The 114,343-nt window shown below is 54.4% G+C and carries 109 protein-coding genes and 6 pseudogenes (2 of these 115 cut by a window edge); 46 read left to right on the top strand and 69 right to left on the bottom strand.

Annotation, left to right across the window (positions count from 1 at the left end):
* The 3 genes from BUA49_RS07305 to BUA49_RS07295 form a co-directional block, all read right to left on the bottom strand.
* Nucleotides 1–399 carry the 5' portion of an NAD(P)H-binding protein gene (locus BUA49_RS07305; RefSeq protein ID WP_072796520.1) on the bottom strand. 282 nt of this gene lie to the left of the window's left edge, so the window shows 399 of its 681 coding nt (coding positions 1–399); the start codon lies at nt 397–399; the stop codon falls past the left edge of the window.
* Between the two features lie 97 nt (nt 400–496).
* Nucleotides 497–1,192, bottom strand: coding sequence for a monofunctional biosynthetic peptidoglycan transglycosylase (gene mtgA / locus BUA49_RS07300; RefSeq protein WP_072796519.1), 696 nt, complete (start codon nt 1,190–1,192; stop codon nt 497–499).
* Between the two features lie 7 nt (nt 1,193–1,199).
* Nucleotides 1,200–2,102, bottom strand: a complete 903-nt coding sequence (locus BUA49_RS07295; protein ID WP_072796518.1) for a diacylglycerol/lipid kinase family protein — start codon at nt 2,100–2,102, stop codon at nt 1,200–1,202.
* A 149-nt stretch (nt 2,103–2,251) separates the two neighbouring features.
* Here BUA49_RS07295 and BUA49_RS17675 point away from each other — a divergent pair, with 149 nt between their 5' ends.
* Nucleotides 2,252–2,350 (top strand): dehydroquinate synthase/iron-containing alcohol dehydrogenase family protein, encoded by a 99-nt coding sequence (locus tag BUA49_RS17675; protein ID WP_139248750.1) that lies wholly within the window; start codon nt 2,252–2,254, stop codon nt 2,348–2,350.
* Here the strand turns inward: BUA49_RS17675 and BUA49_RS07285 are convergent.
* From BUA49_RS07285 to BUA49_RS07275, 3 genes are all read right to left on the bottom strand, one after another.
* Nucleotides 2,330–3,220 carry a DMT family transporter gene (locus tag BUA49_RS07285; protein ID WP_072796517.1) on the bottom strand — a complete coding sequence of 297 codons (891 nt, stop codon included), beginning with the start codon at nt 3,218–3,220 and terminating at the stop codon, nt 2,330–2,332. The genes BUA49_RS17675 and BUA49_RS07285 overlap by 21 nt on opposite strands.
* 127 nt (nt 3,221–3,347) lie before the next feature.
* A complete protein-coding gene (locus tag BUA49_RS07280; protein ID WP_072796516.1) occupies nt 3,348–3,584 on the bottom strand; it encodes a TIGR02647 family protein in 237 nt (78 codons plus the stop codon).
* 26 nt (nt 3,585–3,610) lie between these two features.
* Nucleotides 3,611–4,087, bottom strand: a complete 477-nt coding sequence (locus BUA49_RS07275; RefSeq protein WP_072796515.1) for a hypothetical protein — start codon at nt 4,085–4,087, stop codon at nt 3,611–3,613.
* 248 nt (nt 4,088–4,335) lie between these two features.
* Here BUA49_RS07275 and BUA49_RS07270 point away from each other — a divergent pair, with 248 nt between their 5' ends.
* Nucleotides 4,336–4,512, top strand: a complete 177-nt coding sequence (locus BUA49_RS07270; protein WP_072796514.1) for a DUF1328 domain-containing protein — start codon at nt 4,336–4,338, stop codon at nt 4,510–4,512.
* A gap of 189 nt (nt 4,513–4,701) precedes the next feature.
* Nucleotides 4,702–5,400 (top strand): lytic transglycosylase domain-containing protein, encoded by a 699-nt coding sequence (locus BUA49_RS07265; RefSeq protein WP_072796513.1) that lies wholly within the window; start codon nt 4,702–4,704, stop codon nt 5,398–5,400.
* Nucleotides 5,401–5,457: 57 nt separating this feature from the next.
* On the opposite strand, the gene putA is transcribed toward BUA49_RS07265, so the two are convergent.
* The gene (putA, locus tag BUA49_RS07260; RefSeq protein WP_072796512.1) at nt 5,458–9,087 is read right to left on the bottom strand and encodes a bifunctional proline dehydrogenase/L-glutamate gamma-semialdehyde dehydrogenase PutA; all 3,630 of its coding nucleotides are present in this window, start codon (nt 9,085–9,087) and stop codon (nt 5,458–5,460) included.
* 335 nt (nt 9,088–9,422) lie between these two features.
* Between putA and BUA49_RS07255 the strand changes: the two genes are divergently transcribed.
* The gene (locus tag BUA49_RS07255) at nt 9,423–9,875 is read left to right on the top strand and encodes an Lrp/AsnC ligand binding domain-containing protein (RefSeq protein WP_072796511.1); all 453 of its coding nucleotides are present in this window, start codon (nt 9,423–9,425) and stop codon (nt 9,873–9,875) included.
* 5 nt (nt 9,876–9,880) lie between these two features.
* On the opposite strand, the gene BUA49_RS07250 is transcribed toward BUA49_RS07255, so the two are convergent.
* Entirely contained in the window at nt 9,881–10,654 is a 774-nt protein-coding gene (locus BUA49_RS07250) for a hypothetical protein (protein WP_072796510.1), read from the bottom strand.
* Nucleotides 10,655–10,947: 293 nt separating this feature from the next.
* Here BUA49_RS07250 and BUA49_RS07245 point away from each other — a divergent pair, with 293 nt between their 5' ends.
* The gene (locus BUA49_RS07245; RefSeq protein WP_228704423.1) at nt 10,948–11,313 is read left to right on the top strand and encodes an alkyl sulfatase dimerization domain-containing protein; all 366 of its coding nucleotides are present in this window, start codon (nt 10,948–10,950) and stop codon (nt 11,311–11,313) included.
* Nucleotides 11,314–11,420: 107 nt separating this feature from the next.
* On the opposite strand, the gene BUA49_RS07240 is transcribed toward BUA49_RS07245, so the two are convergent.
* Entirely contained in the window at nt 11,421–12,605 is a 1,185-nt protein-coding gene (locus tag BUA49_RS07240) for a YbfB/YjiJ family MFS transporter (protein WP_072796508.1), read from the bottom strand.
* 30 nt (nt 12,606–12,635) lie between these two features.
* Nucleotides 12,636–13,202 (bottom strand): elongation factor P-like protein EfpL, encoded by a 567-nt coding sequence (gene efpL / locus BUA49_RS07235; protein WP_072796507.1) that lies wholly within the window; start codon nt 13,200–13,202, stop codon nt 12,636–12,638.
* Nucleotides 13,203–13,488: 286 nt separating this feature from the next.
* Between efpL and BUA49_RS07230 the strand changes: the two genes are divergently transcribed.
* Nucleotides 13,489–14,346, top strand: coding sequence for a PA4780 family RIO1-like protein kinase (locus tag BUA49_RS07230; RefSeq protein ID WP_072797731.1), 858 nt, complete (start codon nt 13,489–13,491; stop codon nt 14,344–14,346).
* 50 nt (nt 14,347–14,396) lie between these two features.
* On the opposite strand, the gene BUA49_RS07225 is transcribed toward BUA49_RS07230, so the two are convergent.
* The 5 genes from BUA49_RS07225 to BUA49_RS07205 form a co-directional block, all read right to left on the bottom strand.
* A complete protein-coding gene (locus BUA49_RS07225; RefSeq protein ID WP_072796506.1) occupies nt 14,397–15,071 on the bottom strand; it encodes a spermidine synthase in 675 nt (224 codons plus the stop codon).
* A gap of 50 nt (nt 15,072–15,121) precedes the next feature.
* Entirely contained in the window at nt 15,122–15,562 is a 441-nt protein-coding gene (locus BUA49_RS07220) for a MaoC family dehydratase (protein ID WP_072796505.1), read from the bottom strand.
* Between the two features lie 145 nt (nt 15,563–15,707).
* Nucleotides 15,708–17,765 (bottom strand): FUSC family protein, encoded by a 2,058-nt coding sequence (locus BUA49_RS07215; protein ID WP_072796504.1) that lies wholly within the window; start codon nt 17,763–17,765, stop codon nt 15,708–15,710.
* A gap of 13 nt (nt 17,766–17,778) precedes the next feature.
* Complete coding sequence (locus BUA49_RS07210; protein ID WP_072796503.1) at nt 17,779–18,663, bottom strand: efflux RND transporter periplasmic adaptor subunit; 885 nt, start codon at nt 18,661–18,663, stop codon at nt 17,779–17,781.
* Nucleotides 18,664–18,672: 9 nt separating this feature from the next.
* Nucleotides 18,673–18,873 (bottom strand): DUF1656 domain-containing protein, encoded by a 201-nt coding sequence (locus BUA49_RS07205; protein ID WP_072796502.1) that lies wholly within the window; start codon nt 18,871–18,873, stop codon nt 18,673–18,675.
* Between the two features lie 111 nt (nt 18,874–18,984).
* Here BUA49_RS07205 and BUA49_RS07200 point away from each other — a divergent pair, with 111 nt between their 5' ends.
* The gene (locus BUA49_RS07200) at nt 18,985–19,812 is read left to right on the top strand and encodes a M90 family metallopeptidase (protein WP_072796501.1); all 828 of its coding nucleotides are present in this window, start codon (nt 18,985–18,987) and stop codon (nt 19,810–19,812) included.
* A gap of 17 nt (nt 19,813–19,829) precedes the next feature.
* On the opposite strand, the gene BUA49_RS07195 is transcribed toward BUA49_RS07200, so the two are convergent.
* The 6 genes from BUA49_RS07195 to BUA49_RS07170 form a co-directional block, all read right to left on the bottom strand.
* The gene (locus BUA49_RS07195; protein WP_072796500.1) at nt 19,830–20,528 is read right to left on the bottom strand and encodes a crotonase/enoyl-CoA hydratase family protein; all 699 of its coding nucleotides are present in this window, start codon (nt 20,526–20,528) and stop codon (nt 19,830–19,832) included.
* A 107-nt stretch (nt 20,529–20,635) separates the two neighbouring features.
* Complete coding sequence (locus BUA49_RS07190) at nt 20,636–22,117, bottom strand: esterase/lipase family protein (RefSeq protein WP_072796499.1); 1,482 nt, start codon at nt 22,115–22,117, stop codon at nt 20,636–20,638.
* A 154-nt stretch (nt 22,118–22,271) separates the two neighbouring features.
* Nucleotides 22,272–22,451 (bottom strand): hypothetical protein, encoded by a 180-nt coding sequence (locus BUA49_RS07185; protein ID WP_072796498.1) that lies wholly within the window; start codon nt 22,449–22,451, stop codon nt 22,272–22,274.
* Between the two features lie 224 nt (nt 22,452–22,675).
* The gene (gene trxC / locus BUA49_RS07180) at nt 22,676–23,116 is read right to left on the bottom strand and encodes a thioredoxin TrxC (RefSeq protein ID WP_072796497.1); all 441 of its coding nucleotides are present in this window, start codon (nt 23,114–23,116) and stop codon (nt 22,676–22,678) included.
* Nucleotides 23,117–23,149: 33 nt separating this feature from the next.
* Nucleotides 23,150–23,533 (bottom strand): DUF2750 domain-containing protein, encoded by a 384-nt coding sequence (locus tag BUA49_RS07175; RefSeq protein WP_072796496.1) that lies wholly within the window; start codon nt 23,531–23,533, stop codon nt 23,150–23,152.
* Nucleotides 23,534–23,562: 29 nt separating this feature from the next.
* The gene (locus BUA49_RS07170) at nt 23,563–26,133 is read right to left on the bottom strand and encodes a DUF2339 domain-containing protein (RefSeq protein ID WP_072796495.1); all 2,571 of its coding nucleotides are present in this window, start codon (nt 26,131–26,133) and stop codon (nt 23,563–23,565) included.
* 327 nt (nt 26,134–26,460) lie between these two features.
* Between BUA49_RS07170 and BUA49_RS07165 the strand changes: the two genes are divergently transcribed.
* The 7 genes from BUA49_RS07165 (at nt 26,461) to BUA49_RS07135 (ending at nt 35,721) form a co-directional block, all read left to right on the top strand.
* Nucleotides 26,461–27,645: a thiamine pyrophosphate-dependent dehydrogenase E1 component subunit alpha gene (locus tag BUA49_RS07165; protein ID WP_072796494.1), complete on the top strand. Its 1,185-nt coding sequence runs from the start codon at nt 26,461–26,463 to the stop codon at nt 27,643–27,645.
* A gap of 1 nt (nt 27,646) precedes the next feature.
* The gene (locus BUA49_RS07160; protein ID WP_072796493.1) at nt 27,647–28,624 is read left to right on the top strand and encodes an alpha-ketoacid dehydrogenase subunit beta; all 978 of its coding nucleotides are present in this window, start codon (nt 27,647–27,649) and stop codon (nt 28,622–28,624) included.
* A gap of 26 nt (nt 28,625–28,650) precedes the next feature.
* Nucleotides 28,651–29,925, top strand: a complete 1,275-nt coding sequence (locus BUA49_RS07155; RefSeq protein ID WP_072796492.1) for a 2-oxo acid dehydrogenase subunit E2 — start codon at nt 28,651–28,653, stop codon at nt 29,923–29,925.
* Nucleotides 29,926–29,930: 5 nt separating this feature from the next.
* Entirely contained in the window at nt 29,931–31,814 is a 1,884-nt protein-coding gene (locus BUA49_RS07150) for a protein kinase domain-containing protein (RefSeq protein WP_139248749.1), read from the top strand.
* A 93-nt stretch (nt 31,815–31,907) separates the two neighbouring features.
* On the top strand, nt 31,908–32,651 hold the full coding sequence (locus tag BUA49_RS07145) for a class I SAM-dependent DNA methyltransferase (RefSeq protein WP_072796490.1): 744 nt from the start codon (nt 31,908–31,910) through the stop codon (nt 32,649–32,651).
* A gap of 86 nt (nt 32,652–32,737) precedes the next feature.
* Nucleotides 32,738–34,636, top strand: coding sequence for a type VI secretion system Vgr family protein (locus BUA49_RS07140; protein ID WP_084063512.1), 1,899 nt, complete (start codon nt 32,738–32,740; stop codon nt 34,634–34,636).
* 152 nt (nt 34,637–34,788) lie between these two features.
* Nucleotides 34,789–35,721, top strand: coding sequence for a formate/nitrite transporter family protein (locus BUA49_RS07135; protein ID WP_084063511.1), 933 nt, complete (start codon nt 34,789–34,791; stop codon nt 35,719–35,721).
* A gap of 145 nt (nt 35,722–35,866) precedes the next feature.
* Here BUA49_RS07135 and BUA49_RS07130 read toward each other — a convergent pair whose 3' ends face one another.
* The 9 genes and pseudogenes from BUA49_RS07130 to BUA49_RS18020 all read right to left on the bottom strand — a co-directional run.
* A complete protein-coding gene (locus BUA49_RS07130; RefSeq protein WP_072796489.1) occupies nt 35,867–36,544 on the bottom strand; it encodes a glutathione S-transferase in 678 nt (225 codons plus the stop codon).
* 9 nt (nt 36,545–36,553) lie between these two features.
* The gene (locus BUA49_RS07125; protein WP_072796488.1) at nt 36,554–37,477 is read right to left on the bottom strand and encodes a M14 family metallopeptidase; all 924 of its coding nucleotides are present in this window, start codon (nt 37,475–37,477) and stop codon (nt 36,554–36,556) included.
* Nucleotides 37,478–37,570: 93 nt separating this feature from the next.
* Nucleotides 37,571–37,930: a VOC family protein gene (locus BUA49_RS07120; protein ID WP_072796487.1), complete on the bottom strand. Its 360-nt coding sequence runs from the start codon at nt 37,928–37,930 to the stop codon at nt 37,571–37,573.
* A gap of 306 nt (nt 37,931–38,236) precedes the next feature.
* Nucleotides 38,237–38,557: a hypothetical protein gene (locus BUA49_RS07110; RefSeq protein ID WP_139248748.1), complete on the bottom strand. Its 321-nt coding sequence runs from the start codon at nt 38,555–38,557 to the stop codon at nt 38,237–38,239.
* A 282-nt stretch (nt 38,558–38,839) separates the two neighbouring features.
* Nucleotides 38,840–39,496, bottom strand: a pseudogene (locus tag BUA49_RS07105) (transposase); the annotation flags it as partial.
* Nucleotides 39,497–39,628: 132 nt separating this feature from the next.
* The gene (locus tag BUA49_RS07100) at nt 39,629–40,351 is read right to left on the bottom strand and encodes a hypothetical protein (protein ID WP_139248747.1); all 723 of its coding nucleotides are present in this window, start codon (nt 40,349–40,351) and stop codon (nt 39,629–39,631) included.
* 76 nt (nt 40,352–40,427) lie between these two features.
* Nucleotides 40,428–41,030 (bottom strand): hypothetical protein, encoded by a 603-nt coding sequence (locus BUA49_RS07095; RefSeq protein WP_072796483.1) that lies wholly within the window; start codon nt 41,028–41,030, stop codon nt 40,428–40,430.
* A gap of 330 nt (nt 41,031–41,360) precedes the next feature.
* Nucleotides 41,361–41,714, bottom strand: a complete 354-nt coding sequence (locus BUA49_RS07090; RefSeq protein ID WP_072796482.1) for an FmdB family zinc ribbon protein — start codon at nt 41,712–41,714, stop codon at nt 41,361–41,363.
* Nucleotides 41,715–41,719: 5 nt separating this feature from the next.
* A pseudogene (locus tag BUA49_RS18020) lies at nt 41,720–41,923 on the bottom strand (acetamidase/formamidase family protein); the annotation flags it as partial.
* 35 nt (nt 41,924–41,958) lie between these two features.
* Here BUA49_RS18020 and BUA49_RS07080 point away from each other — a divergent pair.
* The 8 genes and pseudogenes from BUA49_RS07080 to BUA49_RS07045 form a co-directional block, all read left to right on the top strand.
* A pseudogene (locus BUA49_RS07080) lies at nt 41,959–42,144 on the top strand (response regulator transcription factor); the annotation flags it as partial.
* A gap of 110 nt (nt 42,145–42,254) precedes the next feature.
* A complete protein-coding gene (locus BUA49_RS07075) occupies nt 42,255–43,382 on the top strand; it encodes a hypothetical protein (RefSeq protein WP_072796480.1) in 1,128 nt (375 codons plus the stop codon).
* A 36-nt stretch (nt 43,383–43,418) separates the two neighbouring features.
* Nucleotides 43,419–44,264 carry a DUF72 domain-containing protein gene (locus BUA49_RS07070; protein ID WP_072796479.1) on the top strand — a complete coding sequence of 282 codons (846 nt, stop codon included), beginning with the start codon at nt 43,419–43,421 and terminating at the stop codon, nt 44,262–44,264.
* 214 nt (nt 44,265–44,478) lie between these two features.
* Nucleotides 44,479–44,682, top strand: coding sequence for a DUF3185 family protein (locus BUA49_RS07065; protein WP_072796478.1), 204 nt, complete (start codon nt 44,479–44,481; stop codon nt 44,680–44,682).
* 18 nt (nt 44,683–44,700) lie between these two features.
* Nucleotides 44,701–44,844 (top strand): DUF3096 domain-containing protein, encoded by a 144-nt coding sequence (locus BUA49_RS07060; protein ID WP_072796477.1) that lies wholly within the window; start codon nt 44,701–44,703, stop codon nt 44,842–44,844.
* A gap of 385 nt (nt 44,845–45,229) precedes the next feature.
* Entirely contained in the window at nt 45,230–45,499 is a 270-nt protein-coding gene (locus tag BUA49_RS07055) for a ComEA family DNA-binding protein (RefSeq protein WP_072796476.1), read from the top strand.
* 141 nt (nt 45,500–45,640) lie between these two features.
* Nucleotides 45,641–45,775 (top strand): annotated as a pseudogene (locus BUA49_RS07050) (LUD domain-containing protein); the annotation flags it as partial.
* Nucleotides 45,772–46,728, top strand: coding sequence for a DMT family transporter (locus BUA49_RS07045; RefSeq protein ID WP_072796475.1), 957 nt, complete (start codon nt 45,772–45,774; stop codon nt 46,726–46,728). The pseudogene BUA49_RS07050 and the gene BUA49_RS07045, both read left to right, overlap by 4 nt.
* Here BUA49_RS07045 and gloA read toward each other — a convergent pair whose 3' ends face one another.
* Entirely contained in the window at nt 46,729–47,277 is a 549-nt protein-coding gene (gene gloA / locus BUA49_RS07040) for a lactoylglutathione lyase (RefSeq protein WP_072796474.1), read from the bottom strand. It lies immediately after the preceding gene.
* Between the two features lie 199 nt (nt 47,278–47,476).
* Here gloA and BUA49_RS07035 point away from each other — a divergent pair, with 199 nt between their 5' ends.
* The 3 genes from BUA49_RS07035 (at nt 47,477) to BUA49_RS07025 (ending at nt 51,552) form a co-directional block, all read left to right on the top strand.
* A complete protein-coding gene (locus tag BUA49_RS07035; RefSeq protein ID WP_072796473.1) occupies nt 47,477–48,139 on the top strand; it encodes a GntR family transcriptional regulator in 663 nt (220 codons plus the stop codon).
* A 120-nt stretch (nt 48,140–48,259) separates the two neighbouring features.
* The gene (locus tag BUA49_RS07030) at nt 48,260–49,318 is read left to right on the top strand and encodes a lysylphosphatidylglycerol synthase transmembrane domain-containing protein (RefSeq protein ID WP_072796472.1); all 1,059 of its coding nucleotides are present in this window, start codon (nt 48,260–48,262) and stop codon (nt 49,316–49,318) included.
* Nucleotides 49,315–51,552, top strand: a complete 2,238-nt coding sequence (locus BUA49_RS07025) for a glycosyltransferase (RefSeq protein WP_072796471.1) — start codon at nt 49,315–49,317, stop codon at nt 51,550–51,552. Before BUA49_RS07030 ends, BUA49_RS07025 begins: the two co-directional genes overlap by 4 nt.
* 32 nt (nt 51,553–51,584) lie before the next feature.
* Here the strand turns inward: BUA49_RS07025 and trhO are convergent, their stop codons facing one another.
* Both trhO and BUA49_RS07015 read right to left on the bottom strand, forming a co-directional pair.
* Nucleotides 51,585–52,601, bottom strand: coding sequence for an oxygen-dependent tRNA uridine(34) hydroxylase TrhO (gene trhO, locus BUA49_RS07020; protein WP_072796470.1), 1,017 nt, complete (start codon nt 52,599–52,601; stop codon nt 51,585–51,587).
* A gap of 108 nt (nt 52,602–52,709) precedes the next feature.
* On the bottom strand, nt 52,710–53,444 hold the full coding sequence (locus BUA49_RS07015; RefSeq protein WP_072796469.1) for a DsbA family protein: 735 nt from the start codon (nt 53,442–53,444) through the stop codon (nt 52,710–52,712).
* A gap of 128 nt (nt 53,445–53,572) precedes the next feature.
* Here BUA49_RS07015 and BUA49_RS07010 point away from each other — a divergent pair, with 128 nt between their 5' ends.
* Nucleotides 53,573–54,538 (top strand): NAD(P)H-dependent flavin oxidoreductase, encoded by a 966-nt coding sequence (locus BUA49_RS07010; protein WP_072796468.1) that lies wholly within the window; start codon nt 53,573–53,575, stop codon nt 54,536–54,538.
* Between the two features lie 37 nt (nt 54,539–54,575).
* Here the strand turns inward: BUA49_RS07010 and BUA49_RS07005 are convergent, their stop codons facing one another.
* Both BUA49_RS07005 and BUA49_RS07000 read right to left on the bottom strand, forming a co-directional pair.
* Entirely contained in the window at nt 54,576–56,516 is a 1,941-nt protein-coding gene (locus BUA49_RS07005) for a methyl-accepting chemotaxis protein (RefSeq protein ID WP_072796467.1), read from the bottom strand.
* Between the two features lie 229 nt (nt 56,517–56,745).
* The gene (locus BUA49_RS07000) at nt 56,746–57,147 is read right to left on the bottom strand and encodes a DUF6502 family protein (protein ID WP_072796466.1); all 402 of its coding nucleotides are present in this window, start codon (nt 57,145–57,147) and stop codon (nt 56,746–56,748) included.
* 490 nt (nt 57,148–57,637) lie between these two features.
* Between BUA49_RS07000 and BUA49_RS17670 the strand changes: the two genes are divergently transcribed.
* On the top strand, nt 57,638–57,811 hold the full coding sequence (locus BUA49_RS17670) for a DUF6435 family protein (RefSeq protein WP_139248746.1): 174 nt from the start codon (nt 57,638–57,640) through the stop codon (nt 57,809–57,811).
* Nucleotides 57,812–57,845: 34 nt separating this feature from the next.
* On the opposite strand, the gene BUA49_RS06995 is transcribed toward BUA49_RS17670, so the two are convergent.
* Both BUA49_RS06995 and BUA49_RS06990 read right to left on the bottom strand, forming a co-directional pair.
* Nucleotides 57,846–58,193: a chaperone modulator CbpM gene (locus tag BUA49_RS06995; RefSeq protein ID WP_072796465.1), complete on the bottom strand. Its 348-nt coding sequence runs from the start codon at nt 58,191–58,193 to the stop codon at nt 57,846–57,848.
* A gap of 15 nt (nt 58,194–58,208) precedes the next feature.
* Entirely contained in the window at nt 58,209–59,171 is a 963-nt protein-coding gene (locus tag BUA49_RS06990) for a DnaJ C-terminal domain-containing protein (protein WP_072796464.1), read from the bottom strand.
* A 134-nt stretch (nt 59,172–59,305) separates the two neighbouring features.
* Between BUA49_RS06990 and BUA49_RS06985 the strand changes: the two genes are divergently transcribed.
* Nucleotides 59,306–59,815 carry an acyl-CoA thioesterase gene (locus BUA49_RS06985; protein ID WP_072796463.1) on the top strand — a complete coding sequence of 170 codons (510 nt, stop codon included), beginning with the start codon at nt 59,306–59,308 and terminating at the stop codon, nt 59,813–59,815.
* 97 nt (nt 59,816–59,912) lie between these two features.
* Nucleotides 59,913–60,356, top strand: a complete 444-nt coding sequence (locus tag BUA49_RS06980; RefSeq protein ID WP_072796462.1) for a YtoQ family protein — start codon at nt 59,913–59,915, stop codon at nt 60,354–60,356.
* Between the two features lie 36 nt (nt 60,357–60,392).
* Here BUA49_RS06980 and BUA49_RS06975 read toward each other — a convergent pair whose 3' ends face one another.
* Genes BUA49_RS06975 through BUA49_RS06955 form a run of 5 tightly spaced genes read right to left on the bottom strand, consistent with a single transcriptional unit; the run spans nt 60,393 to nt 63,743 of the window.
* Nucleotides 60,393–60,824 carry a DUF3010 family protein gene (locus BUA49_RS06975; RefSeq protein ID WP_072796461.1) on the bottom strand — a complete coding sequence of 144 codons (432 nt, stop codon included), beginning with the start codon at nt 60,822–60,824 and terminating at the stop codon, nt 60,393–60,395.
* 10 nt (nt 60,825–60,834) lie between these two features.
* Nucleotides 60,835–61,179 carry a PBPRA1643 family SWIM/SEC-C metal-binding motif protein gene (locus BUA49_RS06970; protein ID WP_072796460.1) on the bottom strand — a complete coding sequence of 115 codons (345 nt, stop codon included), beginning with the start codon at nt 61,177–61,179 and terminating at the stop codon, nt 60,835–60,837.
* Between the two features lie 51 nt (nt 61,180–61,230).
* A complete protein-coding gene (locus BUA49_RS06965; RefSeq protein ID WP_072796459.1) occupies nt 61,231–61,836 on the bottom strand; it encodes a class I SAM-dependent methyltransferase in 606 nt (201 codons plus the stop codon).
* Nucleotides 61,837–61,894: 58 nt separating this feature from the next.
* Complete coding sequence (locus tag BUA49_RS06960) at nt 61,895–62,263, bottom strand: hypothetical protein (RefSeq protein WP_072796458.1); 369 nt, start codon at nt 62,261–62,263, stop codon at nt 61,895–61,897.
* Between the two features lie 10 nt (nt 62,264–62,273).
* A complete protein-coding gene (locus BUA49_RS06955; RefSeq protein ID WP_072796457.1) occupies nt 62,274–63,743 on the bottom strand; it encodes a DASS family sodium-coupled anion symporter in 1,470 nt (489 codons plus the stop codon).
* Nucleotides 63,744–63,949: 206 nt separating this feature from the next.
* Between BUA49_RS06955 and BUA49_RS06950 the strand changes: the two genes are divergently transcribed.
* Nucleotides 63,950–65,446, top strand: coding sequence for a M17 family metallopeptidase (locus tag BUA49_RS06950; RefSeq protein WP_084063510.1), 1,497 nt, complete (start codon nt 63,950–63,952; stop codon nt 65,444–65,446).
* Between the two features lie 81 nt (nt 65,447–65,527).
* Complete coding sequence (locus tag BUA49_RS06945; protein WP_072796456.1) at nt 65,528–66,535, top strand: zinc-dependent alcohol dehydrogenase family protein; 1,008 nt, start codon at nt 65,528–65,530, stop codon at nt 66,533–66,535.
* Nucleotides 66,536–66,559: 24 nt separating this feature from the next.
* Here the strand turns inward: BUA49_RS06945 and BUA49_RS06940 are convergent, their stop codons facing one another.
* Nucleotides 66,560–67,525, bottom strand: coding sequence for a zinc-binding metallopeptidase family protein (locus BUA49_RS06940; RefSeq protein WP_072796455.1), 966 nt, complete (start codon nt 67,523–67,525; stop codon nt 66,560–66,562).
* 170 nt (nt 67,526–67,695) lie between these two features.
* Here BUA49_RS06940 and BUA49_RS06935 point away from each other — a divergent pair, with 170 nt between their 5' ends.
* From BUA49_RS06935 to BUA49_RS06925, 3 genes are all read left to right on the top strand, one after another.
* Entirely contained in the window at nt 67,696–68,913 is a 1,218-nt protein-coding gene (locus tag BUA49_RS06935; RefSeq protein ID WP_072796454.1) for an MFS transporter, read from the top strand.
* 132 nt (nt 68,914–69,045) lie between these two features.
* The gene (gene ovoA / locus BUA49_RS06930) at nt 69,046–71,208 is read left to right on the top strand and encodes a 5-histidylcysteine sulfoxide synthase (protein WP_084063509.1); all 2,163 of its coding nucleotides are present in this window, start codon (nt 69,046–69,048) and stop codon (nt 71,206–71,208) included.
* A gap of 44 nt (nt 71,209–71,252) precedes the next feature.
* Entirely contained in the window at nt 71,253–71,873 is a 621-nt protein-coding gene (locus BUA49_RS06925; protein ID WP_072796453.1) for a flavin reductase family protein, read from the top strand.
* 54 nt (nt 71,874–71,927) lie between these two features.
* Here the strand turns inward: BUA49_RS06925 and BUA49_RS06920 are convergent, their stop codons facing one another.
* Entirely contained in the window at nt 71,928–72,833 is a 906-nt protein-coding gene (locus BUA49_RS06920; RefSeq protein WP_072796452.1) for a homocysteine S-methyltransferase family protein, read from the bottom strand.
* Nucleotides 72,834–72,946: 113 nt separating this feature from the next.
* On the opposite strand from BUA49_RS06920, the gene BUA49_RS06915 reads away from it, so the two are divergent.
* Nucleotides 72,947–74,134, top strand: coding sequence for an MFS transporter (locus BUA49_RS06915; protein WP_072796451.1), 1,188 nt, complete (start codon nt 72,947–72,949; stop codon nt 74,132–74,134).
* On the opposite strand, the gene BUA49_RS06910 is transcribed toward BUA49_RS06915, so the two are convergent.
* The 3 genes from BUA49_RS06910 to BUA49_RS06900 all read right to left on the bottom strand — a co-directional run bounded on the left by BUA49_RS06910 (nt 74,128) and on the right by BUA49_RS06900 (nt 77,387).
* On the bottom strand, nt 74,128–76,014 hold the full coding sequence (locus BUA49_RS06910; protein ID WP_072796450.1) for a monovalent cation:proton antiporter-2 (CPA2) family protein: 1,887 nt from the start codon (nt 76,012–76,014) through the stop codon (nt 74,128–74,130). The two genes, BUA49_RS06915 and BUA49_RS06910, sit on opposite strands and share 7 nt — an antisense overlap.
* A gap of 5 nt (nt 76,015–76,019) precedes the next feature.
* Nucleotides 76,020–76,223 (bottom strand): hypothetical protein, encoded by a 204-nt coding sequence (locus BUA49_RS06905; protein ID WP_072796449.1) that lies wholly within the window; start codon nt 76,221–76,223, stop codon nt 76,020–76,022.
* Between the two features lie 63 nt (nt 76,224–76,286).
* Nucleotides 76,287–77,387 (bottom strand): mandelate racemase/muconate lactonizing enzyme family protein, encoded by a 1,101-nt coding sequence (locus BUA49_RS06900; RefSeq protein ID WP_072796448.1) that lies wholly within the window; start codon nt 77,385–77,387, stop codon nt 76,287–76,289.
* Nucleotides 77,388–77,567: 180 nt separating this feature from the next.
* Between BUA49_RS06900 and BUA49_RS06895 the strand changes: the two genes are divergently transcribed.
* The 3 genes from BUA49_RS06895 (at nt 77,568) to BUA49_RS06885 (ending at nt 81,581) form a co-directional block, all read left to right on the top strand.
* Complete coding sequence (locus tag BUA49_RS06895) at nt 77,568–78,785, top strand: polyhydroxyalkanoate depolymerase (RefSeq protein ID WP_072796447.1); 1,218 nt, start codon at nt 77,568–77,570, stop codon at nt 78,783–78,785.
* Between the two features lie 146 nt (nt 78,786–78,931).
* Nucleotides 78,932–79,675, top strand: coding sequence for a 3-oxoacyl-[acyl-carrier-protein] reductase (fabG, locus tag BUA49_RS06890; RefSeq protein ID WP_072796446.1), 744 nt, complete (start codon nt 78,932–78,934; stop codon nt 79,673–79,675).
* A gap of 97 nt (nt 79,676–79,772) precedes the next feature.
* Entirely contained in the window at nt 79,773–81,581 is a 1,809-nt protein-coding gene (locus BUA49_RS06885; RefSeq protein WP_084063508.1) for a PHA/PHB synthase family protein, read from the top strand.
* A 4-nt stretch (nt 81,582–81,585) separates the two neighbouring features.
* On the opposite strand, the gene BUA49_RS06880 is transcribed toward BUA49_RS06885, so the two are convergent.
* The 9 genes and pseudogenes from BUA49_RS06880 to BUA49_RS06840 all read right to left on the bottom strand — a co-directional run bounded on the left by BUA49_RS06880 (nt 81,586) and on the right by BUA49_RS06840 (nt 91,058).
* Nucleotides 81,586–82,392, bottom strand: coding sequence for a sensor domain-containing protein (locus BUA49_RS06880; protein WP_228704421.1), 807 nt, complete (start codon nt 82,390–82,392; stop codon nt 81,586–81,588).
* Nucleotides 82,367–83,224 carry an ABC transporter permease gene (locus BUA49_RS06875; RefSeq protein WP_072796444.1) on the bottom strand — a complete coding sequence of 286 codons (858 nt, stop codon included), beginning with the start codon at nt 83,222–83,224 and terminating at the stop codon, nt 82,367–82,369. The genes BUA49_RS06880 and BUA49_RS06875 overlap by 26 nt, the downstream gene beginning before the upstream one ends.
* Nucleotides 83,221–84,102 carry an ABC transporter permease gene (locus BUA49_RS06870; protein ID WP_072796443.1) on the bottom strand — a complete coding sequence of 294 codons (882 nt, stop codon included), beginning with the start codon at nt 84,100–84,102 and terminating at the stop codon, nt 83,221–83,223. Before BUA49_RS06870 ends, BUA49_RS06875 begins: the two co-directional genes overlap by 4 nt.
* Nucleotides 84,099–85,250, bottom strand: a complete 1,152-nt coding sequence (locus BUA49_RS06865; protein ID WP_072796442.1) for an ABC transporter ATP-binding protein — start codon at nt 85,248–85,250, stop codon at nt 84,099–84,101. The genes BUA49_RS06870 and BUA49_RS06865 overlap by 4 nt, the downstream gene beginning before the upstream one ends.
* Before the next feature lie 21 nt (nt 85,251–85,271).
* Complete coding sequence (locus BUA49_RS06860) at nt 85,272–86,345, bottom strand: extracellular solute-binding protein (protein ID WP_084063507.1); 1,074 nt, start codon at nt 86,343–86,345, stop codon at nt 85,272–85,274.
* A gap of 103 nt (nt 86,346–86,448) precedes the next feature.
* A pseudogene (gene zapE / locus BUA49_RS06855) lies at nt 86,449–87,576 on the bottom strand (cell division protein ZapE).
* A gap of 34 nt (nt 87,577–87,610) precedes the next feature.
* Nucleotides 87,611–88,729, bottom strand: coding sequence for a baeRF11 domain-containing protein (locus BUA49_RS06850; RefSeq protein ID WP_072796441.1), 1,119 nt, complete (start codon nt 88,727–88,729; stop codon nt 87,611–87,613).
* 75 nt (nt 88,730–88,804) lie between these two features.
* The gene (locus tag BUA49_RS06845) at nt 88,805–89,902 is read right to left on the bottom strand and encodes a GGDEF domain-containing protein (protein ID WP_072796440.1); all 1,098 of its coding nucleotides are present in this window, start codon (nt 89,900–89,902) and stop codon (nt 88,805–88,807) included.
* Nucleotides 89,903–90,062: 160 nt separating this feature from the next.
* Nucleotides 90,063–91,058, bottom strand: a complete 996-nt coding sequence (locus BUA49_RS06840) for an NADP-dependent oxidoreductase (protein ID WP_072796439.1) — start codon at nt 91,056–91,058, stop codon at nt 90,063–90,065.
* A 149-nt stretch (nt 91,059–91,207) separates the two neighbouring features.
* On the opposite strand from BUA49_RS06840, the gene BUA49_RS17665 reads away from it, so the two are divergent.
* Both BUA49_RS17665 and BUA49_RS06835 read left to right on the top strand, forming a co-directional pair.
* The gene (locus BUA49_RS17665; RefSeq protein ID WP_139248745.1) at nt 91,208–91,423 is read left to right on the top strand and encodes a hypothetical protein; all 216 of its coding nucleotides are present in this window, start codon (nt 91,208–91,210) and stop codon (nt 91,421–91,423) included.
* Between the two features lie 175 nt (nt 91,424–91,598).
* Entirely contained in the window at nt 91,599–93,620 is a 2,022-nt protein-coding gene (locus BUA49_RS06835) for an oleate hydratase (RefSeq protein ID WP_072796438.1), read from the top strand.
* 241 nt (nt 93,621–93,861) lie between these two features.
* Here the strand turns inward: BUA49_RS06835 and BUA49_RS06830 are convergent, their stop codons facing one another.
* Nucleotides 93,862–94,320, bottom strand: coding sequence for a fasciclin domain-containing protein (locus BUA49_RS06830; RefSeq protein WP_139248774.1), 459 nt, complete (start codon nt 94,318–94,320; stop codon nt 93,862–93,864).
* 350 nt (nt 94,321–94,670) lie between these two features.
* Between BUA49_RS06830 and BUA49_RS06825 the strand changes: the two genes are divergently transcribed.
* Nucleotides 94,671–95,210, top strand: a complete 540-nt coding sequence (locus tag BUA49_RS06825) for a hypothetical protein (protein WP_072796437.1) — start codon at nt 94,671–94,673, stop codon at nt 95,208–95,210.
* 37 nt (nt 95,211–95,247) lie between these two features.
* On the opposite strand, the gene BUA49_RS06820 is transcribed toward BUA49_RS06825, so the two are convergent.
* From BUA49_RS06820 to BUA49_RS06810, 3 genes are all read right to left on the bottom strand, one after another.
* Nucleotides 95,248–95,895, bottom strand: a complete 648-nt coding sequence (locus BUA49_RS06820; protein WP_072796436.1) for a DsbA family oxidoreductase — start codon at nt 95,893–95,895, stop codon at nt 95,248–95,250.
* 85 nt (nt 95,896–95,980) lie between these two features.
* On the bottom strand, nt 95,981–96,775 hold the full coding sequence (locus tag BUA49_RS06815) for an SDR family oxidoreductase (RefSeq protein WP_072796435.1): 795 nt from the start codon (nt 96,773–96,775) through the stop codon (nt 95,981–95,983).
* 121 nt (nt 96,776–96,896) lie between these two features.
* Nucleotides 96,897–97,352: a DUF4112 domain-containing protein gene (locus BUA49_RS06810; RefSeq protein ID WP_072796434.1), complete on the bottom strand. Its 456-nt coding sequence runs from the start codon at nt 97,350–97,352 to the stop codon at nt 96,897–96,899.
* A gap of 179 nt (nt 97,353–97,531) precedes the next feature.
* Here BUA49_RS06810 and BUA49_RS06805 point away from each other — a divergent pair, with 179 nt between their 5' ends.
* Nucleotides 97,532–97,789, top strand: coding sequence for a hypothetical protein (locus BUA49_RS06805; RefSeq protein ID WP_072796433.1), 258 nt, complete (start codon nt 97,532–97,534; stop codon nt 97,787–97,789).
* Between the two features lie 44 nt (nt 97,790–97,833).
* Here BUA49_RS06805 and BUA49_RS06800 read toward each other — a convergent pair whose 3' ends face one another.
* From BUA49_RS06800 to BUA49_RS06765, 8 genes and pseudogenes are all read right to left on the bottom strand, one after another.
* Nucleotides 97,834–98,583 (bottom strand): ABC transporter ATP-binding protein, encoded by a 750-nt coding sequence (locus tag BUA49_RS06800; protein WP_072797716.1) that lies wholly within the window; start codon nt 98,581–98,583, stop codon nt 97,834–97,836.
* A 16-nt stretch (nt 98,584–98,599) separates the two neighbouring features.
* Nucleotides 98,600–99,358, bottom strand: a complete 759-nt coding sequence (locus tag BUA49_RS06795) for an ABC transporter ATP-binding protein (protein ID WP_072796432.1) — start codon at nt 99,356–99,358, stop codon at nt 98,600–98,602.
* A 2-nt stretch (nt 99,359–99,360) separates the two neighbouring features.
* Nucleotides 99,361–100,596, bottom strand: a complete 1,236-nt coding sequence (locus BUA49_RS06790; protein ID WP_084063505.1) for a branched-chain amino acid ABC transporter permease — start codon at nt 100,594–100,596, stop codon at nt 99,361–99,363.
* Between the two features lie 4 nt (nt 100,597–100,600).
* Nucleotides 100,601–101,635, bottom strand: a complete 1,035-nt coding sequence (locus BUA49_RS06785) for a branched-chain amino acid ABC transporter permease (RefSeq protein WP_072796431.1) — start codon at nt 101,633–101,635, stop codon at nt 100,601–100,603.
* Nucleotides 101,636–101,758: 123 nt separating this feature from the next.
* A complete protein-coding gene (locus tag BUA49_RS06780; protein WP_072796430.1) occupies nt 101,759–103,102 on the bottom strand; it encodes a substrate-binding protein in 1,344 nt (447 codons plus the stop codon).
* A 379-nt stretch (nt 103,103–103,481) separates the two neighbouring features.
* Nucleotides 103,482–104,234 (bottom strand): substrate-binding periplasmic protein, encoded by a 753-nt coding sequence (locus tag BUA49_RS06775; RefSeq protein ID WP_228704420.1) that lies wholly within the window; start codon nt 104,232–104,234, stop codon nt 103,482–103,484.
* Between the two features lie 64 nt (nt 104,235–104,298).
* Nucleotides 104,299–105,579, bottom strand: coding sequence for a sensor domain-containing diguanylate cyclase (locus tag BUA49_RS06770; RefSeq protein ID WP_072796428.1), 1,281 nt, complete (start codon nt 105,577–105,579; stop codon nt 104,299–104,301).
* A 115-nt stretch (nt 105,580–105,694) separates the two neighbouring features.
* Nucleotides 105,695–106,231, bottom strand: a pseudogene (locus tag BUA49_RS06765) (transposase); the annotation flags it as partial.
* Between the two features lie 303 nt (nt 106,232–106,534).
* On the opposite strand from BUA49_RS06765, the gene BUA49_RS06760 reads away from it, so the two are divergent.
* The 4 genes from BUA49_RS06760 to BUA49_RS06745 all read left to right on the top strand — a co-directional run bounded on the left by BUA49_RS06760 (nt 106,535) and on the right by BUA49_RS06745 (nt 113,270).
* A complete protein-coding gene (locus BUA49_RS06760; protein WP_072796427.1) occupies nt 106,535–107,962 on the top strand; it encodes a diguanylate cyclase domain-containing protein in 1,428 nt (475 codons plus the stop codon).
* A 464-nt stretch (nt 107,963–108,426) separates the two neighbouring features.
* Entirely contained in the window at nt 108,427–108,621 is a 195-nt protein-coding gene (locus BUA49_RS06755) for a hypothetical protein (protein ID WP_072797714.1), read from the top strand.
* Between the two features lie 400 nt (nt 108,622–109,021).
* Entirely contained in the window at nt 109,022–109,816 is a 795-nt protein-coding gene (locus tag BUA49_RS06750; protein ID WP_139248744.1) for a substrate-binding periplasmic protein, read from the top strand.
* Between the two features lie 322 nt (nt 109,817–110,138).
* Nucleotides 110,139–113,270, top strand: a complete 3,132-nt coding sequence (locus tag BUA49_RS06745) for an EAL domain-containing protein (RefSeq protein WP_072796425.1) — start codon at nt 110,139–110,141, stop codon at nt 113,268–113,270.
* 94 nt (nt 113,271–113,364) lie between these two features.
* Here BUA49_RS06745 and BUA49_RS06740 read toward each other — a convergent pair whose 3' ends face one another.
* Nucleotides 113,365–114,343, bottom strand: partial view of an MFS transporter gene (locus BUA49_RS06740; protein ID WP_072796424.1) — the 3' portion only. It continues 293 nt past the right edge of the window; only the last 979 of its 1,272 coding nucleotides appear in the window; its start codon lies beyond the right edge, outside the window; its stop codon occupies nt 113,365–113,367.

Here is a 114,343-nt window from a genome sequence, read left to right as displayed (position 1 = left end):
AACGCCATCCTCCAGCTCGCCTTTGACTCGATTATAGAAAATAGTCGATGTAGCAGATGAACCGATGGCAGACATCAGAATGAACGCGCGTGCACCCGCAGCACGGCCAAGCTCCGCCGCTTTCAGGCAGTAGCCATAATCCACTTTGCGGAACTGCTCCTGAGAGCCGGCCTTTTTGATGGTCGTACCCAGGCAGCAGATGATCGCATCCACATTAAAGAGCTCTGCATGGTCTTCCATGCGATCAAAATCCATTTCCTGCTGGCGCAACCTGGCGTGAACAGTCTCCATCTGCTTCCGGACAGGCACGACAACCGACTCAACCTCATCGCGAGCCAGTAATCCAGCGAGAACAAATCCACCGGTTAACCCGGTCGCTCCCAATAACATTACTCTCATAACATTCTCTTCTATCAGTACAGGTGCTCATCGTACCAAAGACTCAACCAGACCGGGCCTGTCTTTTTTTGTGTCCAGAGAGTCTTTATAGCTACTTCTACAATCCTTTCAGGTACTGCAACCCGGACAGCTGATCCATCTGGCCACGAATCCAGATAACCCGATCCCACACATAAGGTGAGGGAGAAGCAACACTCAACACCTTGGGATTAGGCAAAACCGCCGCAAGCCTTGCCGCCTGCTCTGCCGACAGCTGGCGCGCTGGAACACCGAAGTACACCCTGCTCGCTGCCTCGACACCGTAAACACCGGGACCGAATTCGGCAATATTCAGGTACACCTCGAGAATCCTCCGTTTGGACCAAAGCCCGTCAATGGCCAGCGCAAGCCCGGCTTCCAGTGTCTTACGAACAAAGCTGCGGCCATTCCAAAGAAAGAGGTTTTTCGCCGTTTGCTGGGTAATCGTACTGGCCCCTCTGAGACCTTCACCTGCGCGATACTCAGTAAGCGCTTTGCGAATCGCCGCAAAATCGACACCCCAGTGGCTGGGAAATCGCTGATCCTCACTCGCCACAACCGCAAGCGGCATCCACGGAGAAATATCTGAAAAGCCAACCCATTGCTGCCGAACCTCCTGATCAGGGTTCGCAAAACTGTAGCTGAGAATAAACGCGGAGGTCGGTGGGTTCACATACCGGAACAGAAGCAACAGGGCAGCAAACAGCAGCACCAAAGTAATTAATGCCCAGGCAAGCCCACGGGAAACCCGCTTCACTATCGATTTACGGGCCATAAATGATTTACCTGAGCCCCGCCTGTTCGTCTTGAGTTTCCCCCGTTCTCACCACCGACACACCAATAACCCGAAGACAATGTTTGCGACACACAACATGCAGCGGTGTTTTGCCGGCCTCGTCACCGTCCACGGTAACGGTCTTCGGCCTGGATGTCAGAATGTCGCAGCGCCTACCCTTCAAATGCACAACAGTACTGGTGCGATTCGGGGATTTACCACTAAACTGAACCATAAGAAATGTCAGCAGCAACTGCGCCAACGGGCGGGGTTTCACCGCAATAATATCCAGTAACCCATCATCTGCCGTAGCTTGCGGAATCTCGTTACCACCTCCGAAAAAAGCACCACTGGACACCGCGATCGACAGCCAGCGCCCACTCACAAAAGCCTGATCACATTTTATTTCCGCATGAAAACCACGTTTGGCATTCACCCTTCGCAACAATTCGACGCCATAGCTGAAGCGACCCAAAAGCTTTTTTGTGGGGCCTTGTGACTCTCTGGCCGGAAGTGTTCCCAGACCAATGTGGGCAACGTTCAGGAATAAACCGTCGCCAAACTCTGCCACATCCACCACCTGCGTAACGCCTCGCTGAATCAGCTCGCACACAGCTGCTGGCTCTTCCGGCAGGTCCAGGTTACGGGCGAAATCGTTAGCAGTTCCCGATGGTAAAACGGCCAGTATTGCGTTGCGTTCAAGGCATAACCGAGCACCCGCGTTGACCGAACCATCGCCGCCCGCAACCATAACAATGTCATCTGGCTTTACTTGATCCTTCCAGCCCTGTTCGCGGAAATCACAACACGACGGGCCACTGATGCCTGCATTTTTCAGTTTCCCAAGCCAGAACTCCCGGCCTTTCTGGCCATCGCCTGCCCCTGGATTCGCAACCAGCCAGTAGGTCATATCATTTTTATCTCTGTAACAGCTTCAGACATTTTTCGGGAAAAACTCTGATCAAAGATACCTTAAACACATCTTTTCTGACGTTACGATAAGGACACTGGAGCCAGCTCAAATTTACAAATTGTCAGGACCACGAAGCCCGTGATGCAATGGCGCTTGCCGCAAACTACGGCGGTCTGGCATTCAATAAAACAGCCTTGGGCTATGTGCATGCCATTGCGCATCAATTATACGGGGCGCCTCTGTGAAACTACCAGCGCAACGCCAGTGATGGAAACGATGCCGCCGACAATTGCCAGCACGCCCAGGCGCTCATCAAACAGCCAGAAAGCTTCCACGGCGGTTACCGGGGGTACCAGATAGAACAGGCTGGCGACCTGGGATGCAGCACCCCGGCGAATCAGCCACATCAGAAGCAGTATCGCACCAATGGAAACGCCCAGAACCAGCCACGCCATGGAGAGCTGTAACTGCACAGACCAAACCACCTCGCGGGTTTCCAGAAACATAGCACCCACGGCGAAGAACACTGCAGCGGCGCCATACTGAATAATGGTGCCCGCAACGAGATCTGCTCCGGTGCCATGGCGCTTCTGGTAAACCGTACCAATAGAAATACCCGTCAGGGCCAGCAGGGCCCAGACCAGCGTCCAGAGCGGAAAGCCCGCCCCCGGGTTACCGGCCCCGCCAAACTTCTCCAGCAGAACCAGCGTTACACCCAACAAACCAAGCCCTAACCCCAGCCATTGCCGCCATGAAACAGTCTCTTTCAAAATGAGAACGGCAACACCTGCTGTAACCAGAGGCTGCAAACCGACCACCAGGGACACTATTCCCGACGGCATTCCACCCTGAATCGCGTAGTAGACACCACCAAGATAACAGCCGTGAACCAGCAGCCCGGTTATCGCAAGATGCCCCGCTGCCCGCCAGCCTGGCCAGCGGGTTTTGAGCAACCAGGCTAGACCACCAAGCAGGGTCAGCGTCAGCAGCATCCGGATCAGCAAAAGGGTAAATGGCTCTGCATAGGGCAAGCCATACTTGGCACCAATAAAACCGGTGCTCCATAACCATACAAACAGGGCGGGGACAAAAAAAGAATAGAAAAACGATTGCATACCGGGCTGCCGGGGTCAGTTATCTGAAACGTCAGTCAGTGTAGAGACTAACTCGCATACGGAACAGATACAGACACCCGGCCGGTTAACCATTACAGATTTCGGTCGGCATCGGCTACGTGGGTCATTATGTTGCGAGGATGGACTGCAGCTGCTGAGTCAGCTCTACAGCCTCGCTGCCCAGCGGCGTGAGGTAACCTCCGTCATCCTGGGTAATCAGCCCTTTTGCAAAAAGGCGCTCTGCTGCCTGAACAGTTTCAGATGCCGCATCGTGCCTGTGTACTTTGATACCAGCCTGACCTGAGGAGGATTCAAACTGGGACAGCAAACTGAGTTCGGCAATATGATCTGAAGAAAATGGCATTGTGTTTCCTTGTCTGGTGTTGGTGGTCAGATACTTTTGGATTTCTTGTCCTGATCAAGGGTCAAATCCCGCTCAGTTTCATTCCACTGCTCGGAAAGTGCTTCATACGCATCCGAGAAGCCCTTTTTGGCTTGCTCCCACGCCGACGCTGAACTGGCCTTAAGCTCGTTATACCAGGCTTGCACACGTGCGCGTTGCTCTCGCAGAGACGCCAGGCTTTCCTGCGAACGTTCCCGTGCGAGCTTGCTCATGTCGTCCCAATTTTCTGAAAGCTCTTTCTCCAGCTCTGCAATACGCTTATCGAGAGCTGAGAGTGTCCGGTTAATCGCATCTTCTGCCTGGTCTTTCTGGTCGGCACCGTATTCCTGCAATGCCTCGCCAAGCTCTCGACTCTCCTGCTTGAGCTCATCCACAGATGAATCCGTTGATTCCGCATGGAGTGGCGCGGCAAGAACACAGGAGGCTACAACAAGCAGAGCACAGGTAATATGTTTTAAGGTCATAAATTACTCCGGAGCTACGTTCCTCAAGAATAGCAGTCATGCCAGGATAACAATATCCCGACCAACAGCTTATCTTATAAAAGCTTAATTAACTGACAACAAAACCGCTTTATGTCATTAAAAACATAACTTTAAAACTATAAAAGCGCATTATGAATCGTTCCACGGTGACTCCCGGGCTACTCAATAATTGTGCATTCGTGCTTCCTGTGCCACGTTTATATTGAAGCCAAAAAGGAGGAAAGCATATGCTTTATTGGGCTGTCATTTGTCTAGTCATCGCCGTTATTGCTGGTGTTCTCGGTTTCGGGGGCATTGCGGGCACAGCGGCGGGCATCGCCAAAATACTGTTCTTTATCTTTCTCATTCTGCTGGTGATATCTCTGGTCGCCAATGCAGTTCGCGGGCGGGGACCGAAGATCTAGCACTCTGAATAAATCTTATCAGTGTTTCGGCCCGGGCATCTGCAATACGCCCGGGTTTCTCCCTCCCGGTAACATTTCTCCGACAAGACGTAATGCCATTTCTGCCCGGTAACACCGTATAATTTCACGCGTGTCTGTTTTAATATGACTTAGAGAACAACTGTTGATTGCGCTTTCCGCGAGTAGCCAATGATACGCCCCCAACATATTGCCTTGTCCTTCCTCAGCGCGCTGTTCTGGCTTTCTGCACCTGCCATGGCAGACAGCATCGAACGGATTGTGCATCCCGATGGCCGCGTTGAATTTACCAACGTAAAAAGCAGCAGTCCCGGACGAGCCTCCAGCAAAAGCGAGACCGTTTTCCGGTATCGGGACGATAACGGCATTGTCGCTTACAGCGGAACCAAGCCTTCGGTTGCGGATTTCGACGTCATCAGCTTCCACTGTTACGCCTGCGACCCGGACTCTCGCATCAACTGGCGCACAACGCCACTATTCGCTGGCCGCTACGAGACAGAAATCAAAACAGCCGCCCAGGAGTATGGCGTAGACCCAGCGCTGGTGCGCGCGGTTATTCATGCGGAATCTGCATTCAACGAAAAGGCGCTATCCCCAGTGGGCGCACAAGGGCTTATGCAGCTGATGCCGGGAACAGCTCTGGAAGTCGGCGTTAAGAATGCCATGGTGGCAGCAGACAACATCCGCGGCGGAGTCACCTACCTTGCCAAAATGCTGGAACGCTTCAAGGGTGACACCCGATTGGCAACCGCAGCCTACAACGCCGGGCCGGGGGCTGTAAGCCGGTACGGCGGAGTTCCTCCCTATGCCGAAACCAAGGCTTACGTAAAGCGAGTAGGCATACTGCACGAGCGGTATGCCAGCAACTGATTAATAAACCGGCCGACCCGTCCCTGAGTGTGAGCGCTACCGGCCTAAACAGCCGCTTTACTCAGATGCTGCAATCAGGCTGGCGTTGCCACCGGCTGCGGTTGTATCCACACAGAGATGACGCTCAATCACAAAACGCTGATCAAGAGTATGCTCAGTGATCAGCGGCAACAGTGCGCCTTCGCGTTTGGCCAGAGCCAGACGATACTTCCGCAGGAGGGGCTGCTCAGCACAGCTTACAACCGCTTCAAATCCGCCGGCGGTGGCCAGTGCTTCCGGCTCAAGATGGCCCTCAACCCCCACGATTGGCAGCCCAGCTTGCGCAGCACGGCTCACAGCGTCTTCAACGCCCGGGGCAATCACCACCACCTTGTTGCCTTGAGACAGCGCCATGGCAGCCTGTGCCAATGCCGTTTCCTTGTCCGGCCCGAGGCACAACACAACGCCACGAGCGTGATTAGAGAGACGGTTAAGCTCGCCCGTTGGGCCCGGTAACTCTTCTGCGTGAGCATCCAGCGGCTCAGGCACCTCACCGAAAACCGGTTCGATGGCCTCAATTCTGACTTTCGGAGCAAGGACTTTGAGCTTGCCCAAATTACCGATCAGCCCTTCCAGCTTCTTACCACCAATCGCTTTACCAGCGGGCTCAGCCGGGCGCTCAGCTGTGGCGCCTTTCAGGAAACGGCGAACATACTGCGGGCCACCGGCCTTGGGGCCAGTCCCGGAAAGTCCTTCACCGCCAAACGGCTGGGAGCCGACGATGGCACCAATCTGGTTACGGTTAACATAGGTGTTACCTACCTTGATACGGCTGGTAATCCGGTCAACCCTGTTATCAACCCGGCTGTGAATACCGAAGGTTAACCCGTAACCTCTGGCATTTACCGCATCCACAACCTTATCGATCTCCTTGGCTTCAAAGGTAGCCACGTGCAACACCGGCCCGAAGATCTCTTCTTCCATATCTTCGATCCCGCTGACTCTAAGTACGACCGGCGAGACAAAAAGCCCCTTCTCCGGCACCGGAAGCTTTTTAAGCAGACGACCTTCACGCTCAAACTTATCGCAGTGATCCACAATTTTCTTGCGGGCCGTCTCATCAATCACCGGGCCCACGTCAGTGGAAAGCGCCCAGGGATCGCCAATACCCAGCTCTTCCATGGCTCCGAATAGCATTTCGAGCAGGTGATCAGCAATGTCCTTCTGCACATACAGCATCCGCAGTGCTGAGCAACGCTGGCCGGCACTCTGGAACGACGATGCCAGTACATCGCGAACCACCTGCTCTGGCAGGGCCGTCGAGTCTACAATCATGGCGTTCAGGCCGCCGGTTTCCGCCACCAGCGGCGCATCCGGAGCCATGTTTTCTGCCATTACCTTGTTGATTCGTTGAGCCGTTGCGGTTGAGCCGGTAAAGCACACGCCCGCTACGCGGGAATCAGAAGTAAGAGCAGTGCCCACCGTGGCGCCCGAACCCGGCAGAAGCTGGATAGCGTCTTTGGGAATCCCGGCCTCGTACATCAACTCAACAGCGCGAACCGCGAGCAACGACGTTTGCTCCGCCGGCTTGGCCACGACGGCGTTACCAGCAGCCAGGTTCGCAAGAATCTGGCCGGCAAAGATCGCCAGCGGGAAGTTCCAGGGGGAAATACAACATATAACACCGCGAGCTTCACCGCTGTCTTTGTAACGCAAGGCTTCATTGGCATAAAACTGCGAGAAATCGACGGCCTCACGAATTTCTGCGACGCCATCAAGCAGGGATTTACCGGCTTCCCGTGTCGTCAGTGCAAACAGTTCGTGGGCGTTTTCTTCCAGCAGATCACCCACTCTGCGAACGCAAGCTGCACGCTCTTCCGCAGGCATTGCCGACCAGCTTGTGAAACCTTGCTGAGCGGCAGTAATGGCAGCGTCCACATCTGCCTCATTAGCCTGGGTAACGTGCCCGACCAGATCATCCGGGTTCGCCGGGTTTTTGACTTCCAGCACTTCTGTGCCGGCTATTTCTGCAGCGATAAGCGGGCCGCCTGCCCAGCGATGGCTGCGATATGCATCGCGGCCTTCGTCGATCTGAGCAACGGTGACCGGGTCGGTAATATCCCACCCTTTGGAGTTGCGACGCTTGGAACCAAACAGATTCTCAGGGCGCACAATCACCTTGCTGGAAAGGTTTTCACCCAGCTCCTGGACAGCGTCAATGGGATCCTTCGCTATGTCTTCGGGGGAGATACTGGTATCCACAATCTGATTAACAAAAGAACTGTTAGCCCCATTTTCAAGCAGGCGGCGCACCAGGTAAGCCAGCAGATCACTGTGCTTGCCTACGGGCGCGTAAATCCTGCAGGGCACACCGCTCTCTCTGAGAACCTGGTTGTGCAGCGACTCGCCCATACCGTGCAGGCGCTGAAACTCGTAATTTTTCAGGCCTGCAGTTCTCGCCAGCTCGAGAATGGCAGACACAGAATGGGCGTTATGGGTGGCGAACTGCGGGTAAATGCGATCGCTCATGCCCACCAGCTTTTTGGCGCAAGAGAGGAAGGCAACGTCACTGCACGCCTTGCGGGTGAAAACAGGAAAGTCAGTCAGGCCCATGACTTGGGCGCGCTTGATCTCGGCATCCCAGTAGGCGCCCTTCACCAGACGAACCATGATACGACGGTCGAGCTTTTCAGAGAGTGCGTACAGCCAGTCGAGCGTATGCGCGGAGCGCTTGCCAAAGGCCTGAACGACCACGCCAAAACCTTCCCAGTCAGCCAGTGCCGGGTCGGACATGATGCCTTCGATGACATCCAGAGAAATATCGAGGCGATCCTGTTCCTCGGCGTCAATATTGAAGCCCATGTTGGCAGCCGCCGCTTTCTTGGCCAGCTTCAGCGCACGGGGTAGCAGCTCAGTCATTACCCGCTCTTTGTGACCATACTCGTAACGGGCCAGCAACGCAGAGAGCTTGACGGAGATACCCGGATTTTTGCGTACATCACCTTTGCAGTTCTTGGCGATGCTATCGATGGCGCTGGAATAGGATTCGAAATAACGCCGGGCGTCGGCATCGGTACGCGCGGCCTCACCAAGCATATCGTAGGAATAAGTGTACCCCTTCGCCATATAGGACTTGGCTTCACTCTGAGCTTCTTCAATGTCACGGCCCAGAACAAATTGGCGGCCCATTTCCTTCATGGCCTGACCTGCAACCGTGCGAACTACCGGCTCACCCAAACGCTTGACCAGCTTACGCAGAGTCTCACCTACTGTATGACGCTCGGAATCCTTCAACAGGTTGCTGGTCATCAACAGCGCAACCGTAGTGGAGTTGATAAATGATGAGGTCGCTTTACCTACGTGGGACCCCCAGTTGCCTGAGGTAATCTTATCTTCAATCAGTGCATTGACAGTTGTGCTATCCGGCACGCGTAACAGCGCCTCTGCCAGACACATAAGCGCTACGCCCTCTTTGGTGGTGAGGCCGTATTCCGCAAGAAACTTTTCCATGATCGTAGATTTTGCGCTTCCGCGCACACTGCGAACCAGATCGGCTGCACGAGCAGAGATCGCTTCACGCTCGGCCTTGGACAACTGAGCGTCAGCAATCATCTCGTGAATCACTTTGAGCTCATCTTCGAGATAATAATCGCGAATCGCCTGCCGGCTTTCGGCAAGTTCGGGAGACCCTGATTGCTGCGATAACATAGCTTTACCCTCTCAGTTGTTTATCTTTTCCGCATTCTACCTACAACGACAAAGACTGTTGCACTGTAAAAGCTGAAAACACGCATCGTTCCGGCTTTATTAGACGATTAAAATGTATTAATTCCCTTTTATGGAATACCCTTTCAGGTAAATCGATCTCAGTCGACAAGCCAAAATGATCTAAATCCCTTGTAGCATCTGGCGTTTACAGACTACAGCATAGCGCCCCTGTCGATGACTTGCCCAAAAGTGCCGATTTCGCACTTTAGCGGGTATCTACGACCGGAACGACCAGGAAGATCAGACGGATAAAGGTATAGCAAGGACATGACAGCATGAACGAACTCGACCGAATCGATCACTCCATTATTCGGGAATTGCAAAAGAATGCGCGGATTACGATCACCGAACTTGCTTCCCGCGTTGGCCTGTCAAAAACCCCGTGTCAGGTGCGCATGCGGCGGCTTGAGGAACAGGGCGTTATCACCGGCTACACGGTTCTGGTTAATCAGACCAAACTGGGGCAAAGCCACATCGCCTTCACCCAGATCACCCTGAACGATACCAGCAGCGATGCGTTGGAGGCCTTCAATCAAGCCGTCAAGGAGATTTCTGCTATTGAGCAGTGCCACATGATTGCCGCCAGTTTTGATTACCTGATGAAAGTGCGGACACGCAACATGGCAGAGTACCGACAGGTCTTGGGGGAGCAGATTTCTGCCCTGCCCCATGTGCTGCAAACAAGTACTTTTGTGGTAATGGAAAACGTAAAAGATACAGGACTCTGAGGAGCCTATTTGTTGACTCTGGCCAGGCCCAGAGAAGACACGTGTAAGCCAAGCTCGCTTCGGTAAAGTGCATTGCCAACACCAAGCACAATGTTCTCTACCGTAAAGTTAGATGACACAGCGCTGGCACCGCCAGTGGAGCGGGACTCCAGAACGAGCACTAGCCGCAGCAAATCAAGGAGCCGGATGACCAGGTCCAGAATACCGAAATCTTTCGGTGCATCATCGATGCGGGACAGGACATATGCTTTGGCTGCCTCTACCACAAAAGTTTCGTGGTCGGTCAGGTGTTCAGTACCCAGACATTTTATCGATTCGACGCGCTGCTCCCGTTCGCGCCTGATGGCCTCCATACAAACCTGGCCGGAGTTTTCCGGCGTGTCTCCCCCGCGTAGAATACCCGCGAGCCGGAAATCCACTTTGCCCTCGCTGCGCATTTGATCGTACTCGTTTTTCAGGCTTTCTTTTGCGTGGGGCAGGTACCGGCGAATCGCCGTCTCGCGGGCTCGCTCCAGTTCTTCAGTCGTCGCCAGCGCCACCAGCGAACTCATCACGCGTACGCAATGAAGCAAGTGCTGCCAGCTAGCCGGCTCAATTGAGCGCGGATTATCCGGAAGGACCCGCTTGGCAGATACAAACTCGAAGTATAGGGCGGTCACTTCCTGCTCTGAAAAATCAGAGGTGCGAATAATCCGCCGCAGCCCCAGCTTTTCAATATCCCGCAAAAGACTGGGAATCAGCATCAGGACGTAATGTTGCGCGCCTTCCGATATCGACATGTCTGCCTACTGCTCCACTTTGAACCTGCCCTTACCATAGCACCAAGACCCTTCTCTCGCTGCCTCCATTTCGCCATTGGCGGTCAATCTTGTCTGCCAGACGCTCTGCCAGAACAGCCATCGGCGTTACACTCTCAAGATCAGTTCACCAATAACAACAGGCCCGCCATTTACATGTATGGCAAACGACTGGAACGCGATGAGCGTGGCCCGGATCCGCTTTTCCGATGCAGAGATCTACTTTGGCAGCCATCACTGGCCGCTGTGGGGGTCAAGACAGGATTCAGGACTTCTTGGTCAAACAACGGGATACCTATAAATTCATTCATGACCAAAGCGTTCGCCTTATGAACCGGGGGTTCACTCCAAATGAAATCGCCGAAAACGTGAAGCTCCCGGCCGCTCTGAATGAAGATTTTCACAACCAGGGTTACTACGGAACTGTCTCCCACAATGCCAAGGCGGCGTACCAGAACTATATGGGATGGTTTACCGCCAACCCTGCAAAACTCAACCCTTTGCCGGAGGCCGAAGTGGCTAAGCGTTACGTTGAAATGATGGGCGGCGCCGACAGCATCCTGGAGAAGGCCAGCAGCAGCTTTGACGCCGCAGCTGACATGGGCACGTATGAGGGCAGGAAAACTTACCGATCTCGATGAAAGCTACCTATTAGTCCTGGACAACTCGGTCCTGCACAACCGGAAAACCAGCAGTGACACACCAGCCGACGCGACCCTGAAGCACCCTGAACCCAGCTCTCCCAGGATCAACCTGAGAGGGCTGGCTCCGCTTCTCTGCCCTTGGCGCGGCGCGCCAGGTGAAGCACCCCCACACCAATCGCCATCACCAGCAGGGTAAGCCATAGGCCGTTGGTATAGTTACCCTCGACATCGGCCAGATAGCCGACAACTGCGGGCGCCAGCATCTGGGCAATACCATAGCTGAAGGTGAGTCGGCTCATGGGCCGGGAAGGGTTTTCCGGGAACACACGTCCGACCATCGCCAGCATCATGCTGACAATGCCGATGAAGCTGGCACCATAGACAACAGCGCTGAGCATGACGCTGACCATACTCGTGTCGACAATCAGCATCAGAATGCTGACAGCATTGAGCGTGTACGCCAGATAGAGGGCCGTCCACTGTCCCCAACGGCGCGTAAACACGTCCCAGAGCCAGCAGGCAGGTGTCGCCGACAGGCCGGCGACCAGCCAGATAAGCCAGCCATGGCCGCTTAGTCCTGGAATGGATTCGGCAATCGCTACCAGGAACGTCGCCGTGACCACATATCCGACACCGGCGCAAAAATAGGCCAGCTGCAGAATCACGATAAACCGGCTCCGCTCATCACTACCTGCCTTGCCTCCGGTTCGCGGCAGCGCACACGCACGATAGTCCGGCATCCAGCGCCAGGCAGGAACCAGCAGCGCTAGCCCGACCAGACCGTATATCACCCACTGCTGGTCCCAGCTGAACGGACCTTTAATCAGCTGTGCCAGAACCGCCGTCAGAACAATCCCGAGCCCGATGCCCGAAAAGAACACACCAAGCTCGGATTTTTCGTTGTTCTTGATCAGCCAGCTCATCAGCAGGCCGGCACCGAGCAACATTCCGGCTGAAGTGCCCAGGCCGGATACAAAGCGCAGCGCAAACCACAACCATACGTTGGAGGTGAACCCCATAAGAACAGTGGAGACAACCGCGACAACAAGCCCCAGCTGATACAGCTTTACCTTGAGGTCAAGATCACTGATCCGGGTGATCAGAAGCGCACCGGTAAGGTAGCCGGCATAGTTTACCGTCGCGAGCATGCCAACCACAGACTGGCTCAGCCCGAGCGCTTCCACCATCTCGGGGATCATCGGCGTATACGAGAACCGGGCAATACCGACAGTGACCACCACCGCGATCACGCTGGCCGCCAGCACCCTTATTGTTTCTATTGTTTTCACAGGGCTTTCCTAATTCAAAACAACTTCAGATCAGGCGCGGCTCAGGAACTTGCGTTCTTCCACGTTGATTTTGATGCGATCGCCGGTAGAAATGTGCTCAGGAACCTGAATCACCAGCCCGGTTGTCAGTTTTGCCGGCTTGGTACGAGCGGTGGCTGACCCACCCTTTACTGACGGATCCGTTTCCTCAACATCAAGTTCCACGGTTGGCGGCAGCGTCAGGGCAACAGGCGCTTCGCTGACCAGAATCACGATCACGCCCTGGGTGTCCTCACTGATAAACAGCAGTTCATCTGCAATGACTTCCCCGCTCAGGCTGTATTGCGTGAAGTCTTCGCTATCCATGAAGACATACTCATTGCCATCGGAATAGGAGAAGGTAGCGGGTCTGCGTACGAGATCGGCAAGATTCAGCATATCGGAATCTTTAAACGTCTCATCAATCTTGTTACCCGTTACCACATCGTACATGCGCATGCGGTAGAGACTGCCGCCTGCCCGGCCCTGGGGAACAGAGCGCTCGATATCCCTCACAAAATAAACCCGGCCTTCGTATTCAACCGCTGAATTCTTCTTGATTTCACTTGCTCTAGGCATTTTTTAAAGCTCCAAAACAATACCGTAAACGCATCCATACCGGATATAAGCCGGCGTGTTTAACTCCCGGCAATTCTACCCGCAGACCCGCCCTGCTGATACAGGGGGAGCAGACACTATAAGCCATTCTGCAAAAAGCTTCCTGACGCTATAACCGGATTCACATAAGAAATAGCAAATTGATGTAAGCTATGCTCCATTGTGACCATCATCTTTGCCCGAACCTGGCTACAGGACCGGAGCAACATGCATGGTCGGCACGTTTACGGCTAACCTGAAAGGTTTTATGAAAGTACCCAAGAGATTACAGCCCCTTGTCGACGACGGCCTGGTGGACGAAGTGCTTTTCCAGCTTATGAGCGGTAAAGAGGCACAGGTTTACGTAGTGCGGTGTGGTGAACATGTGCGCTGCGCGAAGGTGTTCAAGGAAGCGCAAAAGCGGAGCTTCAAGCAGGCCGTTGAGTATCAGGAAGGCAGAAAGGTACGCAACACTCGCCGGGCCCGGGCCATGAGCAAAAAAACCCGCTACGGTCAGAAAGAGCAGGAAGACGCCTGGCTTAATGCCGAAGTGGACGCCCTGTACCGTCTGGCTGAAGCTGGAGTGCGTGTACCCGCACCCATGGGCTTTGTGGATGGTGTACTGCTGATGGAGTTGATTGCGGATGCCGATGGCAAAGCCGCTCCACGGCTGGATGACATCACCCTCACTGAAGAGCAAGCGCGGGATTACCACGGCCGGGTTATCGCAGAGATCGTACGGATGCTGAGTGCCGGGCTGATCCATGGCGACCTGTCAGAATTCAACGTCCTGGTAGAAAACAGCGGCCCCGTCATCATCGACCTGCCCCAGGCTGTCAACGCGGCCGGCAACAATAACGCAGAGCGCATGCTTGAAAGGGATGTGGACAACATGCGCCGCTATTTTGGCAAGTACGCACCTGATCTACTTGTTACCGATTATGGCAAGGAGATCTGGGCACTGTACGAAAGCGGTGACCTGCACCCCGACAGCAAGCTGACTGGATGCTTTGAGCACGATACCGCCAGCGCAGATGTGGATGAGCTTATGGCGGTGATTGACGCGGCCAAAGAGGAAGAAAGGGATCGACAGGAGCGAATGCAGGACAACGACGATGAAGACTAGTGCCGGAGTCTGTTAGCAGACTCCGGCACCTACCAAATTGCCAAGCCACGTTACCACGCAAGCCAGATGACATGTTTTGCGCCTTTGCCGGGGCGGTGGGCTCGCACAGTTACAGCCTCTGCCGAAAGACCGGCACGCTTCAGGCGTTCGGTAAAGGTCGGATCCTGGCCTGCTGACCAGTAGGCCAGAATACCCTCCGGGCGGAGCGCCTCCTGCGCTGCGGCAATGCCAGCAGGCGTGTATAGCCAATCGTTTTCTTTGCGCGTCAGACCCTCGGGGCCGTTATCTATATCCAGCAGGATAGCGTCATAGCTGGCAGGAGCATTCTTAATCAGCTGCACCACATCACCAATGTGCACCCGGGCGCGAGGGTCTTGTAGCGGATAGCCCGCCGCACTTCCCAAGGGCCCCAGATTCCATTGTTCCACTTCCGGCACCAGCTCGGCGACGGTAACCTCTGCAGTATCACCCAGAGACTGCAAGGCAGCGGCGAGGGTGAACCCCATGCCCAGCCCACCAATGAGCACCTTAGGTGCCGGATGATCGGCAATACGTTCACAGGCCAGAGTCGCAAGCGCGTCCTCAGAGCCGTGCAGGCGGGTGTTCATCAGCTCACCGGAAGTGCCGGCAATCCGGATGGAAAACTCTTCATTACGCTGAAGCAGGTGCAACTCTGTGCCCTTACCGGGAATAATTGCAGTGCCAAGCAACTCAAAACGAGCCATAAAAACCTCTGAAGGTGGAATGCCGGGGTGGGGGTGAGAGCTAAAGAAAATCAGGTTTGAGCGAGAATGGTTCTCTCCGCTTGCCCGGGCAGTACGCCGGACAGCCAGGCTTCAATAACAACCTCGCCATGCTGGTTAGACAGCACCGCTTCAGCCTTTGCACGGTTGCGCTCATCTGCCTCGGTAATGGTGAACTCGCAGGTAATGGTATCGCCGAAGTACACCGGCCGGCGGAACCGGAAGTTCATCCCGGATGCCAGCCAGCCGATCTGCCCACCTACTTCGGTAATCATGCCGCCTACCAACAAACCGTGACAGATTTTGCCACGAAAATCCTTGGCAGCGGCGAAGCGTTCATCGTAGTGAATAGGGTTCATGTCGCGACTGATTTCCCCGAATGCCACCGTGTCACTTTCTGTGAACGTCCGGGTAATGGAAAACGCATCACCGGACTTGAGCCCCCTGATGGTTTTTTCTCGAATCTCCGTCACTAGCAGTTCTCCAGCGCCCAGTCAGGTGAGTATGGATTTTCGGCATAGCATAGTAAGGGTTCCTGATCCTGGATGCCGCAGATTGTGGTGGAAATCAACAGACGGGTAAACCGTCGGCCTATTCTTGAGCCTCCAAGGCGACCATTCACGGTCGATCTTGCTGCGCTATTGTCCCGGCAGTTCGCTCAAACGTCAGAGCCATACGCTCGAACATACCCTCAATGGTCGCCGTTTGTGCATCCGGCTCTTTGACGCCGTGAATAGCTGCCAACAGCTCGGCGCTCACTTCCCGGAACCGGAGGTTACTGTCGCCACGCGCACTCATCAGATAGGTGTCTGCCAACACCTGCTGCCACTCGGCAAGCTTTGCATCCACGGCAGCGCTGCGATGGCTCTTGATGCGCTTACGCAAGCGAATGGACATGTGGCCAATGTTCAAGCCAGTAAAGCCCAAGTCCGTCATGTTGCGGTTGGAATTGCCCGATCCCTGGTCATAGTTGGCAAGGCGCAGAAGGCGCTCCCCCATGCGGCCGTTAAACCAGTTCTCGGGCCGCCGCTGATAATCAATGCCTGTCAGATCCCGAGCCGTTGCCTTGAGCAAACGACGCTGCATTAACTGGCCATCCGGAGGCGTGATCAGTTTGAATACCCAGTAAAGAATGCTGATGCCCACAAAAAGACCCAGAGCGTTGCTGGTCGCGGCCTCCATGTTGAACGTCATATGATTGCTTGGCTGAACGATAAGCGTGAAGGGAATACAGAAACCCAGACCGTAAGGCAGAGTTGGCCTGTCTGCAAGCGCCAGCAGGCCGATAAAATAAGGACCGGCAAGCACCAGCACCAGCATCTCGAAGTCTCCACTGCTTCTCGACAACAGCCCCAGCCCGAAAAGCAGCGCCACCGGAATTGCGACCACTACCCCGAGTAGCAAGCGACGCAAGATAAACGTCAACACCACCAGGGAGAAGCGGGCAAACATCACAGAAAACACTACTGGCATAATCATCAGCATTATGGCCGCAGGGCTGCCAGTGCCCAGCCATATCGCCGCTCCGACCACAAAGACGACCGCTGTCCGGAAGCCGTTGACGGCACCGATCAATGGATCCCGGTGGGTTTTCAGCCTGGAGGCTTTCAGCAACGTCTGATCGCGGTTTTCAAGCGCATTATAGGCCCGCAACACCATGACCAAATCGGCCACCAGCTCCACTGCGGTCTGAGTGAGACGGATCACGATGGCAGATTCATTCACATACGCCGCCCTGTGCTCCAGCAGTGCCCGCCTCAGAGCCTGAGCCTGACGATAGGATTCCTCGTAGCTGTCCGCTTCTGCAACCTTGATGAAATGGTTTCGCATGTCAGCCAGCAACTTACTGAACGCCGGCGAGACCAGATCCGGGTGGTTACGCGGAAAGCGCCCCATAATCTGCGTGACCGCCAGCAACGACATCACCTTGTTGCAGAGCAAGTTAGCCGCCCGACTCCGCCCCGGTCCCTCAGGCCCTTCATAGGCGACCGCGCTGGAATCATCATTCAGCACAACCAGGGTTTCCAGAATCTGATCCGCATGCTGGTGGCGCTGTTCATGCGTGCTGCCCGGATCCAGCTCCAACGAAAGGTATTCAAGCGTTTCGTTAATCACATTGCGAGCATTATTGCGAAGGCTGTCTTTGACCGTCACCGGCCATAGTAGCTGGCTGACCAACATCGCACAGATTGCGCCCACGGTAATTTCACTGATACGGGCCTGGGCTATGTCAAATACCGCCCGGCTGTCTGCCACACTGGGGTTGGCCATCACCAGTATGACCACCAGGCCGGCCGTCATTCCAGACATGGCAAACGCGTATATGAAGTTGTTGTTGTGCACCATGGAGGATGCGGCGGAATTCAGGCCGATCCACAGTGTGAGACTGCCAAGTGCCAGAAGAGGATAAGGCATGAAAAAAGCCAGGATCAGAATCCCCGCGCCGCCACCAAGAACGGAGCCAAAAATCTGGCACAGAGCCTTTTCAATCACCAGTCCACTTTCCGGGCGAATCTGCAGGAAAATGGCCGACACCAGCGCCCAGTATGGTCGATCAAGCTGCAGATACATGGACACCAGCAAGGCCAGCGCCATGGATATCACCCCTTTCAGGGCAAATATCACCGCGTGCCTGTTTGGCATCAGAAGCTGGGCCAGCAGCGGGTGGAGCGTCATGAAAGTGGCTCCGTTACTCTTTGTCCGAATCTGTTTCCAGATCAGCTTCCAGATAAATGGAAACCGTCATACCAGCACTGATATTCACATCGTCGGGAATCGGATCAAGCGCTACTTCAACCGGAATGCGCTGGGCAAGGCGCACCCAGTTAAAAGCCTGCTGCACCTGTGGCAGCATCTGGTTATCACTGCTGGTATTTGAATCCGCTATACCGCGAGCAATACTGACCACCTCACCCGTTAACTTTTCACCGCCAGACAGTAGAGTAATCCTGGCCTTCTGCCCTACTCGCACCATCTGCAACTTGGTTTCTTCAAAATAACCGGTCACATAAAAAGAGTCGTTTTTGATCAGCGACAATACCGCAGCCCCCCGGGATGCATAGTTGCCTTGCCGCAGGGTCAGGTTGTTAACAATGCCGGTTTCCGGTGCGAGCACTTTTGTCCTTTTCAAGTCGATCCTGGCCGTGTTGAGTTCTGCCTCCGCCAGTTGATAACTGGCTTTAGCTGACTCGGCGCGAATACGGTACGCCTCCAGGCTTTCTTCGCTGAGGGCCTGACGATCAGACATTCGCTGTCGGCGTTCATACTGATGCTTGGCCAGATCCCAGGCTGAGCGTTCTTGAGCAAGCCGGGCTTCACTCTCCGCAAGTTCTGCCCGGTAGCGGATATCGTCAATGGTGAAAAGAGGGGCACCTTCACTGACCGCTTGGTTGTTTTTCACATTCACCCCGGTCACCCAGCCGGACACATCGGGTGCGATGGTGATGACATCCGCCCGGATCCGGCCATCCCGCGTCCAGGGCGAATAAAGGTAGTAATCCCAGACCCAGGTTCCGGCCACAGCCGCAGCAGCAACCACCAGCAATGTCAGTCCAATACGCAGCAGCTTTTTCATGAGAGCCCTTTAATCCCCGAACAAATAAACAATAGCAGCCAGATAGCAGACGAAGACAGCCACATCGAACCAGGCTTCCTTCCAGATATAGCGCCGCAGACCCAGATAATGCAGAATCAACCGCGTGGCAGCGGCCAGAATAAACGCCAAAGGCACCAGCACCAGTAAAGGGCTGAACAGCATTCCACCAATACTCATCTCGTGAAGCATGACATCCTTATTCTCGACGTTTTGCCATCGCAATTTGCGGTTAAGTGTTTGATGATAGGTCTAAGATTACAACAAACAGGCGGTACATGCGCATGAAGCGAGTTTAAGAAAATGTCGTCAGCAACAGTATTTGCAGTCTTCGCCGCTGCCTTCATCGCACTGGCCGTTTTCTATCTGTTCTTCTACCGCTCCTGGCGGCGAGAGCGGGAACTGAAACAGCCCTTCCAGAAGGCCTGGCGAAAGCACCTGCAATCAACAGTACCTCTGTATCGTCAACTACCGAAGCAACTTCAGAAAACTCTGGAAAAACAGGTACAGCTGTTCCTCGCCGAAAAGAACTTCTGCGGATGTGATGGATTCGAAGTGAATGACCGCGTGCGGGTAGCTATAGCCGGGAACGCCTGTCTTCTGACCATCATGCGCTCGTATTCAGATTATGATGAAGTTCGCAGCATTCTTGTTTACCCGGATGTGTACCGGGTGCAAGCCTCGGAACGCGACGGCATGGTGGTTGGCGTCAGCAATCAGGTGCGGGCAGGTGAAGCTTCATCTATGGGGCAAGTGGTATTAGCCTGGTCGGAATGTGAAAGCGCGGCCATGCACCCCCAAAGCCCACACAATGTAATCCTCCATGAGTTTGCGCATCAGCTTGATTACCTGGATGGAACAGCAGACGGGGCACCGCCTCTCAGCGGAGAGCAGGCCAGAGAATGGCAACAGACCATGACCATAGCCTATGACAACCTCCGGCACTCATTGAGACACCACCGCAAAAGCTGGCTCGACCCCTATGGCGCCACAAAGCCCGCAGAGTTCTTTGCGGTGCTGACAGAAACCTTCTATCAGCAACCGCAACACCTGAAAGAGCAACAGCCAGCGGTGTATGACCTGCTTCGCGACTTCTACAGAATAGACCCTGGCGAGCTAGCCCGGAGCTAACCCGCCAGAAATACCCCTTAAGCCGTGAGGCCAAGACTCTCCGAGTCTATCTCGATGCAGCGATCCAGCAGCTCGAGGTAGCCAGCTTTGGCTTTAAGCTTGGTCTGGGCGTGCGCTCTCATGTTCAGCTTCCGGAATCCCTGAGCCAGTTCGTTTGCTCGGCTCAGAAGCTGATCCGGTGCGACAACTTCATCGAGGAAACCAGCAGATACAGCGCCTTCCGGGTTGTAAATTTCGGCATTGATAACCGAACGGTAAAAGTGAGCAGGTGCCAGGCGGTGCCGTGCAATTTCAATGCCCGCGTTGTGCATGGTCATGCCGATAGCCACTTCATTGAGCCCCAGCTTGAAACTGCCCTCAATGCCAACACGGTAGTCCACAGACAGCATGATAAATGCACCCTTGGCAATGGCGTGGCCGCTGCATGCACCGATTATCGGAAACGGGAAAGCCGCCAGGCGGCGGGTGAACTTTGAGCCCACAGAAACCAACGCAGCCGCTTCTTTCATGCCCTTCTGCATTTCCTTCAGATCATAGCCACCGGAGAAAATACCCGGCTGCCCGGTCAGGATAACCACTGCCTTATCCTGTTCTGCCTGGTCGAGAGCCCTGTTCAGCTCTTCAAACACTTCATGTCTGAGCGCGTTCGCTTTACCGTTGGTAATAACGATTGTCGCGACACCATCGTTCAGCGCGTAATCTACAAAGTCCGTCACCGGCGTGTCCTCTTGGTGGAGTTGTGTCTGAATCCGCCGAACTTTGCCAGCTTATGCGGGCCGCCACAAATCATTCTTCACCGGGTGCCGGTTTCTTTCGAGGCCGATCAGGTGCGGCGCTGGAGCGTCATCCGCAGCTGGGCCCCGAAACCTTTCCTGGAGGACAAGGGTATCAGGTAACTGTCACCATCAGACTCGGCCTTGCTTCCACCACGTTCACTCCAATGTTCGTCAGTGGTGACATAGCGCAGATTCCAGCCGTCTCCGGCCGGGGTCATTTTCAGTGTCAGCGTGTCCCGGTAAAGGTATTCGCCCTCCACCCTGTGCTCCGTCCACAGCGCACCGTCAACAAAGTAATCCGTCGCGGAGACAGCAAGCTCAACGGTCATCACCAACGTTCGCCCACGATCGACCGTAATTTTCGAACTATCAAGGAAAGTGGAGAACAGCATCGGAGAGCGGGCAGAATTCAGCCCTGCCTGCTTTGGTTTCATCATTTCATCAAACTTCCGCAGCACGGCACTGAAGGTTTCCCTGCGCCTTTCGGTCAGTCGAAAACTGCGCGCTCCCCGGGGCGACACGGTGGCTTCAAAATAATAGGAAGCACGAACCCGTCGGCCTTCCTTCCTCGCCTTCTCCACAGACGGTGGCAGCGGCAGCGATTCAACATCCAGAACGCCGTCCACGCGGACATCACCGAACAGGAACCGCACCATGTTCTGGTAGCCATCTTCGGAATTAACGATGCCATAAGGGCCGCTGTGGCTGCGATACACAAAAGCTCTGGGCGCACCCTGGACCGTGGCATTCTCGATGGCAACCAAACCGTCACTCATCTTGCCAGCAAGCCACTTCGAGACACCTTTGGCCGCTCCATAGTCTTGCTGATTGGTACCGACCAGACAGAAAAACCGATCCGGGTCGAATTTGCCATCCAGAGAATCCACTCTTTCCGGTTTGCCATCCAGGCTCAGATAATCTGCCATGGTTTCGCGATTGAAATTGTTGATATCCCAGAGCCCGAGAAACGAAGGTACATTAATTCCGGCCATCTCTATGCCGTTGTGTGGCGTGGCATAGGTAAACACCTTATCCACAATTTCTCGTACTGCCGGGGTGCTGATTCCGTCATTCTGCAGCAGGCACCGGCACACCAGGCCGCCCATTGAGTGTGCCACAAGGTGCACGCGGAATTCCGCCAGAAGCGCCTTGTCCTCGCCGCACAAATGTTGCCGGACATTCAGAATCAAATCCCTTAACTGCAGCGCCGCCGCGGGAATGGAAAGAGGCTTACCATCACCGAAATCCCTGTCCGCCTGATCGTAGTACCGGTAGATAACCACGGTCTTATTGGTAATGTCCCGGTCGATCTCGGCACCGTCAGAGAAGGCATCGGTATAGCCGTAATCCTTCATCAGGCGCATCATTGGTGATTCGAAGACCTGCTTGTAGACGCTCCCATCCCATGACTGACGGACCTTTGTCGCGCCCAGGTTAAAACCCATATAGGGCATGGATACGGTATCGGCAATTTCACTGGCGGTCATGGCGTAGCCACGAACGTAAATGATGGGGTGGAACTGACTCATGAGGCATGCATCCTTTCAGGCTGATCCTGCCCTGCACACATGCGATATCCGTTCCGGAAAATTCTTTATGGAGAAAAGGCCAGCACTTGCGCGGCGCCAGCTCAGGCAGGTTTAGCGAAAGTGTAAAAAAGGCTGACGGGCGAAGCCCTGAAACTCAGAAAAAGTAATACCAAATCATTTGTATCACGATCAACAAAGCTACCAACGGAAAGATGAACCGCGTGAGATTGCCATAGTTGCGCTCCTCACCTTTGGGTGCATATTTCTCAACCAGAGGCAGAATAACGATCAGCGCCAAAAACAGAATAACAAGAATGATCAGCAGTGTTCCCATAACGAAACTCCTTGAATGCCGGCTTTCGTGCTCGCCCGGCATGAGCATGAATTTCCTGCATGTGACTTATCCCGGAAATCTGTGGATAACTTTGTGAAAAGGAGCGGGACAAGTAAGCTCGGGCCAGTTAAAACGGGCGTTCGACAAATATGACCGTTAACTGACCAGGCTACTTGTTGATCACCTGTTTTTTGCACTCACTCGATCATCAGGCGACGTATTTTTCAATAACCGTTACTTTGTAGCCACTGATTGATCTGCCCCTGATTCATAGCGCCGCTCTGACGAGCCAGTTCGCGGCCATTACGAAACAGAATCAGTGTCGGAATACTGCGAATGCTGTATTGCCCTGCCGGCCCCGAGTGCTCCTCGGTATTGAGCTTGGCGAAGCGAACCTTTCCCCGCCAACCGCGAGCTGCCTGCTCAAACTGTGGTGCCATCATTTTGCAGGGGCCACACCAGCTCGCCCAGAAATCCACCAACACGGGCAAATCGCTGCGACCGGTATGCGCAGCGAAACTCTGCTCGGTCAGCTCAAGCACGCCCTCTGGCCATAAGGGCTTTTTGCAGGCTCCGCAATTGCCGCCAGATGCCAGGCGAGCCGCTGGCACGCGGTTTATCTTGTCGCAATGGGGACACACTACATGTTTAACGTCGTCACTCATGAATTCACCTCACAGCACGTTTAATCGATCACCCTAGAAACTGGAAAGCTCATCCTGCAGGTCTTTCTTCAGTTCGTCCGCTTCGGTTATCCACACGGTTTTATCAAGGCCCGGAAATACGCCCACCTGCAGCCCGTCTTTTGACAAGCCCGGGACCCATTTCTTGAAGAAATCGGGCAGCGAGATGCTCTTCGGAGTCAAATCGTCTGAACCCTTGGCGTAGGCAACGGCGAATTCCGAGCTGGGCCAGACCGGCAAGTGCGCCACTCCGTCATCTTCAGACACGATTGACAGAAAACGGTTCCCGGAATTGACCAGTATCCAGATCTCCCGCTCCTCCATCACTTCGCTCAGAAAGTAGTCGTATCGCTCTTCACCGCTCAACTCGAGCACACTCGTTAACTGCTCATCACTCATAATCTGAATCTCTGTTTAATAAATGAGGCTCATGGAGCCTGAATACTGGCACGCTGCGCTTTTCGGTACACCCAGGCAAGGCCCAACAGGGCAAGCCCCAGCCCCATAAAGGCTGCAACCCGCCAAAGCCCTTGCAGGCCGGCCATATCGATCAGGAAAATTTTGCCGATGACAATGCCCAGCAGAGCCATGCCCGCCTTGTACAAGACAATATGGGCACTTTTCGCCGAATAAACCGTGGCGTAGATAATTGCGGCGATGGCGTAAAGCATGCCGACAACCGAATAGGTATACAGCTCGCCCTCTGTCATGCCGAACCACAGCGCCATATCGCTGCCTTGCCAGAGCTGACGGATTTCCAGGGCAGTGAACAGGAGAAAGCTCGCAGCTGCAACACACAACGACCAGAGCCGGGGCGCAATCTCCGGAAACCGGCTGACAACAAGCGCCAGAAGCACCGGGCCACCAAAGGCAGGCAGCAGCATGTTGAAAATGGGCATACTGCCAATAGCGCCGCCACTCCACCAAGGGTTGTGCAGGGTAAGAAGCGTGAGATAGCTGGCTCCCGAGAGCGCCAGCAGAATCCACGAGAACAGCCGATAGAGCCAGGCCAGCGACTGGCTTGCCTTGGCACGAACCGCGTAAGTAACACTCAGTGCACCCCAGAGCAGCGTGTTCATCGTTGCCTCGGCAAGGCTGTATTCGTGGATGAAAATATCGCCGTCGTAAAGCCAGTAACGCAGCTCGGCGCCCAGGAACAGCACAAGCAGGTGCAAGGTTGCACCTTCCAGCCAGGGGCGAATCGAGTGGCTTTTATCGGCAAGCCTGGCTGCAACCGCAGCAAGCAGCGTTGCGCCGCCGTAGGTCCACAGCGACCAATGAACACTGGCATCATAGCCCTGCAACCAGGGGTTGAAGGTCAGTCGCGCGACAACAAGCGCCAACACACCTTTCAGCAACAGGTATAGCTCTGGCATTTGATAACGCCGCGCCAGCCAGGTAAGGCTGACGAACTGAACCGATAATGCCAACGTGAGCGACGCTTCGCGGAAGGCCATAACCGTGGCCAGCGAGTAGCTGACATGCGCCGCCAACAACGCCCAGACCACGCCATTCCCGTAACGGGCACGCCCTTCCATTCGCCAGGCGAGAACGCCGTAAACACCGCCAAGCAGCAGAGTGGCCACCGCCCACACCGCTGACATCTCGCCATAACCGTGCAGCAGAAGCCAGCCAAGCACCAGCCAAACCAGCGGCGAAAGCAGCGTCAGCGAAGCCCAACGTCGCTGATTGGAGTATCGCTCCCATAGCCATAAACCGATGCCGGTGGTGATTATTGCTGCGGCAATAAGGTAGCTGACAAACCCCGCTTGCTGATTCAGGGGTATCTGTGCCAGATACACGAAATCACCGTCCATCCTGCCCATATAAAGCAGCCAGCCGGCGGCGCTGGCCAAGACTGCGCCCCAAGGCAGGAACCAGAGCAATCCGCGACTCTGGGGGATCAGGGATGCCACAGGCAGGATGAGCAGCCTGCTCCACAGCGCTGGGTTATCACCGGACTGCTGAGCAATCGAGATACCCCATATGGCCAATAGCGGCAGAAACGCCTCACGCATACGCGATGGCGCCGCCTGCTCCTTGCCGGGCAAGAATGCAAAAACCACAAACAGTGCTGCCAGATACCAGGCCGTTGCCATTGCAGCCGCCGCAGCAGCCACTGTGACGGCCCACCACAGTAATGCGCCAGCGAGCGTGGCGTACCACAGCCAGTCGCGAAAGACGTAACGCATTAACAGGAGTGAGCTGAAGGTAATCAGGAAACTGTAGGAAAGTACAAAGGCAACGCTGCCACCTTCACCGCCGATCAACAGAGGCACAAGATAGGCACCGCTCAGGCCCATGATAGCCAGCAAGGGGCCATGTATCAGAGCCAACGCCATAGTCGCCAGAGACACAACTGCCAGAACGATTAACCCGGCTACAGGGCTGATTAGCTCATAGTGGTGAACACCTGCGAGCAATGCCGCATACAAGGTAATACTGCCTCCGCCGGCCAGCGCAGCAAATACCTGATCAGTGCTCATATGACGCCGGCGCAGGAACTCCGCGCCTGCATGCAGAGCAAGACCTGTGGCCAGAGCGAGCAGCAATTGCTGCACAGGGCTAATCAACCCGGCACTGATGGAATGGCTGACCATAAAAATACCGGCCAGTGCCACACTCAGGCCACCAAGCCAGACCATCCAGTTTTCTTTCAATGCCTGGCTGATGCGGGAGTAATCGCGGGCAGTTGCTCCGGGCGCGAGCCAGTCGTTTGTTTCAACCGCGGGCTCGTCAACAGACTCCTTCGCTGCTGGGGTGAAGGCTGGCTCCGGCTCAGGTGATTGGGCATACGTTAGGCCAGTAGGTTCGACCCAATGCTCAACCGGGCGCCTGAGATTCTCAATCTCCCGACGTAACTCTGAAACCTCATGGCCCAGAGCCTCAATGCGAGAGGAGTGGATGTTCCGTTGCCGAAAGGCCAGAAAGCCAAGAACGGAACCCACAGGTATGAAAAGTGCGAGGCCCACGCCAAGAAGAATGAGTATTGCTTCCAAGTCCCTTTTCCCTTTTCAAGAATCCCGTCAGATGCGGCGTGAACCGCCGGTGAAGTGCGCAGTCTATCTTCTTGGGAGCGATAGCTCACCTGGAAAGACACTACCCAAAACCCGCACTTTACGTTAAGGTCAATTTTGCCAGATCTCAGCCGGTTTTACCCAAACCGAAAAGGCTGGCAACGGGAGCATCATTGCAACGCCGGCAGGGTTGCATAAAGCGTTCTATACTTTGGCAAAACGCCGGCAGATAGAACAAGGCTCCGAAAATTAACGAGGCCCTCACAAGGGGCATTCTGTTCCTCAAGCCCTCACCCCAGGAAGAGGATTATGACAACAACAAAGTCCAAAACCGTTTATACCCCTGTTTTTACGGACGGTGCAGAGTTCCGCATTCCAACGTTCAAACTCCTGAAGCAGGACGGCTCGCTCTACAAAGGCGGCAAAGCGCCTGACATCGACAAAGAAAAAGCTCTGCGAATCTACCGTGCGATGGTTACAACCCGCGTGCTGGATGAGCGCATGCTTGGCGCCCAACGCCAGGGCCGCCTGAGCTTTTACATGCAGTGCACCGGCGAGGAGGCTTCCGTTATCGGCAGTACCGCCGCGCTGGACGACGCCGACATGATCATGGGCCAGTACCGTGAGCAGGGTGCGCTGGCCTATCGCGGCTTCACCATTGACGAGTTCATGAACCAGTTGTTCGGCAATGAACTGGACTACGGCAAAGGCCGCCAGATGCCGGTACATTATGGCTCCAGCAAGCTCAATTACATGACCATCTCGTCGCCGTTAGCCACGCAAATCCCCCAGGCGACCGGCTATGCCTATGGCCAGAAAATGGCCGGTGACGGACATTGCACCATTGTCTATTTCGGTGAGGGCGCAGCCTCGGAAGGCGACTTCCATGCTGGCCTTAACATGGCTACCGTACATCGGGTACCCGCTATTTTCTTCTGTCGCAACAATGGCTATGCCATTTCCACCCCCGCTGATGAACAGTTTGCCGCCGATGGCATAGCACCCCGTGGGTTTGGCTACAAAATGGATACCATTCGTGTAGACGGTAACGACATTCTGGCCGTTTACCAGGCCACCGAAGCCGCCCGCAAACTGGCGGTTGAAGAGAACCGCCCGGTTCTGATCGAAGCCATGACCTATCGCCTGGCCGCGCACTCATCCTCCGATGATCCATCTGGCTATCGCAGCAAAGATGAAGAAGCCGTGTGGCGCGAGAAAGACCCGATCCTGCGCATGCAAAACTGGCTCAAAAAGCACAAATGGTGGAGCGAGGACGAAGAGAAAGAATTGCAGGAACGCCTGCGCCGTGAAGTGCTCGAAACCATGAAGCGAGCCCAGAAGCTCCCGCCTCCCCCGCTGGAATCCCTGATAACGGATGTGTACGACGATGTGCCGCCGCTGCTGAATGCGCAGTTCGAGAAGCTCAAGGCACACATCCGCAAATATCCGGACGAATATCCCAAGTCGGCTGCTCACGTTCAGGGAGGGGCATAACATGGCGAAGATGAACATGCTGCAGGCCATCAACGATGCGCTTGATATCGCGATGGCTGCCAACGATAAGGTTCTGTGCTTTGGTGAGGATGTGGGTGTTTTTGGTGGCGTATTCCGTGCCACCAGCAATCTGCAACAGAAGTACGGCAAAGATCGCTGCTTCAATACGCCCCTGGTAGAACAGGGCATTATCGGGTTCGCCAACGGTCTTGCGGCTCAGGGCTCATTCCCTGTGGCCGAGATTCAGTTTGCGGACTACATCTTTCCCGCCTTCGACCAGATTGTTAACGAGTCGGCCAAGTTCCGCTATCGTTCCGGCAACCTTTTCGATGTGGGTGGTTTAACTATCCGAACGCCCTACGGCGGCGGTATTGCGGGTGGCCTTTACCACTCCCAATCTCCGGAAGCCTATTTCGCCCACACACCTGGCCTGAAAATTGTGGTACCACGCAACCCGCACCAGGCTAAAGGGCTGCTACTGGCTTCCATCAACGACCCCAACCCCACCCTGTTCTTTGAGCCAAAACGCCTGTACCGCGCCTCCACAGGCGAGGTGCCGGAAGGCGAATACCAGTTGCCGCTGGGTGAAGCCGAAGTTCTGAAGGAAGGCACCGATGTGACGGTGCTCGGCTGGGGCGCCCAGATGGAAGTGATCGAAAAAGCCGTCGAAATGGCAGAAAAAGAAGGCTTCTCCTGCGAAATTATTGATTTGCGTACGATCCTGCCCTGGGATGTGGAAGCCGTCGCCAAGTCAGTGCTTAAAACCGGGCGGCTGGTGATCACCCACGAAGCACCCCTGACGGGCGGCTTTGCCGGCGAGATAGCCGCCACCATCCAGGAGCGCTGCTTCCTGTATCTGGAATCCCCGATCGCACGAGTCACCGGGATGGACACACCCTTCCCGCTGGTGCTGGAGAAAGAGCACTTCCCCAATCACCTGAAGGTCTATGAGGCCATTCGGGAAAGCATCGAATTCTAGGCTGATATCCGGACAGGAGAACGATTATGAGTGATTTTATACTGCCCGATATCGGCGAAGGTATCGTGGAATGTGAGCTGGTCAAATGGCTGGTGAGTGAAGGTGATCTGATCGAGGAAGATCAGCCGGTCGCAGAAGTCATGACCGATAAGGCGCTGGTAGAGATTCCCGCCCCCTACAAGGGACGAGTGACCCGCCTGTACTGGAAGGAAGGCGACATCGCCAAGGTGCATGCGCCGCTGTTTGAGCTTATTGATGAAAGCGGTGAAGGCTCTGGTGAACAGCCCAAGGCCAGCGAAGAAAGCGAGAAAAGCGCAGAGCCAGAGGCAAAGCAGGCTGACACTCAACAAAAGCCGGAAGCAGCTGCAACGCCCGTTGCAAAATCTGCCACCTCCCCGGAGGATCAACGGACTCCCGCCAGCCCCGCTGTGCGCCGCCTGGTTCGAGAGAACGAACTGACGCTGGGAGATATCGAAGGCTCGGGCAAGGACGGTCGCGTACTCAAAGCCGATGTGCTGTCGCATATGGAACAGCCTGCTTCAGGAGGTTCGTCGGTATCAGAAAGCCGGCCACGAAGACCTGAAGCGCAAAACCAGGAAGTCCGCATAGAGCCCATAAAAGGCATGCAGGCCGTAATGGCCAAGCGCATGGTGGCGTCTGCATCGACCATTCCGCACTTCAACTTCAGCGAAGACATTGATGTTACCGAATTGCTGAGCCTGCGCCAGCAGCTAAAGCCGGAAGCCGAAGCCCGGGGCTCACGCCTCACGCTGATGCCGTTCATCATGAAAGCGATCGCGCTCGCGGTTCGTGAATACCCGGTGCTCAACAGCCAGGTCAACGAGGATGTTACCGAGATCCACTACCAACCCCAATGCAACGTGGGCATGGCCGTGGACAGCAAAATCGGGCTGCTTGTACCGAACGTTAAAAACGTGGGTCAGCTTACCCTGCTGGAGATTGCTGACGAGGTAACCCGGCTGACCGAAGCGGCCCGGGAAGGTCGGGTAAGCCAGCCGGATCTCAAAGGCGGCACCATAACCATTTCCAACATTGGCGCACTGGGCGGCACCTACGCCTCACCCATCATCAATGCTCCGGAAGTGGCTATTGTGGCTTTGGGCCGCACCCAGAAGCTGCCGCGCTTTGATGCCAACGGGCAGGTGGTGGAGCGCGCGATCATGACGATCAGCTGGGCGGGCGACCACCGAGTTATTGACGGCGGCACCATCGCCCGGTTCAACAATCTGTGGAAGGGTTACCTGGAGTCTCCGCAATCCATGCTGCTCCACATGGGCTGACCGGAATGGCGCCACCGAACCAATCATCGCCAATGCCGCAGTCGCCGCAACCGGCGCCGCTACAGCAATTCTACATCCCGGAAGAGCAGTCGGTTTACCTGCTCAGCCATGACGATGCGAGAAAGCTGAAAGACTGGGTTGCGCTGTGCACAACCCAGCTCAGGCAGATGGGCTACGCCGACATCGCGATGATTGGCAAGGGCGCTTACGGCTTTGTGTTTTCCGGCCGGTTGCCACTGGAAGGCGCGCGGGATCTTGAGCATGTATTTAAGTTCACGCGCATCACCCTGCCCCAGCACCTGCATGACCGGCTGGAAGACGAAGCCTATATTCTGGAACAGGTAGAGCACCCCCGGGTGCCCCGCCTGATCGCTTTCCACCGAGCCGGCAAGCAGCCGATTCTGGTCATGGAACGGGCGCCCGGCTTTAATCTGGAGGAAGTATCACTCCAGCAAGGCCGCCTGAGCCCGCGCCTGATTATCCGCATCGCCGATCAACTGGCCGATATCCTACGCAATCTGCGGCGTGAATCCGATAACGGAAAGCGCCCTATCGTGCATGGGGACATCAAACCGTCCAATCTGGTGTTCGATGCCCAGAGCGAGAATATCGCCCTGATTGACTGGGGCTCCTCAGTATTTGCCCAGCTGGATGCCAACCAGCAGTTCCTCAGCCCCAGCGTGATGGAGCTGATGTCTGACAACCTGCAACAGACCAACGCGCGCCTGGGCGACGTTTACTTCATTGGCGAAGAACAACTCTATGGCGGTTTGTCGTCTCCAAGGTTTGACGAACAAGGCGCTGCCGCTACGCTCTACGCGCTGGCCTCCGGGCAATCCTGTCGCTTTGGCCATCAGGCAATACCCGCCACCTCGCTTGGCTTACCCATGGAATTTGCGCGCATGCTGGAAGGCATGCTCGACCCGGACCCTGCCCTGCGCATGCGCGCCGGCGACCATTACCTGAAGGAGATGCCTCGTATGGGCCGAACGGTGATGATTGACCTGCCAGAACCCGCACCCATCCCCCTGGTGCCCATCTGGACGCGAATCTCCGAACGGGAGATCGACACCGTGGTCTACAGTTCCCGCAAATCCTTTCTGCGACAGGAGGGTGCGCCGGAAACCCTGAATGACGTTAACGACGTGCAGCTCGATCGCTACTACAAGAACTTCATGCAGGGCATGGGAGAAACCGAAAAAGCATTCCTCGCCGCCGTCAGCCGGCTTGGCCGTTATCCGGTAGAAGGCGGGCTCGCTGTGCGCTGGGAGGCTGATGGTATCTACGTGGATACCTCTTTGAACCTGCACGACCCGGAGCTCAAAAACGCCTTCACCACGGCCGTGAACAACATGGTCAACCTGGCTCAGGCAATCTATCGCCAGGGTATCTTCAAAAGCTGCCTGTTCAACGCCCGGGACACCCTGCACATAGAGCGCGACGAGCCCGAGCAGCCATTTGTTGCGCCGCCAGATATGCGGCTGCCGTATCAGGTGAGCTCGGCACCGGAAGTGGAAGATCGCTCACGGGTTCACTCCTATTTCGAGGACGGGCCGGATCCGGAAGAATTTCTGGTGCTGCCGCAAACCATCATCAAATCCCTCGAAGCGCTTAATACCATTCGCCACACCGGTATGATTATCTTCGAGGCCCTGCCCCGGCATCTCAAAATCCACAGTCAGTACCGACTGCTGGATCCGGAAAAGGAAGACGAGTTTCGCCAGAGGCTGAACGAAATCCTGGCTGCCGTGGATCAGATCACCGGGCTGGGCGTGTCGGGCTTTATGAAAATGCCCTACAAGGACACCCGCTTCTTCCCGCACATCGAACGCCTGCCGGAACGCTATTACCCCCGGAATCCCAGACAGGAAGCCACAGAGGCACGCTAGTCACAGCCAGACATCTTATCTGCTTCGCAAACCCGCCTGATTGGTTTACGATGCGCCGCTTTACAGTGCTTCTGCTAAAACCATCAGGCTGCCATGTCCTCAAATTATCTGTATACCGACCTGTCTGGCTATTACGACTTAATGTGTGCAGACATCAATTATCATGCGCAAAGCCATGGTATCTACAGGCTGCACCAGCTTTTCGGCAATGAGGGCAAAAGCCACCTGGACCTGGCCTGCGGGACCGGACCCCATATTCGCCATTTTCTCAATTTTGGATACCAGAGCAGCGGTCTGGACATAAACCAGCCCATGCTGGACCAGGCGAAAAGCCGGTGCCCCGAAGCACAGTTTTCATTGGGCGACATGTGCAACTTTGAGGTTGATGAACCTCTGGATTTAATCACCTGTTTTTTGTATTCCATCCATTACAGCGATGGCATCGAAAAGCTGAAACAGTGCATTGCCAGCGCACATCGCGCACTAAAATCGGGTGGTGTGCTTTGCTTTAACTCAGTTGATAAAAACAAAATAGATAACAACCTGTTTGAACGACATACCGCCAGGCAAGAGAACAGCCTTTTTACCTTCAGCTCTGCATGGCACTACTGTGGCGAAGGTGAGCAGCAATCCCTTAAGCTCAGCATCACAAAAACGACGGAAGACGTCACGCAATCGTGGGATGACGAACACCCTATGGTGGCTTTGAGCTTTGAAGAACTCACGAAAATCCTGCAACCGTATTTTGACGTCCATATCCTTGAACACGACTATGAGAAGATCATTCCCTGGGACAAGGCATCAGGAAACGCGATCTTTGTATGCGTAAAGGCATGACCTCGCCACTGGATTTTCCAGACCAGCACTGGTAACTTTCCGCTCAGATTTATCACCCGATAAACATACCTTCAAGGATTGAAGATATGCCCCAGGCAAACGGATTGCAGTTCACCGCGCGTGTCGGTGAACTTCCCGAAGATGGTTTTTCTGTCGTCAGCTTTGCACTCACCGAAGGCCTCTCGCAGCTTTTCCATGGCCGCCTGATCATGGCCAGCACCGATCCCGGAATTCAGGCCTCTGACATACTGGAACAACCGGTCGATCTGGTGGTCTGGCAGGATGGCATTGCCCTTCGCCGCTTTACCGGCGTAGTGAGCGAATTTGCCCGGGGCGATACTGGCCAACGCCGCACCCGTTACGAACTCATCATGCAGCCGCCCCTGTGGCGCTTGGGGCTGATGCACTACAGCCGTATTTTCCAGGCTCAGACCACAGACACCATCGTGCGCACTCTGCTGGAAGAGCGAGGCATTGTGGATTCGGTGTTTGATCTCAAACGCGCCCCACAGGAACGGGAATACTGCGTCCAGCACCGGGAAAGCGATCTGGCGTTCATTGAACGGCTGGCCGCAGAGGAAGGCTGGCATTACCGCTACCAGCACGGCCTTATCCTTGCCGACCACCATGGCGATGCGCCCAGACTGGAAGCCGCCGAATATAACGGCAAAGCGGGCGGAAGCACCAAACAGCCAGCGGTGTTCCGCTTCCGCTATGAAGAGCGGGTTCGCGCCACCTCCGTAGCCATGAAGGACTACACCTTCAAAAACCCCGCTTACGCCCTGATGCACGAACAGAGCTCTTCCAGTACCAACCACCGGCAGGACTATCAGCACTTCGACTACCCGGGCCGGTTCAAAGCCGATGCCAGCGGCCAGCCGTTTACCGAAGCCCGGCTGGATGCCCTCAGAAACGACGCCAGCACCGCCCACGGCGAAAGCAATCGCCCGGATTTCACCAGCGGCGCCAAAGTGGCACTCACCAACCACGACAGCGATAAACTGAACCGGGACTGGCTGCTTACTGCCATCACCCACGTGGGCGAACAACCCCAGGCACTGGCAGAAGAAGGCGGCTCTGAACCAACCACCTATCACAACCTGTTCAGCGCTGTCCCGGCAAGCAAAACCTGGCGGCCATTGTGCAATCACCGCCCTCTCATGGACGGGCCCCAGATTGCCATCGTTACCGGCCCCGAAGGCGAAGAGATTCACTGTGACGAATTTGGTCGGGTAAAGGTCAGGTTTCCCTGGGATCGGCGCCAGCAGCAAAGCAAGGTAGAGAGCACCGAGCACAGCAGTGCCTGGCTCCGGGTCAGCCAGGGCTGGGCCGGCGGCCAGTATGGCTTCATGGCACTGCCGAGAATCGGCCACGAAGTGATCGTCTCCTTCCTCGACGGCGACCCGGATCAGCCCATCATTACCGGCCGAACCTACCACGCCATCAACACACCGCCTTACACGCTGCCGGAACACAAAACCCGCACTACTCTGAAAACCCAGACCCACAAAGGCGAGGGCAGCAACGAACTGCGCTTTGAGGACGAGGCGGACAAGGAGCAGATCTACATCCACGCTCAGAAAGACCTGGATCTGCTCACCGAAAACAACCGCACCGAAGTCATCAAGAACGACAGCCACCTGACCGTTGAGAGCGACCGCTTCAGTCACGTAAAGAGCAATGATCACATCACCGTTGATGGCGAACACCGGGAAAAAATCGGCGGCGACTACAGCCTCACGGTTAACGGCAGCCACCACAGCAAATTCGGCAAAGCTCAACTCATCGAAGCCGGCAACGAAATCCACCACAAAGCAGGCATGAAGATTGTTATTGAAGCCGGTGCAGAAGTGACGCTGAAAGCCGGTGGCAGCTTTGTGAAGGTGGATCCGAGTGGCGTAACCATTTCCGGGCCGCTGGTGCGGATGAATTCGGGAGGTGGGCCGGGGAACGGGAGTGCGGTAGCTGCAAAGGCACCGGGGTAGAGCCCGTTCCTCTCGCAAGAAGTTTGCCGTTTCTCCGGCCTGCGCTGTGTCTCAATACAGTATCTAAGCTATTCTAGTTACCTTAGACAATTTTCCATCAGACTCGATCTTGCGGCAACACAAGCGTTTCTGGATGGCTAAAGGAAAGTGGAATGAGTGACCCAGAAACCAATCGGGATACCTCCGCCAAAAAGCAAGCTCAGAAGGCTGCGGACGAAAAGGAGGCTCGCGCCAAAGTCCAGGATCGCGAATCCCGCGAACAGACAGCAACGTCTAGCGAGAAGTCACTGACTCGCAAAGAACGCGATACGGTAGCCGAACATACCAATCTATCGTCGCTGACTGTCTACTCCATCATTCTCCGCGAGGGCGAAAATGAGCTAAAGCGCCCGAAAATCTCGCTCTGGTGGTCCGGTGTGGCAGCGGGAATGGGAATTTCAACCTCGGTTCTCGTCGAAGGAATCATCCGCGCCAACCTAGGTTCAGACCACCCCTATCTGACGTTGATTGAAAGCCTGGGCTACTCGTTCGGGTTTGTCCTCGTGATCCTGTCCCGGCTTCAACTGTTCACTGAAAACACCATCACCGTCGTGCTGCCGGTTCTGGCCCAGCCGACGTACAGCCGGTTCTATTGTATTGCCCGCCTTTGGGGAATTGTGCTTGCCGCCAATTTGTGTGGCACATTTATTACCGCCGCCATGGGCGTCCACGGGGGCATCCTTCCCGCCAACACCCTTGCGGCGATCATGGAGATTTCGCGTCACTTGGCAACTATGACTCCGGTCGAGACGCTTCTGCGCGGTATTCCATCAGGCTTTTTCATAGCGGCTATTGTATGGATGTTGCCCTCGGCGAAGAGATCCGAAGTGCTGGTTATCGTCATGTTTACCTGGCTGATCGCGGCCGGTGACTTTACCCATGTGATCGCCGGGTCAAACGAAATTTTCATTCTGGTGCTGAATGGGGAAATGAGCATCTTTACAGCCTTGATCTACCATATTTCACCGGTACTCATCGGCAACATTATCGGCGGTACAGGCTTGTTTGCGATGCTGGCCTATGGCCAGGTTCATGAAGAAATGTGATACGACTTGTAGGGATAATTTCTGCCACGAAATCTCCCTATATGATGGCTAACGCCTGAATCAGGTGCGCTATAAGTGTCACCTGGATTTTCTTCTCAGCTCTTTTTTAGCTTTACTAACCAGTTACCTGGGAGGGAAGCCACAGCTAAATCAAGAAACTTAAGTGGCTGCCGCTTGGAAATATCACTACTTCACCGCCTTCCTGCCAAGGTTGAAACTTGATCATGACCTGCTGGAACACAGGGTGTTCCAGCCAATCCCTCAGCCATTGCTGCAGATCCGGATAGGGCAGGCTGTAAAACACCTCCCGATCTACGTGGGCGAACTGGCGGACGAAAGGCAGGATGCCGATATCAGCGATGCTGATGTTGTCCCCCAGCAGATACCGATTCTTGCCCAGTAAATTCTCTAACTCCTGCAAAAATACCTCGCCCTGTTGCCGGTACTCCAGCTGGCTTAGTTCAGGATGGCGATCGGCGTACTTATAGCGATCCAGCCAGTGTTTAAATTCGTTATCGTTTCGGTCGAGCAGGGCCTGAGCGCTTACCAAGTCGACGTTGAGCAAACCCTGCGGATCTTTCTGTTGCAGCGCCCAGTCCAGTATTTCTCTGCTTTCCTCGATAACGAGTCTCTTAGAGCTATCACCCTCGGCCAGCTCCAGAACGGGAACCGTGCCTTTAGGACTGATAGCCAGCATCTGCGCTGGCTTGTTTTTCAGCACTATCTCCCGTAACTGCACTTTCTGCTCGGCAAACAAAATACCGAGCCTAGCGCGCATAGCGTATGGACAACGACGGAAGGAGTACAAGCGAGGCAGATGCATTGCTCTTCCCTACTGGTGCGTCAGCGCGTAGTCGATCCCCGCACACACCGCGACAGCCTGCGCCGCATTGCATTGCCCGGGGGTGACACGGGGGCTGTCGGGATAGACCTCGGTAGTGGTCTTGAAGGGGGCGCTGGTGATACTGGCGCACAGGCCCAGCTGTTTGAGCGGGTACTGGATAACGCCCCGGGCTACCATCGGTGAGCCAAGGATCTCCCCATTGTCGTCAGCCGGGGCGATATGAGTGACCGTCTCCACCGACTCAATCACCGCCTGCTGAAACTCAGAATGAGGGTTCTCGCTGTCATCGACCAGATAAAAGCCATCGGGAATCTCACCCGGCTCGAAGGGCTTGCCATCCCGTGCCGCTAATGCCGGGCGAAACTCGGTTTCGTCGGTATCGGTGGTTTCGTGCAGGTCCATATGCAGCAGTGCACGGTCGCGAATCGGGGCTACCAGCCGCATAAGTGCCGCCGACTCCTCAGCCGGACTGTCATGGCGGAACGAGCGGTTCGGGTCGACCGCGTTCGGGTTCCAGCGATGGATGCGCTCGTAAGCCCAAGGGCTGACACAGGGCGCAACCAGCAAGTTGACGCGGCCCGCGTAATCCGCCTCATACTGATCGACAAACTGCAGCGCGCCGTGGACACCGCTGGTTTCATAGCCGTGTACCCCGCCCGTTACCAGCACGACCGGCAGATCATCACGCCAGTCGCGGCTCCGGATCGCCATCAGCGGATAACTCTCGGAGCCATAGTCCAGATGGCCATACTGCTCCACGTCAAAGCGCGGGCGCAGGCGCTCGATCACACTCAACACCTCGGACTCGTAGCTACGTTGACGGGTCTGCCGTGACAACCACTCTGCGCGTTCCGCGTCGCCCCAGGGAGCGCCGGGCGTACCGATTGGATAGGGTGCGGGAGCCGTGTTCATATCGCTTTTCTCCAGTGATGGCCAGTGCTGACGGGCATTCTAGCATCCGCGCCTAAAGCCGCAATGGAGAAGCCGTCGCCGTGCCTGCGATTGCTATGCATATGGCTCTGACCAGACGGCATATTCATTGCCATTTGGATCACTGAAATGAAAACGGTGACCGCCCGGGAAAGGGAAAATATCCTTGACGATTTTTCCGCCAGACAACTTAACTTTCTCGAGAGTTGCTTCCAAGTCGGTGCTGAAAAGGACGATCAATACACTTCCTTTGTCAGTCGTGGCCACATTGTCTGACTTGAAGAAACCACCATCCAGTCCAGCGTTTTCGATCGCTACGTACTCGGGGCCGTAGTCTACAAACGACCACCCAAATGCATCACCAAAGAATTTTTTCGTAGCTTCAAGATCCCTGGAGGGCATCTCAACATAATTGATCTTCCCGGTTTCTTTCACAGCTTTCTCCTTGGTGCATAACGCCGAACGAAGCGGCGCGTCTCACGCGTCCGCCTTCCGTGACTTGTTAGGCTTAATTATCACTATCCTCTTTTTTACTGAGCCGCTTGATGATCTTTTCAATAATTTTTGCTTCAGTTTCAGTGAACTGAGCCTCCTCTCCTTGAGGAGCATTCTTGATTTTCTTCTTCAGCTGGTACAGCCGATAACCGCCGTAGCCAAGTCCAGCGGCACCACCGACAGCTAAAGGTACCCATAGCGGAGTTGTGGGGGATAAACCGGGACAGATTTATTTCTGGCTCTGATTTATTTCTGGCCCTCAATTGGCGCACGATTCCTGCTCTTGAGATGCCTTAAATAAATCTGTCCCGGTTTTTCGGTTTCATTGGTATCTGTGCGGGTGCTAAAAAAGGTAATACCGTTTATCTCACCAAAGAACATGGCATCCACTGCGCCGGTATGATCGATGCTCCTGACCAGCTTGGCGGAGCCGTCACTACCGAATCGATAAAGCCCCACATCATAGGATGTCAGATTAACCAGTTCACTGTAGGTATAGGTCGCAGGCTGCTCGTTATCCACAGATGAACTAACAGTGCCGTCCCCACAGGCGGTCAACACAGACACGGACAAACACAGGGTTATATAACGTTGGAGCGAAATTCCCGAGCGGAAAATATTTTTCATTTTATCTTCTTATTAAGTCAGCCGGACAGGCCCGAATGGACAACATAACCAACTGTTGGCGAAGGCATTTAACTGCCAAAAATCCGTCAAACCGATCGCAGACGCGAAAGGAAATCCAGAGTCAGGGTCGTGCATTTTGCCTTTAATAGCCGGGTAACGAAAGATGCAAATCCCGGGACTTACCTCCGGCGTTCATAACCCATTAAATAAATCTGTCCCGGTTTTTTCGGTCTTTAGGAAACGGTCCACTTTCTTCAGGGACTCATCCAGGGACAGTATCGTTTTTGCCTGCCGGATATCCCGGTCCAGTTCGGCTTCGGTCTCTGCCTCGTCCCGCTCGTGGTGTGCCTTCAAGTGATGGCGGACCAGTCGTCGCAACTTCTCCCGTTTCTCACCCAGCTCCTTGAAGGTACCGGACCATTCCTTGGCGGCGTTGGAGGACATCTTGCAGCCGTCGATGGCAAACAGCTCATTACCCAACAGGCCCTGTTCGTGGCACACCAACAACACCTGCTCGAACAGCTCTTCAATTTCATCAGCGTGGTGGCTGACGAACTTGGCCAGGGTGGTGAAATGAGGAACGGTGTCGCAGGACAAGGCTTTGAAAATGATGTTGGTCTCGCAGCACCACTGGATCTCTCGGCTGGAGGTAATGCCCTTGGAGTAGGCGAACAGGATGATCTTCAGCAGAATGGCCGGATCGTAGGTCGTACAGCCGGTGTCGTCGTTGCGGTACTTGGGAAGAAACACCGACAGATCCAGCTTGTGTTCAATCAGGTAATGAACGGCGTGTTCAAAGGTGCCGGGCTGAAGCTGTTCCTGATAGTTGATCACGACCATGGCATCCTGGTCGTAGTTGTAGTGCTTGAAACGAGGCATGCCGACGGCTCCTTGTCTGTTTGCTCAATGCTACCAAAACCAGTCTGATTTGGGGTTTTTCTACAGCCTCAACGCTGACGTAACGGGCCGGTTTGGAGCGCCAGCGGAAAACCGGTCCCGGTGACGCATTGGTTATCGATCGCCGCACTCCCCGATCTTCTCGAGCAGCCAATCGGCCAATGATGTTGGCACTAGGAGGTCTAGAGAGCCTGTGCTCCACCTCCCTACACCCTCATCGTGTAACAGCCCCTTTGAAATAAGTTCGGAGCAATACATTTTTAAAGCGGCTTCAGAAAGGTGATGAAGGCTATCGATCAAGGGAGGCACATCATCAATAATTTTATTTTCAGTGACAGATATGACCCTCAATCCCTCAAAACTTTCCCTGTCAGATACCCTTAAATTTGTAATTATTGTCAGAATTTGTATGTGAGTATCAGTTAGATCTGAGATTAGGCGAACCGCTGCTTCTGTTTCATCCCACTGTCGATCACCGACGAGGCAATTTCCAACCAATCTAGCAAATCTTTTAATTCTTTCTTCAGATCTTGTTCTCACCACGTTCTCATACGTAGCTTGGAATAAGTCGAAAAAACCCTCTTCATCCTCCTTTTCAATGGTGCAGCTCTCGAGTTTCTCCAATCGCCGACCGATCTCCTCAAGAAAAATTTCGGTACGCTTTTGGACAAACTCCTGTCCCCTTTTACTCAGAATTAAATCTATCGTGCTTCCTACGTAGGGCAACGCCAAAACCAAAGATCTTGTTGAGGTTGAATCACCATACAAAAGAGAACCACGTATAATGAGAGGGACATCTTTTTGCGAAGCAATCTCGTTCTTTCGACTCTTGCTCACGAATTCACCTTCGATAACGTATGGCTTTGCGGCGTAACGGAGCGCCAGCGTAGGAACGTCCGACAACAGTCATTGGTTAGCTTGGTACCAATGTTTGAATGTCCTGACTGTTCAAGATTTCGAAGGCCATCTGACGTACGGCACATTCTAGGATACTGGTAAATTTAAATTCCTCACCATCTTTCTTCCCTGTGAGATTAATATTTCCGTCCTTGATTCGTTGAAACTTTTCCGGGTATTTATCTATGTGGGCGCCGCCATCTTTGTTCGCGCAAAACAGAACAAAATCTCGACGGGTAAACTTATCCATTTGAGGCATCCGGAAGATGACCTCATTCCACCACTGGTGCGCAGGTATAGGACTTGAGCGGACGACACGATCATACTGCGGGACGACTCTCATTCCCTGTGAGTCGCTCTCAAAACCTGTGAGCGTGCACGTTCCGTAGGTTTTATCAGTTTTAAAGTCAAAGGTTGAAGTCGAGATTATTTCGGTCTTTCCACGAACTTGCAGCAGCCCTAGTAAGCTTCTCGAACGACGACTCTCATGCAGCAAAATCCGTATTGTAGTGGCAATCCTCGGTGCCTCGTCTTGGTACCCGGCATCGAAGGCTTCTGCTGAACGAGTCAAGTACTCCAACTGTTTTTTCAACTGCCGTTCAAGCTCATCCTGATCCATAGAAGCCCTCCCTGCTAACAGCTAATTCAGCGACAAATGACATCTATCCCGCCGGCGCCTAATTCCGCACCAGCGTTCGTCGTCCTTTCGCTTTAAGTTTTATAAATCAGTGTACTACAGGATAGACCAGGGGAGCGCCCCGTGGAAATAGGCATCATTTGTCTTTTATTCGCGAGGCTTCTGTGTCTTTTAATCACGAAATCTTCACTAATTTATTACTATAAATCAATTAGTTGCAGTTTTCTCATTGGGCCGGGGGGATAAGCAAGGCGGGAAAACAAAAAAAGCCCCCGAAGGGTCCAAACAGGTTACAGATTAAGCGCCGGTCAATCAGTGGCTAATCATCCAGGGCCGCATGGAGGGGAACATTTTCTTCCCGTCGGCGGTGTAGAACAACATCGACTTGCCAGGTTTGGGCGAGCCACAGCCACAACTGCGGCTGTGCTCTTTGTCGTTCTCCCGGCGGTCGGCGGTTGAAAACACCGGCTCGTGGCGGGAACGTTCATTCCTGTCCTGGGCCTTACGTGTTGCCGAGTCCATGGCTGCAATTTCCGGTGGTAGCAGAATCACTCTGGCTGACAGCGCCTTGCAGGTGGGGCATTCCGCCGGCTTGGCGCTGTCTGCCATGGTAGCCAATGTATTGAGCAGGCCATGCTCGCGACACTTGTAGTCATACACAGGCATGGCTGTTACTCCTTATCTTTCGACAGGGGTACATCCATTCCCTCGGTGACCATCTTCTTCGGGCCGTCAGCACAGGGGTTGATGTCGAAATCGAAGATGCCCGTTGGCAGCCAAAGTGCGGCGCAAGCGTTCGGGATGTCCACCACGCCGCTGATGTGGCCTTCTACCGGCGCACAGCCAAGAATCGCGCAGGCCTGACGATAGGCCATCGCAAGGGCCTTCTGGAATCTCTGCATGGACTGAAACACAGCGGGAGTCCGACGTGCTGTTGTGGATAGCCAATGGCAAGACCAACCGGGAAATAGCACAAATTCTGGGCATGAGCCCACGCACCGTGAACAAACATCTGGAGCAGGTGTTCCGGAAGCTAGGCGTCGAAAACCGGACCTCTGCTGCAGCCAGCGCCATTCGCTTGCTGGCCACACAATAGTCGCATCCGTGTCTTTTTATAATCGCTGGCCAAGGTGCAGGAACAAAGCCTATTCACTCAGTTCGCGCTAGACTGGTCGGGATGAACAACCGATAGGTGGTGGTGATTATTTGAAAAAGTTACTCCTGATTTTTGGCATGGCCATGCTGATGGCGGCTGTTTTCAGCATTATAGCCAAGCCGGTTCCCATTGAGCAGAAGCTGATTAACATTCACGCCCGCGACGTGCTCGGTGATTTTCCCGGCATTGAGCAGGAGTCTGTTGAAATTCAGGCGATACTGCTGGATATGTCGGATGACCCACTGCTGCTTTTAAAGGCGCAGGCTGCGTTCATGCGCTACCCGGATATGGCCCGAAACCTCTTTCCTCTCTACGCTGCAGAGCCGGAGTTTCAGGATATCCTGAGGCGCTATGGTGAGGACGTTCTACCACCAATCCAGTATTTCGTAAGCCGGCCCATCAGCACGATTGAGTGGATGAACAGAGCGTCCCGTCAGTATCAGGCTGCCAAGCGATTCTTTACCGGCACACCGGAGGCTTCCAGGCCTGACAGCCAGCTATCAAACGAGCGCGAAGAGCTCTCACCGGGAGAGCGAGGCTGGTACGCCGTCAACTTCATTCAAAGTGAAGGCCACGACTTCCTGGGCCAGTTTATTGTCGATAGCCAGGGTGCCACCCAGTGGATCGGCACAGAGCGGGTACTGGAAGGCATGAATCAGTTTTTCGCCAGCGGCATTCGTGATCTGGAACGGAACTATAGATTCGACAATGAGATCACCGCAGGCGACGTCGGCTGGGCCTCAGTGGATGTGCTGATCTTTGCCAGTGCTGTGAAAATACTCCGCGTGGGGCGCGCCGCCGCGGTTACCACCAAGGGTGCAAGCCGGGGCACTCGCTCTGCCGCTCTGGCCGCAAGGGTTACGCGCAGCGGGAAAATGGTTCTGAGCAGCGCCCGTTATGCCAAATGGCCCCTTATTGTCGGCGCCGGCTACCTTGTTATCACGCACCCAAGCATTATCAACGACCTGTTCGCAGGTGTGGCGGATATACTCGGCTATCCAGTGGCTGCGGTTCAGTTTGTGGGCTGGCTGCTATTGCTTATCCCTGCGCTTTACATCGGCAGCTGGCTATTATGGTTGCTCGCGCCGCTATTAATGGCGCTGCTTCGGTCCATGAGCCATTTGGTGGCAGTCCTGAGCGGCCGGCGGCATCGTCATGCCGGATACGGTAAGCTATGACGCAACCCTGAAGCCTTATCATCCGGGACCGCTTAAATGGCACTTCCCTACTTTCTTGGCTGCCCCCAGTGGCAACACCCCGCGTGGAATAGCGGGCTTCCGCCGGGCAGGAGCCCGCTGGATCGCTACAGCCAGGTGTTTAACTGTGTTGAGGGCAACACAACCTTTTACGCCACGCCCAGCCGGGAGCAGTGTCAGCAATGGCGCTCACAGGTGCCGGACGACTTCCGCTTTCTACTCAAGTTTCCTCGCACTATCACCCACGATCGACTGCTGTCTGGCGTCGACGCTGGCATGCGGGATTTTCTGGAAGTTGTCGCGCCACTGGAGGACGTATTCGGCCCATTTCTCTTGCAGCTTCCCGCAGCGTTCGGGCCGGAGCACCTGAATAACCTATGGCGCTTTGTTGATGCCTTGCCGGCGCCTCTGGGGTGCACCGTGGAAGTCCGCAACAGCGCTTTTTTCAGCAAGGGCGACGCCGAGAAGACCCTGAACCGCGGTCTCCGGGAGCGCAACATAGCCCGCGTATGCCTGGATAGCCGGGCTCTGTTTGCGGCCACCCCTGACAACGAAGTCACCATTGATGCCCAACGCAAGAAACCCCGGGTTCCTGTGCACTTGCTTCCCGGTAATGCTGCTCCGGTGATCCGCTACATCGGACACCCGGATCTGGAAGCTAACCGCTGCTATCTGGCGCCATGGGTTGAGCGAGTCGGTGCCTGGATCGAGCAAGGGCAGCGCCCTTATTTTTTCCTGCACATGCCGGACATTGGCGATGCCCTGTCACTGGCCGAACTCTGGACCGAGCTTTTAAGCGAACGCGTGGATAGCATGGAGACTCTTCGCTTCAACGAAAAACAGCCCCAGTTAGGGCTGTTTTAAGCAATTCCCTACGTTTTCTTACTGGCATTGCCCCTTCTCGAAAACACCTTCCTGGATTTATTGTTTAACATCCAGATAAGAAGAAAAATCATGCCACATGGATAACACTTTAATTTAAAAGCACTATCCTTTTTGAGTAAGATGAAACATGACCGGCCACCCAGACAGTGTGTCCGGGAACTACGACACCCGCTGTGTTAACAAGGAAAATCTCATGGGAAGCTCTAAACTCGTTGGTATCGTTTTGCTCGTGGTGGGCATCGCCCTGCTCTATTTCGGCTATCAATCAACTCAGTCCGTTGGTGACCAGATAAGCGAGACTCTCACCGGACGCTTCACGGATAACACTATGTGGTATCTGATCGGTGGCGCTGCGCTAATTGCAGCGGGTGGTTTCCTTTCGTTTTTCAAAAAATAATTACCCCAAAGGACAACTATGACACTTCACCTCGAACTCGCCCCGCTAATTAGTCTGGGCGCAGGGATTGGCATTTTGGTATTCCCGCGCTTGCTCAATTACATTGTTGCAGGCTACCTGATCACGCTTGGTGTTTTGGGGTTGCTGGGGCATTCACTCTGACGTGTTGCATCTGGCAATAAGGCACGGGCTCACGCTCGCTGTGAGAAATATCGCACATGCCAGCAAGCCAATCTCCGATGTGCCACAAATGCATCCCCGCTAGAATAAGCAGTGTCAGGGATGACAAGCCAGCAAGGAACGTTGGCTCAGGGAAGAAGCGCTCAGGATGAGCTATAGCCTGAAGGAACAGGCGGGGGTCAGCCACGGAATCAGGGATCACAAGGAATGTGACCCTTATCCGTGCACTACACTGTATGTCACGGATATCCGGCGACTGCCCTTTGCTTTTTTACTGAACCCGCCAGAACCCGAAACTCCGCTTCTGCTGCCTTGCGCTCTGACTCACAACCATAACGACGCAATTCAGCCTTAGGAGCAGATTTACATGAAGCACACACCTTTTTTCGCAACACTCGTACTGCTGTTCAGCCTGGTAACCGGATTCGCTCACGCGCAACAGCCGGCCATCAATATCAACCTGGCAGACGCAGCAACCCTCTCCAGCCTCAACGGCATTGGTGACAGTAAGGCGGAGGCGATCGTCGCATACCGCGAAGCAAACGGTCCTTTTGAGACAACACAGGATCTTTCTAACGTGAAGGGCATTGGCGCACGTACCGTTGAAAAAAACGCCGAGCGTTTAACCGTAAAGTGAGTACTGGGGGATAACACATCCCCCGGTTCATAGAGGGGCAGCTTCAGGCTACCCCTCTATGTGCCAAATGCACCACGAAAGTCTTCTGGCAACCACAGATCACCCGCCCTATTATTAACAGACAAGAACTCTAACCGGCTCAAGTGGCAGGCTATGGCTGGCATGCCGACCAATGCGCTGCTAGTATCCGGGCCTTCCAAGACCGCGGACATTGAGCAGACTCTCGCCTACGATGTCCACGGCCCAAAAGAGCTAATTGCGTTGATTATTGAATGATTCGAGGCGCCCTGCTAATCGCCCTGGCAGCCCTGCTCTGGTCGACCACGGGGATCGTTGCAAAATTCCTGTTTACCGGGACTGAGCTGCCAGCCACCACTCTTGCCTTTCTCCGGCTGGTCGTCGCCCTGCCGTTTTTCTGGCTGCTGATGCGCCGGGAGCAACGGCAAAACGCCAACGCAGGTGGAACAGCACCAGGCAACTCCCTGAGAAAACTGGATTTGAAATCCCTCGCGCCCCTTGCCGCGCTTGGATTCTTCCAAGCCATCTATCAGGGCAGCTATCTGCTTGCCGTGGATCTGACCGGCGCGGGCATCGCTACGCTGATTGCGCTGTGCCTGCCTCCGGTGCTGGTGGCGATACTTGCGGCTCCGTTGCTGGGAGAAAAACCAGGACTTCTGACCATTCTGGCACTGATTACCGCCGTCATCGGAACCGCAATGCTGGTGCTCAGCGATATGGACACCAGCGGCACCCTGCGCCTCGCCGGCGTACTCATGGCGCTTCTGGCCGCGCTGGTCTACACCGGCTTCACGCTGACAAGCCGCTATAGCTCAACCGGCACCCCCGTCTTTACCACGGCATTTATCTGCTTTTTTACCGCCGCACTCATACTGCTGCCCGTGGTGGCACTCAGCGGTGGTTTTGAAGGGATTGAAGAGCTTGAACTCCGGCACTGGCTGATGGTGGCCTTTATCGGCGTTGTGCCCACCTGCATCGGCTACGTGAGCTTCTTTACCGGCATGAAAACCACGCCGGCAACGCTTTCCAGCATTATCGTCACGCTGGAGCCGCTGTTTGTCGCTTTGCTCGCCTGGATTTTTCTCGAAGAAGTTCTGGGGCCGATTGGCATTGCCGGCGCATTGATACTCACCGCAGCGGTGGTCGTGGCCTCGCGTTATGGCGGGAAATCCGGTGCCGCCCCGAAGGACGGCACGGACACATCAGCCTGATCAGCTGTTCTTGCGCTGCTTTTCCAGCATGTCCGGCTGCAGGATCTCGATCCAGTAGCCGTCAGGGTCCTTGATAAAGGCGAGGCCTTTCATCTTGCCGTCATCCGGCTTCTTGACGAACTCAACGTCCAGGCTCTTAAAGCGCTCGCACGCGGTGTAGACATCAGGTACTGCGATACCGATATGACCAAAACCCTGAGGCTCGTCGTTGCCGTTGTGATAGGCAAAGTCATCGTCATTTTCGGTGCCCCAGTTATGGGTCAGCTCCAGCATGGCTTCGCGGCCGAACGTGAAGGTGGTTCGATGAGCGTCGTCCGCCGGCACAAAGCCCGCTTGCCGATCGTCAAGGTAGCCCAGGAAATAGAGCGTAAACTTCATTTCCGGGAAGTCGAGCTTGCGCACCAGCCGCATACCCATCACCCGGGTATAGAAATCCATGGAGCGCTCAGGGTCCTTGATGCGCAGCATGGTCTGGTTAAATACGTAGCCTTCCGTTTCCGGAACCGGCTCTTCATGCAAGCCGGGGGCTTGCTCAAAATGCTTGGGCATGGGGTTTCCCTTTTTTGCTTTTGATAATTCGAAGTGTATACCTGTGTTCGTTTCTACCCGATTTCAAGGGCTCCGCCACCTTGCACGGCGCCTCATAGGCAGAGCGCGGGGTGTGATAAACTCACGCCCATACACTCTCCCGCCGGAGCAGAGCCGACTCCCGGCGCGCCGGCTTTCAAGACCTGTTCAGAGAACCTTTATGGATTTCAAGGTGCCTAATACCCTGGCGGAGCAGATCGCCAATTACCTGGCAGAACGGATTATGACTGGGCAGATACAGCCTGGTAAGCGCATTCAGGAAGCCACACTGGCTACTGAACTCAAGGTCAGCCGGGCCTCCGTGAAGGAGGCGCTGTATACCCTTGAACGTTGGCATCTGGTCGACATCACGCCGCGCAAAGGCGCAGCCGCGTCAAAGCTGGATGCCAACCATGCTTCAGAGCTATACGACGTTTACATGCACCTGCTCATGATGCTTGCGGCAAGGCTCTGCGAGCGCTGGCAGGAGAGCGACCGGGATCGCATGCTGGCAGTGGTCGGCAGTGCTGTGGAGCAAATGAAAAAGCCCTCGGCGGATATTATGGCGGTGGTTGAGGCGAGTTTTGAGGTGATGGAAGCGTGCTGTGAGCTGGTGGGCAACGAGTATCTCACGGAGGCACTTTCAAACTTCAAGCCGGCGGTGAGCCGCGCCTATTATCTGAGCGCCGAGCGATATCGCCATGGCCTGGCTCAGACAAGCCAGTTTTTTACACGCCTTCCGCAGGCAGTCTTAGACCGGGATGTAGAAAAAGCCCAGGCCGTGATCCGGGACTTTGCGGAGCACCAGAAAGTAATGATTCAGCGAGCTTTGTCTTCAGCCTAGTGCCGGCATGCCAATATTGGCAGCGTTCAGTTCACAGGCTTTGCCATTACAGACACCACCATGTTGGTTTATGGTCACTAGTATCCTGTAAACTGCCCGTCTGACTCTGACGGGCAGCCCATGACTGACAACACCGAAACCAGCTACCAGAAACGAACCTCAGCGCGACGCCTTATTCTGTTCAGCGTGCTCTTTATTGCGCTCACGGCGGTAGGACTTTACGCGGTATACGATCAATTTGCAGAACGTAGCATCAGTTTTGATGCCCGGTTGATTGCACCGCAAACCCTGGTAGCGGTGGTAGCTCTGCTTCTGGTGTATTTCATTTCCGACGGCTTGCGCTTGCACTTCACTCTGCGAGCACTTGGGCACCGCTTGTCCTTTCTGGTCATATTTCGTCTGGTTTTTATCAACCTGTTTTTCTCAAACGTTACCCCCATGGCCACCGGCGGAGGGTTCGCGCAAATCTGGTATCTGCATCGTCATGGGGTTCCCGTAGGCAGAGCCACAGCCGCTACTACCATCAGAACCGTGCTGGCCGTGCTTTTTATATTCTCCCTCACGCCGGTGTTCCTGCTGACACTGGATGCGTTTGACGGCCAGACTATCACCGGCGATCTGGGCTTCGCACTGGCCATCTTCATTCTGCTATATCTGGGCTTTTTCATTATCCTGCTGTTTCGCACACGCTGGCTCATCGGGCCGCTCAGCAGTCTGCTTGGAGCTCTTAACCGTTGGCATCTCATAAGCGATACTCGCCACCAGCGCTGGCAGTTCAAGGCCCGGCGGGAGATGCTGCGTTTTTCCCAGAGTTTCAGCGATTACTTGCGGGGTCGGCCGCTGTTTGTGGCGCTTTCGGTCCTTTTTACAGCCGTGTTCCTGCTCAGTCTGTTCAGCTTTCCGGCGTTGCTGATTCACAGCCTGGGTTACGACGTTGATTACCTCGTGTCACTGGGGCTGCTGGTTGTGACAACATTTATTATGTATTTCTCGCCAACACCGGGCGCCTCGGGCATTTCCGAAGGTGTCTTCGGCAGCTTCTTCAGCGGTATCATTTCAGGAAACCACCTGATTCTGGTTATTGTGAGCTGGCGCCTGATCACCATTTATCTGGGCATGATCATTGGTTTAATCGTGTTGCAAAGAGAACTGATAAAAAATCGCAGGAAACCCGGATGATCTTCCGAAACCCGTTAAAGCTGCTGTTCTATCTCTGCCTGCTAATCGTGATACTGCTGGTGGGTTATAAAGCCTATCTGAACTTTTTCATGAAAAACTTCGCGGGCGTGCATAACGAACAGGTGGAGCAGATTCATCGCGACATATCCGCCAGCGATCCGTTGAGTTTTGCCGTAGTTGGCAACATCAACAATTCCGTCGGCATTTTTGAAGAACGCATTATCCCGGAGCTCAACGCCTCAGGAATGGACTTCCTGGTATCCGCCGGCAACGCCGTCAGTGGCGGTGGTGAGGACAAATATCGTGCCCTTTATGGCTCTCTCAGCCACCTCCACATTCCATACCTGCTCACCTTTGGCGCCCACGAATATGAGGATTTCGGAAGCTTCCGGTTTTATGACCACTTCGGGCCGCATTTTTTCAGCATTCAGGCCGGTAGCAGCCGGCTGATTTTTCTGGACAGCACCGGGAAAACACCTTGGCAGTGGCAGATCCGCTGGCTGGATGACTTGCTTAGCCAGGACACCTCAAAAGCCAGAATTCTGTTTATCGGGCACCCTCCTCTCAAGCCGGCAGAAGACGCTCTTTTCGACCAGCCGGAGGATTATCTTGCCCCACCCGAATTCCGGAGTGCATTACTGGATACTGTCAAAAAGCACAAGATAGACCTGGTGTTCTCTTCAAATCTCTCGCTGTACTCGGAGAAACAACTCGGTGACACACTCTTCATTACCACCGGCGGAGCAGGCGGGCTGATACTGAATAACGACACCAGTTTCTATCATTACGTAAGGGTGAACATCAGCCCTGAAGGCGAGATCAGCCACACCCTGCAGCGACTCGAAGTCGGCCAGCACCCGGTCCTGAAACGCCTCGAGAGCTTATGGTTCTTCTTTTATTCACTATTTTATACCGGCTACGTCAATTTCCTTCTGATCGTGGCCATCTTTGCAGCCATCACCATCAAGCTCTACGCCATTATTTTTGTCGGCAAGGATTACTACCCGGACTACAACCTGGATCCAACGCCGTGGCTGGAGAAGTCGTTAAGAGTGGCCATGTTCACCAACAACTACCTGCCCTTTATTGGCGGCGTGCCCATTTCCATTGCACGGCTTCAGCATGGTCTGGAACACCTTGGAGACAAACTACTGGTTGTTGCACCGCGTTACAAAGATCAGCCGGAGGTTGAAGAGCATGTGCTACGGGTTCCTTCCCTGCTTGCCATGGGCGAGAAGCGAGAGTTCCGGCTAGCGAATATCTTTCTTGCCCGTATCCGCAAACGTGTACGGGCTTTTCATCCGGACATCATTCACCTGCACCACCCATTCTGGCTGGGTTCACTCGGGCTGTTCATGGCGCGCCGGCTCAAGGTGCCAGCTATCTATACCTACCACACAAGGCTGGAGCATTACGCCCATTTTGTGCCGCTGCCAGGCCTTATTTTCCGTAATCTTATCTCCCATGCGCTGATCAAACGCTTCGCCAACAAGTGCGATGGCGTTATCGTGCCTACCTACTCAACCGAGGAATACCTCCGGATGATCGGCGTGATGACACCCACCTTTGTGCAGCCCACAGGGATTGAGTACGAACGCTTTCAGGCGGTAACGGATGATGAGATCGCACAGCTGCGCAAGACTCTGAAGCTTAAAGACGAAGCCGTTTTTATCAGCGTGTCGCGGCTGTCGAACGAGAAAAACATCGATTTCATGATTGAAGCAATCAGTGCGCTGCGACAGGAAACGAGCAAGCCCTTTCACTTCCTGATGATCGGCGAAGGGCACCAGAAAGACCGCCTTCAGGGCAAAATCCGGGAACTGGGCCTGGAAACTCATATCACCCTTGCTGGCGCGGTACCGCCAGAGGATATAGCCGTCTGGTACCGGCTGGGGGACGCCTTTTTGTTTGCGTCCAAGTCCGAAACCCAGGGGATGGTCATTCTGGAAGCCATGGCCGCTGGCTTACCCGTGGTTGCTGTGCGCTCGAGTGGTATCGATGATGTTGTCCGCCATGGGTTTAACGGCTTCAAAACCCCGGAAAGGCAGGATCAATGGTGCGCGCAGGTAAAGCGCCTACTGGAGGATGATGAACTGCGAAACACCCTTTCCGCGCAGGCTCTGGCATTTGCCAAAGACTTTTCGGTTGAACAGTTTGCCACTGATGTCCACGAAATTTACGCCACTACTCTGGCGCTCCGCGATAAGAAGCTTAAAAAACGGCGAGCAACCTGAGCGGATAGCTGGTTAAGGCGAATTAACACATGCTAACGAGCGGGAGCGTTCCGAAGCTCACCTTGCAGGCTTTTCTCGGCCTGGCGCTCACGTTCTGATTTCTTGCGCGCTTTGCGTTCAGCGATATTGCGGGCAGCCTCACTACCCACATGGGACTCTCCACGAGCCTCCGCCAAACGAATCTGATGCTCACGCTCCGCAAAACGCGCCTTCTGTTCTTCACTCAAAGAGTCAAGACACCGGTGGCAGCTAACCCCCTGCTGATACTCGGGGCGCTGTTTCTCAGCCTCGGTAATCGGGCGACGACAGGCATGGCACTGGTCGTAACCGCCGCGCTCCAAACGATGATTGACCGTAACCCGATCGTCAAATACAAAACATTCACCTTTCCAGAGGCTTTGCTCTTCAGGCACTTCTTCCAGGTATTTCAGGATGCCGCCCCTGAGGTGATAAACCTCCTCAAAACCCTGCTCCCTCAAGTACGCCGTGGATTTTTCGCAACGAATACCGCCGGTACAGAACATGGCAACTTTTTTATGTTTTGCCGGGTCGAGATTCTGCTTCACATACTCTGGAAACTCTCGAAAAGTATCCGTGGCAGGATTAACGGCGTTCGTGAAGGTGCCGATTTCCACTTCGTACTGATTACGGGTATCGACAAGAAGAACCTCGGGATCCGAAATCAGAGCGTTCCAGTCACCCGGCTCCACGAACGTGCCCACAATGCGTTTCGGATCAATGCCATCAACGCCCATGGTGACGATCTCTTTCTTTAGCTTCACCTTGGTGCGTTTGAACGGCTGGGTATCTACAAACGATTCCTTGTAATCAATACCATTAAAACGCTCATCGCTGGACAGCCAGGCCTGAACCGCATCAATACCGCTGCGGCTTCCGGCAATCGTGCCATTGATACCTTCCCGGGCCAGCAACAGAGTGCCGTGCACACCGTTGGCCAGCATGATATCCAGCAGTGGCTGGCGAAGGATTTTGTAATCATTCAGAACGGCGAACTTATAAAGCGCGCAGACAACAACATTGTTGCTCATGGGGATCCTCCTGCGGGCCGGATCGTAAATCCGGAGCATGGGTTTATTTATCTGGAAGGCCTGACCAGAGAGGACGCAGATTCTACCCCACTCTGGCTTATGTTCAAGTCAGGGCTGACCGAGGCGGGAAAGCTCCCGCTCCACTATGGCCGAAAGCTGGCCCCAGCCCGGGCGGTTAAGGCGGATGTTGTCCACCAGCACCGTTGGTGTGCTGGTCACTTGCAACTGCATGGCAACACGGCGGCTTTCTTCAACCGCTTCCCTGTGCAGCTCGCTTGTCATACAAAGGCGAAAGCGGCGCTCTTCCAGGCCTAAATCGTTGCCATAACGCGTAAAGGTGGCAACAGGGTCGTTCGAACCACTCCATTCAGACTGCGAATCAAATAGGCGTTCGTGCATTTCCCAGTAAGCCCCCTGGTCGCCGGCGCAGCGAGCAGCCTGGGCGGCCGGAAAGGCATTCTGGTGCTGCCGCAACGGCAGGTCAAAATACACAAAGCGAACCTGCCCTGCCTCTACATACTCCTGCTTCAGGCGCTTGCTGGCTTCCGCGAAAAGGCCACAGGCAGGGCACTGAAAATCCGCAAACTCTCGCACAACAACCGGCGCGTCTTCAGCTCCCACAGAAACGCCGAACTGATCCAACTGCGCCGGAAAGGCTTCTGCACCAGGTGCAGCAACCGGCAACTCATCCGACGTTGGCTTGGGCGCTGCGGTAAGGAAAAAAGCACCAAGAACAATGGCGGCGAGAACCAGCACACTCACGCCTATAACCAGAGGCTTTCGTGGGCTGGTTTTCCGCGGCAGCGGCGCTCCGGTCTGCTTGCGACGTTTTGCTTCACCCATTCTTGACTCCTTTTTATTTTGCAGAGGAAACCTGATATTTGTTAGCAGGCGAACATTTCAACAATTGCCCAGGCAGGCTAAGATCCTTTATACCCTACAAAAGTTCCAATACAAATAAAGGAGATCTCATGTCACTTGCCGCTTTTCGCAAGGATTCCCTCAGCCTGCCCCTCGTCGCAGCCCCCATGTTCCTGATCTCCGGCCCCGAACTGGCCCTTGCGTGCTGCCGGGAAGGGATAGTCGGAAGTTTTCCGGCGCTAAACCAGCGCACGAGCGAAGGTTTTGAAGAGTGGCTGATTCAGATGACCGGGGATCTGGGGAAGCTGAAAGAAGAGAACCCTCAAGCCAACATCGCACCCTATGCCGTCAACCTGATCGTGCATCGCTCAAATCCGCGCTGGCAGGCCGACCTGGAATTGTGCGTAAAGCATCAGGTTCCCATCATCATCACATCGCTGGGCGCTGCAAGCCAAGTGGTAGAAGCCGTGCACAGCTATGGCGGCGTGGTCTTCCACGATGTAACCAACCAGAAGCACGCGCGCAAAGCGGCCGAGGCTGGCGTGGACGGCATTATTGCGGTTTCAGCCGGCGCCGGTGGACATGCAGGCACCACTAACCCCTTTGTTCTGGTTCACGAAATCCGCGAAGTGTTTGATGGCACCATTTTGCTGGCCGGCGGGCTCTCCCACGGCGACGATGTTCTCGCCGCACAGGCCCTTGGCGCAGACCTGGCGTACATGGGTACGCGCTTCATCAACACCACCGAGTCACGGGCGGAAGACGCCTATCACAACATGATTATTGAATCTGTATCCGGCGATATCATCCATACACCGGTGGTTTCCGGCGTACCTGCAAGCTTTATGCGGCAAAGCCTGGAGGCCGCGGGTTTCCCGATGGATAAGCTGCACCAGGCGGGTGAGGTCAATTATGGGGAAAAGCTCAAGCCGGTGGATGACGAAGCCAAGGCCTGGAAAACAGTATGGTCGGCTGGCCAGGGTGTGAGTCAGATTAATGATGTAGTCAGCGTTGAGGTTCTGGTGTCACGGCTCAAACAGGAATATAAAGACGCACGGGCGCGTGTCTGCGGTTAAACAAACCTGGCGCCCCAGACCAAGGCCTCCCTTTCTGTCACACGCGGAATTGGGATGCCTTGGTTTGAAGTGCTGCAAGCAGCTCGCTGATTTCCGAGCTGGCATTATCAGAGCGCTGAATGGCTTCGACAGTGGTCGAAGATGAGCGCGCAATATCGTCAATGCTAACGCTGAGCCCCCCTGCCCGCTGGCCTTCCCGTTCCGCCACAGACGAAATACTCAGAGCCTGCTCTTGCAAACTACTTAACAACCGGTTGATCTGATCGAAGTGCTCATCCGCGCGACGGAACTCCGCAGATGATTCCGTAACCTGGTCCGACACATCACCAATCACCGATACCGCTTGCTTACTGCCCTGCTGCAACTGCGCAATGATGGTTTCAATTTCTGTAGTGGATTTCTGAGTCCGGTTTGCCAGAGTTCTTACCTCATCGGCCACCACCGCAAAGCCACGGCCCGACTCCCCGGCCCTCGCGGCCTCAATGGCCGCATTAAGGGCCAGAAGGTTGGTCTGCTCAGCAATGGCGCCGATAACCGACAGCACGGATGTAATCTCAGTACTTTGCGTGTTGAGCGTGCTGACCGCTGCTACGGCTTTTTCCACATTCGAGACAACTTCATCCAACCGTTTGCGCACATCTCGGGAAATTCCAGCAGTCGCCTCACTCTCAGCACTAACACTGCGCACAGCCCCGGCAACTTCCTGAATGTTGCCCGCAACCCCGGCGATGCTATGAGACATAGCCGCCATGGTTTCAGATACCTCCGCCACTTCACGCTGCTGGGCATTAACCGCCGCAACCGCATCACGGCTGACCTCTCCCTGAGCCTGTGCCTGCCCGACGGCAGACTCTGCAGAACTTTTAACATCGGATACCAGCCCTTGAATGCGGGCGATAAACTGGTTAACTCCCCGGGCCATTTCGGTCAGTTCGTCGTTGCCTTTCAAGTTCACGCGGCGGGTCAGATCGGCCTCCCCATCCGCAATACCACGAATGGCTGAGTTCAGGCGCAGAATACGTGGCAACACGCCACCGCCAAGCGCAGCAGCCACCAGAATCAAGAGAACAACCATGGAACTCACGGCAACCACGGCGAGGCTGGACGACAAGCCTGATGCTTCCAACCGAAGGGCATCCACCGTGTCGCTGATACTCGATTGCGTGTCGGCCCCCATCACCAACAACTGCTGTTGAAGCCGCTGATTGACCTGGTCGGTTTCAGTTTCAAGCATCTTTCCTGATGCATCGATAGTGCCCGCCAGAGTCGCGCTGAACTCCTCCTTCAACTGAGCAAGATCGCGGTTTATCCCCTCCAATGACAACCCAAGTTTCAACTGCCCGATAGCGGAGCCCTTCGGCTTTATGTCTGCAGTTATGATAACAATATTCGGGTCACGACTTGCCGCATCCAGCACACGGTTGGCCGCTCCACGGCCCTCACCCTGCTTCATTAATTTGACCACGCGCTCATCCGTACGATCAACATACCGAGTCATGCGCTCACCGTACTGATCGAAATAAACCGCGAAGAGCACCGATTCTCTCGCGTCTGCCAGCTCCACGAGACCGGTTAACTGCGGAATATCCCTGTCCCAGATCAGGGGCGCGGCAACGGCCGCCAACACATCTGCCAGCCCCTGTGCTTCCGCCATAACGGCACTTCGTACATTCTCCGCCACCCGCTCCTGCTGGTCGCTTTGCTGACGCGTAAGCTCATCGGCCAGCTGGCCAACGCTTTCCTCGCGCATAGTCTGCAAACGCAGGCGAACATCATCCCGCGTGTTTTCAAAAGATTCGCTGAGCTGATTGCTGCTCGCTTCAAGCGCTGAACCCGCAGTATTTATCAAGCGCTCAACCTGGTCTGAAATCAGCCACTGACTGATAACAACTTGCGCCAGGCCTGCAACAATCAACACAATAAAAACTGGCCTGAACAGCCTGCTGGAGATCAGATTTTTGAGAAAACGAGGGGCCATAAGAACTCCCTGAACATGTTATTCCGGCATCAGGAGTACTTGTGCTCTACCCATTGAGATGCGCCAGACCCTAGTTGTAGCAAAACAAGCGAAAAAGGGGGGCTTCTTTATGTAGGATTTTGTTGCGGATCTTTAAAAGCGGGTCGCTTAATCAAGCTGAATTCGCGTTGCGACAACTGCGACCCCAACTGTTCTATATTACCTTCAAACTCAAAATACACTTCGGGTTTCAAATTTCATCGTTATGTCGTCTGCCTGCACTTCGCCCAGAACTGTGCGTCTGACGCCTGACCTTAGGCGACTTATCAAACCCGGGGACGTCCTGTACGTAGGTGCTTCGCCTGAGCAGCACATGGCCACTGTCTAACTGCTCAACAACGCCTTTACGCAGCAACTCATTGAGAACCACGGATGGAGCAAAATCTGGATCAACGGCCTGCACGAGCTGGCTGAAAGTGGGCTCGCTTTGATTATTCATCGCAAGCATAGCCGGGTGTCGATTCTCATCAAGAAACGCAAGTGCAGTTATCCAATGGCTCACCACTTCACGACTGGGAGCAGACAGTATGGTGCTTGCGAGTTCGGCAGGTTCCCAGCGACGAACAAACCCGGACGGACTGCTGGAGTTCATGATGCGTTCTCTCTTTTGGAACCGGGCTGCAGTATTTCTGTATGAGGTGCTTCCTCAAAATAGAAGAAACTGACACCTGTTCTGAACGCGGGGGCATATCCCCCACTGTACTTTTTTACCAACTCAGAAAACTCTCCGAAAGGAATGCCATTGCGCAAAAGCAACCTCGCAAGAGGTCGAAAAATACGGAACAGGGCCTGATAAAGCGGATTGTTTATAGCACTTTTGATGTTTGCGATTGTATTCCCATTTCAATGCTAAAAGCCAGAAGTTCCGGCGAGACAAGCGAGGGTACCGGCCAGAGCAAACTTAACAGCAGAAGCTAAAAGGTTATGTTTCATCATTCTGCTCTGGACTGTTTTAAATGCTCTGGCAATTGAACTTTTATTCCCGTTCTATAAATTATCCAGTGCCAGATGCTATTAATTTATGAACTTTCAAACAGAACCAACGTAAGGTTGTGAACACAAACATGAAAAGAGACATAAAAATGTTGGGATTTTTGAAGGGTGATCCGAAGAAAAAGCTGCAGAAAGCCTACGAAGACAAACTTGCAAAGGCGCTGCATGCGCAGCGCAATGGCGATTTAAGGAGCCATGGGACCCTGATGGAGGAGGCAGAAAGGATCTACGCCGAGATCAAAACTCTCGACGAAAACCAATAAAGCGGGCTTGCTAACGGGGGCTTGCTAGCGGAAATTACCACTCCCCCGTCAGTTGCTTTAACTGGCGGCTCAGGCGCTCTACCTCTCTGCGCATATCCTGGACCTCGTCCAGAAGCTCCAAAGACATGGCCAGCCCCGGCAGGTTCATCTTCAGGTCTCGCTGCAAGCGCTGAGCCTTGTGCAGCCGTGCAAGAGCAGCCACATCGAACAACCATTGACGAGCCTCAGCTGCCGGGTCCACTGGTGAGATAATACCGTAACTCACTAACTTGATTACAAACTCCGCGTGGCACTCACCCCGCTCGCACACTTCGTGAAGGGTGAAGGTGCTGCCATCCGAGTCCATCACTTCCACGGTCAGAATACTGTTTTTATCACTCATCCTTTACTCTCCCCTTCACAGATGGAGCTTGCTGCGTGGATCGAACGCTTTCTCGGCTTCTGCAAGCTGCTCGTAAAGTTTTTCTGCCTCTGCAGAATGCTGCTCCGGCACGGCTATCTGGAGGATAACCAGCTGGTCACCTGGATGCTTGCCCGGCAGCCCCTTACCCTTGAGGCGGAGCTTACGACCTGAAGAGGTTCCCTTAGGCACTTTCACTTTCACCTTTGAGCCCACAGTAGGCACTGTGATTGTCGCACCCAGCGCGGCCTCCCACGGTGCCACTGGAACGGTAACGACAACATCCCTGCCTTCAATACTGAACAGCGGATGAGGTGCCAACTCAACCTCAATCAGTAAGTCGCCTGGCTCGCCCCCGCCAATACCGGGCGAGCCCTGGCCCTTCAGGCGCAGGTGCTGCCCTTCGCGCATACCGGCGGGGATTTTTACTTTGAGCGTTTTCTGGCGTGCAACAATACGGCCCTGCTGGTCGGCTTCGTGCACTGCGAAGGAAACCTGCTTCTCGCATCCATTGAACACTTCTTCCAGAAACAGCGGCAACCGGGCGAGAACATCTTCACCTCGCATACGCACATTCTGCCGGAAGCCTCCGCCGGCGCCGCGACCAGCACCCTGGCCACCACCGAACATTTGTTCAAAAAAGTCGCTGAACTGACGGGAATCCGCCTCGGTGTAACCGCCACCACCAAATCCGGATTCGCTCTGCCAGCCGGGAGGCGGCTGGAAAGAGCCGTCGGACTGCGCGCCGTATTTCCGCAACTGATCGTACTCGCCGCGCTTTTCCGGATCTTTCAGCACTTCGTATGCTTCGCCGAGGTCTTTAAACTTCTCGTCAGCGTTCTCCTCTTTACTGACATCCGGATGATACTTCCGGGCCAGTTTCCTATAGGATTTTTTGATCTCCTCGGGAGAGGCAGACTCGCTCACACCGAGCACGGCGTAATAGTCTTTGAAGTCCATTGAACTCCTCGCATCTGGTCAAAGATTGTTCTCTGTTATATATGATTGGCGCGAACGGCGGGAATACAAGCTCAGCCCTGCGCTTTCGTAGATGTAGTAACCTTACCCTAAAATCGAAGCAGAGAAAGGATGTTATGTCTGAAAAGCCGTCCAAACCCGTATCCGCATCCGCCATTGAGAAACACGTTTACAAAGTCTTTCCCAATGACATGAACGCCCACGACACCGTATTTGGCGGCATGATCATGGCGAAATGCGATCGCCTGGCGCTGGTGGTTGCCGAGCGCCACTCGGCTCATGTTTGCGTTACCGCTGCGGTGGATTCCATTCATTTCCGTGCCCCGGCAAAAGGCAACGACACCCTGCTTTTCAGCTTGTCACTGAATCGGAGCTGGGGATCCTCTATGGAAATTGGCGCCCGCGTTGAAGCCGAGAACAGTTACACCGGAGAAACCCGCCATATCCTCTCTGCCTTCTTCACATTCGTCGCTCTGGACGCTAACGACAAGCCCGTGGATGTTCCTGCAGTCATTCCAGAAGGGGGGGCACAGAAACGACGCTTTGAGAACGCAGAAATCCGCAGAGAGGGGCGACTGAAGACACGGGCCCAACTGGCAAAAGTAGCAGATAACAAAGGCGCTTAACCGGGCTGAGATTCTGTAAAGCGGCAAGCTATGATAGGGTCTCGCAGGTTCAATCTTCCCCTATCAAACTTATCAGACGACAACTTAGGAGAACTCCATGATCTGGACTGTCTATCTCTCTGGCGAGATCCATACTGACTGGCGTGAGCAGATTCAGGCTGGGGCAGAAGCTGCCGGGTTGCCCGTGGAATTCAGCGCTCCGGTCACCAATCACGAAGCCAGCGATGCAGCAGGCGATGTATTGGGCAAGCCGGACGAGGCGTTCTGGCGCGATCACCAGTCATCCAAGGTAAACGGCATTCGCACCAAAACGCTGCTGGAGCAGTGCGACCTGGCGGTGATTCGCTTCGGTGATAAATACAAACAGTGGAACGCGGCCTTTGATGCCGGTTTTTGTGCAGCCATGGGCACACCCTATGTCACGCTGCACAATGACGACATTATCCACCCGCTGAAGGAAGTAGACGCGTCCGCCATGGCCTGGGCGCAGACTCCCGAGCAGGTGGTTGATATTCTGAAGTACGTTACGACAGCACAGTAAAATCTGGGGCATCTGGCGAAGATGCCAAGCTAACAGCTATTTCGCCAGATGCCCGACATAAGCTGCAATAAACGCAGTCTCCTGAAACACCTTCAACCCGGTCTCCGCGAAGGGAATGGGTAACGGGTTTGCCGCCAACGTGGATTTGATGAGCGCCGGCGGGAGCAGACTAACTTCAACATCCAACCCTGACATCAACTGAATAGCCGCCTCCAGCTTGAAGCTGATCGCGCCCCCTGCAAACTTGCCTTTGGGCATACGCTCTTTGATTGCGACCTTCTTTACGCCGTGCTCCGCTACAAACTCCGCAAAAGACGCCTGAAACTGCTGCAGGTCTTCGCGTGTATGATTTTTCTTCAGCAACAGCTTGCGAACCTTGCTCTCCGGCAGGGTGAACTGGCCCGCGTCCAGGTTCAGCAAACACACCACGGCATCGCTGCCGCTCAGTTCAACACCACAAATAACCATAGGTGAGCCCCTAGGCACAGCACTTCTTGAATTTGAGACCACTACCGCAACTGCAGGGATCGTTTCGGGAAGGCACTTTTGCCTGCGTGATTGTGCCACCTTTATTCAGAATGGCCGTAAGCTCCGCAATGGACTCAACTGCGCCCTCACTGGTATCAAGCGTGATATCCGCGTGCAACTGGGCTTCTGCCACCAGTGCTTCAACCTCTTGTTTGCGGGCTTCACTGATAACCACAAGCTTCAATGGGTATTTTTTGCTGCCGCTTTTTTGACTGGCATTGGTCTGAAAGCCGCCATGGGCCGTGTGGTGCTGGCGCGCATCCTGCCGGCCTTTGAAGAAAAACTTGTCTGACATGCTGAAATCCCGAGGTATGGGAGAAAAAAACGGCGCTTAGAATACCATTAGCTACTGCCTCAAGGCGATCAGCAAAAACACAGGGTAATCGCCGGTCTCCCTCTCGAACACACTGGCAGGCACCACTTCCACGTTTTCAAAGCCCGCCTGACTGGCAGCCGAGGCAATCTCTTCCCGGTCGAATCCGAAATGAAACACTCCGGTATCTTCGGTATGAAAAGAGCCGTCTTCCTTGTCCAGATCGGATATGGCAATAAAACCACCCGGCTTCACCAGTTCATGGAAGCGGCGGAACATGGCGCCAATATCCCGCACGTGGTGCATGGTCATGGAAGAAATGATGCCATCAAAACGATCCGTCATAGTCTGCGTTTCCAGGTCCAGCTCCCGAACCTCCAGCTCACAGGCCAGCTTGTCCTGCTTCTCCTCAAGCTGCCGGTTCATGGACGGCGAAATATCCACCGCCGTGATCTTCCCGACATGGTGTGCGATTCGTTCCAGAAGCAGCCCCGTTCCGGAACCAAAGTCCAGCAAATGCATGGACGGCTCCAGCTTCACCTTGTCCAGGATAGTGTTGGCAATGTTGCTAACGTTATCAACGCGGTCAGGGTTCTGTTCGTAGGTGTGCGCCTTGTGGGCGAAAAAGTCTTTGCTCATGAATGCCTCGACAGATTAATTCCGGTTTGAACGATTCTGCATGACGCCCCTACGAGCTTCAAGATAGAGCGTCCGGCACAAGACAATTTATCAACGTAATCGAAAGATCCCGGAAAACAGACTCCGAGGCCACAATGCTCGGAAATCGGTCATACGCCGCGCGCCGACAAGTCGATGTACGCGCCTCTGCTTGTTTGACGCAGCTGGAATAGGCCTCGGCTCCGTCAGTCTGCCCGGTGGCTTTCTCGCAAAGCGAGGGCACCTGCGTTATAGCCCAATCCACGGCTGTGCCGAGCACAACTGGATGTTTCGACAGGTTGGTGAACCGGCTTGCATCCACCGCTTGCTGTTGCTCGCGGGTCTGATCCCAGAGAACAAACAGCAATGCGGCTGAAACCAGAGTGACAGTAACGGTCGGGAATTTCATGTAGGCCAACTCACCAGTACCCCAGAAGCTTCCACCAGAGACCGCCAACCACCACCCAGATGGTCAGATTAACAAGGCTCATTACGAACCCGGCTTTCCACCACTCACTCAGGCTCACGTAACCGGAGCCGAAGATAACCGGAGAGGTACCGGTGGCGTAGTGGGTTAGCGTCATCATGATGGACGAGGTAGCAGCCATCATCAGCACAAAGGCCATAGGCGGCGCGCCCAGGCTCAAGCCGACCACCAGAAAGGCCCCCATCATCGCAGTGATGTGAGCAGTGGTACTGGCGAAGAAGTAATGGGAATACAGAAACACCAGAACTAACAGCGCAGTGGAGGCCGGCCAGGCCAGGCCGGTGCTGACGATGCCGCTCTGAATGGCGCCAGAAAACCACTCAATAACCCCTAGGGTGTTAAGCTGAGTGGCCATCATCACTAGTGCTCCGAACCAGACCAGCGTATCCCAGGCGCTTTTTTCGGTTAGCACATCCTTCCAGTTCAAGACACCTGTAACCAGAAGAATCGACAACCCTACAAAGGCGGTGGTGGTGGAGTTCAGTTTGAACGAGTCTCCGAAAATCCACGCTGGTATATCCGCCCACAGCAACAGCAGAACCACAAACACGGCCAGCATAATGCCCTCATCGCGGGTCAGTTTTCCCAGCTTATCCAGGCGCTCGCGGGCGAAGCTGACCGCATTGGGTGTGGCTTTGATCTCTGGCGGATACATCAGGTAGATCACCAGCGGCATGAGCGCGATGGCGACAAGGCCTGGCAGCAACATGGCCAGGGCCCATGTGGTCCAGCTTAAGGTGATTGCCGAACCGGTGGCATCGGCAATCAGTTTGACCGTAAGCGGATTGGGTGCGGTTGCGGTAATAAACATCGCCGAGGTAATGGGATTGGAATGATAATTAACCAACGCCAGGTACTTGCCGATTTTATCGGTATTGCCATTGTCTGGCGTACAGCCGAAGCTCTTGGCAATGGAGAGCATGATCGGGTGCATAATGGCGCCGCCACGGGCTGTATTGCTGGGCGTAACCGGTGCGATGACCAGTTCCGAGATCGCAAGACCATATCCAATACCAATCGTGCGTTTGCCAAATATCGAAATAAAGTAATAGCCAATACGCTCGCCCAACCCGGTTTTTATAATGCCCCGGGAAATCATGATGGCTACCGCTATCAGCCAGATCAGCGAGTTGTTAAAACTGCCCAGCGCATCGCGAATGGCCGTACCGGGGTTGTCGCTGGTAACGCCGCTCACCGCCACCACCGTAATCGCTACAATTGAAATAGCACCAATCGGCATGGCCTTGCCAATAATCGCTGCAATGGTTGCCACGAAGATGGCCAGCATCATCCAGCCTTGGGCGGAAAGGCCTTCCGGCGTGGGGATAAACCAGATCGCAATCCCGATGGCGATCGCAAAAAACGCGGGTAACGGGCGGAAATCGGATGTAGAAGAGGGCATCACGAACACTCTTTTGGTGATGTTTGAAAACGACTCCATTCCAATCAAAAAATGTGATCAGTTGAAGCAGGAAGGAATAACTACAGGCTAATATCATATATCCATCGCTGCAAACAACCCATGGGCCGACTCAACAGAAAGCATCGCTCAGACGAATAACAGCTATCCTTACCGGAGAGCACATTTAAAACAGTTTGGAGAACCCGATGATGAAACCCGAACTCCCGAAATTGCCAGCGCTGAAGCTGGATGTAGACAATCGCATGCCAGCCTCCTGGGATTTCGACATTGGAGTAAGCCTTGTACTCCTGGTGCCCGAAGAAGAACGCAGTGCCCTGAGCAAGTCTCCCTGGGCCGACTTCCTGAAGCTGCGCCTCGCTGATTTCCCGACTGATTCCAATCCGATACTGATTTCAGGCCCGAAGGGGACTCGCGCTGCAATTGCCTTTGTGCAGGAAGATGTCAGCGGATTCAAAGCCTTGAGCCAGGCGCGTAAGTTGATCACACCTTTGATGGCTGAGCGCTCCAAAAAAATCAATGTCATCTCGCTCCTTGGCAAGGCAAATGCGGCCTGCGTGATGGCCGACGCTCTGGTGGCCGCTGCTTACGCTGCCCTGTTCCAACTGCCAAAAATTTCTGGCGAAGTCACTGACAAGCCTCACTTGGCCGTCATGAGCTTTTTTGGCGAGTTCGAAGCAGCTGACTTTCGCTACGCCAAAGCGACTGCCGAGGGCAACAACCTGGCACGCTGGCTAACCCAACTGCCCGGAAACTATCTGACACCCGGGATTTACCGCCATTACACAGAAGAGCTGGCAAAAACCGAAGGCTGGGAAGTTGAGTTTTATGACCTGGACCAACTGGAACAACTGAAGGCTGGTGCGTTTTTATCCGTTGTTGAGGCCAGCCCCGTGCGGGACGCCGGGATACTGCGGCTGCGCTACCGGCCGCAGGGTGCTGAGGAGCAGCCTTTTGCCCTTATTGGCAAAGGCATATGTTTCGATACCGGCGGCAGCAACCTCAAAGTGGGCGGCAGCATGCTGGGCATGCACGGCGATATGCAGGGAAGCGCCGTAGCGCTTGGTACTTTGCTTGCCCTGACGCGCCTCAAATTTTCCCAGCCTGTGGACTGCTGGCTGGCGCTGGCGGAAAACCACATCGGCCCAAAGGCGGTCAAGTGCAATGACGTTGTTACCGCTCTGAATGGCACCACCATCGAATTAATCAATACGGATGCCGAAGGCCGCATGGTGCTGGCTGACACCCTTGCCCTGGCCTGCAGGGAAAAGCCGAGAGCCATTCTGGATTATGCCACCCTGACCGGAGCGGTCGTCTCGGCTCTGGGCCAGCGAATGGCCGGTGCAATCACCAACCGGCGGCAGTGGGTTGAACCCATCATCCAGGCCGGGGAACACTGTGGCGAGCGAATCTGGCCCTTCCCCTACGAAGATGATTACGACGAAGATCTCAAATCTGACGTCGCCGATACTCTTCAGTGCCGCACGACGGGCGCGGGCGACCACATCTATGCTGCACGCTTTCTCGGAAAGTTCGTGGATAAGAACGTTGGCTGGGTTCACGTGGACATGGCCTCGTCCGGCACCCACAAGGGCGGGCTCGCGCATATCCCCACCGATCTCCAGGGGTTCGGTGTGCGCTTTGGCGTCGAATGGTTCAGCCGAATTGCGCAGGAATCTCGGTAAACCCAAAGGTCGGGCGGCCCTGAAACAACGTAACCTTGGGGCCATTCAATACCGAAACAGAGAAAACTGGAGGCCATAGAAATGAAGCGCATTACTCTTTCCAAACCGGGCGGCCTGGACCAACTGCACCTGGATGACGGCCCCCAGCCAGGCGAACCAGGGCCCGGAGAAATGCGCGTGCGCATTCATGCCAGCTCCCTCAACTTCCACGACTACGCGGTAGTTGCCGGAGCAATCCCGACCGAAGACAACCGTATCCCCATGGCCGATGGCGCCGGTGTTGTAGAAGCCACGGGCGAGGGTGTCACCGAATTCAGGATTGGTGACCATGTGGTGTCGACCTTCTTCCCCCAGTGGCTGGATGGCCCCGCACCTATTGATAATTTCACCACCACTCCCGGCGATGGCCAGGACGGTTACGCCCGTGAGCAGGTTATCCGCCCAACGAACTGGTTCACCCACGCGCCGAAAGGCTACAGCCACGCCGAAGCTGCCACCCTCACTACGGCCGGGCTGACCGCCTGGCGGGCACTGGTCGTCAACGGCGGTTTGAAGGCAGGTGATAGCGTGCTGACACTGGGTACCGGCGGCGTGTCCATCTTTGCCCTGCAATTCGCCAAAATGATGGGCGCACAGGTGATTTCCACTTCGTCCTCGGACCAGAAGCTGGAACGACTCAGAGAGCTGGGGGCAGACCACACTATCAACTACAAAACGACACCGGCCTGGGGCGAGAAAGTCCAGGAATTGACCAATAGGCAAGGCGTAGACCATGTCATTGAGGTTGGCGGCCCCGGCACACTGCCGGAATCCATTGATGCAGTGCGCATTGGTGGTCACATCTCGCTGATAGGTGTTCTTACCGGTCGAGCCGGCGATGTGCCAACCGCAAAACTGATGGCAAAACAGGCCCGCCTGCAGGGCCTGATTGTAGGCAGTCGCGCCCATCAGCAAGAGATGATTCGGGCAATTGAGGCCAACAACCTGCACCCGATCCTTGACCGATCCTTTGCACTGGAAGAGATTGCCGACGCATTCCGCCACGAGGAATCCGGCAAGCACTTCGGAAAGATCAGCCTGGAGTTCTAACCCAGGCCAGGTTAAAAGGCCGGATTAACGCCCCTGAGCCCCTCGGCGCAGCCAGTCATGAACAAACGCCAGTTTGCGCTGGGCAGCTTGCGACAACACAAACGGGTAAAGATCCGATAGCCCCATGGAGCGATTGACGTGATTAACCCGTATCGCCAAAGAGGCTGCCACGTTAATCAGGCGGGCTGTGTCCGGTTCCGCATACGCACTCCAGTGTGGGCCGGGCAACTCTGGTGACGACAAGCCCGAGGCGACAAAGCTATCCGTGATGTCGGTCAGGTGAAGCAGGTGTGCCGCTGTCTCTGCCCAGTCTTCGTGAGGATGGGCAGATGCGTAGGACGTCAGGTAAAACTGGTCCCAATCAGCCGGTGGTCCGCTGTGGTAGTGGTTTTGAAGCGCGGCCGGATAATCTACGCGCTCATCGCCGAATACTTCCCGGAATGCATCCAGAAAGTCATCACGCAGGCTGAGCCGCCACCAGAGCATGTGAGAAATCTCATGGCGCATATGGCCGACCATCGTACGATAAGGCTCCTGAAGGGCCTGCCTCCGGGTGGCTCGCACAACCGGATCAGCCTCCGCCACACTGATCGTAACCACGCCATTGGCATGCCCCATGGCCACCGGCGTCAGTCCCTCGGCAAGCATGTGGAATACAGGGCGGGTACCCGGGTCTTCCGGCCGGAACCAGTGCCAGCGCCCGAGATTATCAAGCACCCAGCGCTTTGCTGCTTCGGTTTCAGCCCAATTGGGCATGGCGTTGGGAATAGTCGGATCCGGCGCCAGCGCCGTCATCGCGCAGGAACGGCAGAAAGCGCCTTCCCTCGGCGCTATCCAGTTGCATCCGATGATCTCCCGGTTTACACAGAACGGCCGCATGGGCAGAAAGGATCGCGCCTGCGGATCGAAGGCTACAGGCGTACCATCGGCGGTGATAAGGTTATCGAACCAGAGTGAGCCGGAACCAACCGGGTCAGAGAAAACCAACATGGCGAGAATACTCCTGATGAGCGACACGGAATGTGAAACCGGAAACCATTCCCGATACCGGACTTACTTACGTTACAGGCGTTGGGCAAACTCATTCAATGAATTAAAGAACTCAATTAAATCTTCTCTGGACACAGTAAGGGTATAACCCTCAACCGATGACAAGCCCGATGAATGTTCACCCCGGTCAACGCCCTCCCATTCCAAAAACGGTCTGGGCGCTGGGGTTTGTCAGCCTCACCATGGATGTGTCGTCCGAGCTGGTCCATAGTTTGCTGCCGCTACTACTGGTTTCCACCTTGGGAGCCAGCATGTTGACGGTGGGCATCATCGAGGGCATTGCCCAGGCAACAGCGCTGATTGTGAAAGTATTTTCCGGTGTGGTCAGTGACATGATCCAGCGCCGTAAAATCCTGCTGTTAATCGGTTATGGCCTGGCAGCCCTGACCAAACCGCTTTTTCCACTGGCAGAATCTGCCAGTACAGTGTTTCTGGCTCGTTTCGTCGATCGTATCGGCAAGGGCATCCGGGGCGCACCCCGGGACGCTCTGATTGCGGATGTTTCCCCACAGGAAATCCGAGGTGCAAGCTTCGGCCTGCGCCAGACTATGGATACGATGGGGGCGTTTATCGGGCCGGGGCTGGCCATCGGGCTGATGCTGCTACTACACAACCAGATTCAGCTGGTGCTCTGGTTTGCGGTCATTCCGGCTTTTATCTGTATAGGCTTTATCGTATTCGGCGTCCACGAGGTGCCAGCTTCGCCGTCGGCAAGCCCGTCCGGAAAACGCCGACCCCGCTTCCCTCTGTCCCGCAACGAACTGAGCCAACTTTCACGCGCCTACTGGTGGGTAGTCATCATCGGTGCGGTATTTTCCCTGGCCCGGTTCAGCGAAGCATTCCTTATTCTCAAAGCCCAGCAAACGGGGTTTGAGAACGCCTGGGTACCATTGGTAATGGTGGTCATGGCCGCGTTTTTCTCGTTGTCTGCCTACCCGGCGGGCTGGCTGTCTGACCGGGTTGAGCGCCAGTTATTGCTGATCGTCGGGCTGGTCCTGCTGATCGTGGCGGACCTGGTGTTGTCTCTGTCCGACACAGTTGGCGCCACCCTCATCGGCACTGCCCTTTGGGGGCTGCATATGGGCTTTAGCCAGGGCATCCTCGCCGCCATGGTGGCCGACGCCACGCCAGCGCATCTGAAAGGCACCGCCTTTGGGGTATTCAGTCTCGTCTCCGGCGTTGCGATGCTGATAGCCAGCATCCTTGCAGGCGCACTCTGGTCTTACTGGGGGCCATCCATCACTTTCCTGGCCGGCGCGCTGTTTGCCCTCGTAAGCCTGTTACTCGTCTTTTGGAGCATCCACCATCAATTCCGCAAAAAACCATAGATCTTTACTGATGGATTTCAGCCACAGCACTCCTTGAGTTTAAGGTCATTAAAACGCGCCCTGTTTTGAACCATCACAGGGTGGTCAAACGTATTAATGCCCAATACAACACAGAAAGGGACATGTTTGAGCATGACATTACCAATCCGGGAAACTGAATCTCCTTCCAAATCATGCGGGACGCCACTGAAATTAGCAGCATTGCGCAGAACACCCAGACTGGACAAAGGCGCTCCAGGCGACAAACGCAAAGAAATAGGCCTCTATTTCACCAACACTTTTGACACCTACACACGCCTTTTCGACTGTCTGGCTGATGATGCGGGCTTCTACCAGAAGTCTATTCCACTAAGGCATCCGCTCATTTTCTATCTTGGGCATACCGCAACGTTTTTCGTCAACAAACTGGTGCTTGCAAAGCTTCTGCCTGAGCGGATTAATCCTCACATGGAATCGGTTTTTGCGGTAGGTGTGGACGAAATGAGCTGGGACGATCTGAACGACGACAATTACGACTGGCCAAAGGTTTCCGCAGTGATGGACTACCGTGCCAGGGTGCGCTCTGCGGTGCTGCAGCTGATCGATACCCTGCCCCTGAACCTACCCATTAACTGGGAGAGCCCATGGTGGCCGATTATTATGGGGATTGAGCACGAGCGGATTCACCTCGAAACCTCTTCCGTTCTGATCAGACAGCATGATCTCGCGAGAGTCCGGCCACGGCCAGAGTGGGCCCCGGTCCAGGAAACCGGAGAAGCACCAACGAATGAGCTGATCACGGTACCGGCCGGGACAGTTCGCATCGGCAAACCCTACGAAGACGCCTACTATGGCTGGGACAACGAATACGGCGAACACAAGGCCGAGGTCGAGGAATTCAAAGCCAGTCAGTATCTGGTAAGTAACCAGGAATTTCTGGAATTTGTCGAAGCCGGTAGTTATGAGCACGACAGGCATTGGAGCGATGAAGGTCGGTCCTGGCGCCAGTTTACCGGTGCAAGGCATCCGACCTTCTGGCACTGGCGCAATGGCTGGCTCCTGCGGCTGATGACCGAAGAAATCGAAATGCCGTGGGACTGGCCCGTCGAGGTGAATTATCACGAGGCCAAAGCCTTCTGTGAATGGAAGGGAGAGCAAACAGGGCAACCGATTCGCATGCCCACTGAAGACGAGTGGTATCGGCTGTGTTCGGCAGCAGGCATAGAGGAAGTTGGCAACAACGCTGCCAACGCGAATCTGCACCTGGATCATGGTGCGTCTTCCTGCCCGGTGACCCGTTATCGGCATGGCGAGTGGTTTGATGTCGTGGGCAATGTATGGCAATGGACAGAAACGCCGATCTACCCTTTCGACAACTTCAAGGTTCACCCGCTATATGACGACTTCACCGCCCCGACCTTTGACGGCCAGCACAACCTGATAAAAGGTGGCTCCTGGATTTCATGTGGGAACGAAGCTCGCCTTTCTGCTCGCTATGCGTTCAGGCGTCACTTCTTCCAACATGCCGGGTTCCGGTATATCGCATCTGAGACTAAGGCTGCGCAACCCAACGCCTATTATGAAAGCGACCGGTTACTCACTGAGTACGCGGAATTTCACTTCGGTGATTCCCCGTTCGGTGTCGAAAATTTCCCAAAAGCCCTGGCGGATTTGGCACTAGAGGCCATGCGCGGAAAATCCACCGAAAAGGCCTTGGATTTGGGGTGTGCCGCTGGCCGCTCCAGCTTTGAACTGGCCCGAAAGTTCAACGTGGTGGAAGGCGTCGATTTTTCAGCTAACTTCATCCGCCTCGGTGTCGAAATGGCTGATCAGGGCTCTGTTCGATACTCGCTTGCCGAAGAAGGCGAACTGGTCAGCTACCATACCCGTAGGCTCAAGGATCTCGGGCTGGACGCTTGCGCCCAACGAGTTTCATTTCACCAAGGGGACGCCTGCAATCTCAGACCCCAATTCACCGGGTACGACCTGGTGCTGGCTGCCAATTTGATTGACAGACTTTACCGGCCAAGACGCTTCCTTGACAGTATTAAAGAGCGTATTAATGATGGCGGCCTGCTCATTATTGCTTCACCCTACACTTGGCTAGAGGAACATACGCCAAAAGAAGAATGGATAGGTGGTTTCAAAAAAGATGGGGAAAACTACACGACTCTGGATGGTTTGAGGGATCACCTTTCCAGCCACTTCCGGTTAGTAGGGAAGCCCCGAAAAGTGCCATTTGTCATTCGTGAAACCCAGCACAAGCATCAGCACACCTTGTCTGAAGTTACAATCTGGGAGCGGTTGCCACGTTGACACGTGTGGCCCCACCCAACGCACCAACGCCTTAGGAGCGCTTTATGCCGGAAGATATCCATTTTTACGAACCTGCCAATGGCCACGGGCTGGCCCATGACCCGTTCAACGCCCTGGTGGCGCCGCGCCCGATTGGGTGGATATCATCCAAAAGCCGTGACGGTGTGCTTAACCTGGCACCCTACAGCTTCTTTAATGCCTTCAACTACCACCCCCCCATCGTTGGATTCTCCAGCATCGGCTACAAGGATTCCGTCCGCAATGCCGAAGAGACCGGCGAGTTCTGCTGGAATCTGGTGACGCGTTCGCTCAGTGAGGCCATGAACAAAACCTGCGCCGCGGTAGGGCCTGAAGTTGATGAATTTGCCCTCTCTGGCCTGACGCCAAAACCCTCCCGGGTTATCTCGGTGCCTCACGTAGCGGAAAGCCCGGTAACCTTCGAATGCCGGGTTACCCAGGTGCTCCAGCTTGCGGGCGCCAATGGGCAGAAAGTGGACACCTGGATGGTGTTTGGTGAGGTGGTCGGTGTGCATATCGCGCAACACCTGCTTAAAGATGGGATTTACGATACTGCTGCGGCTGAACCGGTGCTTCGGGGTGGCGGTCCGGCGGACTACTTCGTGGTGAATCAGTCACAGAAGTTTCAGATGCACCGGCCTAAATAGAGCCCTCGGGCGGTGGGCCGGGAACCGGCCGCGCGCCCTCTGAGAGGATGCTGGCTATTCCTGGCCTAGTTGAGAGAAACGAATGAGCTCAAACTCGCTTTCGAGCACATCCGCAATCTGTTTTATATGTGCAGGTGTGATCTCACAGCAGCCTCCGATAACCGTTGCGCCATCGACCAGCCACTGCTGCACATGTGCAAGGTAGGCCGCCGGGGAAATATCCGCCCGCGCTTCCAGCGCATCCACCGAACCGCCCCTCGCCATCGACTCGACCGACTTGAAGGCATTGGCATACCCACCAACGCATGGGTACAGATCAACCAGAGCCGGCATGGTGACTGACATCATCTCGGGATCGCAGCAATTCAGCATCACGGCAGTGGGCGCAAAGGGGGTAATGGCCGCAACCGCCTCAGCCAGGGTTTCACCAGACTTGAGCTTGCCGTCCGCCTCCAGGCGAAACGCCACGCCGTAGGGTTTACCCAGATCACTGGCTGCGGAACACGCCGCACGCGCCTCCAGGGTATTGGTCATGGTTTCAATCAGGAACACATCGGCAGCGGCCTGCAGCCGCACCAGCGTGGCATACTCATCCCGCAAGTCTTCAAAGGAACGTTCGGGCTGGCCCTGGTAACTGGCGGTTAAAGGCGGCAGACATCCGGCAATATCCACCTCTGTGCCTATGGCCTCAATCGCCTCTTCCAATACCTGGAATGCACGCTGATGAATGGCAGGCATCTCCTCCAGAAGTCCCTGCTTGCTCAATCGGGTCGGTGTTGCTGCATACGTATTCAGCGTCAGGGTTTTTGCCCCGGCCCGAATAAAATCGGCATGCACCGCCGTGACCAACCCGGGCTGCTCCCGCATGACCGCGACGGACCATAGCGGAGAACTTACATCGGGCGCGCGGCGATAAATTTCCTGGCCAAGACCACCATCGAGAAGCACAACGGATCTCATAATGCGCTTGTTTCCTTAAGAGTGAATATATGAACACGGGTATTATGCCAACCAGAGCTCGCCGCGCCCGCTAATCAGCTACCATTTTGCTAAAATCTCGTCGGACCTCAACCATGCCATCATCAGACACGCGTAGCTTCTCTGGACTGCTGATTTTTCTCGGCGCTGCCTTCGCATTCAGTGTCGTGATGATCGGTACCACCATGCCGACTCCGCTCTACCCCATCTATCAGGAGACCTTCGGGTTTTCCCAGTTGATGATCACCATCATCTTTGCTGCGTACGCCTTCGGTGTCATTGCCGCACTTGTAGTCACCGGGCGCTGGTCTGATCAGTTGGGGCGCAGGCCGATGCTGTTTGCCGGCATTGTGTGTTCGATCATCAGCGACCTGATATTCTGGCAGGCCGACGGACTGGCAATGATTCTTGCGGGCCGTGTACTGTCGGGGCTCTCCGCAGGTATTTTTACCGGCACCGCGACCGTGGCCGTGCTGGAACTGGCGCCACCACACTGGCGTGAGCGGGCCACGCTTTTTGCCACCGCCGCGAATATGGGCGGGCTTGGCCTTGGCCCTATGCTTGCGGGCGCACTTTCACAATACCTGCCCTCTCCACTGGAATTGACCTATCAGGTACACATCGCGCTAGCTCTCCTGGCACTCATCTGCATTTGGTGGGCCCCGGAAACAGTAAAAAGACCGACTCACCCAAAGCTGTCACTTCAGCGCCTGAATGTGCCCCTGGAAGTACGCGGTGTGTTTGTACCCGCTGCCCTCGCGGGCTTTGCCGGCTTTGCGGTTTGTGGCTTTTTCACCTCGATTGCGCCGGCGATGATGGGCAATGTGTTGGGTTATGATAACCGTCTACTGGTCGGCGTTGTGGCGGGCAGTATCTTTATTGCCTCAACACTCGGCCAGTTCTTGCAGGATAAACTGCCACTGCGCCTGCGTTTACCAATCGGGTGCGCCACCCTTGTTGCTGGCGTGACGCCCGTAGCGCTCGGCATCCATTCTCAGTCGCTCACCCTGTTCATGGTCGGTGCGGTCATCGCTGGCATGGGCCAAGGTATCGCTTTTCGCGCCGGCATGGGCGCTATAAACGCGGCGAGTCCGCCGGCGGAACGCGCAGCAGTAACCTCCACCTTCTTTATTATCGCCTACATTGCCATCTCAGTGCCGGTGATTGGCATCGGCTTGATGGCCAGTCTGCTCAGCCTTAAGGCAACAGGTATTATCTTCTCCGTCTTCGTTGGCTCTATGGCGGCCGTGGCATTGCTGATTCTCTTATGGCGTGATCAGTGATGTTCCGGCGGCGTCCAGACCGGAACATCCTTACTCTGTAGCTCTTCCCAGTCCCCGTGCATGGCACTGCTCAGCGCCTCTTCCAGCTTCATGAACAGCTCGCCATAGCGGGGACTGAAGTTGATCCCCTCTTCGATTTCCTTCCATGCCTCGAACAGCTGCTCTTCATGGGCCTGTTCATTTTCAACAAATGCCCAGGTCATCTGTTTTGCCCGCATCGGATGCACGCCCATGGCCGTTAGTGCATGTCCGCCAAGCTCCAGAGCAGAATGATAGGTTTCACTCATCACATCGTCAGCACCCGCTTCCCGAAGCTGATAGCCGTGGCCACGGTCAAATGCTCGCGCCAGCACCCAGACACCCGGGAAGAACTTCTTTACATGCTTTACCATCTTCACGGCGCGATCCCGGTCATCAATCGCCACTACCAACAGGCGCGCCTGTTCAATACCGGCTTTTTCCAGCAAATCGGGGCGACTGGCATCACCAAAGAAGCTCTTGATGTTGATCTGACGAACATTTTCAATCTGCTCGAGTTCGTGGTCGAGCACCACAATAGGAACGTTATTGGCCCGCAATAAGCGGCAGACAATCTGTCCAAACCGCCCCACCCCGGCCACAATGACCGGTGCCTGCTCATCAATGGTGTCTGCTTCCCGTTCATCGTTCCTGGAGCGTCGATACTGTGGAAGCACGATGCGGTCGTAAACGATAAACAACAATGGCGTGAGAAACATGGACAGTGCGACAACCAGCGAGAGAATCTGAGAGATATCTGGCGGAATCACATTGCTTTGCACGCTATAGGTGAGCAAAACAAAACCGAACTCTCCCGCCTGCGCCAGTCCCAGAGTAAACAGCCAGCCGTTACTGCTGCGAATCCCGAACATCTGTGCAAGGGCCAGCAGGACCAGTGCCTTGACTGCAATCACAGCCGTGCCCAGAGAAACAATGGTGCCCCACTCTGCCAGCAATACCTCGAAGTTGATTCCAGCACCCACGGTGATAAAAAACAGGCCCAGTAACAGCCCCTTAAACGGCTCAATATTGGCTTCCAGCTCGTGACGGAACTCACTGTTAGCCAGCACCACACCTGCCAGAAAGGCACCAAGGGCCGGCGAGAGATTTACGAGGCTCATGAGCGCGGCAATACCAATAACCAGCATCAACGCCGTGGCAGTAAAAACCTCCCGCAACCCGGACTTCACCACATAACGGAACAATGGGCGGCTCAGGTAGTATCCGCCAACAATAACCGCCGCGACCGCACCCACTACAACCAGAGCATGCGCCCAACCCGGCAGACTGGCCACCAGGCTCAAACCCCCTTCGGGACCAGACGCAGAGCCGGAATCATCCTTCAGACCCGGCAACGCCAACAGCGGAATCAAAGCAAGCATGGGGATAACAGCGATGTCCTGAAACAGCAATACTGAAAACGCATTGCGCCCGCCTTCAGTCTTCGACAAACCCTTCTCATCCAGGGTTTGCAGCACAATCGCGGTAGACGACAGCGCGAAAATAAGGCCAACCGTTAGCGCCGTCTGCCATTGAAGCCCAAGCCACCAGGCCACCCCCATCCCGGCGCCAGCCGTCAACGTCACCTGTAAACCGCCGAGACCCAGAAGGCGAACCCTCATCGCCCAAAGCGCCTTCGGATCGATTTCCATGCCAATCACGAATAACATCATGACAACACCAAATTCAGCAAAATGCTGAATGGTGCTGGTTTCCTGTCCTACGAGCCCCATAACCGGCCCGATCACCACACCGGCAACCAGATAGCCCAACACGGAACCCATGCCAAAGCGTTTTGCCAAAGGCACCGCGATCACGGCAGCCAGGAGATAAATAAAAGCCTGAATGAAATAGGCGGTCATATAGGTCAGAGCTCAACAAATCTGGGGGTGAGCATAAGTACAACACCCACAGCCACCAGGGCAAGCGTATTCGTTATCAGATATGGGTACAGAATCAGCGCGATACCACAGTACCGGGCGACCAGATTCGACTGCTTTCTCCCGTAGATAAAATAGCCGATGCCAACAGAGCTGAAAATCAGCCCCCAAATCAGGTTAGCAGTTTCCATAACGTGAAAGTCTCCGGCGAAAAAAAACCTGCCGCTCCAACAGCCGTGTCAAAATCGGCCAGCTTACTCATACACATCAAGCAGTGTCAGCTTCTCAAAATCCGGAACCACACCCAACCCCGGGCGATCACTGAGGGTCATCTGGCCGGAAAAAACTTCAGGCGCTCCGGTTGCCAACTGGGAGGTATTGTAATTGTGGAGATCCGTGGTAGTCAGCAAAGCTTTTGCCGGGGTGCTGACCGCGAGATGCGCATAGGCTGCAGTGGCTATACCACTGCCCCAGGCATCTTCAATGGTCATGGCTATGCCGGCATCCACGCACACGTCCCGAATGATCCGTGATGGCGTCAGACCACCGACCCTACTGACCTTCAGGGCCATGGCGTCCATGGCATCGTCGCGCAAGGCCCGTTGCACATCCGCCAGGGAGTTCAGGCTTTCGTCCAGTTTAACCGGGTGGCGAATTCGACGGCGAACCGACAGGCACTCCTCGTAGCTGTAACAGGGCTGCTCAAGATAGATCTCCAGATCTTCAAGCGCCCGCGAGAATCGGACGGCTTCATCCTGCCGCCAGGCCCGATTAATGTCGCACATCCAAAGCTCGTCTGCATGTTTGACCTTGCTCAGAGCGCGAACGAGATCGATATCTTCCTCAACACTGCGCCCCAGCTTGATCTGAAAACGGCGAAACCCTTCTGACCGAAACTGGCGCAAAGATTCTTCCATCTCATCCGATTCCGCCAATGGAACATTTCGGTGCAGCGGCATAGACGGCGAGAGCAGCCCGCCGAGCAAAGCGTAGACTGGCAGCCCAGCATGCTTGCCCAACAAATCCCAGCAGGCAATATCGATGGCCGCCTTGGCAGCCGCATGCCCGGTCAGTGCCTGATCCATGCACTCGTGGATGCGCGTGGTGTGAGTGGGATCCTCACCTATCACACTGGGCGCCAGCAACGACAGGCAAGAGGGAATGCCCTCAGAGAACGCCGCCATATAGTTGGGGCCGCAGGGGCAGACTTCGCCATAGCCCACTAGCCCCGTGTTTGTGGTCACCGCCACCACTGTGCTGGTGAACACACGGTGCGATCTTCCTCCGGCAAAGGCATACGCCTTACCCGTATAGGTTAAATCTGCGGTATAAACCGCGATACTCTCGATACGCATGACGCATTTCCTTGATCAGCAACGCTCAGCATCTCTTGAGCATAGCCGCCGCAGGCTGGTGGCGCCGATATTTACAGCCTCGTATTTCGACTTTCCAAAATCGTGTTAATGTAGCACTCACGGTTTCCCTAAGGCTTACTGGGACAACGCCGCAACCCAGAACTCAAGCAGGACAATGCCATGATGTACTTTGCCCACGAGATAGGCCGCGCTGCGCTGAAGCCCATACGCATGCTGACCGGCGCCCAGAGCACCCTGCTCCAGCACCGACTGAGCCCTTTATCCCGCGTTCCCGGGGCACGCAGCGTTGCGTCGGCCTACGGGGTGTTCAGAGATCTCACCCAGCGCTACCCGAAACCGGCTTTCAATCTGCACACAACTCTCTGTGATGGCGAGCGAGTCGAAGTTCAGGAAGAGATTGTTTTGCGTAAACCGTTTGCGCAGCTTAAACACTTCCGGCGCAGCGTAACGCGGCCCGATGACCCGAAACTGCTGATTGTCGCGCCCCTGTCCGGCCACTTTGCCTCGCTCCTGCGTGGCACCGTGGAGGCGATGCTGCCGGAACACGACGTGTACATCACGGACTGGCGCGATGCCTGCAAGGTTCCGCTGTCAGAGGGTGATTTTGGCCTCGATGACTACATCGACTACGTCATAGAGTTTATCGATCACCTGGGGCCAGACACCCACGTTTTGGCGGTCTGCCAGCCAGTGGTGCCCGTGCTTGCCGCCACCGCAGTCATGGCCGAGGATGGCCACCCTGCGGCGCCTCGCTCGCTGACACTGATGAGCGGTCCCATAGACGGTCGCATAGACCCCACCACGCCCTGCAAACTGGCTACCAAACACAAGCTATCATGGTTCAAACGCAACCTCGTGCACCCGGTGCCCGCGCCCTACCCTGGAGCCATGCGCAAAGTTTATCCCGGGTTCCTGCAGCTGACCGGTTTTGTGAACATGAACCTCGGGCGACACATTAAGGCCTACCGTGAGCTTTTCCGCTCCATTCGCGATGACAAGACCGACAAGGTCAGCCGCCACCGCGACTTCTACGACGAGTACCTGGCCGTGATGGATCTGCCAGCGACTTATTATCTGGACACCATACAACGCGTCTTCCAGGAGTTTCACCTGGCCCGCGGCTGCTTCAAACACCGTGGACGTCTGGTGAATCCGGCCGCCATCCACGACACCGCCCTGATGACGATCGAGGGTGAGAAAGATGACATTTCAAGCCCCGGACAGACCCGGGCTGCCCACGATCTATGCATCAATGTACCGGACTCCCGTCGGCTGCATCACCTGCAGCCGGGTGTTGGCCATTACGGTGTATTCAACGGCAGCCAGTGGCGCGAGGCCATTGCGCCGCGGGTACGGGACTTCATCCGTGCAGCCTGACCGGTTGATTTGCGCCGAGTCCTTGTGATGTTTTGGAGCCTCTGCTAGCTTGAAATCAAGCCTTTCTCGCAGCATCCCTGTGCGTGGCTGTGATGTCTTAACGAACAACAACAATCAAGTATCAACTTCGTTCCGAGGAGAATTTCATGCAAGACCTCAAAGGCAAGATAGCCATCGTTACCGGCGGATCTCGTGGCATTGGCCGGCATATCGCACTTCAGCTTGCCCAACGGGGCGCCGACGTCGCAATCAACTATCGCTCACGCCAGTCCGATGCGGACGAAACCCTCAAGGAAATTGAGGCGACTGGCGTCCGGGCACTGGCCATCAAGGCGGATCTTTCAAAAATGCCGGAGGCACGCGCCATGATTAAAGAGGTTCACGAAAAGTGGGGGCGCATCGACATCCTGGTGAACAACGCCGGTATCACCCGGGACAAGTCCATGAAAAAACTCACCGACGAGGACTGGAACGAGGTTCTCGATACCAACCTTGGGAGCGTCTACGCCACATGTTCCGAAGTGCTGAACATCATGCTGGAGCAGAAGTACGGGCGCATCATCAACATTACCTCCTTCGTCGGTCAGGCCGGCAACTTCGGGCAGGCTAACTACGCGGCCAGTAAGGGCGGCATTATCGCGTTCACCAAAACCCTGGCATTGGAAGTGGCCAAGCACAACATTACTGTCAATGCCATTGCCCCAGGCTTTACCGAGACGGAAATGCTCGCTCAGGTTCCCGAGAATATCCGTGAACAGATTGTTGCACGAGTGCCAATGGGTCGCTTTGGTCAACCGGAGGAAATCGCACGAGCAGTGGTTTTCCTGGCAGCGGAAGGAGACTACATCACCGGTCAGCAAATTAACGTTAACGGCGGCGTGTACATGTAAGTAATACCACGTCGCGGTAGACGCATCGAATACTTGCGTCCGTCGCCGTTTCTGATAAATCCGCGGCCCCAGTGGCCGCGGAGTGGAGACTGTGTCAATGTCTGAGAAACCGGTAAAAATTACGCCCTCCCCTGAATTCGAGCCCGACGTCGTGCCCCAGTCCCTGATGCGCGCAGGCGTACATGGCGGCAATCTTCTGAAACGCTCGATTATGCGCCGGTTACGACGCAGACCTCCTAATCCGGTCAGCATCAAAAGCATGGCTAAACCCTTTGCTTCCCTCACAGGGAAGCTCTTAACCCAGCCAGACACCGTGATCCTCGCGCAGGTGCGGCTGCTCAGGGACACCACCAAATTTTGTTCAGGTCTGGTATCCAGCCGCATACGCAACAAGCCATTGGCCGTGATCGAGCCGGAAAAGAGCGACGGGCGCTTTCGCGACCCAAGCTGGAACGATGCAATGGCGTTCAACGCCATCAAACAGGCGTACTTGCTCTCTAATCGCTGGATCATGGACACGATCGATGATGTGCGCGGAATGGACAAGCACACCAGGCGCAAACTGCGATTTTTCACCGGCCAGATGACCGACGCTCTGGCCCCAAGTAATTTCATCCTGAGCAATCCCGAAGTACTGCGCACGACGGTCCAGACCCGTGGCACGAACCTGCTACGAGGGATCGCCAACTTGCTGCGTGACCTGGATGAGGGCCAGGGCCCTATGCCCTTCCGCATGTCCGACCCGGACGCCTTCAGGGTTGGTGAGAATCTGGCCAACACACCGGGTGATGTTGTTTTCCAGAATGAGCTGATGCAGCTGATTCAGTACAAGCCGACCACCGACACCGTGCACCGCCGGCCGCTGCTGGTAATCCCGCCCTGGATCAACAAGTACTATATTCTTGATCTGGGTGAGAAAAAATCGTTCATCCGTTATTGGGTAGAACACGGGCACACGGTGTTCGTAATCTCTTGGATTAATCCAGGACCGGAACTGGCGCACAAGAGTTTTGAAGATTACATGCTGGAGGGGCCCATCGCCGCCATGGACGCCATTGAGCAAGCCACCGGCGAGCGCGAGCTCAATACCGTCGGCTACTGCATTGGCGGCACCCTGCTCGGCTGCACGCTGGCCTGGCTGGCAGCCCGTGAAGACGACCGGATCAAAAGCGCGACCTTCCTCAACAGCTTGATGGACTTTTCCGAAGTCGGCGACCTGGAAGTGTTTATCGATGAGGATTCCGTCAGCAAACTCGAGAAGGCCATGGACAAGCAGGGTTATCTTGAGGGCGCCTCCATGGCGACCGCCTTCAACATGCTGAGGGCCAATGGACTGATATGGTCATTCTTCGTCAATAATTACCTGCTGGGCCGTGAAAACGCACCCTTTGACCTGCTCTACTGGAACGCAGATGCCACCCGCATGCCTGCGGCCATGCACAGCTTTTATCTGCGCAACATGTACCTGCACAACCGACTGCGCGAGCCTGGCGGTATTGAGCTGGCGGGCACTCCGATCGACCTGGGGAAAGTCAAGGTGCCGAGTTACTTTGCGTCGGCCATCGAGGATCACATTGCTCCCTGGATCTCCTGCTATCGGGGCTCACGCTACCTGGGCGGACCGGTGCGTTTTGTACTCGGCGGCTCGGGTCACATCGCCGGCATCATCAATCCGCCGGATCGGAAGAAGTACGGCTATCGTCTCAACGAGGACAGCAATCTGGACCCGGACACCTGGTTACTGGGCGCTAAACAGTTCGAAGGTTCCTGGTGGCCCGACTGGGTCGCCTGGGCTGAACAGTTTGGTGGTGGCGAGGTGAACGCTCGTAATGCATCCGAAGGAAAGCTGCCGGTGATCGAGCCGGCGCCCGGAGCCTATGTGCAGGATTTGCCAGCGGTAAACTAGCCAGTCACGATGCCTGGCTGGCAGTCGAGAAAAAACTGATATTGTTCGTACCCAGGCTTTTGGCGGCATACTTATGACCAAACTGGTCGTTGATGCGCTTAAATCCGTCAAGATCGAGAAACATCAGCGCAAAATGACTCTGTTCACGCTCGCCGTGGAGACGTTTTTGATCAATCCGATCCATCAGTAACGTACGATTGGGCAAGTCGGTCAAGGCATCGTGAAACGCCAGGTGTCTAATGTATTCATCTCTACGCCATAGAGCCGTAATGTCACTGAATACAGATACATAGCGCATGGGCTCGCCGTCATCGTCGCGCACCATGCTGATGGTCATGCGTTGCAGGTAAAGTTCTTCGTCTTTACGGCGGTTCCATACCTCGCCGTACCAGCGACCATTTGCTTCTATCCCTTTGAGAACCGTCACTTCACTGGCCTGAATCGAAAACCCTCTGACCTTACCATCGGCGCCAAAATCAGGAATGTAGTGCCCGATGATATGCCCCACACTTCCATCAGCTTTGTTCAGAGTGCGCTCAAAACGTTGTGGTTCACCAGCCAGGGCGCCGCGAATATGGGGCTCATTCAGAGCAAACAATTGTTCGCTTACGAGATCCTGAAACCGAATCCCGATAATCTTCTCGGGCTGTATCCCGAACCACTCGCTGAAGGCATTATTAGCGTAGCGGCAGCGTAAATCCGTGCCCCAATAACCCATCATGTTCGGCGCGCTATCAATGATGGTTTTAATGAACTGCTCGCCCTCAATCATATCCCGAAGCCCATCACTGCTTATCCGGGCGTTGTGCAAACAGCGAGACCAGAGCAAGACCCGCCGATCCCACCATAAGCAACACCGAAACCGCATTTAGTACCGGTGTTGAGCCTTCCCGCAACCGATCAAACATGGCAATGGTGAGCGGGGCGTCGGAGCCTACCAGCATCAAGGTGGTGTTGAAGTTTTCAAACGACATCAGAAATGCCACCACGCCGGCACCAAACAGAGCAGGCTTCAGGAACGGCAGAGTCACGGTTGCTATGGCCGTCAGGCGGCTGGCACCAAGGTTCATAGCGGCTTCTTCCTGGGTAATGTCGAATTTGCGCAGGCGTGCGGAAATCACCAGCGTGGCGATGGTCGTGATAAAGGCAAACTGGCCGAGGGTGACTAATAACAGACCGGGCCGCAGAGCTTCAATCTCGTAGTCAAATTTCACCTCAAACCAGTTAGCTACAGTGCTGCTGAACACCAGAATAGACACCCCAAGTATCACTCCCGGCACCACCAGTGGCATCAGCATGAGCACATAAAGAAAGTTCTTACCCGGAAACTGCTCACGCTCAAACAAAAAGGCATTACAGGTCGCCAGTGCCAAGCTTGCCAGAGTGGTCACAATAGCAACCTGAACACTGACACCAATACTGTCGAGCAAGGCGTCATCGTGGAACAGGCCAAGTCTGGGAGCGCCCTCACCCAAATACCAGTCCCAGGTAAAACCATTCCACGGCAACGATGGGAACAATGAGTCATTAAACGAGAATGCCGCCACAACCAGCAGTGGCGTAATCAGGAAGATGAAAAACAGTATCACGTAACACCGGTAAGACACCCGATAAAAACGGCTACTGGATATAGAGTGGATCATGACATCACCCGTGTAAACGACTGTTTGGTGATTTTCAGACCCAACCAGACAATCAGCGACGACAGTATCAGCAACAGAATGCCAAAGGCGGCGCCTTGCTCCCAGTTAAAACGGGTAATGAACTGTGTGTAGATTTGTTCGGTAAACCACAAACTGTTTTTGCCCCCCAATAGCGTCGGGGTCAGATAGTTCCCGAGCGTCAGCATGAACACAACAATACAGCCGCTCATAATGCCGGGCATTGCATGGGGGATGACAATGCTTCTCATCACGTGCCAACTGCTTCCGCCAAGATCGTAACCGGCTTCAATCAGGCTGTTGTCCAGGCTGTCGAGCGTGGTGACCAATGGCACCACCATGAACAGCATGGAGGTATAGATAAGCCCCACCATAATGGCGACATCGTTATAAAGCATTTCAACAGGTTGATCGACTAGCCCCAGCCACTGGAGCGCGCCGCTGATCAGCCCGGTTTCCCGCAGTAAAATCATCCAGCCGTATGTACGCACTAACTCACTTACCCAGAATGGAATCAGGCACAAGATAAACAGAGCTATTTTGGGTCTGCCTGTGAGCACCTTCGCGATATAAAACGACACTGGAAAGGCAATAATCAGCGTAAGTACAGTGGCAATAATAGACATGACTGCGGTGCGTACAAAGGTATTCCAGTAAAGCGGTTCGGTAAAAAATGCGGTGTAGTTACTGAAGCTGAAAGCGTATTGCCGTGCTGCTATGCGTTCCCGCAGGGACACCAGCACCATATCGATATGCGGCAGGATAATCAGCAAGCTAAGCCAGAGCAAAATAGGCGCCAGCAGCAGCCAAAAGCCCAGGCGATATTGCGTGCGGTTGAAGTTGCCGGGCTCGACGCTCATTGCACAGACTCTGGCTGAGTCTCCGTTGAGACCGGGAAGCAAAGGCTCTGACCAGCCTGCCAACTCACATACACCGAACGGCCAGGCTCAAGGGCATGAAAGTCTGCGGTTTGGGGGAGTGCAACCGTGAGCACGGCACCCTCGGCCGTTTCCACTTGAAGCTGGCTGCGAGCGCCATCAAACAGCATGCGCAGAATGGTGACTTGCAGGCAGTTATCCTGCTCAGCTTCAGGCCTGGATGTACTGATCTGCATCACCTCAGGCCGTATGAACAAGGTGATGGGCGAGCCCAACGGCATTGGCTGCCGGCTTTGGCTAAGCAGCCGCACACCGTGCTCGGTAACAATGGTGATAATTTGGTCTGACTGCGCCTGCACTGTGCCTGCGTACTGATTGCTGTCGCCGACAAAGCCCGCCACAAAGGCGGTTTTGGGCTGATAGTAAAGCTCTTGGGGCGTACCTACCTGCTCAAACCGGCCTTTGTTCATCACCGCCACCTGATCAGACATCACCAGCGCTTCTGACTGATCGTGGGTGATGTACACAAACGTGGTGTTGAATTCCCGCTGCAGCCGTTTCAGCTCAATTTTCATTTGCTCGCGCAGCTTCAGGTCCAGTGCACCCAAAGGCTCATCCAGCAGCAACACGGCGGGGTTCAACACTAAGCAGCGGGCTATCGCTACGCGCTGCTTCTGTCCGCCGGATAGTTGATCGATGCGCTTATCGCCGTAGCCGGGCAGCTGAACCTTGGCCAACACCTCATCAATCAAGGCAGCGTGCTCGCGCTTGGGAACACCTTTGCGCTTCAGCCCGTAGGCAATGTTCTCTGCAACCGACATGGTGGGGAACAGCGCCAGATGCTGAAACACCATGTTAACGGGGCGTTTGTTCGGGGCGGTATGCAGTACTGAACTGCCCTTGATCAGAATATCGCCGGAATCCGGTTGCTGGAAACCGGCCAGCATTCGCAACAGCGTTGTTTTACCGCAGCCAGAGGGGCCAAGGATGGAAAAGAAAGCCCCGCGGGGGATGCTGAACGACACTTCATCAACAGCGGCAAACTCACCAAAATGTTTGCTCAGCAGGGTGCAGGCAAGATCTTCCTGCACCCCCGCATCGGCATCCACAGCGAATGCTTGATCCGACATAGACTGCAACCTTAGTCGTGCTTAGTTAGCGGCTTTCACCCGATCGAGTACCTTACCTTCCATCTCTTCCAGGCCGGCTGGAACGGGTGGGTACCAGTTAATGTTGTCCAGATCCGCTTGAGGAAAGCTTTCCTTGAACTGAGCCTTCAAGCTGTCATTAACGAAATCATCACTGCCTTTCGCGGCTGTAAAGTTACCGGCAGATTCGGTAATGCGGGCTGCAACTTCCGGCTGCATAACGAAGTTGATCCACTTGTAAGCGGCCTCTTCCGCCTTGGTTTTACGGGGCAGAACAAAGGTGTCGATCCAGCCCAGGGCGCCAGACTTTGGTGCCACAAAGGTGATATCCGGGTTTTCCGCGTTAAGCTTCCAGCCACCGGCGTCCCAAGCCATCGCAGCAGACACTTCCCCTGAGCGCATCAGGTTCAACAAGGCATCACCGCCAGACCAATAGGCTTTCACGTTACTTTTACAGGCGACCAGTTTTGCTTCAACCTTATCCAGAATGGCCTGATATTTTTCTGTGTCGCCATAGGCTGCGAACGGGTCTTCACCAAGTGCAAAGGCAAAACCAATCAGGGTTGGGCGCTTAAGGCGATATGACACGGAGCCGCTCAGCGAATCATCACACAGGTCGGTGTAATCCTTTACTGTGGCTGCCGCCTTACGGTTAACGATCAGGCCGCTGGTACCCCAAACGTGTGGAACGCCGTACACCTCGCCTTCAAATTCCGTGTTCTTCCTGGTCGCGGCTAACATGGACGGGATGATCTTCGCCGTCTCGATTTTGCTCAAATCCATTGGCTTATAAATATCGAAATCGGCCTGGGCACTCACGATTCGGTCCTGGCTTGGCTGGGCCAGATCGAAGCCGGCGCCACGGGTGGCACGCAACTTTGAGATCATGTCTTCGTTATTGGAGAGGGTAATTTTGACTTCAATACCGGTCTCTTTCTCAAACTGTTCGACCACATCCTGCGGCGCGTAACCGCCCCAGGTAAGCAGACGGAGCGTTTCAGCCTGAGCGGAAATCGAAAACGCCGCAGTTGCAGCAGTAACCATTGTCAGATACTTGAATTGACGGAAAGATCTCATAGTGTGGCCTGTCCTTGTGAGCAACGAGAAGCAATCTCGGGGAATTCATGACCTTAAATGTAGTGTGTTACAGATTTTTGACAAGGAGCCGGGCTCGTATCGTTCACTGACCAAAACGCTGCAGCTGCATTTCCTGCAAGCGGCTAAGAGTACGGCGAAACGGAAAAGCCAGCGCACCTTTGTTGTAGAGCTCGTTCAACGGCACCGCTGCATCCAGGTACAGTGGGATGCCACGGTCGTAGCACTCATCTACCAAAGCAATAAACCGGCGCACTCCGTCATCCTGATGGGTTAATGCCGGCAACTGGCGATCTCCAGCTTCTACTTGCGTCACGCCATCCTCGGTGCCGCGAGCAATAGCAGTTTGCTGCCCGCCACCCGTGAGCAGAGGCACGTCGCTTAAAAAAACGCGGGAAAACCGATCACACAGCTCAATAAAATCCGGCGCTGCCAATTTCTGCTCGCACAGATCGTCATAACGGCACCACAACGCATGCTGACTGCGCCGCACCACCTTGATTTCACGATGCCCAAGCAGCAAGGGTTCACTATGGGCTGCCTCCCCGTCACTGAGCAATTCGGTAAAGGCTGCTTCCAGAGCCTGCGGATCGTTAACCCAATAGCGTTGCTGGCGGTCCCCGGGGTGCAGCCGATGATCCTGACCACCATCAACACTTAGCACCTGCATGTGCTGTTTGAGTGCGGCAATGGCCGGCAACAGACGTTCACGATTAAAGCCGTCTTTATACAAATCATCAGGCGGCTAGTTAGAGGTAGCTACCAGCACCAGACCCTTGGTAAACAGTTGCTGAAACAAACCACCTAACAGCACCGCGTCGCCGATATCACTGACAAACAACTCGTCCAGGCACAGCACCCGTGCCTCAGCCGCCAGCTCCTGCGCGAGCAGGCCAAGCGGACCTTCCTGCCCTGTTAACTGAAACAAACGCCAGTGTACCCAGCGCATAAAATGATGGAAGTGCTGCCTCCGGGCCGGCACGGTTAAAGCCTGGTGAAAACGATCCATCAACCAGGTTTTGCCGCGCCCTACCGGCCCCCAAAGATACACGCCCTGTATATCCGGCTGGCCCGCCTGCAACTGCTCATAGCAGCGCTGCAAGCACATAGCCGCCTGATGTTGAGCGGGGTCGTCTTTAAAGCCGGAGGCCAGTGCCTGCTGGTAGGCTGCGTAGGGGGAAAGCGACGCCACCGCTGAGCTGCAAGGCTTCATATAACGACGGCGGCCACTCTGGTTAGATGAACCATCAGATCGGATAGCGCGAGATAACAGCCAGATCGTGAGCCCCGGGGATATCTGACTTGCGAACGGCCATCACCTTGGCACCCGTGCGAAGTGCACGGCCAGCAATTTCATCAACCACGCCATAGTTAATCGCATCACCCTGGGCTCCGAAAGTGACCTCGCCGGTGTCGTCGTCTATAAAGCCGTCGACCACGCTATCTATATCGATCAGCAGCCTGTCGATCGCGCCGAAAGTAGCCAGTCGCGCGGCATCGGAAATATCCGTGGTCGTCCGGTTTTGGCCAGTTCGCTCTTCGAACAGGCGGTGAAAGTCCTTTATCTGGTCTGAGTAGTGAGCATCCAGCACAGGCCTTGCGGCACTTGCCAACTCTGCCTCGCTCAAATGTTCGGGGTTGCCCGCAATAATGCCGGGAAGTGCCGGGACGGCACTCATCGAACGGAACAGGGCTTCTAATGGCTTGGTCATCGCCAATATGAGCGGGCGATCAGAGCGCATAAGGACGGGGCGCATTACACTATTGATCTTCCGCACATAGCGCGTCAGATAAGAGCTATGACCCTGAGCGCCAGGCCGGTGACCGGTACCCGTATAGTCCTTGTTGGTCGTTTTACCGACGACGGCAGTGAGATCTTCAGGCATGTCGGGCACCTTGATCTCTCTGGCCGGCAAGTCTGAAGACACTTCGATCAATCTCACGGCGTTTTCTGAAAGGGCCAGAATATGCGCGGCATGAGGGAAGGTAATCGCGCGCAGCAGCGGCTTGAGGTGGAAGCGGTCCGACACCTCGACTATATCGCTTAGCTTGTTCGCCATGCGGTAAGTGCGCAGCGACTCCGGCGTTGCCAGAATCGCCAGACTGTTTGCCTGATGGCTCCAGAACTCGTCATCAGCCAACAAGTCATCGAACTGTTCCTGCAGCGACAAGATGCGGCGTTTATCGAAGCCCGTGGCTTCAAGCTGACTAACCGCCTTCTTGACCAGGTTGCCGAGATTGATCCGGCTCTTCTCGACTTCACGGCTAAGTGGCGTGGTCGGTAGGTAAATCGAGACGGACGCATCAGAGCGGGCGAGGTTGAGGTCGCCGATTTCTGCGGCGCTTGGCATATCTACGTAATACATAAGAAACCTCCTGCTAATTCAAATCGCTGGACAGGCGGATTCGCCAATTCCAGTGCGAACAGCCCAATCGGATCTCTACTGAGCGGTTAACCCGCCATCAACAATACTCCTACCCCTCCCTCTTTCTTTCACGCTGTAAAGTGCCTCATCAGCCGTTTTAATCATATTCTCCAGAGAATCATAATCGGCGGGCATGCCATGGCAGATTCCAATGGAGCAAGTGAGAAACTTTCCACTTGTACTACCTTCGTTCGGCATTGCCAAATCCTGCCACTGAGTCAGAATCCGGGCAGCCTGGCGTTCAGACTCACTGGCGCTGTGACCCTCAGCAACGACAATAAACTCTTCGCCACCATAGCGGCCGAGAATATCCGTCTCGCGCTTAAAAACACTTCTCAGGATATCCGCCTGGCATCGGATAGCACGATCGCCCTCCTGATGACCGTAGCAGTCATTGAATTGCTTGAAGTGATCCAGATCAATCATAAAAACAGCCAACGGCTGGCCTGAACGCCGCAGTATAGCGAACAAGCGCTCTGACTCGCTCGTAAAGGCACGGCGATTTAACAAGCCTGTAAGCCCATCGGTTGTGCTTAGCGTAATCAACTGCTCATTCGCGCCTTTAAGCTCGCCTAACAGCAGATCCAGCCTGTGTCTGCCGATGACACCAATAAATAGTGAGCCAACCACAAATCCCGCGTTCATGAATGTGCGATCGCCGTAAACGGAATCCAGCAGCATCAGACAAATAAAACCCGCCGAGCTCAGAAACATAAGCCATAGCGCATAACGGAATGTCATTCCAAGTACAAAAAAACCAAAGAATGCATACAAAAAGGTTCCCTCATAGGGAAAACTGAATGCTGCAAGCTTCCATGACACGTGGATCAAATAATAGTTTGTATAAACGAGGCTAAGAATCGTCAGAAAGAACGCGGCCTGAGCAAACTGCAGGAAACGCGGATGAAAACTGGAAGCAAGCAGCGCAAAAACGATTGGAAGCTGAACAAATGCACGGTTCGTGACATAAGCATCCACCAGCCCTTTGGGCACCATCTGGAGGTCGCCGATCATGAACAGGCCAATTAACACACCTCCGATCAGAATAGAAAGCCGAAGCATAAGCATGTCGCGAGGCGAATAATAATTAGGGTTGACCGAAACCTTTGGCATGAAAACGATTCTCTTGGCCAGATAACTTAACAATACACAATAGATCTGCTCAGCGCAGTTAACCAAATCAAGTATCAGTCTTTGTTCTCTTTACAGTTCAGCCGCAGGCAAAGTCAGGCTGCCAGCCCATCGCCCGAGAGGACGATGGGCAACTGAGCAATTAAAGCTTCACCATCAACTTACCCTTGTTCTCACCGGTCAGGAACAAGCCCAGACCGCTCATGGCCGACTCCAGTCCCTCCAGAACGTGTGCCCGGTACTTGATCTGTCCATTCTGAACATAGGGGGTGAGCTTCGCATGCAGCTCTCGCGTCTTGTGCCTGTAATCGGGCATGGTAAACCCCTGGATGGACAAGCGTTTCTTGATGATGCGCATCCAGTTGGGGCCAGGACTCGGGTTAGCTGAGGTGTAATCGGCGATCATGCCGCATACCACAATACGACCGTGCGCATTCATCCTCTCGAATACGTAATTCTGGATAGGGCCACCGGTGTTCTCGAAGTAGACATCGATACCCTCCGGCGCCAATTCATCCAGCTTCGCCCCCAGTTCATCCGTTTTGTAGTTCACGGCGCCGTCGAAGCCCAAATCATTGACGATCCAGTCCGCTTTCTCGTCACTGCCGACCACACCGATTACTCGCAGGCCGTCGGCCTTGGCCAGCTGTCCCACAATTGAGCCGACAGAACCCGCCGCACCTGATACCACCAACGTTTCACCCGCCTTGGGATGGCCATAGCCATAAAGCCCTTGCGTAGCGGTCAGACCCGGAAGCGCAAATACCGATAGCGCCATTTCCGGCGGCAGGTTTTTGTCCACCTTGTTCACGCCTGCACCATCCGTAAGGGCCATCTCCTGCCAACCAAACATTCCCATAACCTGATCGCCCACAGCAAAATCAGCGTGATTGGAGGCGATAACCTCGCCAATACCCGACGAGCGCATCACATCGCCCAGCTCCACTCGCGGAATATAGCTGTCGGTGTCTGAAGTCATCCAGCCCATCATGGCCGGATCCAGGGACATGTAGGTCTGCCTGACCAAAAATTCGCCATCGGCGGGCTCCGGAACCGTTTTTTCCACCACCTCGAAAAGCTCAGGACCGATAGCCCCCTCGTTGTGCTTCACCAGATTAATCGCTTTATAGGTACTCATGCGCACATCTACCCTGTGGTGATTAAGAATTAGCTACTCATTGTTGATGTGGGTGCGAAAGCACTTTTAAAAGGCCGTCGGCATTGATTGTTTTCAGGCGACCAAACCTGAGAACATTGGAGCAGAGAAAAAATATGAGGGGCGCAGCAATGGCAGAAGCCAGTCCTGGAGAGAATCTCCGAGAACTCAGAGGCAAGTACATTACCAACCTGCCAGATCGCATGGGCGAACTTCGAAACGCCTGGAACCGGCACAAGCACGTGATCTGCTCTAACAGCACAGTATTGCGGGCAACGAGTTCGATGATTAACCCGCAGCCTGCAGTGAGGCCATGCAAACCGGTGGCGATGAACTGCGAGCTATGAACTACCCTTGTTGCCACCGGTGAGAAAAAGGCTCAGGCCCCTTCAACGTAAATCATGGCAATCTTTGACTAGCCCCAACTATCTTGACCCCGATCACCTGGATAACCTCGGCCTTGTGATAGAACTATAGCTGGCGTTTCGCGCCTCATTCAGTCGTTCACGGAAGGAGAAAACCATGCCCCGCCGCAACGCACCCCGTTTCGATACCTCTCGCCTGAAGACCCACATCGACGCAATGGCAGAGCAAACCGTGGATGTGACGCCAGACGCTTCGTCCCGGCACTTACATAATGGTGTGGATACACCTTTACCGCCTGCGGATCTGCATGGGAGTTATGTCAACCATCGCCCTCTGCCCACCGAAGGCGTCGACAAGCGCCATGCCTACATTGTGGGCAGTGGGATCGGCGGCCTGTCTGCAGCTTTCTTCCTGATCCGCGACGGTCACATGCCGGCAGAAAACATCACCATTCTGGAGTCCCAAGAGGTCGAGGGCGGCGCACTCGACGGCGCGGGCAATGCCGAGGAAGGCTACATCGTCCGCGGTGGCCGCGAAATGGAGGCGACCTACCAGAACTTCTGGGACGTTTTCTCGGAAATACCAGCACTCGAGTTACCAGCACCCTTTACCGTGCTCGACGAATACCGGATCGTTAACGACGCCGACAAGAACTGGTCAAAGGCCCGGCTTCTGGAAAAGCAGGGCCTGATCATGGATTCCTCAACCATGGGCCTTAGCCGCCTGCAGCAGCTTGAACTGGTTCGGCTTTTCCTCGCACGCAAGGAAGATCTGGACGACATCACGGTTGAGGAATGGTTCAGTGAAGGCTTCCTGAACACCAATTTCTACACCTTCTGGCGCACCATGTTCGCCTTCCAGAACTGGCATTCCGTGCTGGAAATGAAGCTGTATATGCACCGCTTCCTGCACCTGATGGACGGTTTGAATGATATGACCGCTCTCGTTTTCCCCAAATACAACCAGTACGACAGCTTTGTGCGGCCGTTGATGAGCTGGCTGAGGGATCAGGGTGTCAACATTCAGTACGACACCATTGTGCGCGACCTGGAGATGAATGTTCAGGGCGAGTCCAAAATCACCACCGCGATCCAGTGCCGCACCACTGATGGCGAAAAGACCATAAAGGTAAGCCCGCGCGACCTGGTGTTCGTGACCATCGGCTCCATCGTCGAAGACACTGCCTACGGGACGGATAACACGGTGCCCGAACTGAAGGTAAACCGGCCAGATCCACAAACTGGCTCAAGCTGGCAGCTATGGAAAAAGCTCGCCGAGAAATCCCCCGACTTCGGGCGACCCGAGAAATTCTGTGCCGACGTGCCGAGCTCAACCTGGGAATCGGCAACACTGACCTGCAAACCCTCCCCCCTGACCGAGAAGATCAAGGAACTGGCCGTCAACGATCCCTATTCCGGAAAAACTGTAACCGGCGGCGTCGTGACCTTCACGGACTCCGCATGGCTGATGAGCATGACCGTCAACCGCCAGCCACACTTCCCGGACCAGCCCGCTGATGTGATCGTGCCCTGGGTGTATGCGTTGCTCATGGACAAACCCGGCGATTACGTGAAAAAGCCAATGCCGGAATGCACCGGCGAGGAAATCCTGACCGAGCTGTGCTACCACCTCGGGCTGATCGATCAGGTCGACGATGTCATTGCCGCCACCATAGTTCGTTCCGCGCTCATGCCCTACATCACCGCTCAATTCATGCCCCGTGCGCAGGGAGACCGCCCCTGGGCAGTTCCGGCAGGCTCCACCAACCTGGCCTGCCTCGGCCAGTTCGTTGAAACTCATAACGACGTGGTGTTTACCCTGGAAAGTTCCGTGCGCACGGCCCGCACCGGCGTTTACAGCCTGCTAGGCATCAAGAAGCAGGTGCCCGACATTTATCCGGGCCAATACGACATCCGCCGTCTGCTGCGGGCAACACGCACACTGAACAATGACGAGGCATTTCTCGGCGAGGGCTTGCTACGCCGGTTTCTGGAGGGAACCTATCTCGAGAATATCCTGCCCCTTGGCCCCGATGAAACACCCGATGACCTGAAAGGCACCGGTATGTTCGAGCAACAACTGACCAATTTGCGGGGGCTGGTTGAAGGGAACCATTCTCTCGAGACCGCGAAGGGATGGCTCCAGGGAGCAATAAATAGACTCCGCAAACGCCGCTAAGCAAACAGAACACCCTGCTTCTGTTCGGTCCATGGGCAAAAAAGGGGTCATGGCTGAATCCGAAGAGGCATAGGGGCGATTATCTTCAGCGTGATAGTGACTATTTCGTAGGCCGGGTAATTGAAATCAGGTTGCCGCTGGGTATTTGATCGAGGCTGTAGCTTGCTCACGCAAGCTGCGCTAACAAAAAAGACGGCCGCTAACGGCCGTCTTTTCCATTTTCAATCCAACAACTCGGGTGCTACGGCATTAACACCGTATCAATCACATGCACCACACCGTTGGACTGCATCATATCAGCCTCGATCACCTTAGCTTTGTTGCCATTCGCATCCTCTATCATCAACGAATCGCCCTCAAGGCTGAGCGTGATTTCATCCCCCTGAACCGTTTTCGCGGGGTGGGCTCCACCATCATCCTGAACCATCTGAATGGCAGCAGATGACGTCGCCTTGGCTGGTACTACGTGATAGGTCAGTATCGCCTGGAGCTGCTCCTTGTTCTCCGGTTTCAGCAACATTTCAACCGTGCCGGCCGGCAGTTTTTCAAAAGCGGCATTAGTGGGCGCAAAAACCGTGAACGGCCCCGGCCCGGAAAGTGTTTCTACCAATCCGGCGGCTTTAATCGCAGCAACCAACGTACTCAAGTTGTCCGCTTTTACTGCACTCTCAACGATGGTCATTTTCTCTTTCTCACCCATCGCATGATGTTCGGCGAGAACCGGCAGTGCCACTACAGCACTGCCCAGTATCAGGGTAGAAGCTACAAACGACTTAAAGACACTTGTTTTATTCACGTTATCGTCCTCTCGTTTCTTACGGGTACATTCACATAAAAATACGAATAGACGATCGTTGCAGATCCTGTCGACGGGTTCAGTTTGATTAAATTTTGTACAGGCTAAGCTGTCAGTATCAATTGGGCTGATTTCCAGCATCCTGTGTGCGCTTGCGCACAGACGGCCTAGCTGTAAGACACCGATCCTGAAGGTGTAGGCTCGCGTCTAAAGCTTAATGGCGCAAGTTGGAAATTACACGCAAGGGGCTTCTCATGAACAAAGTCAACACAGCGGTAATCACTCTTTGTCTTCTCGGTGCACTGCCCATGGCAGCATCGGCACAGAACGGCCCAGATCAGGGCGATAGGGAATTCTCCCTCTCCGGGACGGGCAGTAGCGACCAGAGTTTCGATAGCGGCAGCTTCGGTGTGACCGGCGATTTGGGCTGGTATCTGAGGGATAACATGGTTGTGGGTGTCCGGCAAAGCATCAGTTACGCCAGCATCCAGGGCGAAAGCATCAAGGATGATTTCTGGAACGGCTCAACCCGTGGTTACATGAACCATCAGTTCCTTAACGGCAGTGCGCGGCCCTTCGTCGGCGCCAGCCTCGGCGGGATCTACGGCGACGGCGTCAAGGACAGCGCCTTCGCCGGTCTGGAAACGGGCTTAAAGTACTATGTGCTGCCTAAGACCTATTTCCTCGGTCGCGTCGAGTACCAGTTCTTCTTCAACAGCACAAATGATGCGACCGATGCATTTCAGGACGACGGGGCCTGGGCATATACCGTGGGTTTGGGTTACAACTTCTAAACCAGGTTAAAGCTCAGATTGAAAATATGGGTGTCGTTCAGTCGGATTCTGCGCCAATCTCCTGCAACGTTTGCACCAGGGCATCAGGTTCCTGGGCTCCGGAGATAAGGTACTTGCCGTTGATAATAAACGCCGGCACAGCCGTGACACCCGCCTTCTGATATGTGGCTTCGTCTTCCCGCACAGCACGAGCGTACTGGTCCGAGTCCAGCACCTCTCTGGCTTTTAAGGGATCCAACCCCAGAGCTTCAACGCATCTGACGAGAATATCGTGGTCGGCGACGTCGTCTGCCCTTCCAAAATAGGCTTCGAACAACGCTTGTTTCATGCCGGTCTGCTGGCCCTGCTCGCCAGCCCATTTGACCAGCCGGTGGGCATCGAAGGTATTGCAGGTTAATCGCTCCTGCATTTTCTCGAAGTTGAGGCCGAGATCCTTTGCGATCGTCATCATCTGGTTCTGAGTAGAACGCATCTCTTCCTCGCTCCGCCCATACTTCCGGGCCAGAGCCGGCAGGATCGGCTCACCCTTGCCGCTGTGATCCGGGTTCAGTTCAAACGCATGCCATTCAACGGTGAACTCATGCTCTGCCGCCAGCTGCTCCATGGCCCGCTCCAAGCGGGCATAGCCGATAGCACACCATGGGCAGGCGATGTCGGAGACAATATCGATATGTATCTTGTTCATAGTGGGTCCTTACAGTCGCTCAATAGCCTTGAGCAGTGATTTGAAGGCCTTGGCAAAACTACGTTCAGCGAACCTGTCCAGTGCGCTACGACCGCGCCCTGGTGATACGAAACAGCGCCTCCGGGGAAAGCCGCTTGATCCAGAGCGCGGCCATTTCCTTGCCTTTGCCCACTGGAATCTCACGTGTCTTCGCCTTGAGACCTTTGAAGACTATCTCAGCGCAGTCGGTTACATCCATGCCCCCGGCAATATCCTCGTCCACCTCGCCAAACGCCGCACCGTCGCCCGCGAGGGCGTTGCGTGAAATATCGGTGCGAATAAAACCCGGTACGATGGTAGAAACCTGCACACCCTGGCCTTCCACCTCCGCGCGCAGGGCATCGAAAAAGCCCATCACCGCATGCTTGGCGGCGCAGTAGCCCGTTCGCAGAGGCACGCCGACCTTGCCAGCCACACTGGCCGTCACCGTCAGATGCCCGGAACCGCGCTGCAGCATATGGGGCAGTACCGCCTTGGTCAGCGCGATCTGGCCCATCACATCCACATCCATCAGTTTCTGGTATACCGCCATATCTGTGTCTTTGCACAATGAACGCTGTGAGACACCGGCGTTGTTAATCAGAAGATCGATGTTGCCAAAGGTATCCAGCACGGTCTGGACCGCCACGGGCAAAGCCTCCCAGTCGGTCACATCCAGCGGCAGCACCAGTATCTGGTCAGCCGGAAGCCCTGTATCACGGCAAAGACCCGCAACACGCTCTAGCTCACTCTGGCGCCGGGCAGACAGGACAAGGCGGGCACCATCCTGAGCAAATCGTACGGCAAGTGCCTCGCCAATGCCGGCCGAAGCTCCGGTAATCCAGACGGTTTGTGTGGGCATGACAGCTCCTCATGAGTCTTCCAGCTTTCGACCAGCCGAGCCCTCAGGGGCGGCAACTGAGCCGGATAGTTTTCCTGGACGAAGGTTAGCAGAAAATAGATGCGCCCCGGGTTTTCCGGTTTCAAAAAAGGAGCGTTAAACCACCTGCGATAATGGCAACCAAAACGGACAACCCGATCAGGGTTTTCCATGGAAAGGGGGGCGGGGGCGGCTCTACCGCGAGCTGGGTTTCCAGATAGTTTTTCAGCAACCGAGTATTGCGGGTGTTGGCTTTGTAGATGGCATCAAAGGCATCCCCCACCACCGGCAACAGGCCACCGAAAAAATCGATGCCCATGTTGCGAAGCATCTGTTGTTTGACCTCCTTACTGGCTCCAACCCGCTGCGCCTCCACCAGCACATAGCCAGACAACACCAGGCCAGCCATGTCTCCCACCACGGGCAACAACCCAATAACAGAGTCGGCACCAATCTGGAATTTGGTAAAGGGAATACCGATGCTGCTGTCGGTAAAACGACTGAACTTCTCCAGCCGTTCAAGTACCGCCCGTTGTTGGGCCTTGGTGGTTTGTGTCACTTAACCTCCATTACCAGTAGACCTTTGGAAGATCGTATTATATTTGCCAGAATAGACTTCACATACATCCTGTGCTCGGATGAAGGTAACGTGCTGGTGGCGACCCCTTTGAGGATTCCGCAATGAGCTTGGCTTTCACCCTTCTTGCATTGAAGTCAGCAACAGGAGGTTAGCATTGAATGCTAACCTATCCGGCGACTCCTGGTGTGGGGCCTCAGTGGCACAATGATGGCAGCTTTGTCATGAATACAACGACATTCTTAATGCAGGGCTTGCGGATCATGCACCGCACCGTTCGCGGCGTTCAAGCACTTGCGCCTGCCTTAAAGTTGCCGCTCCATGTCAGTATTGATGGGCCGAGTCCATTCGGCAAAGGTGTTTGGCAGGGCGGAAGAATCGGCTTTCGCTGGGATGATGGCATTCCCATGCAAAATTAATTCACGCTCGAAATCAAAATGAAATCGGAATAGATAGAAAGCCATCAAATGGCAAGGTAGGTCTGACGGAGCTGTTCGTCCTCCAGGACCTCACTCGCCAGGCCGTCAAACACGACCTGCCCGGACTCCAGAATGACCGCCCGGTCCGCCAGCTTCAGTGCTGCAACCGCGTTTTGCTCGACGATTACGGTGGTCATTCCCAGTGCCTTGATTTCTTTCAACGTGCGCTCGATTTCCTGCACAATGATAGGTGCCAGCCCTTCGTATGGCTCGTCCAGCAGCAAAAGCTTGATATCCCGCGCCAGTGCCCGACCGATGGCCAGCATTTGCTGCTCGCCGCCCGACAGGGTTGTGCCCTCTTGGTTACGTCGCTCACCCAGGCGTGGAAACAGCTCGAAGATACGATCAATGGACCAGCCGGGAGACGGCGCCAACTGAGCCAGCTTAAGGTTTTCCCAAACGCTCAGGCCTGAAATGATGCGACGGTCTTCGGGAACCAGCGACAGCCCGCTCTGGGCCGCCTGATACGCTTTCATGGTGTGCAGCGGCTGATGATCCAGCCAGATTTCACCATGGGTAACCGCGGGCGAATCCACCCGGGCGATAGCCCTGAGCGTCGATGTTTTTCCCGCACCATTGCGACCCAGCAGAGCAAGTATTTCACCTTCGTGAATGTTCAGGCTCACTCCCTGAACGATGTAACTTTCGCCGTAATAGGCATGCAGGTCCCAAACCGAAAAAAAGGCGGGCGCGGACGATGCATGCGTGGCATTCATATTGGGTTGTTCTTTCATGATGCCCATAGCCTCATTATGTCTCTGCGGTGCCCAGATAGGCTTCCTGAACTTTAGGGTGGCCCTTGATGTTCGAGGGGTGGTCCTCAACAATCACATGCCCTTGTGACAGAACGCTGATTCGGTCAGCCAGGCTGAACACTACGTGCATATCATGCTCAATCACTACGAAAGTAATGTTGTGGGCCTCATTGATGGTTTTCAGCAAATCAATGGTGTTGTTGGTGTCCGCCCGAGCCATACCGGCCGTGGGCTCATCCAACAACAGCAATTTGGGCTGCTGGACCAGACACATAGCCATCTCCAGCCTTCGCTTGTTGCCCCGGGACATGGCGGACGCCGTATGATGACGGTCATCAATTAACCCCACATCCTGCAGTATTTTCTCGGCCTGCTCGCGTATGGCGGTCTCCTTCGCCAGTGACTTGAACGGCGAGAGGTGAAAGGCACCGTCCCGATGAGCGAAAGCTGGAATCATCACATTTTCCAGAATGCTTAGCTCGGCAAACACCTCCGGTGTCTGGAACACACGGCTGATGCCGGCTTGATTGATCTGGTACGGTTCCAGACCCAGAAGGCTGCTATTGTTGAAATTGACTGTGCCACTATCTGGCAACAGCTTGCCGATAAAGCAGTTCAGCAGCGTGGACTTGCCCGCGCCGTTGGGTCCGATAATGGCATGAACGGTATTTTCCTCAATCGACAGATTGACATCATCCAGCGCCAGAAGACCACCAAACCGCTTGTTAACGCCTTTCACTTCGAGTATCCCCACGACTACGGCTCCTTCGTGTTGACGGAACCGGGCGACGGTTCCTTAGACGACACATCGTCATCCAGGGGACGGGCGTCACTCCGGGACGACCCGGTTTTACGGGCCTGCGACAACCGCGCAACCAGATTCATAATCCGGCTGGCCCCCTCCACCAGACCGCCCGGCAGAAAGATCACTACCAGCATGAAGATCAACCCCAGCGAGATGTGCCAGCCGCTACCCAAAAATGGCGAGACCACGGCAACAAGTACATCCGTCACCCCATCAGGTAATGCCGAGAACCAGCCTTCGACCACCGATTCATTGATGCGGCTGAAGATGTTCTCAAAATACTTGATGATGCCAGCCCCGAGCACCGGTCCAATCAAAGTCCCGGCACCCCCCATAATGGTCATCAGCACCACCTCGCCAGAGGCGGTCCACTGCATGCGATCCGCCCCGGCGAGCGGGTCCATGCAGACCAGTAAGGCGCCCGCCAGGCCAGCGTACATGCCGGACATGACAAAAGCCGTCAGTGTGTAGGGCCGGGAGTTGAAGCCAGTGTAGTTAAGCCGGGTCTGATTGCTTTTGACCGCTCGCAGAATCATCCCGAACGGCGACCGGAATATGCGCAACGACAGGTAGAACATACCGATCAAAATCAGCGCGCTGACATAAAACCCCACGTTAAACTGCAAATCCATCCCGAGAAACGGCACCACCGCCGTATCCCCCATCTCAAGCCCAAACAAGGATGGTGATGCCATCTGGCCAACTTCACTGGCACTATCCAGAATGCGGGGATCTTCCAGGTCGAGTTGCAGCCCGGTTTCGCCGTTGGTGATGGGGGTCAGTACCGAGTACGCCAGATTATAAGACATCTGAGCGAACGCCAGCGTCAGGATAGAAAAGTAGATCCCGGACCGCCGCAATGAGATGAACCCGATCAACAATGCGAACAGGCCCGACACCACCACAGCAAAAATAATGGCAGGTACGATGTTGATGCTGAGCAGCTTGAGCATCCAGAGCGCGGAATAGCTGCCGACACCCAAAAATGCCGCATGGCCAAACGACAGGTAGCCGGTCAGTCCAAACAGGATGTTGAAGCCAATGGCGAAGATGCCGTAGATGGCGAAACGCTGCATCAGGTCCGGGTAACCTGCCCCCAGAGGCGCCATGATCAGAGGCACGGCCAGCACGAAAATGGTGAACAGGACCATCAGAGCCCTATCACTGGTACGTAGTGTTTTCAGCATGGCATCAAGTCTCCATTACGCCTTTGCGCCCCATAAGCCCACGGGGACGGGTCAGCAGAATAATGACTGCCACCAGGTAAATGATGACCTGATCGATGGAGAACCCGAACAGGAAGTCCTTCACCTCCGGCATGGACGCGAAACTCTGCAGAATGCCCAGCAGAAAACCCGCCGCCACCGCACCGGCCAGTGATCCCATGCCGCCCACGACCACGACTACAAAACACAACACCAGGAAGTCCATACCCATGTGGTAGTTCGGCGACAGGATCGGGGTGTACATAACGCCCGCCAAACCGGTCACCACGGCGGCCAGACCAAACATCGCCGTAAACCGTTTGTCGATGTCGATGCCCAGCAAACCAACGGTTTCCCGGTCAGCCATACCGGCTCGCACCACCATGCCAAACGTGGTGTATCGCAAGAAAGCGAAAATACCACCTATAACAACCCCTGCGAACAGAAAGTAAACCAGCCGCCAGATCGGATAGATGACGGCGTTCTCAGCCATACCGATCAACACGCCGACATCAATAGAGCCGACAAACGCGTCTGGCGCCGGCTGGGGGATTGGGTTTGCACCATAAACCGATTTGATTACCTCCTGCAGCACAATGGCCAACCCGAAGGTAACCAGGATCTGATCGGCGTGAGGTCGTTTATAGAAGTGTTTGATCAGCCCCCGCTCCATCACAATGCCAATCAGCAGCATCACTGGAATGGCGAACAGAATGGACCAGAACACGGAGTAGTCGATCATCGACGCGCCAAAATCGCCAAACCAGAGCTCAACATAAGGGGCGTGAATTTCCAGTGGCGTGCCCCAGGGGCTCAGTTCGGTTTCGGAAAGCGTGACTTTCTCGAACGACAGTAAGTTGTTGAAGGTGACGGTACAGAACGCGCCAATCATGAAAAGTGCGCCGTGGGCGAAGTTCACCACACCCAGGGTGCCGAATATCAAGGTCAGCCCTAATGCGATCAGGGCATAGGCACTGCCTTTATCCAGCCCATTCAGGATTTGCAGAAGAATGGCATCCATCGGTATTTACCTTGTCTGATAACAGGCGCCTGCAGTGCAACAGGCATATCAAGATCTGACTGACGGAGGTGCATCAACCCGCAGGGCCGATGCACCTCTTATCAGAGGTAGCCAAGTGCCGTATCAGGCTCCTGGATTACACTTACCGAGTGAGCCACCTGCAAACATAGGGTTCTCAGGCTCATACATGACTTTCTCAACGGGCGTGATGTTGACCACTTCCAGCAAGTCGAACTCAGACGTCGGGTTCTCCTTACCACGAACCACGAGCACATCTTTGAAACACTGATGGTCGTCGGCGCGGTACAGGGTTTTGCCGTTGCCCAGTCCGTCAAACTCAAACCCTTCGAGAGCTTCAACGATGGCACAGGGGTTAAAGCTACCCGCCCGTTCGGCCGCATCAGCGTACAACAGAGTTTGCACGTAGCAGGTGTGCGCGGCCTGTGACGGCGGCTGGCCGTACTCTTTGCCGTAGGAGGCGACAAACGCTTTCGAGCCCTCATCCTGCAGCGACCAATGCCAGTTGGTAGACCCGAAAATACCTTTGACGTTGTTACCTGCACCGCGAGCCATGAGGCGGGAATACAGCGGCACGACAATTTCAAACTGTTTGCCGTTGACCATCTTCTCACGCAAGCCGAACTGAACCGCAGCGGTCAATGAGTTGACCATGTTAGAGCCGTAGTGATTCAGGACCAGCACATCGGCACCCGAGTTGGTCACCGGGGCAATATAGGACGAGAAGTCCGTTGCCGAAAGCGGCGTACGAACGGCATTAACGGTTTCCCAACCCAGCGCTTCGGTCGCGGCGATCATGGATTCTTCCTGAGTCCAGCCCCAGGTGTAATCCGCCGTCAGGTGATAGGCTTTGCGGTCGTTCCCGTAGTGTTCCGACAGCACAGGCGCAAGTGCCGCTGCAGACATATACGCGTTGAAAAAGTGCCGAAAGCCATTAGCTTTCTTGTCCTTACCAGTGGTGTCGTTGGAATGGGTCAGGCCGGCCATAAAGATGACACCGGCATCCTGACACAGCGACTGGACAGCAACCGCTACCCCGGAAGACGAACCCCCGGTAATCATGATGGCGCCGTCTTTTTCAATCATCGCCCGGGCAGACGCACGAGCAGCATCCGATTTGGTCTGGGTGTCGCCAGTGACGTATTCGACCTTGCGGCCTAGAATACCGGTGCCTTTGAGCATTTGTGATGAAAACGTGCCCAGCATGCCACCGTCGCCTTCGCCATTGAGGTGCTTGACCGCTAGCTTGTAGGCGCGCAGTTCATCGGCGCCCTCATCCGCATAAGGGCCGGATTGAGGAACGTTGAACCCAAGTACCACACTGCCTTTTCCCGGTTCATTCGTGTAAGCAAAGGCGGATCTGGAAAAGATCGTTGGAGCAACAAGTCCAGCGCCTAGAACAGCGCTGCCTTGGAGGAACTTTCGGCGGTTCAGATAATAATTAGACATTGGTTTCTCCCGGAATTGTTCTTGTTTTTTGGTCGCTGAACACCCTTAATTATTTTTTGGACAGGTGTCCTCACACCACTAACCTTCCAGAGGTCAGACAATTAAGCAATAAAAGTTCACCGAAGTTACAACTAATGTCTAATGCCTAAAGCCTCGGGGTCAGGTCCTGGGGAATAATACACCCCAAGGAAATTACCAAAGGCCGACGCTGACGAGAAAGTTCTTGTAGCACTGCCCGTTGAAGGTCTCACAGGCGTCATCGAAGACTGACAGAAAGGCACGGCGGTCACGGTCTGATTCAAAATCATCTCTCACCGATTACCGCGAGACATCACAGGGCTAAACGCGCCTGCAAACGCTGCGTGAATCCATATTAGTGTTACTCTTCAAATGTGACGTTGTACTTATTGAGAAAAAATTTTTCTTTTTCGCCCCTCATCAACACACGCCCCTCATTCCAAATTCTTATAAGCTCCTGTCTTTTTGCAGCAGGAATTTTTTTCGAAAAGATCGGCATTTCAACCAATTTCTTTTCCAAGCCGGGGCGCACGATCTTAAGGTCATCATTCAAGTTCAGTCGATTTAAAGCATACTGAAGGACGAGATCGTTATCTGCATATAAGTCGACTCTATTTTCTCTGATCATGCGGAAGACCCGGTCAACCACATCATCGTAACCAGCGATCACTTCAACGGAACTCGAGTTTTTTGGGTCATCGATATAATTTTGATAATCGACACTCATTGAGCTGTAATCCCAGCCTGGCCCAGTTGCGATGCGTTTGCCTTTTATGGATTCAATACCCTTATAGCGCCAAGGATCGTCTCGCCTGACGACAAAGGCTGTTGTATATGAAAATGTTTCTTCGGTGGCATAGACAAAGTCTTTTTCTGCACTCTCTGAAAACAGATATTCCGGCAACATATCGCAAAGGCCATCTGCCACCATTTCCAACCCTCGTGCCAGAGGAACTTCATAATATTCCAGCTTATAGCCTTTTTCTGTGTATATTTTCTCCAAAATATCTATTACAACACCACGATCAGAAGACCCTCCGGATGGGAATATAGTCATCGGGGCCCATTGGTCGTAGCAAACTTTTAATGTCGCAGCATGACTAACGTTGGCCATGCTGGCTCCAGTAAAAAAGAGCATAAGAAAAAACAGGCGATATATTTTTTTAATTTTCGGATTATTATTTTTCAACACGATCGCGACCTTTATCTTTCGCCCCATAAAGTTTTTTATCGGCGCGTTTAAATAGCTCGTCAATTAAATGATCTTTTTGCCCAGATGAAGCAACGCCAAGACTTACCGTGTAAGCGACTGTTTTTCCGTCGACCTCCAAAATCGAGTCGCTAATAGCCTTTCGTATTTTATCGGCAAGCCGGAAGGCGTCATCAATCCCCGCATCAGGGAGAAATATTGCAAACTCTTCCCCGCCAAGCCTACCAATGAGATCAGTCTTTCTCAAGAAAGTACGAATTGTATGTGTGAAATGAATGAGCACTTTGTCACCGACAAAATGACCATGCGTATCATTGATCATTTTAAAGTGATCTAAATCCATCAAAATAAAAGATGCGGGCGATTTTTGGCGCTGGGAAAGAACGAGAAGATATTCCGCCATCTCAAAGAAACTCCCCCGGTTTAATGCTCCCGTTAAAGAATCCCTTCTAGCCAGCTCCTTGAGCTTTTCATTCAATATTTGTAACTCTTCTGTACGCTTTGCGACGGCATCCTCTAACCAACTTCGCTTGGCCTGCTCGTTTTCCAATAGTCGTTCCCTGTCCCTCTCCATGGCCGACAGCATATCATTTATATGTTTTTGAAGTTGACCGAGCTCGTTATTATCAATATTAGAAATATTAATCCGCTTATTTACATTCTGGCTTAGTTGAACCTCATCCACTTGTGACATCAATTCTTTCAGGGGGATTGCCAAATAACGATCAAAGGCCCAAACAAACAACCAAAACAAAATGGATAACTTTATGATTGCCGTAATTGCGATCAAAGAAAAACCGAATAAAACTCGATCTAAAACGATTCCTGACGATGAATAAAGTGTAAGTGAGCCAAGAAATATTCTCTTCTCGTTAAGCGACCAATATAAGTCTGATTTTGTGTCGAACATTGACAAAGGGACTGAGGCCGAAGTGTAGGATCTTTTAGATATTATATTTTTGGCATGTTTATCTAAAACATCGACACCCTCAATAATTGGCATTTTGATAAGTCCGTCGATGAGTGCGTCTAGCTGATTCTGGTTGTATTGCCACAAACTGGTAGAAATAGGGCCGCGAACTGTTTCTTCCAACTGTTTCAATTCGCTTAGGATTGAATCCTGCGTTTTCAAATATTCGGTCAAGAACTGCAGGCCTGTGATTAAGCAAGCTACGCCAAAATAGATAGCAAAAATAACACGCATCATTTTTTGGGATAGATTGTTTGGACGAAGAAAATTTGAAAACACTAAAAATACCCCGTCCCGATAGACTTTAAACCAGCCCTAACCTTAGATTACTCCGGTGCTTAATGGAATAGACGTCGGCAAGGTCTGAACAGCGCCTAGCCCGGATTTCTCATATTCGGTTGCTGGTGCGCAGGTAACTCACCAGCAAATCACGGCCGCAGAACACGTACAGTGGGAAATAGCAATGATGATCGTAGTAGGCATTAAGGAACTTGCCGGGCTGATCGCCATGCACTGGCACATCGGTGCCATCAAAATCCAGCACGATCTCCTTGGATGGTTTGTCATGCTGTTCAATGAAGTGATTCCAGAGCAATTCGTGGCTTTTTACTACCGACTGCCGATCCACTCGCTGCTCCATCCTGCAAAGGGTGGACTCGCCCGCCAGGATGTTGTCCTCGCTCATGGCGGTCTGAAGCGCCTGGCCAAATCGCAACGCTTCATGATCATTCAAGTCTTCGTACCCGGCTGCCACACCGAATACCCGTTGTCGGGTCATGGTCTCCAGTTTGTGACGAGCCAGCTGTGGGCTGCGTAGATCATTGAGAACTGAGGCCAGGCGCTGAGTGAGTCCATGTCGTTTGTCGACTTCCCTAAGCAAAAGCAGTCCGGCATCGGAGGTGATGTGGCCACCGGAGAAATCGGCTTCGATCTGGCGGCGAGAAGGTCAGTTTTTCATGTACCATTTTTGATAGCGGCTGTTAGTGCTTGGTGGATTGGTTAGGCTCTTGAAATCATAGCATTTTCAGCCGATTTCTTTTATCCCCTCATGAGAAACCAGGGCTTGCCAAAACTTGCTCTCATCGTCTTTGCAATTCATAAAATCTGTGACTATCTTGTATTCTTGTGTCACTGATTAGCGTGATCCAGGCCAAGGCACTGGCGTTCTCCTGATCCATACCATTTTGGTAAAAGACCAAATGTAACTCATGCTTTTTCGATTTTGGTTTTCTTAATGGACTACAGCACAGAACTTCAGAACTCGGCGGACGCAAACACTCACTCCCAGCAATATGTCTTAAACTCCCTGCTCTTTATACTTACATTCTGGGCTCTCAATCAGGTGGCTTACCTATTTGAAGTGACCGAGGGCGTGAGTCTGTTCTACCCTCCTTCCGCCTATGCGATGTTTTTAATTTTTCTCCTGGGAGGCAAATATCTACCTGTTCATTTTCTGGCGATCTATCTGGGTGGCCTGCCGTACCGGGATGTTTTCAATTACAATCTTGAGATGTTCATCCCGGATTTGAGGCAGTTTGTTATTTATGGTGCAGCGGGTCTGATCCTTAGAAAAATAAACTCACAACGAAAGATCTTCGACGGGAAGTTCTTTTACTCGGTAATGGTTGCCTGCGTTTTAACGGCACTCATATCGACGGCTGTATTTCTGAGCGGCATCGAGTTAAACACGCTCTCCTTTTCTTCGCTGATTGAGAGATCATCCTCCTTCTTTGTCGGCAACCTCACGGGGGCTGTCACCGCAATTCCTATTTTTTTGCTATTCCATCAATTCTTGAAGCTCGGCTGGAATGGATTCATCTCGTCGCTTGTGAGCGATTTTTTCAAGCCGCAAAAAGTAGCCGCACTGATAGTACTTATGATTTTGACTGCCCTGGTCATTCAGCTAGGGAAAATGGACGAGCAGTTTTCAAAATATTACTACCTGATTTTAATTCCAATCGTCTGGAGTACGGTTAAATGGGGGCTTGGCAATGGACTGGTTTTCGCCTTTATAGGCAACCTTTTCGCTCTGTCGCTATTCATCTTCTCGGGCTATTCGCACTATGGCATTTTCGAAGTCCAGATCATGTTTACCATTTCCATAGTCGCGGTGATATTGATTGGCCTTGTGCACGATGAAAGAGATCTTTTCTACCATCGAGCCATGTACGATGACTTGACGGGTTTAGCGAATATGAGGCTTTTCAGGGAGGTCTGCTTTACTTCAATCGCAAGAGCAAAAAGAAAAGGGCATGAAAGCTCCGTCCTATTCATCGATATTGATGGGTTTAAATCGGTGAATGATACGTTTGGCCACAAAGTTGGGGACGCAATACTTCAAAAATTGAGTCAGGAAATTAAATACTGTGTCCGAGATTCAGATAGTGTTGCTCGTTTTGGGGGCGATGAATTCGTAATTTTTCTCGATGAGACTTCCGACGAAAAAGCCGCTGGGGTTTCTGAAAAAATCATCAAGCAACTGGCTAACCCCTTTCGGATTCATACTGATGCCGTTGAGCTTGGAGTCAGTATTGGCATTTCACTATGTCCTCGGGATGGCGCTGATATCGATACTTTGATACGCAAATCTGATGAAGCGATGTACCTTGCAAAAAAAGAGGGTAAGAGTACATATCGCATTTACGGTAAACATCACAGGTAACAAGAAGGACAATTGCACTGACGCCTTTCGGACTAGAAACCCAGGCTAGCCCGGAGGCGAGAAAGTCAGTTTTTCAGGTACCATTTTGGATAGCGGCTTTTAGTGCTTGATGGATTGTTTAGGCCCTTGAAATCATAGCATTTTCAGCCGATTTTTTTATCCCCTTATGAGAAATCCGGGCTAGAGCACCCGACGCCCTTTTTCATCACTCAGCTGGAACTCTCTTCGGCATGAGTTACCACAGGACAATCGCCACCAGAAACAGGGCCTGGACCTACAATAACGAACGGCCCAACATAGCCCTCGGGGGCATTACCCCGCAACAGAAATTGGCCACGGGGGCTGAACTCTACTTTTGATGCCCTCTTAAAATGGGGGAATTACCATTCCACATTGCATTTACAGGTATCCAAACCTCTTCTACTCTGATGAGTGAATCCCTTAACTATCTGGAGGATAGTCTGATGAGCAAAGCGCTGAATGGAAACTTCACCTCGAAGGTTCAAGCCAAGAATGTTCGTGACGACCTGATTGGTTCAGGAATTCCTCAGGAGAATATTTATATAGAGGATGAACAGCAAGTGATCAGGGTTATGATCCCGACTGAAGAGCGTAGAGAGATTGAGGAAATCTTTGATCGCCACGGGGTGACATATTAGTTTCTGCATTTAACAGCAACTACGTTTTCTGCCTGCGGGCCTTTCTGGCCTTCAGCCAGAGTCTTGAAACCGCCACCTCAGCGAAAACCGGGAAGTCTCTTCAGTTTTTCCTGAGCCTGCGCACTGGCTCGATGGTGAAAATCCCGAACAATCGACGCCAACTGCTTTTCCGCCTCACTCACGGAGGTACTTTCCTTGATCTATTACATTTTTCGACAATAAGTAACGTGATCCATGGGGAGAAAGTTGCCAGATGCAGATATATTCGTATTGAGGGTCGGCTGCATGGGTTGTATCCCGTCAAGAACGAAGGAGACAAAGTTTCGTGCTGCCTTTCCCCACGGGTAAAACTTTTTGTAGGTCGCTCAAAGCCGGTGCGTCGCTGGTCGGGCTAACTGTTTTGTTAACCTGCCTTCCCGCAAACGCCGAGGACGCCCCTACCGACGGCAAAGGCCCCCTAGACGGCGAAACGCTGCAGATGCGTACTTTGGAGAATCCTCCGCTGGCGTATACCGATGAAAACGGTGACATCACCGGGATCTTGGTGGAGGGGATTCGCGAGGCGGTGCACCGGACCGGTCATGAAGTAGAATTCAGAATGGATCCCTGGAAACGGGTGCTCCAGGAAGTGGCTGTGGGCAACGCCGACGCCGCCTTTAACGCGGGGAAGACCGAAGAGCGGCAAACCTGGGGGCTATACCATAATTCAGTATTGATGGACGAGACCTACGTATTCTTTGCCCGGGAGCCCAAAGCATTGTCCCGTGATCTTGTAGAGGCCCCCGAATTGCGAGTTGGTATCCAGTTAGGCTACTACTATGGGGAACGTTTTGATCGTCTGCTGCAAGATCAGCCATTTCGGGCCCTGGAAGTGTCCCAGACCATCCCCCGCAACCTGAAGCTTCTGACGGCCGACCGCACCGATGTATTTATCGGCGATCTTTTGCCTACCATGCACTATCTCAAGGAACTGGGGCTGGAGAACGAGATCCACGTCGTGCGGGAAAAAGAATCCGGCCTGCCCCTCATAGTGTCTACCTCGCCGACCTTTGTGGCGTTCTCCCGGCGCCGTATCGATCCGACATATGTTCTGGCCTTCGATGAAGCACTGGAATCCATGAAAGTTGATGGCACCTATAACGCCATACTCGACAATTATCAGCTGAATCTCCCCGAATTGCCTGAAACACCCTGAAAACCGCCTTTACGTTCATGCCCCAACCGGTCGAGATCACCACAAGGGCGACTTTCAAATAATGAAACTTTAATTGATCATGCATGAGAGGTCTACTGTTCGAAGAATGAGATTCCAAGCTACGTCACAACAGGAGGCAGAGGCAAAACGCAACGCCTGAATCATAAGCAGGCCCCTCCCCGCAATCTGCTTGAACTTCACTCAGAAAGCATGAACACTAGCTATAAATAACGATAAACCTCTGGCCACAGCGAGCAGCACCTTGACTAACCCGTCTGATAGTGAGGCCGATCGGAAAAGAAGGCACCCGGACGCACCAACTGTGACCCAAGGTGCGCCAGAGAATGCGCGCATTCAGAGGCTAACCCAGCTATACCGGGCACTCAGCGAAATCAATCAGGCCATTGTTCGCATCAGTGACGAGGAAGAGCTGTTTCCTCTGGTCTGCAAGATCGCGGTTGATTTTGGAGGGGTCAGTATGGCCTGGATTGGCGTTGCTGATCTAAAATCAGAACAGATCGCTCCGGTAGAAAGTTATGGTACCGGAACGGATTATCTCAAGAATATCCAGATCTCGACACAGAAGAACACCCCGGAGGGCCGTGGGCCGACGGCGACGGCCTATCATAACAATCACTCCGTCATCACATGTGATTGGGCAACCAACCCGATGACAGAGCCCTGGCATGAACAGGCAAAGCGTTTTGGCTGGGCCAGCGGCGGCAGCTTCCCCATCCAGCGTAACGGGGAACCTTTCGCGGTTCTGTCGGTATATCATGAGGCTGCAGACTTCTTCGACGGTGAGACGATCGGGCTTCTTGACGAAGCGGCCCGCGATCTCGAATTCGCCCTAGACAACTTCGATCGCGAACGGGCTCGTCACAACGCAGTTGAAGCGCTTCGGGCCAATGAACAGCATTTCCGAGCTTACTTCGAGCGCTCAATGTTTGGCATGGCAGCAACCCGTCCAGACCGAAGTTGGATGGAAGTGAATCAAGCTCTCTGCGACATGCTCGGCTACACAGCCGAAGAGCTTACGACCACGACTTGGGAAGACCTGACCCACCCCGATGACCGGGAGGCCAACAATACTCTCTTCCAGCAATTACTCGACGGCTCCATTGACGAGTTTGTGATTGAAAAGCGGTTTGTCCGCAAAACTCATGATCTGATCGATGTGCACCTGGCCGTGCGGGCGGTTCGAAATGCTGATGGCGCCCTCGCCTATGCAGTATCGCTGATTGAGGACATTTCAATCCGCAAGCTGGTAGAGCGACGCGAGCAAATGCGGGAGCTGACTCTGGAAAAAGTCGCCAGAGGCGCCTCTCTGAATGAGATCCTGTTGCAGGTCATCCAATCGTCTGAATCGATTTACCCCGGGTCTATGTGCTCAATCCTCTTGATGGACGACGAGGGAAAACATCTTCTGAAAGGCGCAGCACCCAGCCTGCCCGACTTTTTCAATGAGGCTATTAATGGCGTCGAGATCGGGATAGGCGTGGGATCTTGCGGAACAGCCGCCTTTTTAGGAAAACGCGTTTTTGTCGAAGAAATCGCGACTCACCCCTACTGGGAGAACTATAAAGAACTGGCAGCCGACGCCGGTCTCGCGTCTTGCTGGTCAGAACCCATCCACTCTGTACCAGGCAAAATCCTGGGCACCTTTGCCATTTATCGCCAGGAGCCCGGCGCACCTGACAAACACGAAATCGCGTTAATCGAGAGCGCAGCCAACCTGGTCGGCATCGCCATCGAGAGAACCTATGCAGAAGCAGAGCTTCACCTTGCATCGTCCATTTACAGCAACAGTTCGGAAGCTGTGCTGGTAACCGATGCCAACAACAGGATCGTTGCACTCAACCCGGCATTCACCAGAATAACCGGCTATACCCTTGAAGATATCCGGGGTCAAAGTCCGTCCGTTCTCCGCTCTACCCGCCATGATGCTGATTTCTATCAATCGATGTGGAAGGAGATAACTCGGCGCGGTTTTTGGCAGGGCGAGATCTGGAACCGCCGAAAAGATGGCGAAACCTTTCCGGAATGGCTCACCATCAATGCCATTTACAATGATGAAGGTGACATCCAGCGTTATGTGGCCATGGGCTCGGATATCACCAGCAAAGTTCGTTCAGACGAACTGATTTGGCGCCAGGCAAACTACGATTTCCTGACCGATTTACCGAACCGTTACATGTTCCAGGATCGACTGGAGCAGGAAATCCGAAAGTCCCGACGCCAGGATTCATTGCTGGCATTGCTGTTCATCGACCTTGATCACTTTAAGGATGTTAACGATACCCTCGGGCACCCTGTGGGTGACCAGCTGCTGATCAAGGCCGCAAAGCGAATCAACGATTGTGTAAGGGGATCCGATACCGTAGCCCGGATGGGCGGGGACGAGTTCACCATCATTTTGCCCGAACTGGCAAAGACTATCGATGCCGAAAAGGTGGCCGAGCAAGTCATCAATGTGTTGGCAGAACCTTATTTCATCGACAACGAAACCATCTATGCCCAGGCCAGTATCGGCATAACCTTCTGTCCGGACGACGCTTCGGAGGTTGACCAGCTAATCAGTAACGCCGACCAGGCTATGTATGCTTCAAAAATGACCGGCCGAAACCGCCTCAGCTATTTTACCCGGTCCCTGCATGATGAGGCCCAGAATCGCCTGAAGCTGTTAAATGATATGCGCTCGGCAGTTGAGAACCGGCAGTTCGAGCTTCATTTCCAGCCCATCATCAATCTCGCGACCGGACACATCTGCAAAGCGGAAGCACTGATACGCTGGAATCATCCGGAGCGGGGAATGATAAGCCCCGCCGAGTTTATTCCCTTGGCTGAAGAAAGTGGTTTGATTGTCGGAATTGGCGATTGGGTGTTTCGGGAGTCCGCTGCCCAGGCAAAGCGGTGGTGTGACTTGTTCAATAAAGGATTACAGATATCGGTGAACATGTCACCGGTACAATTTCAGAGTGATGCCCTGAACATCACGGACTGGTTAACTTATCTGCAAACTCTGGGGTTAGACGAAAAATACCTTAGCATCGAAATTACCGAAGGCCTGCTGCTGAATGCCAGCGATGACGTCAAGGATAAGCTGCTCCTGTTCAAGGATGCAGGGATTGAGGTCGCTATTGATGATTTCGGTGTCGGCTACTCGGCCCTGTCTTATCTCAAACGGTTTGATATCGATTACCTCAAGATTGATCAGTCTTTTATCCAGAATCTCGAAACTGAGCAGAACGATCTGGTGCTTTCCGAAGCCATTGTAGTCATGGCTCACAAGCTCGGCCTGAAAGTCATCGCAGAAGGGGTCGAAACAGAAGCGCAACGCCGTTTATTGCTGGAAATCGGGTGCGATAACGGCCAGGGATACTTCTTCTCCCGGCCCCTGCCCGCTGCGGAGTTCGAAGATTTCCTCAAAAAAGCCAGAGGCCTGTCAGCCTAAGGTTCAGGAAATCAGCAATGGCCTAGCCTTATTGTTATTGGGGGTGTGAGTGGTCGCAAGGATGAAAACATCCGTCCCTGCTGGTATTTACACATCAGTCCAGCAGAGGTTCCCGGCTTCCGTCTCTGATCCACAGCACAGCAGCAAACGCGAGCACAGCGGCAGCGGTCAGCAGAAATGCCGGTGCAGCTGGTGACCCGCTTTCTTTGATCAGCCACGTGGCAACCATCGGCGTAGCACCGCCAACGATCCCCAGCCCAAGATTATAGGCGATAGAATAGCCAGACAGCCGGTCCCGGGCGGGAAACAGCTCAACAAATAATGCCGGCGCAGCGCCCAGCGGAACGGCCAACAGAATCGCCAATACAAACTGCACCACAACGGCCCCCCACCATCCATCATTCGCCAGCAGGGTGTAGAAAGGATAGGAGACCAGAGCCATCACCAACATCGCGCCGGCAATGAAATGTGTCCTGCGTATAAAGCGATCACTGATCAAACCCACGAACGGTATCAGAACCAGAAGTAGCGCTGTGGCGGCGGTATTGATTTGAAGGGCTTTATCACGGGGCATGCCCGTCTGGAGATGCAACCATTCAGGTAAATACACCAGCGGCAAATAGAAGATTACGCCGTAGGCCGATGCAAACATAATCCCCTTGATCATCTTCAGCCGATCCGTCGTGAATGCCTGTAACAAGGGCGACGTTTGGGAACGATCATGCAGATGGCGGTTGAAATGTTTTGATTCCGGCAGGTTCCGACGCAGCAGAATGGCGACCAAGCCGATCAGACCACCGATCAGAAATGGCAAACGCCAACCCCAGGCGTGCAGTGCTTCCTCAGACAACAAACTGGTCGCTACGGCGGCGACCCCTGCCCCCAGCAACATGCCCACCATGCTACCAGTATTGGCCCAGCTACCCGAATAACCGCGCTTACCATCCGGCGCTGTTTCCACCAGATAAACCACCGAACTGCTGAACTCGCCACCAACTGACAGCCCCTGGACCAGACGAATCACAATCAGCAGAATCGGTGCCCAGATACCTGCCGTGTCGTAAGTCGGCAGG

It is taken from the genome of Marinobacter antarcticus, assembly GCF_900142385.1.
GTDB classification, from domain to species: domain Bacteria; phylum Pseudomonadota; class Gammaproteobacteria; order Pseudomonadales; family Oleiphilaceae; genus Marinobacter; species Marinobacter antarcticus.
This window is presented reverse-complemented; position numbering and strand designations above follow the sequence as displayed.

What these genes read in the sequence shown, in the direction of transcription:
- BUA49_RS07060 (WP_072796477.1), top strand. Translation starts at nt 44,701, where the DNA reads ATGACACTTCACCTCGAACTCGCCCCGCTAATTAGTCTGGGCGCAGGG.
- BUA49_RS07295 (WP_072796518.1), bottom strand. Translation starts at nt 2,102, where the DNA reads ATGACCTACTGGCTGGTTGCGAATCCAGGGGCAGGCGATGGCCAGAAA.
- BUA49_RS06860 (WP_084063507.1), bottom strand. Translation starts at nt 86,345, where the DNA reads ATGAGATCTTTCCGTCAATTCAAGTATCTGACAATGGTTACTGCTGCA.
- BUA49_RS06940 (WP_072796455.1), bottom strand. Translation starts at nt 67,525, where the DNA reads ATGTTGGTTTTCTCTGACCCGGTTGGTTCCGGCTCACTCTGGTTCGAT.
- BUA49_RS07035 (WP_072796473.1), top strand. Translation starts at nt 47,477, where the DNA reads ATGGATTTCAAGGTGCCTAATACCCTGGCGGAGCAGATCGCCAATTAC.
- BUA49_RS06895 (WP_072796447.1), top strand. Translation starts at nt 77,568, where the DNA reads ATGATGTACTTTGCCCACGAGATAGGCCGCGCTGCGCTGAAGCCCATA.
- trxC (WP_072796497.1), bottom strand. Translation starts at nt 23,116, where the DNA reads ATGAGTGACGACGTTAAACATGTAGTGTGTCCCCATTGCGACAAGATA.
- BUA49_RS06970 (WP_072796460.1), bottom strand. Translation starts at nt 61,179, where the DNA reads ATGTCAGACAAGTTTTTCTTCAAAGGCCGGCAGGATGCGCGCCAGCAC.
- BUA49_RS07255 (WP_072796511.1), top strand. Translation starts at nt 9,423, where the DNA reads ATGAACGAACTCGACCGAATCGATCACTCCATTATTCGGGAATTGCAA.
- putA (WP_072796512.1), bottom strand. Translation starts at nt 9,087, where the DNA reads ATGTTATCGCAGCAATCAGGGTCTCCCGAACTTGCCGAAAGCCGGCAG.
- BUA49_RS07230 (WP_072797731.1), top strand. Translation starts at nt 13,489, where the DNA reads ATGAAAGTACCCAAGAGATTACAGCCCCTTGTCGACGACGGCCTGGTG.
- BUA49_RS06980 (WP_072796462.1), top strand. Translation starts at nt 59,913, where the DNA reads ATGATCTGGACTGTCTATCTCTCTGGCGAGATCCATACTGACTGGCGT.
- BUA49_RS07025 (WP_072796471.1), top strand. Translation starts at nt 49,315, where the DNA reads ATGATCTTCCGAAACCCGTTAAAGCTGCTGTTCTATCTCTGCCTGCTA.
- BUA49_RS07155 (WP_072796492.1), top strand. Translation starts at nt 28,651, where the DNA reads ATGAGTGATTTTATACTGCCCGATATCGGCGAAGGTATCGTGGAATGT.
- BUA49_RS06985 (WP_072796463.1), top strand. Translation starts at nt 59,306, where the DNA reads ATGTCTGAAAAGCCGTCCAAACCCGTATCCGCATCCGCCATTGAGAAA.
- BUA49_RS06920 (WP_072796452.1), bottom strand. Translation starts at nt 72,833, where the DNA reads ATGAGATCCGTTGTGCTTCTCGATGGTGGTCTTGGCCAGGAAATTTAT.
- BUA49_RS06865 (WP_072796442.1), bottom strand. Translation starts at nt 85,250, where the DNA reads ATGTCGGATCAAGCATTCGCTGTGGATGCCGATGCGGGGGTGCAGGAA.
- BUA49_RS07010 (WP_072796468.1), top strand. Translation starts at nt 53,573, where the DNA reads ATGTCACTTGCCGCTTTTCGCAAGGATTCCCTCAGCCTGCCCCTCGTC.
- BUA49_RS06815 (WP_072796435.1), bottom strand. Translation starts at nt 96,775, where the DNA reads ATGCCCACACAAACCGTCTGGATTACCGGAGCTTCGGCCGGCATTGGC.
- BUA49_RS06955 (WP_072796457.1), bottom strand. Translation starts at nt 63,743, where the DNA reads ATGCCCTCTTCTACATCCGATTTCCGCCCGTTACCCGCGTTTTTTGCG.
- BUA49_RS07125 (WP_072796488.1), bottom strand. Translation starts at nt 37,477, where the DNA reads ATGAACACGGCTCCCGCACCCTATCCAATCGGTACGCCCGGCGCTCCC.
- BUA49_RS06850 (WP_072796441.1), bottom strand. Translation starts at nt 88,729, where the DNA reads ATGTATTACGTAGATATGCCAAGCGCCGCAGAAATCGGCGACCTCAAC.
- BUA49_RS06825 (WP_072796437.1), top strand. Translation starts at nt 94,671, where the DNA reads ATGAACAAAGTCAACACAGCGGTAATCACTCTTTGTCTTCTCGGTGCA.
- BUA49_RS06975 (WP_072796461.1), bottom strand. Translation starts at nt 60,824, where the DNA reads ATGGTTATTTGTGGTGTTGAACTGAGCGGCAGCGATGCCGTGGTGTGT.
- BUA49_RS07200 (WP_072796501.1), top strand. Translation starts at nt 18,985, where the DNA reads ATGTCGTCAGCAACAGTATTTGCAGTCTTCGCCGCTGCCTTCATCGCA.
- BUA49_RS07150 (WP_139248749.1), top strand. Translation starts at nt 29,931, where the DNA reads ATGGCGCCACCGAACCAATCATCGCCAATGCCGCAGTCGCCGCAACCG.
- BUA49_RS06785 (WP_072796431.1), bottom strand. Translation starts at nt 101,635, where the DNA reads ATGGATGCCATTCTTCTGCAAATCCTGAATGGGCTGGATAAAGGCAGT.
- BUA49_RS07175 (WP_072796496.1), bottom strand. Translation starts at nt 23,533, where the DNA reads ATGAGTGATGAGCAGTTAACGAGTGTGCTCGAGTTGAGCGGTGAAGAG.
- BUA49_RS06935 (WP_072796454.1), top strand. Translation starts at nt 67,696, where the DNA reads ATGAATGTTCACCCCGGTCAACGCCCTCCCATTCCAAAAACGGTCTGG.
- BUA49_RS07045 (WP_072796475.1), top strand. Translation starts at nt 45,772, where the DNA reads ATGATTCGAGGCGCCCTGCTAATCGCCCTGGCAGCCCTGCTCTGGTCG.
- BUA49_RS06870 (WP_072796443.1), bottom strand. Translation starts at nt 84,102, where the DNA reads ATGAGCGTCGAGCCCGGCAACTTCAACCGCACGCAATATCGCCTGGGC.
- BUA49_RS06995 (WP_072796465.1), bottom strand. Translation starts at nt 58,193, where the DNA reads ATGAGTGATAAAAACAGTATTCTGACCGTGGAAGTGATGGACTCGGAT.
- BUA49_RS06790 (WP_084063505.1), bottom strand. Translation starts at nt 100,596, where the DNA reads ATGCTGAAAACACTACGTACCAGTGATAGGGCTCTGATGGTCCTGTTC.
- BUA49_RS07210 (WP_072796503.1), bottom strand. Translation starts at nt 18,663, where the DNA reads ATGAAAAAGCTGCTGCGTATTGGACTGACATTGCTGGTGGTTGCTGCT.
- BUA49_RS06775 (WP_228704420.1), bottom strand. Translation starts at nt 104,234, where the DNA reads ATGGCCAACGTTAGTCATGCTGCGACATTAAAAGTTTGCTACGACCAA.
- BUA49_RS07055 (WP_072796476.1), top strand. Translation starts at nt 45,230, where the DNA reads ATGAAGCACACACCTTTTTTCGCAACACTCGTACTGCTGTTCAGCCTG.
- BUA49_RS07160 (WP_072796493.1), top strand. Translation starts at nt 27,647, where the DNA reads ATGGCGAAGATGAACATGCTGCAGGCCATCAACGATGCGCTTGATATC.
- BUA49_RS07265 (WP_072796513.1), top strand. Translation starts at nt 4,702, where the DNA reads ATGATACGCCCCCAACATATTGCCTTGTCCTTCCTCAGCGCGCTGTTC.
- BUA49_RS06755 (WP_072797714.1), top strand. Translation starts at nt 108,427, where the DNA reads ATGAGCAAAGCGCTGAATGGAAACTTCACCTCGAAGGTTCAAGCCAAG.
- BUA49_RS06885 (WP_084063508.1), top strand. Translation starts at nt 79,773, where the DNA reads ATGTCTGAGAAACCGGTAAAAATTACGCCCTCCCCTGAATTCGAGCCC.
- BUA49_RS06875 (WP_072796444.1), bottom strand. Translation starts at nt 83,224, where the DNA reads ATGATCCACTCTATATCCAGTAGCCGTTTTTATCGGGTGTCTTACCGG.
- BUA49_RS07280 (WP_072796516.1), bottom strand. Translation starts at nt 3,584, where the DNA reads ATGCCATTTTCTTCAGATCATATTGCCGAACTCAGTTTGCTGTCCCAG.
- BUA49_RS07135 (WP_084063511.1), top strand. Translation starts at nt 34,789, where the DNA reads ATGAGTGACCCAGAAACCAATCGGGATACCTCCGCCAAAAAGCAAGCT.
- BUA49_RS06945 (WP_072796456.1), top strand. Translation starts at nt 65,528, where the DNA reads ATGAAGCGCATTACTCTTTCCAAACCGGGCGGCCTGGACCAACTGCAC.
- BUA49_RS07030 (WP_072796472.1), top strand. Translation starts at nt 48,260, where the DNA reads ATGACTGACAACACCGAAACCAGCTACCAGAAACGAACCTCAGCGCGA.
- BUA49_RS07015 (WP_072796469.1), bottom strand. Translation starts at nt 53,444, where the DNA reads ATGGGTGAAGCAAAACGTCGCAAGCAGACCGGAGCGCCGCTGCCGCGG.
- BUA49_RS07270 (WP_072796514.1), top strand. Translation starts at nt 4,336, where the DNA reads ATGCTTTATTGGGCTGTCATTTGTCTAGTCATCGCCGTTATTGCTGGT.
- BUA49_RS06845 (WP_072796440.1), bottom strand. Translation starts at nt 89,902, where the DNA reads ATGCCAAAGGTTTCGGTCAACCCTAATTATTATTCGCCTCGCGACATG.
- BUA49_RS06830 (WP_139248774.1), bottom strand. Translation starts at nt 94,320, where the DNA reads ATGGGTGAGAAAGAGAAAATGACCATCGTTGAGAGTGCAGTAAAAGCG.
- BUA49_RS07130 (WP_072796489.1), bottom strand. Translation starts at nt 36,544, where the DNA reads ATGCATCTGCCTCGCTTGTACTCCTTCCGTCGTTGTCCATACGCTATG.
- BUA49_RS07095 (WP_072796483.1), bottom strand. Translation starts at nt 41,030, where the DNA reads ATGGATCAGGATGAGCTTGAACGGCAGTTGAAAAAACAGTTGGAGTAC.
- BUA49_RS07065 (WP_072796478.1), top strand. Translation starts at nt 44,479, where the DNA reads ATGGGAAGCTCTAAACTCGTTGGTATCGTTTTGCTCGTGGTGGGCATC.
- BUA49_RS07205 (WP_072796502.1), bottom strand. Translation starts at nt 18,873, where the DNA reads ATGCTTCACGAGATGAGTATTGGTGGAATGCTGTTCAGCCCTTTACTG.
- BUA49_RS07185 (WP_072796498.1), bottom strand. Translation starts at nt 22,451, where the DNA reads ATGGGAACACTGCTGATCATTCTTGTTATTCTGTTTTTGGCGCTGATC.
- gloA (WP_072796474.1), bottom strand. Translation starts at nt 47,277, where the DNA reads ATGCCCAAGCATTTTGAGCAAGCCCCCGGCTTGCATGAAGAGCCGGTT.
- BUA49_RS06805 (WP_072796433.1), top strand. Translation starts at nt 97,532, where the DNA reads ATGCTAACCTATCCGGCGACTCCTGGTGTGGGGCCTCAGTGGCACAAT.
- BUA49_RS07190 (WP_072796499.1), bottom strand. Translation starts at nt 22,117, where the DNA reads ATGAGTCAGTTCCACCCCATCATTTACGTTCGTGGCTACGCCATGACC.
- BUA49_RS07000 (WP_072796466.1), bottom strand. Translation starts at nt 57,147, where the DNA reads ATGAACTCCAGCAGTCCGTCCGGGTTTGTTCGTCGCTGGGAACCTGCC.
- BUA49_RS06950 (WP_084063510.1), top strand. Translation starts at nt 63,950, where the DNA reads ATGATGAAACCCGAACTCCCGAAATTGCCAGCGCTGAAGCTGGATGTA.
- fabG (WP_072796446.1), top strand. Translation starts at nt 78,932, where the DNA reads ATGCAAGACCTCAAAGGCAAGATAGCCATCGTTACCGGCGGATCTCGT.
- BUA49_RS07140 (WP_084063512.1), top strand. Translation starts at nt 32,738, where the DNA reads ATGCCCCAGGCAAACGGATTGCAGTTCACCGCGCGTGTCGGTGAACTT.
- BUA49_RS07285 (WP_072796517.1), bottom strand. Translation starts at nt 3,220, where the DNA reads ATGCAATCGTTTTTCTATTCTTTTTTTGTCCCCGCCCTGTTTGTATGG.
- ovoA (WP_084063509.1), top strand. Translation starts at nt 69,046, where the DNA reads ATGACATTACCAATCCGGGAAACTGAATCTCCTTCCAAATCATGCGGG.
- BUA49_RS06960 (WP_072796458.1), bottom strand. Translation starts at nt 62,263, where the DNA reads ATGAAATTCCCGACCGTTACTGTCACTCTGGTTTCAGCCGCATTGCTG.
- BUA49_RS06925 (WP_072796453.1), top strand. Translation starts at nt 71,253, where the DNA reads ATGCCGGAAGATATCCATTTTTACGAACCTGCCAATGGCCACGGGCTG.
- efpL (WP_072796507.1), bottom strand. Translation starts at nt 13,202, where the DNA reads ATGCCTAGAGCAAGTGAAATCAAGAAGAATTCAGCGGTTGAATACGAA.
- BUA49_RS06910 (WP_072796450.1), bottom strand. Translation starts at nt 76,014, where the DNA reads ATGACCGCCTATTTCATTCAGGCTTTTATTTATCTCCTGGCTGCCGTG.
- BUA49_RS07070 (WP_072796479.1), top strand. Translation starts at nt 43,419, where the DNA reads ATGGCACTTCCCTACTTTCTTGGCTGCCCCCAGTGGCAACACCCCGCG.
- BUA49_RS06800 (WP_072797716.1), bottom strand. Translation starts at nt 98,583, where the DNA reads ATGAAAGAACAACCCAATATGAATGCCACGCATGCATCGTCCGCGCCC.
- BUA49_RS06905 (WP_072796449.1), bottom strand. Translation starts at nt 76,223, where the DNA reads ATGGAAACTGCTAACCTGATTTGGGGGCTGATTTTCAGCTCTGTTGGC.
- mtgA (WP_072796519.1), bottom strand. Translation starts at nt 1,192, where the DNA reads ATGGCCCGTAAATCGATAGTGAAGCGGGTTTCCCGTGGGCTTGCCTGG.
- trhO (WP_072796470.1), bottom strand. Translation starts at nt 52,601, where the DNA reads ATGAGCAACAATGTTGTTGTCTGCGCGCTTTATAAGTTCGCCGTTCTG.
- BUA49_RS07215 (WP_072796504.1), bottom strand. Translation starts at nt 17,765, where the DNA reads ATGACGCTCCACCCGCTGCTGGCCCAGCTTCTGATGCCAAACAGGCAC.
- BUA49_RS06780 (WP_072796430.1), bottom strand. Translation starts at nt 103,102, where the DNA reads ATGTCTAATTATTATCTGAACCGCCGAAAGTTCCTCCAAGGCAGCGCT.
- BUA49_RS06840 (WP_072796439.1), bottom strand. Translation starts at nt 91,058, where the DNA reads ATGAGTACCTATAAAGCGATTAATCTGGTGAAGCACAACGAGGGGGCT.
- BUA49_RS07275 (WP_072796515.1), bottom strand. Translation starts at nt 4,087, where the DNA reads ATGACCTTAAAACATATTACCTGTGCTCTGCTTGTTGTAGCCTCCTGT.
- BUA49_RS06900 (WP_072796448.1), bottom strand. Translation starts at nt 77,387, where the DNA reads ATGCGTATCGAGAGTATCGCGGTTTATACCGCAGATTTAACCTATACG.
- BUA49_RS07090 (WP_072796482.1), bottom strand. Translation starts at nt 41,714, where the DNA reads ATGCCTGTGTATGACTACAAGTGTCGCGAGCATGGCCTGCTCAATACA.
- BUA49_RS06990 (WP_072796464.1), bottom strand. Translation starts at nt 59,171, where the DNA reads ATGGACTTCAAAGACTATTACGCCGTGCTCGGTGTGAGCGAGTCTGCC.
- BUA49_RS06965 (WP_072796459.1), bottom strand. Translation starts at nt 61,836, where the DNA reads ATGAGCAAAGACTTTTTCGCCCACAAGGCGCACACCTACGAACAGAAC.
- BUA49_RS06835 (WP_072796438.1), top strand. Translation starts at nt 91,599, where the DNA reads ATGCCCCGCCGCAACGCACCCCGTTTCGATACCTCTCGCCTGAAGACC.
- BUA49_RS17670 (WP_139248746.1), top strand. Translation starts at nt 57,638, where the DNA reads ATGTTGGGATTTTTGAAGGGTGATCCGAAGAAAAAGCTGCAGAAAGCC.
- BUA49_RS07225 (WP_072796506.1), bottom strand. Translation starts at nt 15,071, where the DNA reads ATGGCTCGTTTTGAGTTGCTTGGCACTGCAATTATTCCCGGTAAGGGC.
- BUA49_RS06820 (WP_072796436.1), bottom strand. Translation starts at nt 95,895, where the DNA reads ATGAACAAGATACATATCGATATTGTCTCCGACATCGCCTGCCCATGG.
- BUA49_RS17675 (WP_139248750.1), top strand. Translation starts at nt 2,252, where the DNA reads ATGGCGCTTGCCGCAAACTACGGCGGTCTGGCATTCAATAAAACAGCC.
- BUA49_RS06915 (WP_072796451.1), top strand. Translation starts at nt 72,947, where the DNA reads ATGCCATCATCAGACACGCGTAGCTTCTCTGGACTGCTGATTTTTCTC.
- BUA49_RS17665 (WP_139248745.1), top strand. Translation starts at nt 91,208, where the DNA reads ATGGCAGAAGCCAGTCCTGGAGAGAATCTCCGAGAACTCAGAGGCAAG.
- BUA49_RS07165 (WP_072796494.1), top strand. Translation starts at nt 26,461, where the DNA reads ATGACAACAACAAAGTCCAAAACCGTTTATACCCCTGTTTTTACGGAC.
- BUA49_RS07005 (WP_072796467.1), bottom strand. Translation starts at nt 56,516, where the DNA reads ATGGCCCCTCGTTTTCTCAAAAATCTGATCTCCAGCAGGCTGTTCAGG.
- BUA49_RS07250 (WP_072796510.1), bottom strand. Translation starts at nt 10,654, where the DNA reads ATGTCGATATCGGAAGGCGCGCAACATTACGTCCTGATGCTGATTCCC.
- BUA49_RS07145 (WP_072796490.1), top strand. Translation starts at nt 31,908, where the DNA reads ATGTCCTCAAATTATCTGTATACCGACCTGTCTGGCTATTACGACTTA.
- BUA49_RS06760 (WP_072796427.1), top strand. Translation starts at nt 106,535, where the DNA reads ATGGACTACAGCACAGAACTTCAGAACTCGGCGGACGCAAACACTCAC.